Origin of the sequence: Plantactinospora sp. CA-294935 (assembly GCF_050936445.1) — a bacterium.
Taxonomy (GTDB): Bacteria; Actinomycetota; Actinomycetes; order Mycobacteriales; family Micromonosporaceae; genus Plantactinospora.
Map to the genome: position 1 here is coordinate 9,358,509 of NZ_JBNJMU010000001.1, position 115,343 is coordinate 9,473,851.

General features: G+C 72.2%; 96 protein-coding genes and 1 riboswitch (2 of these 97 cut by a window edge). Of the genes, 37 read left to right on the plus strand and 59 right to left on the minus strand.

What is annotated here, in order from left to right; genetic code table 11:
- From ACQEVC_RS40590 to ACQEVC_RS40600, 3 genes are all read right to left on the minus strand, one after another.
- A protein-coding gene (locus tag ACQEVC_RS40590) for a questin oxidase family protein (RefSeq protein WP_432889021.1) crosses the window boundary here: on the minus strand, positions 1-954 show its 5' portion. 81 nt of this gene lie to the left of the window's left edge; 954 of the gene's 1,035 nt are visible here — the first part of the coding sequence; it begins with the start codon at positions 952-954; the stop codon falls past the left edge of the window.
- 74 nt (positions 955-1,028) lie between these two features.
- Positions 1,029-1,670 carry a hypothetical protein gene (locus ACQEVC_RS40595; RefSeq protein ID WP_432889023.1) on the minus strand — a complete coding sequence of 214 codons (642 nt, stop codon included), beginning with the start codon at positions 1,668-1,670 and terminating at the stop codon, positions 1,029-1,031.
- 142 nt (positions 1,671-1,812) lie between these two features.
- Entirely contained in the window at positions 1,813-2,655 is an 843-nt protein-coding gene (locus tag ACQEVC_RS40600; protein ID WP_432889025.1) for a class I SAM-dependent methyltransferase, read from the minus strand.
- Positions 2,656-2,866: 211 nt separating this feature from the next.
- On the opposite strand from ACQEVC_RS40600, the gene ACQEVC_RS40605 reads away from it, so the two are divergent.
- Entirely contained in the window at positions 2,867-3,112 is a 246-nt protein-coding gene (locus tag ACQEVC_RS40605; protein ID WP_432889027.1) for a hypothetical protein, read from the plus strand.
- A gap of 180 nt (positions 3,113-3,292) precedes the next feature.
- Here the strand turns inward: ACQEVC_RS40605 and ACQEVC_RS40610 are convergent, their stop codons facing one another.
- The 20 genes from ACQEVC_RS40610 to ACQEVC_RS40705 all read right to left on the minus strand — a co-directional run bounded on the left by ACQEVC_RS40610 (position 3,293) and on the right by ACQEVC_RS40705 (position 24,222).
- Entirely contained in the window at positions 3,293-4,063 is a 771-nt protein-coding gene (locus ACQEVC_RS40610) for an IclR family transcriptional regulator (protein ID WP_432889029.1), read from the minus strand.
- Between the two features lie 172 nt (positions 4,064-4,235).
- Positions 4,236-5,255: a PDR/VanB family oxidoreductase gene (locus ACQEVC_RS40615; RefSeq protein ID WP_432889031.1), complete on the minus strand. Its 1,020-nt coding sequence runs from the start codon at positions 5,253-5,255 to the stop codon at positions 4,236-4,238.
- Between the two features lie 129 nt (positions 5,256-5,384).
- The gene (locus ACQEVC_RS40620) at positions 5,385-5,648 is read right to left on the minus strand and encodes a hypothetical protein (RefSeq protein WP_432889033.1); all 264 of its coding nucleotides are present in this window, start codon (positions 5,646-5,648) and stop codon (positions 5,385-5,387) included.
- The gene (locus tag ACQEVC_RS40625; protein WP_432889035.1) at positions 5,645-6,697 is read right to left on the minus strand and encodes a Rieske 2Fe-2S domain-containing protein; all 1,053 of its coding nucleotides are present in this window, start codon (positions 6,695-6,697) and stop codon (positions 5,645-5,647) included. The genes ACQEVC_RS40620 and ACQEVC_RS40625 overlap by 4 nt, the downstream gene beginning before the upstream one ends.
- Before the next feature lie 162 nt (positions 6,698-6,859).
- Positions 6,860-8,119 (minus strand): FAD-dependent oxidoreductase, encoded by a 1,260-nt coding sequence (locus ACQEVC_RS40630; protein WP_432889037.1) that lies wholly within the window; start codon positions 8,117-8,119, stop codon positions 6,860-6,862.
- A gap of 114 nt (positions 8,120-8,233) precedes the next feature.
- Positions 8,234-9,364: a hypothetical protein gene (locus tag ACQEVC_RS40635; RefSeq protein WP_432889039.1), complete on the minus strand. Its 1,131-nt coding sequence runs from the start codon at positions 9,362-9,364 to the stop codon at positions 8,234-8,236.
- A complete protein-coding gene (locus ACQEVC_RS40640) occupies positions 9,361-9,900 on the minus strand; it encodes a UGSC family (seleno)protein (RefSeq protein WP_432889041.1) in 540 nt (179 codons plus the stop codon). The genes ACQEVC_RS40635 and ACQEVC_RS40640 overlap by 4 nt, the downstream gene beginning before the upstream one ends.
- The gene (locus ACQEVC_RS40645; protein WP_432889043.1) at positions 9,893-10,429 is read right to left on the minus strand and encodes an aconitase X swivel domain-containing protein; all 537 of its coding nucleotides are present in this window, start codon (positions 10,427-10,429) and stop codon (positions 9,893-9,895) included. Before ACQEVC_RS40645 ends, ACQEVC_RS40640 begins: the two co-directional genes overlap by 8 nt.
- Positions 10,426-11,703 carry an aconitase X gene (locus tag ACQEVC_RS40650; protein ID WP_432889045.1) on the minus strand — a complete coding sequence of 426 codons (1,278 nt, stop codon included), beginning with the start codon at positions 11,701-11,703 and terminating at the stop codon, positions 10,426-10,428. The genes ACQEVC_RS40645 and ACQEVC_RS40650 overlap by 4 nt, the downstream gene beginning before the upstream one ends.
- 41 nt (positions 11,704-11,744) lie before the next feature.
- Positions 11,745-13,115, minus strand: coding sequence for an FAD-dependent oxidoreductase (locus tag ACQEVC_RS40655; protein ID WP_432889048.1), 1,371 nt, complete (start codon positions 13,113-13,115; stop codon positions 11,745-11,747).
- Complete coding sequence (locus ACQEVC_RS40660; RefSeq protein ID WP_432889050.1) at positions 13,115-14,830, minus strand: dihydroxy-acid dehydratase; 1,716 nt, start codon at positions 14,828-14,830, stop codon at positions 13,115-13,117. The genes ACQEVC_RS40655 and ACQEVC_RS40660 overlap by 1 nt, the downstream gene beginning before the upstream one ends.
- 23 nt (positions 14,831-14,853) lie before the next feature.
- A complete protein-coding gene (locus ACQEVC_RS40665; protein ID WP_432889052.1) occupies positions 14,854-15,624 on the minus strand; it encodes an SDR family NAD(P)-dependent oxidoreductase in 771 nt (256 codons plus the stop codon).
- 5 nt (positions 15,625-15,629) lie between these two features.
- A complete protein-coding gene (locus tag ACQEVC_RS40670) occupies positions 15,630-16,523 on the minus strand; it encodes an SDR family NAD(P)-dependent oxidoreductase (protein ID WP_432889054.1) in 894 nt (297 codons plus the stop codon).
- Positions 16,524-16,752: 229 nt separating this feature from the next.
- Positions 16,753-17,754, minus strand: coding sequence for a zinc-dependent alcohol dehydrogenase (locus ACQEVC_RS40675; RefSeq protein WP_432889056.1), 1,002 nt, complete (start codon positions 17,752-17,754; stop codon positions 16,753-16,755).
- Positions 17,755-17,757: 3 nt separating this feature from the next.
- Positions 17,758-18,831, minus strand: a complete 1,074-nt coding sequence (locus ACQEVC_RS40680) for a transketolase C-terminal domain-containing protein (RefSeq protein ID WP_432889058.1) — start codon at positions 18,829-18,831, stop codon at positions 17,758-17,760.
- Positions 18,828-19,718 carry a transketolase gene (locus ACQEVC_RS40685; RefSeq protein ID WP_432889060.1) on the minus strand — a complete coding sequence of 297 codons (891 nt, stop codon included), beginning with the start codon at positions 19,716-19,718 and terminating at the stop codon, positions 18,828-18,830. Before ACQEVC_RS40685 ends, ACQEVC_RS40680 begins: the two co-directional genes overlap by 4 nt.
- Positions 19,715-21,208 (minus strand): aldehyde dehydrogenase, encoded by a 1,494-nt coding sequence (locus tag ACQEVC_RS40690; RefSeq protein WP_432889062.1) that lies wholly within the window; start codon positions 21,206-21,208, stop codon positions 19,715-19,717. The genes ACQEVC_RS40685 and ACQEVC_RS40690 overlap by 4 nt, the downstream gene beginning before the upstream one ends.
- A gap of 204 nt (positions 21,209-21,412) precedes the next feature.
- A complete protein-coding gene (locus ACQEVC_RS40695; protein WP_432885919.1) occupies positions 21,413-22,198 on the minus strand; it encodes an ABC transporter permease in 786 nt (261 codons plus the stop codon).
- Positions 22,198-23,052, minus strand: a complete 855-nt coding sequence (locus tag ACQEVC_RS40700) for an ABC transporter ATP-binding protein (RefSeq protein WP_432889064.1) — start codon at positions 23,050-23,052, stop codon at positions 22,198-22,200. The genes ACQEVC_RS40695 and ACQEVC_RS40700 overlap by 1 nt, the downstream gene beginning before the upstream one ends.
- Before the next feature lie 87 nt (positions 23,053-23,139).
- Positions 23,140-24,222 carry an ABC transporter substrate-binding protein gene (locus ACQEVC_RS40705; RefSeq protein ID WP_432889066.1) on the minus strand — a complete coding sequence of 361 codons (1,083 nt, stop codon included), beginning with the start codon at positions 24,220-24,222 and terminating at the stop codon, positions 23,140-23,142.
- 699 nt (positions 24,223-24,921) lie between these two features.
- On the opposite strand from ACQEVC_RS40705, the gene ACQEVC_RS40710 reads away from it, so the two are divergent.
- The 4 genes from ACQEVC_RS40710 (at position 24,922) to ACQEVC_RS40725 (ending at position 28,341) form a co-directional block, all read left to right on the plus strand.
- Positions 24,922-25,767 carry an SDR family NAD(P)-dependent oxidoreductase gene (locus ACQEVC_RS40710; RefSeq protein WP_432889068.1) on the plus strand — a complete coding sequence of 282 codons (846 nt, stop codon included), beginning with the start codon at positions 24,922-24,924 and terminating at the stop codon, positions 25,765-25,767.
- A 237-nt stretch (positions 25,768-26,004) separates the two neighbouring features.
- Complete coding sequence (locus ACQEVC_RS40715) at positions 26,005-26,823, plus strand: CoA transferase subunit A (RefSeq protein WP_432889070.1); 819 nt, start codon at positions 26,005-26,007, stop codon at positions 26,821-26,823.
- A gap of 169 nt (positions 26,824-26,992) precedes the next feature.
- On the plus strand, positions 26,993-27,775 hold the full coding sequence (locus ACQEVC_RS40720; protein WP_432889072.1) for a CoA-transferase subunit beta: 783 nt from the start codon (positions 26,993-26,995) through the stop codon (positions 27,773-27,775).
- A 101-nt stretch (positions 27,776-27,876) separates the two neighbouring features.
- Positions 27,877-28,341, plus strand: coding sequence for a PPOX class F420-dependent oxidoreductase (locus tag ACQEVC_RS40725; RefSeq protein ID WP_432889074.1), 465 nt, complete (start codon positions 27,877-27,879; stop codon positions 28,339-28,341).
- 79 nt (positions 28,342-28,420) lie between these two features.
- On the opposite strand, the gene ACQEVC_RS40730 is transcribed toward ACQEVC_RS40725, so the two are convergent.
- The 3 genes from ACQEVC_RS40730 to ACQEVC_RS40740 all read right to left on the minus strand — a co-directional run bounded on the left by ACQEVC_RS40730 (position 28,421) and on the right by ACQEVC_RS40740 (position 32,736).
- The gene (locus ACQEVC_RS40730; RefSeq protein WP_432889076.1) at positions 28,421-28,798 is read right to left on the minus strand and encodes a VOC family protein; all 378 of its coding nucleotides are present in this window, start codon (positions 28,796-28,798) and stop codon (positions 28,421-28,423) included.
- 156 nt (positions 28,799-28,954) lie between these two features.
- Positions 28,955-30,844: a sulfatase gene (locus ACQEVC_RS40735; protein WP_432889078.1), complete on the minus strand. Its 1,890-nt coding sequence runs from the start codon at positions 30,842-30,844 to the stop codon at positions 28,955-28,957.
- 299 nt (positions 30,845-31,143) lie between these two features.
- Positions 31,144-32,736 (minus strand): glycosyltransferase 87 family protein, encoded by a 1,593-nt coding sequence (locus ACQEVC_RS40740; protein ID WP_432889080.1) that lies wholly within the window; start codon positions 32,734-32,736, stop codon positions 31,144-31,146.
- A 170-nt stretch (positions 32,737-32,906) separates the two neighbouring features.
- Between ACQEVC_RS40740 and ACQEVC_RS40745 the strand changes: the two genes are divergently transcribed.
- From ACQEVC_RS40745 to ACQEVC_RS40765, 5 genes are all read left to right on the plus strand, one after another.
- On the plus strand, positions 32,907-34,148 hold the full coding sequence (locus ACQEVC_RS40745; protein ID WP_432889082.1) for a sialidase family protein: 1,242 nt from the start codon (positions 32,907-32,909) through the stop codon (positions 34,146-34,148).
- 63 nt (positions 34,149-34,211) lie between these two features.
- A complete protein-coding gene (locus tag ACQEVC_RS40750) occupies positions 34,212-35,042 on the plus strand; it encodes an isocitrate lyase/PEP mutase family protein (protein ID WP_432889084.1) in 831 nt (276 codons plus the stop codon).
- A gap of 102 nt (positions 35,043-35,144) precedes the next feature.
- Positions 35,145-36,236, plus strand: coding sequence for a WD40/YVTN/BNR-like repeat-containing protein (locus ACQEVC_RS40755; protein ID WP_432889086.1), 1,092 nt, complete (start codon positions 35,145-35,147; stop codon positions 36,234-36,236).
- Between the two features lie 3 nt (positions 36,237-36,239).
- A complete protein-coding gene (locus ACQEVC_RS40760) occupies positions 36,240-36,515 on the plus strand; it encodes a ubiquitin-like small modifier protein 1 (protein WP_318397787.1) in 276 nt (91 codons plus the stop codon).
- 272 nt (positions 36,516-36,787) lie between these two features.
- Positions 36,788-37,948, plus strand: coding sequence for a magnesium and cobalt transport protein CorA (locus tag ACQEVC_RS40765; RefSeq protein WP_432889089.1), 1,161 nt, complete (start codon positions 36,788-36,790; stop codon positions 37,946-37,948).
- A gap of 30 nt (positions 37,949-37,978) precedes the next feature.
- Here ACQEVC_RS40765 and ACQEVC_RS40770 read toward each other — a convergent pair whose 3' ends face one another.
- Positions 37,979-39,109: a magnesium and cobalt transport protein CorA gene (locus ACQEVC_RS40770; RefSeq protein WP_432889091.1), complete on the minus strand. Its 1,131-nt coding sequence runs from the start codon at positions 39,107-39,109 to the stop codon at positions 37,979-37,981.
- Between the two features lie 143 nt (positions 39,110-39,252).
- Positions 39,253-39,323, plus strand: a riboswitch (guanidine-III (ykkC-III) riboswitch).
- A 7-nt stretch (positions 39,324-39,330) separates the two neighbouring features.
- On the opposite strand from ACQEVC_RS40770, the gene ACQEVC_RS40775 reads away from it, so the two are divergent.
- Together ACQEVC_RS40775 and ACQEVC_RS40780 are read left to right on the plus strand one after the other, a co-directional pair.
- Positions 39,331-39,612, plus strand: coding sequence for a CBU_0592 family membrane protein (locus ACQEVC_RS40775; protein ID WP_432889093.1), 282 nt, complete (start codon positions 39,331-39,333; stop codon positions 39,610-39,612).
- A 130-nt stretch (positions 39,613-39,742) separates the two neighbouring features.
- Positions 39,743-40,255 (plus strand): VOC family protein, encoded by a 513-nt coding sequence (locus ACQEVC_RS40780; RefSeq protein WP_432889095.1) that lies wholly within the window; start codon positions 39,743-39,745, stop codon positions 40,253-40,255.
- Positions 40,256-40,283: 28 nt separating this feature from the next.
- On the opposite strand, the gene ACQEVC_RS40785 is transcribed toward ACQEVC_RS40780, so the two are convergent.
- Positions 40,284-41,408, minus strand: coding sequence for a 5-methyltetrahydropteroyltriglutamate--homocysteine S-methyltransferase (locus ACQEVC_RS40785; RefSeq protein WP_432889096.1), 1,125 nt, complete (start codon positions 41,406-41,408; stop codon positions 40,284-40,286).
- Positions 41,409-41,570: 162 nt separating this feature from the next.
- Positions 41,571-42,332: a FadR/GntR family transcriptional regulator gene (locus tag ACQEVC_RS40790; RefSeq protein ID WP_432889098.1), complete on the minus strand. Its 762-nt coding sequence runs from the start codon at positions 42,330-42,332 to the stop codon at positions 41,571-41,573.
- A 129-nt stretch (positions 42,333-42,461) separates the two neighbouring features.
- Between ACQEVC_RS40790 and ACQEVC_RS40795 the strand changes: the two genes are divergently transcribed.
- The 6 genes from ACQEVC_RS40795 (at position 42,462) to ACQEVC_RS40820 (ending at position 48,642) form a co-directional block, all read left to right on the plus strand.
- Positions 42,462-43,754, plus strand: coding sequence for an ABC transporter substrate-binding protein (locus ACQEVC_RS40795; RefSeq protein WP_432889100.1), 1,293 nt, complete (start codon positions 42,462-42,464; stop codon positions 43,752-43,754).
- Between the two features lie 70 nt (positions 43,755-43,824).
- On the plus strand, positions 43,825-44,751 hold the full coding sequence (locus ACQEVC_RS40800; RefSeq protein ID WP_432889102.1) for a carbohydrate ABC transporter permease: 927 nt from the start codon (positions 43,825-43,827) through the stop codon (positions 44,749-44,751).
- A complete protein-coding gene (locus ACQEVC_RS40805; protein WP_432889104.1) occupies positions 44,751-45,575 on the plus strand; it encodes a carbohydrate ABC transporter permease in 825 nt (274 codons plus the stop codon). Before ACQEVC_RS40800 ends, ACQEVC_RS40805 begins: the two co-directional genes overlap by 1 nt.
- Positions 45,576-45,641: 66 nt before the next feature.
- Complete coding sequence (gene dgoD / locus ACQEVC_RS40810) at positions 45,642-46,790, plus strand: galactonate dehydratase (protein ID WP_432889106.1); 1,149 nt, start codon at positions 45,642-45,644, stop codon at positions 46,788-46,790.
- 54 nt (positions 46,791-46,844) lie between these two features.
- Complete coding sequence (manD, locus tag ACQEVC_RS40815) at positions 46,845-48,074, plus strand: D-mannonate dehydratase ManD (RefSeq protein ID WP_432889108.1); 1,230 nt, start codon at positions 46,845-46,847, stop codon at positions 48,072-48,074.
- The gene (locus ACQEVC_RS40820; protein WP_432889110.1) at positions 48,064-48,642 is read left to right on the plus strand and encodes a gluconokinase; all 579 of its coding nucleotides are present in this window, start codon (positions 48,064-48,066) and stop codon (positions 48,640-48,642) included. Before manD ends, ACQEVC_RS40820 begins: the two co-directional genes overlap by 11 nt.
- Positions 48,643-48,678: 36 nt before the next feature.
- Here ACQEVC_RS40820 and ACQEVC_RS40825 read toward each other — a convergent pair whose 3' ends face one another.
- On the minus strand, positions 48,679-49,812 hold the full coding sequence (locus tag ACQEVC_RS40825; protein WP_432889112.1) for a serpin family protein: 1,134 nt from the start codon (positions 49,810-49,812) through the stop codon (positions 48,679-48,681).
- Between the two features lie 179 nt (positions 49,813-49,991).
- Here ACQEVC_RS40825 and ACQEVC_RS40830 point away from each other — a divergent pair, with 179 nt between their 5' ends.
- Positions 49,992-51,170, plus strand: a complete 1,179-nt coding sequence (locus ACQEVC_RS40830; RefSeq protein WP_432889114.1) for a low temperature requirement protein A — start codon at positions 49,992-49,994, stop codon at positions 51,168-51,170.
- Between the two features lie 256 nt (positions 51,171-51,426).
- Here ACQEVC_RS40830 and ACQEVC_RS40835 read toward each other — a convergent pair whose 3' ends face one another.
- The 3 genes from ACQEVC_RS40835 to ACQEVC_RS40845 all read right to left on the minus strand — a co-directional run bounded on the left by ACQEVC_RS40835 (position 51,427) and on the right by ACQEVC_RS40845 (position 55,461).
- On the minus strand, positions 51,427-52,692 hold the full coding sequence (locus ACQEVC_RS40835) for a hypothetical protein (protein WP_432889116.1): 1,266 nt from the start codon (positions 52,690-52,692) through the stop codon (positions 51,427-51,429).
- A gap of 77 nt (positions 52,693-52,769) precedes the next feature.
- Positions 52,770-53,993: an ARPP-2 domain-containing protein gene (locus ACQEVC_RS40840; RefSeq protein WP_432889118.1), complete on the minus strand. Its 1,224-nt coding sequence runs from the start codon at positions 53,991-53,993 to the stop codon at positions 52,770-52,772.
- Positions 53,994-54,021: 28 nt separating this feature from the next.
- Positions 54,022-55,461, minus strand: coding sequence for a hypothetical protein (locus tag ACQEVC_RS40845; protein WP_432889120.1), 1,440 nt, complete (start codon positions 55,459-55,461; stop codon positions 54,022-54,024).
- 299 nt (positions 55,462-55,760) lie between these two features.
- Between ACQEVC_RS40845 and ACQEVC_RS40850 the strand changes: the two genes are divergently transcribed.
- A complete protein-coding gene (locus ACQEVC_RS40850) occupies positions 55,761-56,813 on the plus strand; it encodes an LLM class flavin-dependent oxidoreductase (RefSeq protein ID WP_432889122.1) in 1,053 nt (350 codons plus the stop codon).
- 600 nt (positions 56,814-57,413) lie between these two features.
- Positions 57,414-59,255, plus strand: a complete 1,842-nt coding sequence (locus tag ACQEVC_RS40855) for a protein kinase domain-containing protein (RefSeq protein WP_432889124.1) — start codon at positions 57,414-57,416, stop codon at positions 59,253-59,255.
- 68 nt (positions 59,256-59,323) lie between these two features.
- On the opposite strand, the gene ACQEVC_RS40860 is transcribed toward ACQEVC_RS40855, so the two are convergent.
- The 3 genes from ACQEVC_RS40860 to ACQEVC_RS40870 form a co-directional block, all read right to left on the minus strand.
- Positions 59,324-59,875, minus strand: coding sequence for a hypothetical protein (locus tag ACQEVC_RS40860; protein WP_432889126.1), 552 nt, complete (start codon positions 59,873-59,875; stop codon positions 59,324-59,326).
- A 64-nt stretch (positions 59,876-59,939) separates the two neighbouring features.
- Positions 59,940-60,488, minus strand: coding sequence for an RNA polymerase sigma factor (locus ACQEVC_RS40865; RefSeq protein ID WP_432889128.1), 549 nt, complete (start codon positions 60,486-60,488; stop codon positions 59,940-59,942).
- Between the two features lie 443 nt (positions 60,489-60,931).
- On the minus strand, positions 60,932-61,771 hold the full coding sequence (locus ACQEVC_RS40870) for a hypothetical protein (protein WP_432889130.1): 840 nt from the start codon (positions 61,769-61,771) through the stop codon (positions 60,932-60,934).
- A 281-nt stretch (positions 61,772-62,052) separates the two neighbouring features.
- On the opposite strand from ACQEVC_RS40870, the gene ACQEVC_RS40875 reads away from it, so the two are divergent.
- The gene (locus ACQEVC_RS40875; RefSeq protein WP_432889132.1) at positions 62,053-63,348 is read left to right on the plus strand and encodes an aldehyde dehydrogenase family protein; all 1,296 of its coding nucleotides are present in this window, start codon (positions 62,053-62,055) and stop codon (positions 63,346-63,348) included.
- Between the two features lie 50 nt (positions 63,349-63,398).
- Here ACQEVC_RS40875 and ACQEVC_RS40880 read toward each other — a convergent pair whose 3' ends face one another.
- The 5 genes from ACQEVC_RS40880 to ACQEVC_RS40900 form a co-directional block, all read right to left on the minus strand.
- Positions 63,399-63,614 (minus strand): helix-turn-helix domain-containing protein, encoded by a 216-nt coding sequence (locus ACQEVC_RS40880; protein ID WP_199853049.1) that lies wholly within the window; start codon positions 63,612-63,614, stop codon positions 63,399-63,401.
- Between the two features lie 440 nt (positions 63,615-64,054).
- The gene (rhaS, locus tag ACQEVC_RS40885) at positions 64,055-65,116 is read right to left on the minus strand and encodes a rhamnose ABC transporter substrate-binding protein (RefSeq protein WP_432889135.1); all 1,062 of its coding nucleotides are present in this window, start codon (positions 65,114-65,116) and stop codon (positions 64,055-64,057) included.
- 97 nt (positions 65,117-65,213) lie between these two features.
- Positions 65,214-66,242: an ABC transporter permease gene (locus ACQEVC_RS40890; protein WP_432889137.1), complete on the minus strand. Its 1,029-nt coding sequence runs from the start codon at positions 66,240-66,242 to the stop codon at positions 65,214-65,216.
- Positions 66,232-67,293 (minus strand): ABC transporter permease, encoded by a 1,062-nt coding sequence (locus tag ACQEVC_RS40895; RefSeq protein ID WP_432889139.1) that lies wholly within the window; start codon positions 67,291-67,293, stop codon positions 66,232-66,234. The genes ACQEVC_RS40890 and ACQEVC_RS40895 overlap by 11 nt, the downstream gene beginning before the upstream one ends.
- A 76-nt stretch (positions 67,294-67,369) precedes the next feature.
- The gene (locus ACQEVC_RS40900) at positions 67,370-68,887 is read right to left on the minus strand and encodes a sugar ABC transporter ATP-binding protein (protein ID WP_432889141.1); all 1,518 of its coding nucleotides are present in this window, start codon (positions 68,885-68,887) and stop codon (positions 67,370-67,372) included.
- A 298-nt stretch (positions 68,888-69,185) separates the two neighbouring features.
- Between ACQEVC_RS40900 and ACQEVC_RS40905 the strand changes: the two genes are divergently transcribed.
- Complete coding sequence (locus tag ACQEVC_RS40905) at positions 69,186-70,229, plus strand: LacI family DNA-binding transcriptional regulator (protein ID WP_432889143.1); 1,044 nt, start codon at positions 69,186-69,188, stop codon at positions 70,227-70,229.
- A gap of 57 nt (positions 70,230-70,286) precedes the next feature.
- Here the strand turns inward: ACQEVC_RS40905 and ACQEVC_RS40910 are convergent, their stop codons facing one another.
- Positions 70,287-74,969, minus strand: coding sequence for a family 78 glycoside hydrolase catalytic domain (locus tag ACQEVC_RS40910; RefSeq protein WP_432889145.1), 4,683 nt, complete (start codon positions 74,967-74,969; stop codon positions 70,287-70,289).
- Positions 74,970-75,117: 148 nt separating this feature from the next.
- Positions 75,118-76,311 (minus strand): cytochrome P450, encoded by a 1,194-nt coding sequence (locus ACQEVC_RS40915; RefSeq protein WP_432889147.1) that lies wholly within the window; start codon positions 76,309-76,311, stop codon positions 75,118-75,120.
- Between the two features lie 119 nt (positions 76,312-76,430).
- On the opposite strand from ACQEVC_RS40915, the gene ACQEVC_RS40920 reads away from it, so the two are divergent.
- Positions 76,431-77,498 (plus strand): TetR/AcrR family transcriptional regulator, encoded by a 1,068-nt coding sequence (locus ACQEVC_RS40920; RefSeq protein WP_432889149.1) that lies wholly within the window; start codon positions 76,431-76,433, stop codon positions 77,496-77,498.
- A 53-nt stretch (positions 77,499-77,551) separates the two neighbouring features.
- Here the strand turns inward: ACQEVC_RS40920 and ACQEVC_RS40925 are convergent, their stop codons facing one another.
- Positions 77,552-79,012 carry an MFS transporter gene (locus ACQEVC_RS40925; RefSeq protein WP_432889151.1) on the minus strand — a complete coding sequence of 487 codons (1,461 nt, stop codon included), beginning with the start codon at positions 79,010-79,012 and terminating at the stop codon, positions 77,552-77,554.
- A 127-nt stretch (positions 79,013-79,139) separates the two neighbouring features.
- Between ACQEVC_RS40925 and ACQEVC_RS40930 the strand changes: the two genes are divergently transcribed.
- Positions 79,140-79,937: an aminoglycoside N(3)-acetyltransferase gene (locus tag ACQEVC_RS40930; protein ID WP_432889153.1), complete on the plus strand. Its 798-nt coding sequence runs from the start codon at positions 79,140-79,142 to the stop codon at positions 79,935-79,937.
- A 221-nt stretch (positions 79,938-80,158) separates the two neighbouring features.
- Here ACQEVC_RS40930 and ACQEVC_RS40935 read toward each other — a convergent pair whose 3' ends face one another.
- Together ACQEVC_RS40935 and ACQEVC_RS40940 are read right to left on the minus strand one after the other, a co-directional pair.
- A complete protein-coding gene (locus tag ACQEVC_RS40935) occupies positions 80,159-82,945 on the minus strand; it encodes a family 78 glycoside hydrolase catalytic domain (protein WP_432889155.1) in 2,787 nt (928 codons plus the stop codon).
- A gap of 101 nt (positions 82,946-83,046) precedes the next feature.
- Positions 83,047-86,307: a family 78 glycoside hydrolase catalytic domain gene (locus ACQEVC_RS40940; protein WP_432889157.1), complete on the minus strand. Its 3,261-nt coding sequence runs from the start codon at positions 86,305-86,307 to the stop codon at positions 83,047-83,049.
- A gap of 150 nt (positions 86,308-86,457) precedes the next feature.
- On the opposite strand from ACQEVC_RS40940, the gene ACQEVC_RS40945 reads away from it, so the two are divergent.
- Complete coding sequence (locus ACQEVC_RS40945; RefSeq protein ID WP_432889159.1) at positions 86,458-87,507, plus strand: SEC-C metal-binding domain-containing protein; 1,050 nt, start codon at positions 86,458-86,460, stop codon at positions 87,505-87,507.
- A 119-nt stretch (positions 87,508-87,626) separates the two neighbouring features.
- On the opposite strand, the gene ACQEVC_RS40950 is transcribed toward ACQEVC_RS40945, so the two are convergent.
- Positions 87,627-88,214, minus strand: a complete 588-nt coding sequence (locus tag ACQEVC_RS40950; protein WP_432889161.1) for a TetR/AcrR family transcriptional regulator — start codon at positions 88,212-88,214, stop codon at positions 87,627-87,629.
- 165 nt (positions 88,215-88,379) lie between these two features.
- Here ACQEVC_RS40950 and ACQEVC_RS40955 point away from each other — a divergent pair, with 165 nt between their 5' ends.
- From ACQEVC_RS40955 to ACQEVC_RS40970, 4 genes are all read left to right on the plus strand, one after another.
- The gene (locus ACQEVC_RS40955) at positions 88,380-89,309 is read left to right on the plus strand and encodes an alpha/beta hydrolase family protein (protein ID WP_432889163.1); all 930 of its coding nucleotides are present in this window, start codon (positions 88,380-88,382) and stop codon (positions 89,307-89,309) included.
- Between the two features lie 194 nt (positions 89,310-89,503).
- The gene (locus ACQEVC_RS40960; RefSeq protein WP_432889165.1) at positions 89,504-89,845 is read left to right on the plus strand and encodes an ArsR/SmtB family transcription factor; all 342 of its coding nucleotides are present in this window, start codon (positions 89,504-89,506) and stop codon (positions 89,843-89,845) included.
- 1 nt (position 89,846) lies between these two features.
- Positions 89,847-90,311 carry an SRPBCC family protein gene (locus ACQEVC_RS40965; RefSeq protein WP_432889167.1) on the plus strand — a complete coding sequence of 155 codons (465 nt, stop codon included), beginning with the start codon at positions 89,847-89,849 and terminating at the stop codon, positions 90,309-90,311.
- A 23-nt stretch (positions 90,312-90,334) separates the two neighbouring features.
- Positions 90,335-90,898 carry a dihydrofolate reductase family protein gene (locus tag ACQEVC_RS40970; protein WP_318397828.1) on the plus strand — a complete coding sequence of 188 codons (564 nt, stop codon included), beginning with the start codon at positions 90,335-90,337 and terminating at the stop codon, positions 90,896-90,898.
- Positions 90,899-90,949: 51 nt separating this feature from the next.
- On the opposite strand, the gene ACQEVC_RS40975 is transcribed toward ACQEVC_RS40970, so the two are convergent.
- A complete protein-coding gene (locus ACQEVC_RS40975; protein ID WP_432889169.1) occupies positions 90,950-93,496 on the minus strand; it encodes a polysaccharide lyase family 8 super-sandwich domain-containing protein in 2,547 nt (848 codons plus the stop codon).
- Between the two features lie 192 nt (positions 93,497-93,688).
- Positions 93,689-94,924, minus strand: a complete 1,236-nt coding sequence (locus ACQEVC_RS40980; RefSeq protein ID WP_432889171.1) for a beta-ketoacyl-[acyl-carrier-protein] synthase family protein — start codon at positions 94,922-94,924, stop codon at positions 93,689-93,691.
- 68 nt (positions 94,925-94,992) lie between these two features.
- Here ACQEVC_RS40980 and ACQEVC_RS40985 point away from each other — a divergent pair, with 68 nt between their 5' ends.
- A complete protein-coding gene (locus ACQEVC_RS40985; protein ID WP_432889173.1) occupies positions 94,993-95,586 on the plus strand; it encodes a TetR/AcrR family transcriptional regulator C-terminal domain-containing protein in 594 nt (197 codons plus the stop codon).
- 106 nt (positions 95,587-95,692) lie between these two features.
- Here the strand turns inward: ACQEVC_RS40985 and ACQEVC_RS40990 are convergent, their stop codons facing one another.
- On the minus strand, positions 95,693-97,084 hold the full coding sequence (locus ACQEVC_RS40990) for an FAD-dependent oxidoreductase (RefSeq protein WP_432889175.1): 1,392 nt from the start codon (positions 97,082-97,084) through the stop codon (positions 95,693-95,695).
- Positions 97,085-97,225: 141 nt separating this feature from the next.
- Positions 97,226-98,761, minus strand: a complete 1,536-nt coding sequence (locus ACQEVC_RS40995) for a family 43 glycosylhydrolase (protein WP_432889177.1) — start codon at positions 98,759-98,761, stop codon at positions 97,226-97,228.
- Positions 98,762-99,249: 488 nt separating this feature from the next.
- On the opposite strand from ACQEVC_RS40995, the gene ACQEVC_RS41000 reads away from it, so the two are divergent.
- Both ACQEVC_RS41000 and ACQEVC_RS41005 read left to right on the plus strand, forming a co-directional pair.
- Positions 99,250-100,755 (plus strand): family 43 glycosylhydrolase, encoded by a 1,506-nt coding sequence (locus ACQEVC_RS41000; protein ID WP_432889179.1) that lies wholly within the window; start codon positions 99,250-99,252, stop codon positions 100,753-100,755.
- A 28-nt stretch (positions 100,756-100,783) separates the two neighbouring features.
- Positions 100,784-102,301: a family 43 glycosylhydrolase gene (locus ACQEVC_RS41005; RefSeq protein WP_432889181.1), complete on the plus strand. Its 1,518-nt coding sequence runs from the start codon at positions 100,784-100,786 to the stop codon at positions 102,299-102,301.
- A gap of 234 nt (positions 102,302-102,535) precedes the next feature.
- Here the strand turns inward: ACQEVC_RS41005 and ACQEVC_RS41010 are convergent, their stop codons facing one another.
- Positions 102,536-103,822: an endo-1,4-beta-xylanase gene (locus ACQEVC_RS41010; protein WP_432889183.1), complete on the minus strand. Its 1,287-nt coding sequence runs from the start codon at positions 103,820-103,822 to the stop codon at positions 102,536-102,538.
- A 242-nt stretch (positions 103,823-104,064) separates the two neighbouring features.
- Here ACQEVC_RS41010 and ACQEVC_RS41015 point away from each other — a divergent pair, with 242 nt between their 5' ends.
- The 4 genes from ACQEVC_RS41015 (at position 104,065) to ACQEVC_RS41030 (ending at position 108,348) form a co-directional block, all read left to right on the plus strand.
- Positions 104,065-104,949, plus strand: coding sequence for an ABC transporter substrate-binding protein (locus tag ACQEVC_RS41015; RefSeq protein ID WP_432889185.1), 885 nt, complete (start codon positions 104,065-104,067; stop codon positions 104,947-104,949).
- A 199-nt stretch (positions 104,950-105,148) separates the two neighbouring features.
- Positions 105,149-106,174 (plus strand): Bug family tripartite tricarboxylate transporter substrate binding protein, encoded by a 1,026-nt coding sequence (locus tag ACQEVC_RS41020; RefSeq protein WP_432889187.1) that lies wholly within the window; start codon positions 105,149-105,151, stop codon positions 106,172-106,174.
- Positions 106,171-106,692: a tripartite tricarboxylate transporter TctB family protein gene (locus ACQEVC_RS41025; protein WP_432889189.1), complete on the plus strand. Its 522-nt coding sequence runs from the start codon at positions 106,171-106,173 to the stop codon at positions 106,690-106,692. The genes ACQEVC_RS41020 and ACQEVC_RS41025 overlap by 4 nt, the downstream gene beginning before the upstream one ends.
- On the plus strand, positions 106,693-108,348 hold the full coding sequence (locus ACQEVC_RS41030; RefSeq protein WP_432889191.1) for a tripartite tricarboxylate transporter permease: 1,656 nt from the start codon (positions 106,693-106,695) through the stop codon (positions 108,346-108,348).
- Positions 108,349-108,409: 61 nt separating this feature from the next.
- Here ACQEVC_RS41030 and ACQEVC_RS41035 read toward each other — a convergent pair whose 3' ends face one another.
- From ACQEVC_RS41035 to ACQEVC_RS41065, 7 genes are all read right to left on the minus strand, one after another.
- Positions 108,410-109,534: a pectate lyase family protein gene (locus ACQEVC_RS41035; protein ID WP_432889193.1), complete on the minus strand. Its 1,125-nt coding sequence runs from the start codon at positions 109,532-109,534 to the stop codon at positions 108,410-108,412.
- Positions 109,535-109,735: 201 nt separating this feature from the next.
- The gene (locus ACQEVC_RS41040) at positions 109,736-110,917 is read right to left on the minus strand and encodes a carbohydrate-binding protein (RefSeq protein WP_432889195.1); all 1,182 of its coding nucleotides are present in this window, start codon (positions 110,915-110,917) and stop codon (positions 109,736-109,738) included.
- A gap of 100 nt (positions 110,918-111,017) precedes the next feature.
- A complete protein-coding gene (locus ACQEVC_RS41045; protein WP_432889197.1) occupies positions 111,018-111,914 on the minus strand; it encodes a carbohydrate ABC transporter permease in 897 nt (298 codons plus the stop codon).
- Positions 111,911-112,837: a carbohydrate ABC transporter permease gene (locus tag ACQEVC_RS41050; RefSeq protein WP_318397844.1), complete on the minus strand. Its 927-nt coding sequence runs from the start codon at positions 112,835-112,837 to the stop codon at positions 111,911-111,913. Before ACQEVC_RS41050 ends, ACQEVC_RS41045 begins: the two co-directional genes overlap by 4 nt.
- A gap of 6 nt (positions 112,838-112,843) precedes the next feature.
- Positions 112,844-114,280, minus strand: a complete 1,437-nt coding sequence (ngcE, locus tag ACQEVC_RS41055; RefSeq protein ID WP_432889200.1) for an N-acetylglucosamine/diacetylchitobiose ABC transporter substrate-binding protein — start codon at positions 114,278-114,280, stop codon at positions 112,844-112,846.
- Positions 114,281-114,300: 20 nt separating this feature from the next.
- Positions 114,301-115,053: a sugar isomerase domain-containing protein gene (locus ACQEVC_RS41060; RefSeq protein ID WP_432892003.1), complete on the minus strand. Its 753-nt coding sequence runs from the start codon at positions 115,051-115,053 to the stop codon at positions 114,301-114,303.
- A 2-nt stretch (positions 115,054-115,055) separates the two neighbouring features.
- A protein-coding gene (locus tag ACQEVC_RS41065) for a MurR/RpiR family transcriptional regulator (RefSeq protein WP_412102842.1) crosses the window boundary here: on the minus strand, positions 115,056-115,343 show its final stretch. 636 nt of this gene lie beyond the right edge of the window; 288 of the gene's 924 nt are visible here — the last part of the coding sequence; its start codon lies beyond the right edge, outside the window — the gene reads right to left on this strand; the stop codon is at positions 115,056-115,058.

A 115,343-nucleotide genomic window follows, 5' to 3' on the forward strand; every position in this document is an offset into this window, starting at 1 on the left:
CGCGGTGTCGACGAACTTGATCGCGTGCTCGTCACCGGAGTCCACCGCCCGGCTCCACGCCTCGTCGAGCCGCCCGCCGGACCGTACGGCCGGCAGGGGGCGCGGGTCGGCCGGCGCGTAGGCGGCGGTGACCGCGGCCGTGGCGGCCCAGGCCGCGGCGAGGCTCGGCTGCCACAGTGCCGCCGGCAGCGCGGGCAGGGTACGCAGCACCGCGTTCGGGGCGGTCGCGGCGTGCACCAGCATGATGGGGTTGCCGTGGCCGTGGCTGCCGTACCGGACGACGGCGGCGTCGACGACGGCCGCCAGCCTGGCCGGGACGGTCGCGCCCGGGTCTCCGGGAACCGCTCCGGCGGCGGCCGGCCACTCGGCCGATCCGGCGAGCTGGGCGAGCCGGGACCGGATCCCGAACCGCTGGTCGGGCACTCGCGGCACCCGGTCGAGCGCGGTTCGGGGGTCGGTGGCCGGGTACGGCCCGGTGCCGGGTGGGGCGAGCGGTTGCCACCGGGCCGCCCAGTAGGCGAGTCCCGCGCCGAGTTCGGCGATCCGGGGCGGCGTCTCGGCGTCGCGCAGCGCGCGTACGGCGTGTCCCACCCGGATCACGCCGTGGGTGGCTCCGGCGGCGATGCCGGGCAGCAGCCGGGGCCACCAGCGGACCAGCACCGCCCGCCAGGGTTCGCCGGCCAACTCCCGGGCGAAGTAGTCCAGCCAGTCGCCGGCCCGGGTGGGGTCGCCGAGCGGGTCCCGCCACTGCGCGACCGGGATCGGCGAGATTCCCCGGGGTCGCTCCGTCAGCCGGTCGGTGTAGCGGTCCAACCAGCGGTGAACCCGGGACCCGTACCCGTGTCGGGCCAGGGCTTCCGCCGCCATCGGGGCATGGTTCGACAGCCAGCCGTCACGTTCGGGGCCGGTGTCGCGGAGCCGCTCGTACGCCTCGTCGATGGTGAAGTCTGCCATGGTCACCAGGTTGCAAGTTCAACCTCGCTTCACGTCAACCCACCGGCACCGCAGGTCGGCCGGAGGGTGCCGGGTCAGCGTCGGCAGGCCTTCAGCGAGGTGCTGGTCCGGGCGGTACGGGTCGAGCCGTCCTTGAACTTCGCCGTCGCCGTGATGGCGATGGTGCCGCCCGCCGAGTTGCGCGGCTCGGCCCGGAACGGCCCGAGGCTGGTCAGCCAGGTCCCCCGGTCGCTGCCGATGGTCCGGGCGGATCCGCTGCCGTCGAACGGAACCACGGTGTTCACCCGGTAGCGGAACGACACCGACGAGACGTTGCCGGCCGCGCCCACCCGGACCTGCACCAGCCCGAAACTCGGATTGCCACAGCCCTCCTGGTGCAGGCCGGTGAAGTTCTGCGCCTGGCCGAACCCGCCGGTCACCCTGACCGTCACCGTCGTCTGCTCGCCCATCGTGCGGGCCCGGCGGGGCGGCGCGCTGCTGGCCGGCGGCCGGGTGGTCCGGGCCGCCGTGGGCCTCGGCGTGGGGGTCGGGCTCGGACTCGCGTCGGTCGGGGTGGGCGCCGCCGACGAGGAGTCGGTGGCCGGTACGCCCTCCGACCACTGTGGACGTCGGGCCTCCTGGCCCGCGCAGGCCGTCGAGAGCGACAGGGCCGCCGCGCACGTCACGGCGAGCAGGACGCCTGATCGGGTACGCCGAAAGTTGAGGACAGTCACCATGATCCCATCGGTCGTGTTGGCCCCATTTCGCGGCATCAGCCGGCCCTGACCGTAGTCCTGTCCCTCGATGTCGCCAAATCCACACCGGAAAGTGGGACAAGTCAGCACTTCAGTAAGCTGGCGCCGCGCCGGCCACCCGGGACTACGGCCGCCACAGCACCAGCTCGACCTCCCGGGCGCGCTCGGCGAAGCGCCCGGCCGGTGCCGCCGTACGCAGCAGCCGTCGCAGGTCCCGTTCGAACTCCGGGCGCCGTCCGGCGAAGAGGTGCGGCGCGGCGTACGACAGCGAGAAGACCGCCGCCACCACCTCGTCCTCGGTACGCTCCCGCACGATGCCGCCACCGACGGTCAACCGGCGCGGGCCCCGGTACCCGGCGGCGCGCATCACCCCCTCCTCGCCGCCCGCCGTGCCGGCGGGCAGCACCCCCTGACCGGCCCGGCGCACCGGACCGAGATAGCGGGTGACCAGCGCGTCGATCTCGTCGTGCGGCGGGCGGGGAAGCGGAAGCGGGTCGGTGCCGTCCACCCCCCGATGGGTGGTGGCGCCCACGTGCACCCAGACCCCGTCGGCGCCGAGCATCGGGCGTATCGCGCGGGCGACCCGGGGGCGGTCGAGCCAGTGGAACGACTGCGCGAACGTGACGACCCGGAACGTGCCGAGCCCGGCGGGCAACTCCTCGGCCCGCAACCGCTGCCACCGCACGTTGCCGACGCCGGCCTCGCGGGCCGCCCGCTCGGCCCGCCGCACCATGTCCCGGTCGGCGTCGATCCCCAGCACCGACGAGAAGAGCGGTGCCAGCAGCAGGGTCAGCGAGCCGGGTCCGCAGCCCACGTCGAGCAGCCGGCCACGGCCGTCGAGCCGGAGTTCGGCGGCCAGGGCGTCGGCGACCGTCGCCGGGTACGGCATCCGGCCGACGGCGTAGTGGTCCGCACTGCCGGCGTAGAGCGTCTCGTCCCACTGGAATGCGGACGGCTGTCCCGGCACCGCACCACCCTACGCCCGAACAGGACCTCCCGGCCGGAAACGGCGACCCGGGCGGCGGCCCGGATGTCGTAGAATCACTCCCGTGACGGTCGGGTCGGCGCCACGGCGCCATGCGCAGACGGGTTACCCGATGGTCGCGTGATCCGGCCGCGGGCGCGCGGCCCGCCGCCCTCTCCCCCAGATCTCCGTGAGGTCCGGGTGAGGAGAGGAGGTGATCACATTGACTCGGACGAACACTCCTGCCGGCTGGGACGACTTCCTGGGTCGGCACGCCGTCGGCGACGCCGTCGCGGTGACCGTCACCAGGACGCTGCCGTTCGGTGCCCTGGTCGAGACCGTCGAGGGCGTTCCCGGCCTGCTCTGGAAGGCCGGCCCGGTGGACGTCGGCACCCGGCTTGAGGCCCGCCTCGACGCCATCGACCCGATCCAGCGGCGGGTCAGCCTGGTCGGCGCCTAGATTCCGCCGACGGCACCAGTCCCGCCAACTGGTCGGACCGTACCGACCGGCTCCGGCGCGACCGCGCGGCTGTGCGCCTGGCAACCCGGCGCACAGCCGCCCGGCTGCCGTCCCGTCCCGGATCGACCGGGACCGGCGTCCCACCACCGAGCGGCACTCCCTGGGACAGATCCACGCCGGCTACTCGGCCCCGGGGTCGCGGCGGCCCGGCCGGACGGCCGGCAGGGCGGGGGCGCGCAGCGCCCGGGAGATGCCTCGGGCGGCGGCCCGGACGACCGGGATCAGTCCGGCGCGCTGCGGGCGCGGCGCCCGGACCACGACCGAGACCGCGGCCACCACGTCCCCGGTAGGGCCGTACACCGGGGCGCCGATCGACAGCGCGTCCATGGTCACCTGCCGGTCGCTGATCGCGATCCCGGTCCGCCGGACCTCGGCGAGCACCCGGCGCAGCTCCCGGGCGGAGACGATGGTCCGCTCGGTGAATCGCTGCAACGGCGCGTCGAGCACCGCCTCCTGCACGTCGGCCGGGGCATGGGCCAGCAGCACCAGGCCGACGCCGGTCGGCGGCATCGCGAACCGCCCGCCGACCCGGGTCAGCACCGGCACCGCGCTGTGCCCGGCGATCCGCTCGACGTACACCACCTCGAGGCCTTCCCGGACGGCGAGCTGGACGTTCTCCTGGGTCACCTGGAACAGGTCCTCCAGGAACGGCAGCGCCGCCTCGCGGAGCCCGAGGCCGCGCGGTGCGAGCGAGGCGATCTCCCACAGCCGCAGCCCGATGCGGTAGCGGCCGTCCGCGCCCCGTTCCAGCGCGCCCCAGCCGGCGAGGTCGTTGACCAGCCGATGGGTGGTGGTGAGCGGCAGCCCGGCCCGGCCGGCCAGCTCGGTGAGGGTCAGGTCACGGCGGTCCGGGGTGAACGCCTCGAGCAGCCGCAGCGCTCGTACCGTCACCGAACCCGTCCCCGACGGCGTCCCGTCCGACACCGCCACCCCCAAGCCGTACGCACCCACTACCACCAGCATATTCGCCGGCCGCGTGGCCGAGATCCGCCGTGCCGCCCCGGCCGGCACACCGGGCTCGCGCCGCCGCCGTGGCCCACCGTTGCCGGTACGGGCCCGGTGGTCAGAGGTCGAGCACGAGTTTCGGGGTACGGGACCGGGACACGCAGATCATCATGGTGTCGTTGGCCGCCTGCTCCTCGTCGGTCAGCAGCGAGTCCCGGTGCTCCGGAATCCCGGCGAGCACCGGCGTCTCGCAGGTGCCGCAGGTCCCCTCCTGGCAGGAGGAGAGCACCGGAATTCCGGCCTCCTCGACGACCCGGAGGATGGACCGGTCCGGTGGCACCGCCAGGGTCCGGCCGGACCGGGCGAGTTCCACCTCGAACGACTCCCGCCGGACCGGTTCGTCGAAGGTCTTCGGCGCGAAGCGCTCGACCCGGAGCGTTCCGGCCGGCCAGTGCCGGCAGTTCGCCTCGACCGCGCCGAGCAGGGGTTCCGGGCCGCAGCAGTAGACCAGCCGTTCCGGATCGGGCTCGGCGAGCAGCGCCGGCAGGTCGAGCAGCCCGGTCTCGTCCTGCGGCCGGATCGAGACCCGGTCGCCGTACCGGTCCCGCAGCTCGGTCCGGAACGCCATCGAGGCGCGGGACCGGCCGCCGTAGACGAGCCGCCAGTCGGCACCGGCCGCCTCCGCGGCCGCCAGCATCGGAACGATAGGGGTGATCCCGATCCCGCCGGCGATGAAGAGGTACCGCTTCGCGGGCAGCAGTGCGAAGTGGTTGCGCGGGCCCCGGACGCGTACGGTCGCGCCCACCGGCAGCCGGTCGTGCAGGTACGCCGAACCACCGCGACCGCCGCTCTCCCGCAGCACCGCGACCCGCAGCTCGGTGCGGTCCGCCGGATCTCCGCAGAGCGAGTACTGCCGGACGAGGTCCGGCCGGAGCAGCAGGTCGACGTGGGCGCCGGGTTCCCAGGACGGCAGCGGTGCTCCGGCGGGATGCCGCAGCCGGAGTACGACGACACCGTCGGCCGCCACGGTCTTGGCGGTCAGCAGCAGGTCGAGTTCGGCCTCACCCGCGGCGGGCGCGGTCGGGCCGTCGGCGGTGAGGATCGGGGTGTCGGGATCGAGCTCGGTGTCGCTGGGCATCGGTTTCGGCCATTCGGTCGGGGACGGACGGCAGGGCCCCGCCCAGGCGGGGACGGACGGCAGGGCCCCTCCCAGGCGGGGACGGACGGCAGGGCCCCGCCCAGGCGGGGACGGACGGCAGGGCCCCGCTCAGGCGGGGACGGGTTGGCGGTCCCGGACCGCTCCGGTCGGTCCGTCGACCGGCTCGGGGTGCACCGGACGGTCCCCGCCGTGGCTGTCGGGGTGCGCGAGCAGCCAGGCCCACAGCTCGATCGGGTCCTCGGCGTCGTGCGAGGTGCCGCAGAAGCAGAAGCCGCGCAGCCGGTCGGTGCCGAGCACCCACTCGACCCGGTACACCCGGGGGCCGGTGAGCATCCGGCCGGGTGCACCGGTGCCGCCGCTCCGCCCGGTCACGACGTCACCGCGCCCTCCGGCCGGCTCCGCTCGGCCATCCGCTTGAGGATGCGGCGGGCCGCCAGGCCGCCGGTGTCGATGTTGATGCTGAGTTCCTGGTAACCGTCCGCCTCCTTGACGAGTACCTGTTCGAGGAGGTTGAGCGCGGTCACGTCCTGCATCACCACCGTGTGGTTGCTGGAGTGCAGGAACCGGGAGACCTCCTCGTCGCCGAGGGCGAAGTCCCGGGCGACGGCCCAGAAGTCGTACGTGGTGTGCTCGGTGGACGGGGTGATCGCGTACACCACCTCGACGTGGAACGCCTGGTCGTCCGGGCCCTCGGCCGGCGGGTAGTTGCCCTGCGGCGCGATCCGGCTGTGCAGCAGGTAGAGGCACGGCGGGTGGTACTCGATGTCCTGCCAGCGGGTGATCCGGCCCTCGATGCCGGTCGACCTGGCGTAGAACGGCGGGCAGGCGGCGTCGTCCATGTGCCGGCTCACGTAGACGATCCCGGAGTCCTCGTCGACCTCGGTCTGGATAGGCGTCTCGGCGACCTCCGGGGTGCCGATGTATCCGCCGTGCAGGTAGGTCTCGTGGGAGAGGTCCATCAGGTTGTCGACCAGCAGCATGTACCGGGCGTTCAGCGGCTCCATCCCGCACACCGTGGTGTAGTCCGGGTCGGCCAGCCAGGGCGCCCGGGGAATCAGCGCCGGGTCGGCCTTGGCCTTGTCGCCGATCCACACCCAGACGAACGAGTCCTGTTCCACCACCGGGTACGCCGCCACCCTGGCGGTACGCGGGATCCGCTGCTGGCCGGGGACGAAGACGCAGGAACCGCCGCGGTCGTAGGTGAAGCCGTGGTAGCCGCAGACGATGGTGTCGCCGTCGAGCCGGCTCTCGGAGAGCGGGAAGCGCCGGTGCACGCACCGGTCGGCGAGTCCGACCGCCTCGCCGCCCTCGGTCCGGTAGAAGACGATCGGCTCGCCGAGGATGGTGCGGCCGAGCAGTTCCCGCCCGACCTCCCTGCCGTATGCGGCGACATACCACTGGTCGCGTACGAAGGCCGTCATGGCGACTCCTTGGAGAAGCGGGGAATCTTCTCCTCGGAGCATGTCGAGCGCTCGGTCGGCCGGGAAGTACGTCTTCCGGATAACGGAAGGGCAGCTACGGAGCCGCCGCATCCGGGACGGGTCGCGCTGCTGCGTCCACGGTGGGCGGCCCGACGGACCTGCTCAGCCGGCTTCTCCGTCGGTGCCGACCGGGGCCGGTGGCCGGCGGGCGAACGGCGGCGCGTGCTCGGGGCGTACGCCGACGCCGATCAGGTAGGCCGGACCGACGGACACGACCGGGAACCGCCGGAGCAGGGCCAGCACCGGCCGGGGCGGCCCGGCCCGGCGCCCGGCCAGGATCGGGGTGACCAGATTCCGGTGCAGGAACTGCTGCAACCGCTGCACCAGGATGGTCGGTAGCAGCCGCCGGGACCGGACGGCGGCCAGGTCGGTCTCGGTCACCGTGCCGCGCCGGAGTGGCTCGGCGAGCAGCGTGGCGGCGGCGACCGCGTCCTGCACGGCGAGGTTGATCCCGACCCCGCCGACCGGCGACATCGCGTGCGCCGCGTCCCCCAGGCAGAGCAGCCCGGACACGTGCCAGCGGTCGAGCCGGTTCAGCCGTACGTCGAGATGCTTGACGTCGTCCATCGAGGTGATCGCGTCGACCCGGTCGGCGAAGCCGGGAGCCAGTTCCGCGATGTCGCGACGGAACTGTTCGACCCCCGCGGCCCGGATCCGTGCGTCGCTGCCCTTCTGGGCGATGTAGGCGATCTGGAGATAGCCCTCCCGGGGGATGACCACGGCGAACCGGCCGGGACCGACCCGGGGGGTGAGCCCGGCCGGGTCGTCGTGCGGGTCACGGGGCAACCGGAACCACCAGGCGTCGATCCCCACCGGAAACTCCCGGACCGGCAGGTTGGCCTGGTCCCGGGCGAGCGACCACCGGCCGTCGCAGGCGACGGTCAACTCGGCGCGCAGCTCACCGGTCTCGCCGTCCGGCCCCCGGTAGCGCACGCCCAGGACCCGGCCGTCCTGCTGGATCAGCTCGGTCACCTCGGTGCGCATCCGCAGCCTGAAGGAGGGCTCGGCCGCGCCCGCCTCGGCGAGCAGGTTGAGCAGGTCCCACTGCGGCACCATCGCGACGTACCGGTACCGGGTCTTCAGCCGGCGGAAGTCGGCGATGACGATCTGCCGGCCCGGCGCCACCGGGAAGGCGACCTCGTCCAGCCGGCTCTGCGGCAGGGCGGCGAACCGCTCGCCGAGGCCCAGTTCGTCGAGGAGTTGCAGGGTGGACGGGTGCACCGTGTCGCCCCGGAAGTCGCGCAGGAAGTCGCCGTGTTTCTCCAGCACCGTCACGTCGACGCCGGCCCGGGCCAGCAGCAGCCCGAGCACCATCCCGGCCGGTCCACCGCCGACGACGACGCAGGTCGTACGCTCGTCCACCGCGATCACCTTATTCAACGGGCGATGAATTATGCGCACACGGTACTCCCGGCGCAGCGAAGATCGCAACTGTCCACCAGCCGGTACGGCAGCTCGGCGCCGCACCCCGGGCAGCTATCCGGTCCCGCCCACGGGTACGACGCACGGACGATCGCCCCTCGGCCCGAAGGTCTCCACCACGGCCGAGACTCCCGAGTTCGACGCACCGGCGACCACCACCAGCACCGCCTCCGGCGACGTCAACACATGCACCCGACCCGCGCCGACCGTCGAGTCGGGATCGGTCTCCGCCTCGCGGTCCGGCACGGCGTCCGGATGGTCGCCCGGCACCCGCCACCGCGACTTCCGGGAGACGCTCCCCTTGCCCACCCGGTCCAGCCCGGCCCGGCTGCGCACCGCCGCACCGTGCACGAACTCCCGGATCCGGGGCTTGTCCCAGCCGGCACCGGCGAGCAGGTGGGCGTGCTCCGGGCTGAGCACCAGGCAGGCGCTGATCGTCTCGTGCAGCAGCGCCCCGGTCCGGGCCACCGTGTCGGCGAAGTCCCGGAGCAACTGTTCCGGTACGCCGGTGTGCCGGGCCTCGACGTGCACGACCGAGCGGATCGTCATCGCGGTCACCGTGCTCTGCCCGGCCGGGAAGCCGTACTCCGCGGGCAGCGGCGCCCAGGGGCTCTCCTCCTCGTTCTCGGCGATGCAGAGGGTGTACTTGGCCGGCGTGCCCTGGGTCGCCTGGTCGAGTTCCCGGGGACGCAGGCCGAACGCGTTCAGCGCGGTGAGCCGGAGCGCCCGGCCGATCGTCGCGTTGGCCCGGAAGCCCGGTCCGAAGACGTTGCCCCGGCTGTTCAGCCCGATCCGCTCCCGTACCGGTCCGTTCACCACCAGCATCGGCGCGGTACCGGTGGTGCTCTGCCAGATGCCCTTCGCGAGGTAGCCCTCGGCGGCGAGCGAGTCCCAGGCCGCCAGCACCACCGGGAAGTACTCCGGTCGGCAGCCGGCCATCGCCGCGTTCAGCGCGGCCAGCCGCACCGTGCAGTGCCGGTTGAGGTGCGGCATCGCGAAGACCACGTCGTCGGGGTCACGGTCGGTCCGGGCCAGGAACCGGTCGAGCAACGCCTGGTCACAGGGGACCACCGGCAGTCCGTCCGTCCAGCCGCGTTCGTAGCAGTACTCGATCGCGTCCTGCACGGCGGCGGGGTCGAGCACCCCGCCGCCGTCGGACCCGACCGGCAGGCCGGTCGTCGTCATTCCACCCCCAGGATCTCCAGGATGTGCGGTGTCATCCGGACCACCCGCTCCCGGACCTCCGCCAGGGTGAGGCTGGCGACCGGGTGCGGGGTCAGCAGGTACCGGAAACCGGGGAAGCCGTAGGCCCTGGCCATGGCATCGGCCGGAATCTTGAACGGCTCGGTGCAGATCGAGACCGCTGGGATGCCGCCACGCTCCAGCAGAATTCCGTCGGCCAAACTGGCCGCGCTGCACGAGCCTCAATCACCGATGGCCGCGACGGCGAAGTCACACTCCTGCACGATCCGCTCGGTCAGGGTCTGGTCGACCGGCGTGCCGAAGTACGACTTGGTGTACATCACCACCTCGCGGACGCCGTACCGCTCGCGCAGGTGGTCGCCGATCTCGGCGAGCAGCACCGACCCGTTCGGCTTGCCGTTGTCCAGCAGGCCCAGTGTGGCGCCCCGCAGGCTGCCCAGCCGGGGCGCCAGGGTGGTGTCCGCGCCCCGCTCGGCGTCACCGGTCGGGTCGAGGATCACCCCCGCCCAGTCACTCATCGCTCCCTCCGTCCACTCGTCGCCGCGACCCGACACCGGTCTGCGGCCGGCCCGACCCGACACCGGTCTGCGGCCGGCCCGACCCGTCGCCAGTCTGCCGCCGGCCGCCCCTGGTCACCACGACCAGGCCGTTGTCGGCGTCGACGCGTACCCAGTCGCCGGTCTCGATCACGTCCAGCGGGTCCTGGTCGAGATCGGTGACCGCCGGTACCCGGGTCACCACCACGCCGAGCGCGATCTTCGTGTTCATGTAGTTGAAGATCATCGCCTTCGGGGCCGAGCCGGCCAGCCGCGACATGTGGAACATGCCGGACCAGCCGGAGGAGCCCTTCGCGCCCGGGAAGACCAGGATCCGGTCCTTGAACGACTGGCCGGCGAGTTCGTGCCGGGACTCGATGATCCGGCCGCCGGTCGGCTCGATGCCGCCCCAGCCGGAGATGCTGTCCCGGGTCACCAGCGCCTCGCCCTCGGCCACCCCGCCGACCAGTCCCCGGCCGTGCAACATGATGGTGGCACCCGTCGCCGTCATCGCAACTCCCCCTGCCAGCGGCCGGTCAGCGCCGACTCCACGCACTCCTCGGTACTGCCGAACCAACCCTGCACCTTCATGATCGCCGGCAGGTAGTGCACCTGCTTGGCCGAGTCGGTGGCGATCACCCTGGTCCCCTTCGGCAGGAACTGCCCGATCGCCGGGCAGGTGTCGCTCATCAGCAGCGCGCCGGCGTCCCGGAGGATCCGGGCGTAGCCGTTCTGCTCGGCGACCTGCCGGATGGCGCGCGGGGTGAAGACCCAGAGCGCGCTGTCGGGATGCACCCGGCGGCCCTCGACCAGCCGGCAGACGTCCCGGATCTGGCTCAGCGTCGCGTGTGGACAGCCGATCATCACCAGGTCCACGTCGGTGTCCCGGGCGGTGTGGTTCAACTGCTGGTACGTCTGCCGCCGCTCCCGCTCCCCGTACCGGAGGGTCTGCACCGGCCGGCGCGGACCGAACGCCTCCGCGACGCTGCCGGCCTCCACCGTCGTGCCGGGGATGTGGTACATCTCGACCCCGCCGGACGAGGCGGCGGCGGCGCCGAAGTGCTTGAGCTTGACCAGGTTCGGCACCTCGGTGATGCCGTCCAGCACCGGCACGCCCTCCTGGACCAGCTCACCCACGTAGTAGCCGAGCAGCCCCCAGTCCAGGCTGCTGTGCACCGGCTCGGCGACCTCGACCAGGTGGCTGCCGAACCGGTTCTCGGCCAGGTGGTAGCCCCAGTACGGGATCTTCCCGGTCAGCATCGCCGCCGCCGCGCTCTCCCGACCCTCCACATTGGTCCGGGCGCCCAGCACCGAGTTGACGTAGACCACCGCCGAGGACTCCATCCAGGCGCAGTGCTCCCCCTTCACCGGCACGTTGCCGACCTGGTACGGCGTGCAGGTGTTCATCAGGTGGATGCCGTGCCGGGCGCTGTACGACTCGGACTCCTCGATCGCGTCGTGCGCCTCCTGGCTGAGCCCCTGCACCTGCCAGTGCCGGGTGTCCATCGGCCCGATGAGCTGATAGCTCTGCGCCCGCATCGGAGTGATCTCCACCGGTTTCGGGCTGTCCAGGCTGAACTCCGAGAAGACAGCGTCCGGGCCGGCGTGCCCGCAGAGCTGCATCTGCCGGGGACCGAAGATGTTGGCCCCACAGACGTTGTCGGTGTCCACCAGGCGCTCGGCGCCGAGCACCTCGCCGTACCGGATCAGCAGGTCCATCGCGGCCTGCACCGCCTCGCCCTGCTCGCCGTCGCGCATCCGCCGCTCGTCGTCGGTCAACCGCACCGTCCGTCACCTCCTCCGCTCGCCGGCTGCGACACCGGCGCTCACCACGTCGTCCCCAGGTACGCCCCGTCCTCGGTCAGCCGCTTCTGCAACCGCGTCACGTCCACCTCGCCGCCGGCCACCCCGGCGCCGAGCGCCAGGTCCGCCGCCGTACCCGCCGCCTGGCCCATCGCGAAACACGGGCCGGTGACCCGGGCCGACGACTGGCCGTCGTGCGTCATCGAGGCGCACCGGCCGGCGACGTAGAGGTTGGCCAGCCGCTGCGGCACGATCATCCGGAACGGGAGCTGGTTGAAGCCGCGCGGGTCCTCGCCGTTCGGCCAGCGGATCACCACGTCACCGGCGACGTGCGCCTCCACCGGCCAGCCGTTCACCCCGATGGTGTCCGGGAAGTCGACACAGTCCAGGATGTCGTCGCTGGTGAGCTGGTACGGCCCGACGATCCGCCGGGTCTCCCGGATGCCGATCGACGGGGCGATGTCGACCACGTAGGAATCGGCGAAGCCGGGGACCTGCTCCCGGAAGAACGGGAACTGGTCCCGGATCTGCCGCCGGCCCTGCAACTCGCCGAGGCTGAGCTGCTCGACGTCGGTGCCGTCGATCGCGCTGCCGTCCGGGTTGCTGAGCTGGGTCATGTTGGCCCGCCACTCCAGCGGGTTGCGCTGCGGGCGCACGATCGGCTTCTTCCGGGCGAACCGGAACGTGCCGGCCCGCTCGGCCGCCTCCATCAGCTCGGGCAGCCGCTCCCGCTCCCGGATCGCCGTCCCGGCGTCCACCCCGTTGATCCGGAACATCAGCGACGGATACATCATCCCGGCGTCGGCCGGAGTCTTCTCGTACGGAGCGCCGGCCCAGGCGGCCAGGTCGGCGTCGCCGGAGCAGTCGACGAAGAACCGCCCGACGATCGCGCCCCGGCCGGACTTCGACTCGACCAGTACGGCGCGCACGGTGTCGTCGGCGCCCATCACCACCCCGACGGCGAGGGCGTGGAAGAGCACCTTCGCCCCCGACTCCACCACCAGGTCGTCGGTGGCGATCTTGTACGCCGAGATGTCGTACGCCTGGGCCAGGATCCGGTTGGCGAAGGAGAGGTGCGGCGGGTTCAGCCCGTCCAGCGCGGCCATCCGGGCCAGCAGGTCGTCGGCGAGCCCGTGGATCACCTGGCGGTGCTCGCCGTGCACGTTGGCGTGCAGCCCGCAGAAGGTGCTCAGCCCACCGGCGCTGCCCGCCCCGCCGAGATAGCCGTACCGCTCGATCAGGATGGTGGACCGGCCGGTCCGGGCGGCGGCGGCCGCCGCCATCACCCCGGCCGGTCCGCCGCCGAGCACCACCACGTCGTACTCGCCGAGCACCGGGGTACGCCGCCCCGGCTCGACCAGTTCCCCGCCGCCTTCCCCGCCGCCGGACGTCATCACTCGTTCCCCTCCTCGGTCAGCACGGAACCCTTGGTCAGCACGGCGCCCTTGGTCAGCACGGCGCCCTCGGCCACCGGGGTGACCAGCCGTTCGTAGACGGCGAGCCAGCCCCGCTCGCCCGAGTCCGGCCGGGCCCGGAACCGCTGCCGGCGCTCCGCGAGCACCTCGGCCGGGACCAGCAGGTCGACCGTGCGGGCGGAGACGTCGATGGCGATCCGGTCACCCTCCTCGACCAGCCCCAGCGGGCCGCCGACGGCCGCCTCCGGGGACACCTCGGCGACCACGATCCCGGTGTTGACCAGCCCGGACATCTGCCCGTCGGTGACCACCGCCACCTGGTCGCCCAGCCCCGCCCCGTCCAGGGCGAAGACCACCGCCGAGGCCATCCCCATCCCCGGGCCGCCCTTCGGGCCGAGTCCGGCCACCACCACCACATGGCCGGGCCGAATCTCTCCGGCGGCCAGCCCGGCCAGCGCGGCGTCCCGGCTCGGGTAGACGATCGCCCGGCCCTCGAACCGGGCCGGCCCCCGGTCGTCGACCGGCCGCTTCACCGCCGCCCCGTCCGGAGCCAGCGAACCGCGTACCACCACGATGCCGGGGCGGCGGCCGAGCGGGCGGTCGACCGGCCGGATGATCTCCTCGTCCGCGACCGTGACGCCGGCCAGCACCTCGCCGAGGGTCTGCCCGGTCACCGTACGGGCCGACAGGTGCAGGTGGCCGGCGAGCTGCTTCAGCACCGCCAGGGCGCCACCGGCCGCCTCGAACTCCTCGATGAAGTGCGGCCCGTTCGGCCGGATCGCGGCCAGCAGCGGCACCTCGTCGGCGTACCGCTCGAACAGCGCCGGGACGTCGACGGCGCGGCGCGCCTCGACGGCGACCGCCTGGAGGTGTTTGATCGCGTTGACCGAGCCGCTCACCGCCAGCAGCACGGTGACGGCGTTCTCGAACGCCTCCGGGGTGAGGATGTCGCTCGGCCTCAGCCCCTCGTGCACCATCGCGACGATCCGCTCGCCGGCCCGACGCACGTCCGCCCACATCCGCGGGCTGTTGGCCAGCACCGGGGTACTGCCCGGCAGGGTCATCCCGAGCGCCTCGCTGGCGATGTGCATCGAGTTGGCTGTCCCCATCCCGGCACAGACCCCCGGCCCCCGGATCGCGTTGTCGCTCATCTCGGTCAGGTCGGGCAGCGAGAGGCGCCCGGCCGCCACGTGCCCGGCGGCGAGGAACACCTCCTCGATGTCGACGTGCTCGCCCCGGAACCGGCCGCTGGGCTGGTAGCCGCAGCCGACCACGATGGTCGGGATGTCCAGCCGGGCCGCCGCCATCAACTGGCCGGGCGCGGTCTTGTCGCAGGAGGCGAGGCAGACCATCCCGTCCAGCAGCGCGCCCTCGACCGCCACCTCGATGTCGTTCACGATCAGGTCCCGGCTGGGCAGGATGTACCGGCCGTCCCGACCGGCGCTGGTGATGAAGTCGCTGGGCGCGGCGGTACGCACCTCGAACGGCACCCCGCCGGCGGCCCGGATCGCCTCCTTCAGCGGCGGCACGATGTCGTCCAGGTGGCTGAAGCAGATCGCCAGGTTCGACGAGGAGTTGACGATGGCGATCTTCGGCTTCGTCATCTCCTCGTCGGTCAGGCCGAGGGCACGCCACTGGGCCCGCCGGACGGCCCAGCGGGAACTGCCGACCGCGAGGTTGCTGCGCAGGGTCATGAGGTTCTCTTTCCGCTGGGTGGTCAGGCGTTCAGCGCGCCGTCGATCAGGTGGGTGGCACCGGAGACGTAGCTCGCCTCGTCGGAGAGCAGCCAGGTCGCCAGGTGCGCCACCTCCGCCGCGGTGCCGTACCGGGCCAGCGGAATCCGGGCCACCACCCGGTCGTACGCGCCCTGCGGGTCGTCCGGGTCCACCTGCACGGTCAGGTCCCGGGCCATCCGGGTGTCGATGTGCCCCGGCGCGATGGTGTTGACCCGGATCCCGTACGGCGCACCCTCCAGCGCGGCGCACCGGGTCAGCCCGATCACCCCGTGCTTCGAGGCCACGTACGGGCTGAACGTGGCGCTGCCCCGGATCCCGGCCATCGAGGCGGTGTTCACGATCGCGCCGCCGCCCTGCGCCTTCATCACCCGGAGCACCTCGCGCAGCCCCAGGAAGACGCCGCGCAGGTTCACCGCGATCACCCGGTCGAAGTCGTCGACGCCGAGTTCGGTGATCGGGGCCATCCGCCCCTCGATGCCGGCGTTGTTGAAGAACGCGTCGATCCGGCCGTACGCCGCGACCGCGTCGGCGACGTAGCCGGCCACCTCGGCCTCCTGGCTGACGTCCGCCCGGACCGCCCGGACCCGGCCGCCGCCGCCCAGCTCGGCGGCGGTGGCAGCCAGCGCCTCGGCGTCCCGGTCCACCAGCACCACCCGGGCGCCGTCGGCCAGCAGCCGCTGTCCCACCGCCCTGCCGAAACCGGCGGCGCCGCCGGTGACGACCGCGACCCGATCCTCGAATCTGCCTGCCATCGCGTTCAGCTCGCCTTTCCGTTGACCGTCGGAGGATCTGTCTGCCCGACCGGGGGCACGCGATCGAGGACCGGGTTGGCCCGGTCGAGGATGTTGTCGGCCCGCTCCCGGATCCGGTCGTCCCAGTAGGAGTCGGTCAGCGCGTACAGCTGGTCGGCGCGGATCGCCGCGACCAGGTGTTCCGCGACCTCGGCCGGGGACATCCCCTCGGCCAGCCGGGCGTGCATCAGCTCGCGCCTCTCCCGGCCGGCGACCGCACCCGGGGTCTCGGTCTCGTTGCGCAGCTCGCTCGGCCGGTTCCGGCTGCCGAGGAAGAGGTTCGTCGCGATGATCCCGGGACAGAGCGCGGTGACACCCACCGGTACGCCCCGGGTCCGCAGGTCGGCGTAGAGGGTCTCGGTCAGCGCCAGTACCGCGTGCTTGGTGATCCCGTACATGTTGGCGGGACGGGTCAGCGCCGTCATCGAGGCGGTGTTCACCACGTGCCCGCCCTCGCCGTGCGACAGGATCAGCGGGAGGAAGGTCCGCACCCCGTGCACCACGCTCCAGAAGTTGACCCCGACGGTCCAGGCCCAGTCCCGGTCGGTCGCCTCCCAGATCGCCCCGTCGAGATAGCCCTCGACCCCGGCGTTGTTGCAGATCACGTGCACCTTGCCGAACGCGTCGACCGCACGGGCCGCGAGGTCGCGCACGGCGGCCGGATCGGAGACGTCGGTGCGTACCCCGATCACCTGGTGGCCGTCGGCGGTCAGCTCGGCGACCGCCCGGTCCAGCGCGTCGGCCTGGACGTCGGCCGCGACGACCCGCATCCCCTCCTCGGCGAAGCGCTGCGCGAACGCCCGGCCCATCCCACTGCCTGCGCCGGTGACCACGGCGACCCTGCCCCGGAACTCCCTCACCTGACTCCCTCCCTCTCCCCGCCCACGCCCGTCCGCCGACCGAACGCGCACTCGACCCAGTCGCCGGTGCCGCCGGTCACGGCCGTCCGCCGACCCGGCACGCTCGCGACCCCGTCGCCGCCCACGCCCGTCCGCCGACCGAACGCGCACTCGACCCAGTCGCCGGTGCCGCCGGTCACGGCCGTCCGCCGACCGGGCACGCTCGCGACCCCGTGGCCGGTGCCGCCGGTCACGGCCGCACCAGGACCCGGACCAGGTCGCCGGGGCGGCGCAACCGGACCAGGGTCTCCGGTACCTCCGCCAGCGAGACCCGCTCGCTGACCAGCGCCGCACCGTCGACCCGGCCGGCCAGCAGGTGCGCCACCGCCTGCTGGTAGTCGTCGGCGTCGAAGGCGCAACTGCCGACCACCGTCAGTCCCCGGCCGACCAGTCCCCGGGCGTCCAGCGACTCCGGCTCGGAGTTCAACGCGACCTGCACGCCCACCCCACCCGGTGCGAGCACCGCCACCGTCTCGGCCAGCGCACCCGCCGCGGCCGAGCACTCGTAGCCGGAGCCGAAGGCCAGCCCGTGCTCCGCCGCGTAGCGGGCCAGCGAGGTGACCCGGCTGTCCAGCACCACGTCCGCGCCGAGCGCCTCGGCGGCGGCCCGCCGCCCGGCGGAACGGCCGACGGCGACGACGGTGCCGGCGCCGGCCAGCCGCAACGCCAGGATCACGTTCAGCCCGATGCTGCCGACCCCGTAGACCACGGCCGGCGCGCCGGGCTCGGGCCGGCCGAGGCGTACCGCCCGGAGCGCCACCGCCAGCGGTTCGGCATGCGCCCCGAGTTCCGGCTCGACCTCGTCCGGCAACGCCACGAGCTGCGCCTGCGGTACGGCGACGTACTCCGCGTACGCCCCCGGGGCGGTCAGCCCGAGGTTGGGCAGGGCCTGGCAGCGGAACGGCAGTTGGTGCCGGCAGGACCGGCAGGTGCCGCAGCCGCCGAGCGGGTTCACCGCGACCGGCTGACCGATCCGCCACCGGCCGGCGTCCCGACCCCGCTCGGCGATCCGCCCGGCGAACTCGTGCCCGAGCACGTGCCCCGGCACGGCCCGGCCGTGCTCGACCATGTGCACGTCCGAGCCGCACAGCCCGCAGGCGTCGACCGCGACCACCACGCCGTCCGGGGCGGGCACCGGATCCGGCAGTTCGGCCAGCTCGGTGCCGCCCGGCACGCAGACGACGGCGCGCATCGTTCAGGCCCCGACCAGCGCCCGGGCCCGCCGGGCCACGCCGTCCGGGGTGAGGTCGTAGTGCGCGTGCAGCGCGGCCGGCACCCCGACCTCCAGGTCGACGTCGGGCAGCGCCAGGCTGTCGAGATCCGCCGGTACCCGCTGCCGGCCCAGCACCTCGGCGACGATCGAGCCGAGCCCGCCGATCTCGTTGTGCTCCTCGACGGTGAGCAGCTTGCCGGTGCGCTCGGCCGCCGCCAGCAACGCTTCCCGGTCGAACGGCTTCAGGTAGACCGCGTCGAGCACCGCCGCCTCGATCCCCTCGGCCGCCAGCGTCTCGGCGGCGGCCAGGGCGAGACCGACCCCGATGCCGTACCCGATGATGGTCAGGTCGTCGCCGGGGCGGACCTCGACCCATTTGCCGTACGCGAAGGCCGGCGGCTCCGGATAGACCGGCAGGGTGCCCTCGCTGACCCGGTAGAAGACCGGGCCGTCGTGGTCCACGGTGGAGCGGAGCAGCCCGACGGTGGCGTTGCTGTCCGCCGGAGCCACCACGGTCAGGTTGGTCAGGGTACGCGCGATGGCGATGTCCTCGACCGCGTGGTGACTGGTGCCGAAGAACCCCATCGCCAGTCCGGAGAGCCGGGCCACGAACCGCACCGGCAGATGGTTGTACGCCACGTCCGTGCGCAACTGCTCCGCGCACTTGATCGCTCCGAACGGCGCCATCGACAGCACGTACGGCCGCAGCCCGCTCGCCGCCATTCCGGCCGCCGCCGAGATGGTGTTGGTCTCGGCGATGCCGAACTCGAAGTACCGTCCCGGGTGCCGCGCCCGCAGGTCGGCCAGCACCGCGCTCATGTCGGCGGAGAGCGCCACCACCCGGTCGTCGGCGTCGGCGAGCCGGGCGATCTCCACGCCGACGGGGTTGGTCTTGACCTGGGTGTGCCCCTTGTCGTCGGCGAAGACGTCGACCATCTTCTCCCGCGCCTCCGGGGCCGGCGTCTCCCGCCTCTCCGCTGCCGGCGTCTCCGGCGCGTCGGTTGCCGGGGCGGTGGGGTCCGGGCCGGTCGCGGCCGGGACCTGGGTGTCGGTCATGGCATCCTCGCTTCGATCTCGGCGCGCGCCCGGTCGCGCTGTTCCGGGGTGAGATGGCCGAGGTGCCAGGACTGCGGCGACTCCTCCATCATCGCCAGGCCCTTGCCCTTGCGGGTCCGGGCGACCACGCAGACCGGCCGTCCCTCGCCGACCGGGGGCAGCGCGTCGAAGGTCTCGCAGAGCGCCGCCACGTCATGTCCGTCCACCTCGACCGCCTGCCAGCCGAACGCGGTGAAGCGGTCGGCGACCGACTCGATGTTGATGGCCTCGGAGGTCGGGCCGTGCCCGGAGAAGCCGTTGGCGTCCACGATCGCGACCAGCCCGCCGCCGAGGCGGTAGTGGCCGGCGGCCATGATCGCCTCCCAGACCTGTCCCTCCTGGATCTCGCCGTCGCCGGTGAGTACGAAGGTGCGGTAGTCCCGGCCGGTGAGCCGGCCGGCCAGGCTCATGCCCAGCCCGACCGAGAGGTTGTGGCCGAGCGACCCGGAGCTGAAGTCGACGCCGGGGGCGAGCCGCATGTTCGGGTGGTCGTTCAGCGGGCTGCCGATCTGGCCGAAGGTCTCCAGCCATTCCGCCGGGTAGTAGCCGAGGTCGGCGTAGACCGGCCAGAGCCCGGTCGCGACGTGCCCCTTGCCGAGCAGGAACCGGTCGCGGTCCGGCCAGTCCGGCTGGCCCGGGCGCAGCCGCAGGGTGTGGTAGTAGAGCACCGAGAAGATCTCCGCGCAGGAGAAGGTGCTGGAGTAGTGGCCGAGGCCGGCCCGGTCGATCAGGTCTATCGTGCGCAGCCGGATCCAGTCCGCCCGCCGGGCCAGCTCGGCGTGGCTGACCCGCCGGCCACGCTCCAGTTCGGTTCTGTCGCTGTCGGGTTTCTCCACGGTTGCTGTCATCGCCCCATCCCTGTCGTCCGGGTACCGCGCACTTCTCGAACCGGCTCGCCGGCGGTCACGTACATCGACTTGACGTTCTGGTAGGAGGCGATCGCCTCGGGGCCGTTCTCCCGGCCCACTCCGCTGGCCTTGTAGCCGCCGAACGGGGCGGTGACGTCGGGCGCGTAGCCGTTGATGCCGATCGTGCCGGTCCGGATCCGGCGGGCGACGGCGAGACCGTGCGCGATGTCGCCGGTGAAGACGCTGCCGCCCAACCCGTACGCCGAGTCGTTGGCGAGCGCGACCGCCTGCTCCTCCCCGTCGTACGGCAGTACGCAGACCACCGGTCCGAAGATCTCCTCCTGGGCGATCCGGGAACCGTTGTCGACGTCGGCGAAGACCGTCGGGGTGAAGTAGAAGCCCCGGTCCAGCCCGGCCGGTCGGCTCCCGCCGGTGACCAGCCGGGCACCCTGGTCGAGTCCACTCGCGACGTAGTCGGCGACCCGGTCCCGCTGGCGGGCGCTGACCAGCGGCCCCATCGTGGTGCGCTCGTCCAGCGGGTCGCCCAGGACGAACCGGTCGGCCACCTCGCGCAGCGCGTCGACCAGCTCGGCGTACCGGGATCGGGGGGCGAGCACCCGGGAGAGCAGGAAGCAGGTCTGCCCGGCGTTGCCGAACGACCCGACGGTCAGTTGCCCGGCCACGGTGTCGAGGTCGGCGTCCGGCAACACGATCGCGGCCGACTTGCCGCCCAACTCCAGCGACACCGGCCGGAGCAGTTCACCGCAGATCGCCCCGATGGCCCGGCCCGCGGCGGTGGAACCGGTGAAGGCGATCTTGTCCACTCCCGGGTGCCGGACCAGGTACTCCCCGGTGTCCCGGCCGCCCGGCACCAGGTTGACCACCCCGGGCGGCAGCTCCGCCGCCTCGGCCGCCTCGGCCAGCAGGTACCCGTCGAGCGAGGTCTCGGCCGCCGGCTTGAGCACCACCGCGCAGCCGGCGGCGAGGGCCGGGGCGAGCTTGGCCATGGTGAGCGCCTGCGGGTAGTTCCACGGCACGATCAGCCCGACCACCCCGAGCGGCTCGTGGCGTACCACGGTGTGGCCGGGGCGCATCGCCGCCGGGCGTACCTCCTCGGTCGCCCGGTGCCGGGTCAGCTCGGCGTAGTAGCGGAGTACGCCCACCGGCCGCTGCACGCTGTAGCGTCGGGAGACGGCGAGCGGCTGCCCGATCTCCTGGCTCACCAGCCGGGCCAGCTCGTCGGCACGGTCCTCGATCGCACCGGCGAGCCGCTCCATGGCGTCGGCCCGCTCGGTCGCCGTACTCCGGCCCCACTCCCCCGCGTCGACGGCCTGGCGGGCCGCGCGTACCGCCGCGTCGACGTCCCGCTCGTCACCCCACGGTGCCGAGCCCAGTGGCTCCTCCGTGGTCGGGTTGACCAGGGTGACGGTCCGGCCGGACGCCGGTGCGTGCCAGGTCCCGGCCCGGAACACGGTGGTCCTGGTCAGCACCGGGTCCATCCTCGAAGCGGAGTTTCCACTGCTCTCCTCTCCATCGGCCCGCCGCCGGCCACCGGCCGGGCCGCGCCGCTCCTGACTGTCTGATCAGTGCTGCTCCTGACTGTCTGATCAGTCAGGACCGGGGAATCGGGTCGGCGCCGCGGTCTGCACCGCTCGACGGCTTTCCGTGAGTGGGGTTTGTCGGGTGGGCTGGTTCTACTGCTTGGCGACGGAGTCGTGCCAGGGAATGACGAGTCGTTTCGCGGTGGTGACCGCGAGATACAACACCGAACCCAGAACAGCGAGGATCACGATCACCGCGAACAACGTCGGCGCGTCCAACGAGTTCAGACTCGACACCACCAGATAACCCAGACCCTCACTACCACCCAGGAACTCACCCACGATCGCACCGATCACCGCGAACACGATCCCCACCTCCGCCCCCGCGAAAATGTACGGCAACGTCGACGGCAACTCCAGATCCCGAAACGTCGCCCACCGCGACGCCCCCAACCCCCGCATCACATCCCGATGACCCCGATCCACCGACCGGACCCCCAACAACACATTCAACATGATCGGAAAAAACGCCAGGATCACCGCCATCACAATCTTCGACGTCATCCCGAACCCGAACCAGATCACGAAAATCGGCACCAACGCCACCTTCGGCACCACCTGAAACGCCACCATCGCCGGCTGCACCGCCCGCTCCAACCACACCATCCGACCCAACACCGCACCCAACGCCGTACCGACCAACAACGCGATCACAAACCCGAGCAACACCTCCACCAACGTCACCCGCACATGCGCCCACGTCGCCGGATCGTCCAACATCCCCACCAACGACCGCCCCACCTGCAACGGCGCCGGCAGGATGAACTCCGACACCCCCACCACCGACACCGCGAACTGCCACACCCCAAGAAACAACAGCAGCAGAATCGGAGAACTGATCCACGGCAGCAACCGGCCGACACCCTCACGCTCACCCATCAGGACTCCTCGTCCAGTTCCAACCGCAGCCCCCGCACAACCCGCTGGAACCCCACCGACGCCTCGGTATCCACCGACCTCGGCCGCTCCAGAGGCACCGACGTCACCGACCGGATCCGACCCGGACGCGGCGTCAACAACACCACCCGATCCGCCAAAAACACCGCCTCCGAAATCGAATGCGTCACGAACACCACCGTCGCCCCCGTCGCCGCATGAATCGACTGCAACTCAAGATTCATCTTGTCCCGAGTCAACGCATCCAACGCCCCGAACGGCTCATCCATCAACAGAATCGACGGCCGCGAACTCAACGCCCGCGCAATCGCCGCCCGCTGCCGCATACCCCCCGACAACTCCCGCGGATACGCCCCCTCGAACCCCCGCAACCCCACCAACTCGCAAAGCTCCTCCGCCCGCGCCACCCGACCCTTCCGATCCACCCCCCGCAACTTCAACGGCAACCCGATATTCTCCGCAATCGTGAACCACGGAAACAGATTCGCCTCCTGGAACACCAACCCGACCTGCCTGAGCGCCTCGTCGTTACGCGACGCACCCCGCCAGATCGACTGCCCATTCGCCGTCACCGACCCCGACGACGGCGGCAACAACCCCGACAGGATCCGCAACAACGTCGTCTTCCCACACCCCGACCGACCCACCAACGACACGAACTCACCCCGCCGGATCGACAGGTTCACATCCCGCAACGCCTCGACCCGACCCCGCCGCGCCTGATAAACCTTGTTCACCCCGACAAGCTCAAGCTCCACCGACCCCAACTCCGGCCGCGAGGAGCCCGCCGTCACGGCGTCGTCAGTACCGTCCTGCACCGTTGTCTTCTGTGTCATCTCCATCGATCCCTGGATGTTTCGCCGGCCACCGGCAGGTGGCGAGATGGGTCGGAGTGCCACCCTCGGGTAGCGGTCCGCTGGGGGTCAGGCGGCGGTGGGAGCGAACTTGTCGGTCAGCCACGCCGACGGGTCCTTCCCGCCCGCGACGAGCTGGGACTTCACCATCTCGTCGTAGGTGGCCTGCCAACTCTGGGCGTTCGTCCGGACGATCTTGTCCGGTCCGTCCACCGTCCACGACTTCACGAAGAGCTTCAGCGCCTCCACCGCGACCGCCTGGTCCTTGAAGGACGGGACGTCGTACTTGGTCCCGATGAGCCGCATCGTCTCCGTGAAGCCGTTCTTCTCGTCGTCGACCATGAACGCGATCGCGTCGGCGATCGCCTGGAGGAAGCGCCGGATCTGGTCCTGCTTGCCGGGGTCCTCGCTCTGCCGCTTCGACGTCGCGTAGAGCTGTACGCCCGCCGAGACCGCAGAACTCGGCGCGAACGACACGGCGTCCGGCTGCTGGGCGAGTACCGACAGCGAGGTGTCCAGCGAGACGATGTAACCGTCGATCCGGCCCGACTTCACCAACTCGAACACACCCGGCGCCAGCCCCACCACCTGCCGCTTCACCGAATCCCTCGGAATCCCCGCCGAAGCCAGCACCAGATCCAGGGTCTTCTCGCTCGTCCCACCCGTCGACGGCAGACCCATCGTCACACCCCGGAAATCCTCCGGCTTCTCCAACGGCTTCCGCCGACTCGACATGAACCGCAGCAGACCCTGCTTCTCCACCCCACCCAGATTCACCAGCGGAGCGTTCTTGTCCGAGATCGCGGTGATCGTCTCGATGTCACCGATCTTGGTGATCAGGGCCGAGCCGGCCAGTACGGTCTGGATCGCCGGCGGCGAACCCTGGGTCACCTGGAGCTTGACGTTCAGTCCGTGCTTGGCGAAGTGACCGCCGGTGTCGGCGAGCAGTTCCGGAGACATCGAGATGCTGGCCACCGGGATGATGCTGAGGAAGGTGACGTCCGCCGTTCCGTCGCCGCCGGCACCCGCGGAGTCGTCCCCACAGGCGGAGAGCACCGTCGCCCCGACCCCCAGGGCCACCGCGCCGAGGAATCCGCGTCGGGTCCGGAGCGCGAGGGAGGTACCGCGCGTCTCGTGAACCGAACTGGTCATGCCGTCTCCTATTGAGTAGCTCCGATATAACGCAAAGCACTCCGGCCAGCTACGGCCGGGGCGCGTACGCTCGGCACCGAGGTGACCGACCGTCACCAAACCCAGTTGTGCGGCATCCGAACGACTGTGCTCGTATCGGACGTGTTACGGACGTTATCTGCGTCACGACATGCCGTCAACGGTTCATCTGGTCGTCCCACTGGCTGACCGAACGTTCGAGCGGGCCGGATTCCGGTCACGCTCCGCTTACCCACCGTTCATCATGATCGCCTGTATCGATGGCTCACCGTCAAAGATCCGGTTGCCGGACGAGCGGGGTCTGTTCCGATCCGGACCGGCGGGGGTACGGTGCGCCCCGCATCCCGATCCGCCGTCGAGCCCGGGGCGGACCGGTGACCACACGGGTGGCCGGAGCGGTTCCGGGCGCCCGCCCGCCGGAGCAACCGGGCAGAGAACCGGGTCGCCACACCCCACCATCCGCCGACCGCTCCGACCGACCCTCCAGGGCCGGCCGGAGCCGACCCGGCTCACGCCGGCACCCCGGCAGGGCAACGACCGTCAGCAGGGCAACGAGTTCCAGCAGGGCATCAGGTTTCAAGCAGGCCATCAGGTTTCAAGCAGGGCATCAGGTTTCAAGCAGGCCATCAGGTTTCAAGCAGGGCATCAGGTTTCAGCAGGGCAGCGAGTGAGGAGCCAGCCGTGACAGCAGACGACCACGCGACCGGACCGGGCAGCCGGGAGGCGTACCTCGGGCGGGTCTTCGACATCCGGGACCGGCACGTCCTGGTCACCGGGGCGGCCAGCGGCCTCGGCCAGGCCATCGCCGAGGCGATGGTCGACGCCGGAGCGGCGGTCACCCTGGTCGACCGGGATGCCGCGACGCTGCGCCGACTCGCCGGCGCGCTCGCCGCCCGGAACTCCACCGTGGAGCACCTGGTCTGTGACGTGGCGGACGCGGCGGCCGTGCAGGCGACGGTCGAGGCCGCAACCACCCGGTTCGGTACCCTCGACGTCGCGTTCGTGAACGCCGGCATCGCCGGGGCACCACGTACCGACGACGAGTCCCGGCGACTGGAACGGGTCCAGCTCGACGACTGGGACCGGGTGCTCGGGGTGAACCTGACCGGCGCGCTGCACACGATGCGGGCCGCCGCCGCGATGATGCGCCCCCGGCGGTCCGGGCGCATCATCGTCACCGCCTCCACCGCCGGGCTACGGGCGGACCCGATGGTCGGCTACCCGTACGTCGCCTCGAAGGCCGCGATCGTCAACGTCGTCCGGCAGGCCGCCCTCGACCTGGCTCCGGACCAGATCCGGGTGAACGCCATCGCACCGGGACCGTTCCGCACCAACATCGGCGGCAAGCGCCCCCGGTCCGCCGAGGCGGAGGCGGTGTGGGCCAGCACGATCCCGCTGGGCCGGATGGCCGATCCGGAGGAGATCAAGGGACTGGCTCTGCTGCTCGCCTCCCCCGCGTCGAGCTTCATGACCGGCGCGGTCTTCCCGGTCGACGGTGGCGCACTCGCGCTGTCCCACGCGCACTGACCGCGCGGGTCCGCGTACCGGCCGGACCGCCTCGGCGGGCGCGGACCCGCCGGACGCCCACCCGGCACGGCCACGACGGCGGCGGAAAATCCCGTGGCCGTGCCGGCGGCGTTGACGGGGCCGGATGCGTCACGCTACGTTCGTTCTCAGAACAGGCGTACGCCAAACGAACGACTGCGCCCGTCTGCCGTCACCGCTCGGCAGGGCGACGACGCGCGATCAGGAGACTGGGGACGGATGGCTGAGATCGTCTCGTTGGCCGAAGGTGTGGCTGAGCTGGTCAACGACGGTGACACGGTGGCGCTGGAGGGATTCACCCACCTGATTCCGTTCGCCGCCGGCCACGAGATCGTCCGGCAGCGGCGGCGCGACCTGGAGCTGGTCCGGATGACCCCGGACGTCATCTACGACCAGCTCATCGGGATGGGCTGCGCCCGTCGACTGGTCTTCTCCTGGGGCGGCAACCCGGGCGTCGGCTCGCTGCACCGGTTCCGGGACGCGGTGGAGCGCGGCTGGCCGGCACCGCTGGAGATCGAGGAGCACAGCCACGCCGGGATGGCGAACCGGTACGTGGCCGGGGCGTCCGGGCTGCCGTTCGCGGTGCTGCGTGGCTACACCGGCACCGACCTGCCCCGGCACACCACCACCATCAAGCCCATCACCTGCCCGTTCACCGGCGAGGTGCTCACCGCCGTACCGGCGTTGAATCCCGACGTCACGATCGTGCACGCCCAGCGCGCCGACCGGGCCGGCAACGTGCAGATGTGGGGCATCACCGGCGTGCAGAAGGAGGCGGTGCTGGCCGCCGAGCGGTCCCTGGTCACCGTCGAGGAGATCGTCGACTCCCTGGAGCCGATGCCCACCCAGGTGGTCCTGCCGACCTGGGCGGTCAGCGCGGTCGCGCTCGCGCCCGGTGGCTCGCACCCGTCCTACGCCCAGGGCTACTCGGTCCGGGACAACAACTTCTACCAGGCGTGGGACGCGATCAGCCGCGACCGGGACACCTTCACCACCTGGATGCGGCAGCACGTCCTCGACGCCCGGAGGAACGCATGAACGAGCGCGGCGACGCCGGCCGGACGAACGAGCGCGGACATCGCGGCGGGACGAGCGAGCGCGACCCGGCCGGCGGGACGAACGAGCCCGACGAAACAGGCGGAACGAACGAGCCCGGACATGGTGGCGGGATGAGCGAGCGGATCGAGCGGCCCGGGAGGTGGCGGCGATGAGCGCGGAGTGGACCGCCGACGAGATGATGACCGTCGCCGCCGCCCGGCAACTGCGGGACGGCACCGCGTGCTTCGTCGGAATCGGCCTGCCGAGTACCGCCGCCAACCTCGCCCGGGTGACCCACGCCCCCCGGCTCGTACTCATCTACGAGTCCGGATGCCTCGGCGCCAAGCCCGACCGGCTGCCGCTCTCGATCGGCGACGGCATCCTGGCCGACACCGCCGACGCGGTGGTCAGCGTGCCGGAGGTCTTCAACTACTGGCTCCAGCCGGGCAACATCGACGTCGGATTCCTCGGCGGCGCCCAGCTCGACCGGTACGGCAACATCAACACCACCGCCATCGGCGGCGACTACAACGATCCGGTGGTACGGCTGCCCGGGGCCGGTGGGGCACCCGAGATCGCCGCCTCCTGCCGCGAGGTCATCGTCATCATGCGGCAGAGCCCGCGTACCTTCGTCGAGCGGGTCGACTTCGTCACCTCGTTCGGTTACGGCGCCGGCTCCGGTGACCGGGAGCGACTCGGGTTGCGCGGAGCCGGACCGCAGATGGTGATCACGGACCTCGGCATCCTCCGGCCCGACCCGTCCAGCCGGGAACTGGTGCTGACCCAACTCCATCCGGGCGCTACGGTCGAGCAGGCCCGTGCGGCGACCGGCTGGCGGCTGCGGGTCGCCGACGACCTGCGTACCGGCGAGCCGCCGACCGACTCGGAGCTCTCCGTGCTACGCGCACTCAAGTCCGCCACCACCGCCGACCGCTCCGCGTCCAGCACCTGAACTCTCCGTCAGTCCCGGAGCAGCGGTCGCCGTTCCCGCAGTGGGCCCGGACGCACCTCCTCCCGGCCGGCCGTTCCGGCGCAGCCTGATAGAAACGATCAATGACTCGCAGCATCGCGACCAACACCCGCGTCGACCGTGCCGAACTGCTCGACTTCCTCCGACCCCGGCACCGCGCCATCCTGATGACGACCCGCCCGGACGGGCGACCCCAGTCCTCGCCGGTGACCTGCGGGGTGGACGCCGAGGGCCGGATCGTCGTCTCGACCTATCCGGAACGGGCGAAGGCGACCAACGCCCGCCGGGATCCCCGGGTCTCCGCCTGCGTCCTCTCCGACGACTGGAACGGGCCGTGGGTCCAGGTCGACGGCACCGCCGAGGTGCTCGACCTGCCGGAGTCGCTGGAGCCGCTGGTCGAGTACTTCCGGTGCATCTCCGGCGAGCACCCGGACTGGGACGAGTACCGCGAGGCCATGCGCCGGCAGGACAAGTCGCTGATCCGGGTCACCATCGACAGTTGGGGGCCGGTCGCCACCGGCGGCTTCCCCGCCCGCCTCGCCGACTGATCCGACGGGCCCCGGACCGGCCGGGGAGCATCACCGCAGGCCACCACCTCGACGATCTTCCCCGGTCCCGCGGGGTGGATCAGCCGAGGTAGAGGCAGAACGGGTGGCCGGCGGGATCGAGGTGCACGAGGACATCCCGCTGCGGCTGGAAGTCCGCGCGGGTGGCGCCACACGCCACGGCGTGCGCGGCGCCGCTCTCCAGGTCGTCGACCCGGATCTCCAGGTGCATCATCATCTGCTGGTCACCGGGACCGGCCGGCCAGCTCGGCCGGGCGTACGGCGACTCGGTCTGGAAGGCCAGCCCGACTCCCCCGGCCGGGTCGCGCAGCACCACCCAGTCCGGCTCCTCCTCGGTGATCTCCCAGCCGAGGAGGCGCTGGTAGAAACGGGCGAGCGCCACCGGGTCCGGTGCGCTCAAGTTGACGGTGGTCAACGTCAGACCGGTGCCGTCGAGCATGATGCGGAACCTCCGAACGCTGGTCAGAGCCTTGGCCGGACATCGATCCGGGCCCGGCCAGCACCGTGGCGCGGGCCCGGAAATCCTATCGGCGGGCCCCGACATTCCGGGTGGGTTCACCGGGCCGACCCACCACGAAGCGGGGTCGGCTCGGAGCTACGACCCGAAGGCGGTGAGGAACCGGTCTCGGAAGTCGCTCATCCGCCAGACCGGAGTGTCCGGGCCGGGCTTCAGCCCCTCCTGCCAGTTCCAGCCGGAGATCCGGTCCAGCACGGCCGGATCCTTGGCGACGATGGTGATCGGTACGTCGTGACTGGCGTTCTCCCCGGTCACCAGCGGGGCCGGCTGGTGGTCGCCGAGGTAGACGAAGACCAGGTCGTCGTCGCCGTACCGCTCCAGGTAGGAGACGACGGTGTTCAGCGAGTACTCGACAGCGCGGCGGTACTGGGTGCGCACCTTGTCGGTGTCCCGCCACCCGTCGTCCGACGACTCGTCCACCTCGGCCATCGGCCCGAAGATCGATCCGTCGCCGAGCTGGTCCCAGCCGATGAGTTCCGGGATCGGTGTCCACGGCGCGTGGCTGGACACCAGTGGGATCGTCGCCATCACCGGCGGGTGGTCCGGCTTGGCGTGTTCGCGCTGTTCGAAGACGGACAGCGTGTACTGGTCCGGCATCTGCGCCCAGCTGAACTGCGGGCCACGGTAGCCGAGTTCCTTCGAGGCGTGCACCTCGTCGTAGCCGAAGAACGTCCCCTCCGGCCATTTCTGGGTGATGCCCGGCATCACGCCGACCGTCCGCCAGTCGGCCCGCTGGAAGGCCCGGTTCAGGGTCATCCGACCGCTGGCGACGAGGTGGGTGTAGCGCTGCTGGTTGTTGATCCAGAGACCGGAGAGCAGCGTGCCGTGCGCCAGCCAGCTCCCGCCGCCGTAGGTCGGCGAGGTGAGCCAGCCGCTGCGCGCCGCGTACCCGGCGGTGCGCAGTCGGGTGTAGCCGGTGTCGAGGGTGGCGCCGATCTCCGGGGCGAACGCCGGGTCCTCGACCGCCGAACGACCGTAGCTCTCGACGAAGGCGAGGACCACGTCCTTGCCCCGCAACGCGGTGAGCAACTGGTCACCGGGGGTGTCGCCGAACGCGTCGACCCGGGCCTCGGCCGCGAACACCTCCTGGTCGCGCAGGGCCGCCCGCACCTGGAGCGCCCGGTCGTAGGTCAGGGTGCTGACCGGCACGTCCGGGACGATCTGCACGCCCAGCACGGCGCCGACCACACAGGTGGCCCCGAGGGCCGACACGATGTGCGTCGAGGCCCGGCGGTGCCGGACCACCAGGCGGGTCAGCCGGAGCACCGAGAGCGTCATCAGGACGAGCAGGCCGACCGCGAGCAGTCCGGCGGCGACCACCGCGACGACGGCGCCGGTCCGGCCGTACGACTCCTCGACGTAGTCCGTGCCGGCCTCGAACGAGATCCAGTCGAAGACCGGGTTGAACGGCCGGGCCAGTACCGCGAAGAAGCCCATGTCGATGACCTTGACGATGGCCAGCAGTCCGAGGGCGATCCCGACCGGTACCGCCACCACCCGGCGTACCCAGGTCGGCAGGAGCAGCACCAGCGCGACCACCAGCAGGGCTTCGAGCGGCAGCCGCAGAAACGCGGCCGGGGTGAGGAGGGTGAGCTGGTTCGGCGCGAGCAGGGCGAAGACGACCAGCAGTAGGGCCAGGACGCTGGTCAGGCCGGCCGCCACGGTCCGCAGCCAGCCACGCTTTCGAGCGGGAGCAGCGTCGTCGGGAGCAGCGTCGTCGGGAGCAGCGTCGTCGGTCGCGGTGGCGTCAGGCGCGGCGTCGTCGGTCGCGGTGGCGTCAGGCGCGGCGTCGTCGGTCGCAGTGGCGTCAGGCGCGGTGGCGTCAGGCGCGGTGGCGTCGGTCGCAGTGGCGTCAGGCGCGGCGGCGTCAGGCGGGCCGCCGACGGCGTCCGACCTGCGGTCGGTGTCGGGCGTACCGCGCTCGTCCGGTTCGGGTGACGGGTGGCCGTCGGCGGCCGGGACCTCCACCGGCTCCGGCGGTGCATCGGTCGGGGTTCGACGACGGCGCGTGAAAGCCGACAATCCAGAGGCCCTTTCCTGTGAAGCGTGGTGACGCCCGCTCGCCACTGGGAGTGACCGACCCGCACGGTCGCGCGAGGTCGGCGGCGCCGGCACGGCCTGGCCGGCCGGCACCGGTCGAGGCGGTGACCGGCCTGGTCTGCGTGCCGCCGTCGTGAGCCGGGCGCCACGTTAACATCCCGAGTTGACCGGGCCCCGGCCGCCGGCTGCCGAGTCGGTGAACGGTCCCACCCGCCGCGACCGCGCCGTCACCCGGCGGCGAGTTCCTCGCTGTACACGGCGATCGGGCTGCCGTCCGCACGGTAGGCGGTCAACCGGCCGTGCGAGAGGTTGGCCGAGCGGAACGAGAACAACCGCTGCCCCGGATAGACCTCCAGCAGCGGGATCGTCCGGGCGGCGCCCCCGGGCGCGGACTGGTATTCCAGCCGGGCCACGGTGGCGTCGACGACCCCGTTGACGCGTACCTTGGTCTTCTCGGCGGTGACTCCGAAAGTGATCGGCGCACCCGCGCCGAACGCGGCGCACTCGGCCGCGCTGCGGCACACGAAGAAGTAGCGCGGGTTGTGCACGTCGGACATCGAGTACGCCTTGAACGTCGGGTCCGCCCCCGCCGGCAGCGGCTGTACGGCGAAGAAGGCGACCCCGGCCAGGGCGGCGGTGCCCACCCGCAGCCAGCCCCGGGCCGTGGAGGTACGCCGACCGGCGGCGACCGCCGCGACCGCCGCCCCGCCGAAGCCGGCCAGGCACAGCGTGATGGTGGCGATGGAGCGCGAGTTCTCGAAGAGGAACTGGAGTCCCGGGGTCATCGAGACCGAGCTGAGCAGCGCGCCCAGGGACAGCACCATCACGCCCAGTACCGCGACACCGGCCACCCGGCGGGCCACCCCGTACGCCCCGACCAGGAACATCGCGGCCAGTACCGGCCAGATCTGGTGATGGGTCCAGGAGACCGGCGAGGCTGCCACGGTGGCGCAGCCGACCAGCACGGCCGCCTGCGCGGACCGGCCGGACAGTTCGAGCTGGCGTGCCCGCAGCAGCGCCGTGCCGCAGACGACCAGCACCAGGCCGGCCCAGAGCAGCGGAAAGGTCTCGCCTTCCGCGCCCACCCGCAGCAGCATGCCGTGCAGGGACTGGTTGCCGAGCGAGGCGAGGTTGCCGACCCGCGAGGTGTTGTGGAAGGTGCCGGTCCAGAAGGTCCAACTGTCCGCCGGCAGTACGACCGCGCCGACCAGGCCGCAGGCCAGGAAGGCGCCGGCCGCCCGACCGGCGTCGCGCCAGCGGCGGGAGACCAGGAAGTAGACCACGAACAGCAGCGGGGTCAGCTTGACCGCCGCGGCGATCCCGACCAGGACGCCCCGGTACCGGGCCGGGGTCAGCCCCGTCCCGTCGACCAGGGCGAGCAACACGATGAAGACGCTGACCTGGCCGAAGCGCAGGTTGCTCTGGGCCGGCGCGGAGAGCATCAGCGCGCAGGCGATGGCCGCGACCACCAGCGGTCGCCGGTGCCGCTGCGAGGTGACGGCGCCACCCACCGCGACGGCGATGGCGGCGATCGCCGCGCAGGTCAGCACCAGCCAGCAGAGCTGGAGGACGCCCTCGGGCAGCAGATTGATCGGCGAGAGGACCAGGGCGGCGAAGGGCGGGTACGTGAACGGCCCGCCGTTCTCGGCGACGAATTCGTAGAGCGGCTGGCCGGCGTGCAGGTGCCGGACGGCGCCGTGGTAGATGTGCAGATCCGAGAGGCGTTCCCAGTCGGGCCGGCCGAGCACGAGTGCCGACGAGACCACCGCGATGATGCCGAAGACTCCCCAGAGCGCGGTCGTCCCCCTGCGACTGCCCATCCGGCGAGTCTAGACAGCCGGGCCCCGGCGGAAGATCGACCGATGCCGTACGGAGACCTTGCGGTGACCGAGACGGTATGGCAGTTTCCTTCTCAACCCAAGCGATAGATGTAGGTATTTGACTGCACGGTCGTGCTGGTCTGACGCCGACCGGCGGCGAGGAGGTACCGATGTCCTGGCGAGCGAGGACGGCCGGAATGCTGGTCGGTGGGCTGCTGGTCGGCCTGTCGGTGGCGCCGGCCGGCGGACCCGCGGCGGCCGCACCGGCCGCGCACAGCGAGCGGCTGCTCTTCGACGGCGGCGGCGAGTCCCTCAACGGCATCACCTACCACTCCTTCCGGATCCCGTCGCTGGTGCGGACGAAGGCGAACACCCTGATCGCGTTCGCCGAGGGCCGGGCGTCGAACAACCGGGACTGGGGCAACATCAACCTGGTCTACAAACGTTCGACGGACAACGGCGCCACCTGGTCGGCGCTGGACGAGGTGGTCGGGGCCGGGCAGGGCACCTGGGGCAACCCGACCGCCGTCGTCGACTCCAGCAACGGCAGGATCTGGCTCTTCATGTCCTGGAACCCGGCGGGCTACAGCCAGAACGGCGACGACGGCACCACCCGGATCACCGCCTGGGAACACCGCAAGGTGTACGTCAGCAGCAGCGCCGACGACGGCCGGAACTGGACCGATCCGGTGGACCTGACCGCCACGCTCAAGCCGAGGACGCTGGCCGGCGGCGGCACCTGGGCCTGGGACGCGATGGGTCCGGGCGTCGGCGTGCAGACCTCCACCGGCCGGCTGGTGATTCCCGCGTTGCACCGCAACATCTACAGCGACGACCACGGGGCCACCTGGCGGGTGCAGCGCATCACCACCAGTACCGGCACCGCCCAGGAGGGCACCAGCGAGGGCACCGTACTGGAGCTGACCGACGGCCGGCTGATGCGCAACGACCGGGCCGTCGGCGCGGTCTGGGAGGGCGCGAAGCGCCGCTGGGTGGCGCGCGGGACGATCGAGGGCGGCTTCGGCACCTTCGCGCCGGACCAGACGTTGCTCGATCCGCGCGCCCAGGGCTCCATCCTGCGGTACAACCTCGACTCGCCGACCCGGATCGTCTTCCTCAATTCGGCGAGCACCGAGACCCGCACCAGGATGACCGTGCGGATCAGCTACGACGAGGCCCGGACCTGGCCGGTCTACCGCCGGCTCGCCGACGCGCCGCTGCCGTCCTGGCCGGGACTGGGCGGCGGCAGCGTCGCCGAGGGTGGCTACTCGAGCATGGCCAAGACCGCCGACTACTTCGTCGGGGCACTGGTCGAGGTGAACGAGAACACCGCCGCCAGCGACACCTCGCGGCGGTCGATCGTGTTCCGCAAGTTCAACCTGCCGTGGATGCTCAACGGCACACCCGAGTGACGGCAGGAGGGCGGCGGCGGGGAGGACGGGGTACCTAGACTGGCCGGCGGAGAGGATGATCCGATGACTCTGGACGCCGCCGACCAGCACCGCCGGGCGGTCACCTTCCGCCGGCTGCACGAGGGGCCGACCTTCGTACTCCCCAATCCGTGGGACGCCGGCAGTGCCCGGGTACTCGCCCAGCTCGGCTTTCCCGCGCTCGCCACCACCAGTGCCGGGCTGGCCTTCGCGCTCGGCCGGCGCGACGGCGCCAACCTGGTCAGCCGGGCGGAGACGTTGCAGAACGTGCGGATGATCGCCGAGGCCACCCCGCTGCCGGTGGCGGCCGACCTGGAGAGTGGATTCGGCGACAGCCCGGCCGAGGTGGCCGAGACGATCCGGCTCGCCGCCGAGGCGGGCGCCGTCGGCGGGTCGATCGAGGATGCCACCGGCGACCCCGCCGACCCGATCCGCCCGCTGGACGAGGCGGTACGCCGGGTCGAGGCGGCGGTGGCGGCGGCCCGGGCTCTCCCGTTTCCGTTCACCCTGGCCGCCCGGGCGGAGAACTTCCTCTACGGCCGGGCCGACCTGCCCGACACCATCCGCCGGCTCCGGGCCTATGCCGCGGCCGGCGCCGACGTGCTCTACGCACCGGCGCTGCCGGACCTGGACGCCGTCCGCTCGGTCTGCACGGCGGTGGACAAACCGGTCAACGCGCTGGCCGGCGGCGCACCCGGGGTGACGGTCGCGATGCTCGCCGACTGCGGCGTACGCCGGGTCAGCGTCGGCTCGGCCCTGGCCCGGGTGGCGCTGACCGCCTTCGTGGACGCGGCCCGGGAGATCCGGGATACCGGCACCTTCGGCTTCGGCACGGAGGTGCTCAGCTACCCCCGGGTCAACGCACTCTGGCCGTAACGGGTCGCCAATCCCTCGCCACGGGCGTCCGAGCTGCCTTTTTGTCGGTGCCGCTCGGCATACTGGCCGGCGGACATCGACGGCGCACGTCCGATCGGAGGGATGACCATGACCGCCTTGTTGGCGATCGGCACCGGCAAGGGCCTCTTCCTCGCCACCAGCAGCGACGACCGCAAGAGTTGGCAGGTCAGCGGGCCGCACTTCGCGATGACCGGGGTCTACTCGGTCGCCGTGGACAAGCGGCGGGCCACCCCCCGGCTGCTCGCCGGGGTGACCAGTTCACACTTCGGCCCCAGCGTCGCGACCAGCGACGACCTCGGCGCCTCCTGGCAGGAGCCGGCAGAGCCGCCCGTCGCGTTCCCGGACGGCGCCGGAGCCAGCCTGGAGCGGGTCTGGCAGCTCACCCCCGGCCCGGCCGACCAGCCCGACGTGGTCTACGCCGGCACCCAGCCCTCGGCGCTGTTCCGGTCGGTCGACGGCGGCATCTCCTACGAGATGGTCCGCCCGCTCTGGGACCACCCGCACCGCGAGCAGTGGGACGCCGGGTTCGGCGGCCAGGCGATCCACACGGTGCTGCCGCACCCGGCCGATCCGGCGCAGATCCTGGTCGCGATGTCGACCGGCGGCGTCTACCGCACCGGCGACGCGGGTGCGAGCTGGCGCCCGCAGAACACCGGCATCCGCGCCTACTTCATGCCGGACGAGTGGCCCGAGTTCGGGCAGTGCGTGCACAAGGTCGCCCGGGACGCGGTCGACCCCGAGAAGCTCTACGCACAGAACCACCACGGCGTCTACCGGTCCACCGACGGTGGGGTGAGCTGGCAGTCGATCGCCGACGGCCTGCCCAGCGACTTCGGCTTCCCGATGGTGGCCCATCCGCACCGTGGCGACACCATCTACACCTTCCCGCTGGTCGCGGACGGGGAACGCTTCCCCGTCGACCGGCGCTGCCGGGTCTTCCGCTCCACCGACGCGGGTGACACCTGGCAGCCGCTGACCGACGGGCTGCCGACCGGCCCCTACTACCCCGCCGTGCTGCGCGACGCCATGTGCGTCGACGACGCCGACCCGGCCGGGGTCTACTTCGGCACCCGCTCCGGCGAGGTCTACGCCAGCCGCGACGAGGGCGACTCGTGGTCGCTGGTCGCCGCCCACCTGCCCGACGTGCTCTGCGTCCGCGCCGCGGAGGTCTGAGCGATGGTCACCGTCGTCGTGCCCGCCGCACTGCGCGGGGAGACGGCCGGCGCGGGCCGGCTCGACGTCGCCGCGGCGGGCACCCTCCGCGCCGTGCTCGACGAGGTGGGCGCCGAGTGGCCGCGGCTGATCCGGCGGATCCGGGACGAGCAGGGCCAACTGCGCCGATACGTCAACGTGTACGTCGACGGCGAGGACTGCCGGCAGACCGGCGGCCTCGACACGGCGGTCCCGGACGGCGCGGAGATCCAGGTCATCCCCTCCGTCGCCGGGGGCTGACCCGGCCCCGCCCCGGGTGGTCCCGGTCGGCAGTCGAGCGGGGCCACCCGGCCGGCGTTGTCCGCGACTCGGGGTGCGAAGGGTCGCGGCGCCGCCTACCGTGGTGGTTGGTCAACGTTTCCGTGCTGTTGGCCGGCGGTTGGTCGTCCTCGGCCAGGGGCGGGCGTGGGATGGGACGGCGGCCCGGCGTGGGCCGTCGACCGGTTACGTGATCCACTCTTTCGTGGGGTCCCCGCACGTGTCGCTCGACGTCTTCGTTGTGGAGGCTGCCCATGTCCGACTGGCGTTCGCGCGCCCTCCGTCCCGCGAAGCGGGCACTGCGCCGCTCGCAGGACCGATATCCGCAGTCGCCCCCGGAGCTGTCGATGGATCCGCGGGCGGCCGAGGAGGGCACCGAGGCGCCTGCCGCGGAGGAGAGTGTGGTCACCTCCGCGATCTACCGGGACGGTCACCGGGTCGACGGCCCGCCGAACCTCGCCGAGACCTGCCAGCGGCTGCGGGAGCATCCCGGAACGATGGCGTGGATCGGCCTGTACCGGCCGACCGAGGGGCAGTTGCTCACCGTGGCCGAGGAGTTCGGGCTGCACGAGCTGGCCGTCGAGGACGCCATCGTCGCGCACCAGCGGCCGAAGCTCGAACGCTACGGCGACACCCTCTTCGTGGTGCTCCGGGCCGCCCGCTACCTCGACGAGCGCGAGGAGGTCGACTTCGGCGAGGTGCACATCTTCGTCGGGGCCAACTTCGTGTTGACCGTACGGCACGGGCAGGCACCCGACCTGACCTCCGTACGTCGCCGGATGGAGAACGACCCCGACCTGCTGCGGCGCGGCCCGGAAGCGGTGCTGTACGCGATCCTGGACAGCGTGGTCGACGGGTACGCCCCGGTGGTCGGCGGGTTGCAGAACGACATCGACGAGATCGAGACCGAGGTCTTCGGCGGTGATCCCCGGGTGAGCCGGCGGATCTACGAGCTGTCCCGTGAGGTGATCGAGTTCCAGCGGGCCACCCGGCCGCTGCTGGACATCCTCCAGGGGCTCACCGCCGGCTTCGAGAAGTACGGCACCGACGAGGAGCTGCGGCGTTACCTGGGCGACGTGGCCGACCACGCCACCACCGCCTCGGAGCGGGTCAACGAGTTCCGGCAGATCCTGGCGGACATCCTCACCCTGAACGCCACGCTGGTGTCACAGTCGCAGAACGAGGAGGTCAAGAACCTGACCGTGGCCAGCTACACGCAGAACGAGGAGATCAAGCGGATCTCCGCCTGGGCCGCGATCCTGTTCGCGCCGACGGTGATCGGCACGGTGTACGGGATGAACTTCGACCACATTCCCGAGCTGCACTGGACGCTCGGCTACCCGTTCGCGCTCTTCCTGATGCTGGTGGTCTGCACCACCCTCTTCGTGATCTTCAAGCGCCGCGACTGGCTCTGACCGGCACCGGCCGCCGCGAGGCCGTGCCGCTCACAGCCAGTTGTTGCGCCGGAAGCCCCGGTGCATCAACACCGCCAGGACCAGCATCACCACCAGCACCACCCAGAAGCCGTTCGCCGCCTTCAGCCCGGGAATGAACTCGAAGTTCATCCCGTAGATGCCGGCGATGAAGGTCTGCACCGCGAAGATCGCCGCCCATGCCGCGATCTTGCGCATGTCGTTGTTCTGGTCCACCGAGACCTGGGCCAGCCGGGCCTGGAGGACCGAGTTCAGCAGGTCGTCGTAGGCGGTCACCCGCTCCACCGTCCGGGACAGCACGCCGTGCACGTCCCGGAAGTAGCGGACCACGGACCGGGGCAGTTCCCGGTCGTCGAGCAGCGCGGCGAACGGCCGCTGCAACGGTGCGACCGCCCGCTTGAACTCCATCAGCTCCCGTTTGAGCTGGTAGATGTGTGCGATCCGGTCCCGGGCCGTACGCGGGGCGAAGACCTGTTCCTCCACCGCGTCGACGTCGGCCTCCACGGCGGTGGCCACCTGGACGTACGAGCCGACGAGCTGGTCGCAGACCGCGTAGGCGACCGCCCACGGGCCGAGCGCCAGCAGGGTGGGCCGGGCCTCCAGGTCGGCCCGGACCGGCCGGAGCGCACCCGGTGCGCCGTGCCGGACGGTGATCACGAACCGGGGACCGACGAACACCGTCACCGCCCCGGTCTCCACCACCTCGGAGGTCTCGGTCAGCTCGGTGTGCTCGACGTACCGGGTCGTGCGCAGCACGATCACCGTCACCTGGTCGTAGCGCTCCACCGCCGGCCGGTGCTCCCGGTTGAGCGCGTGCCCGGCGACCAGCTCGTCGAGGCCGAACGCCTGGGCGATCGGCGCGAAGTCCGCCTCGTCCGGATCGTGCAGCCCCAGCCAGACGAATCCGCGGCCCCGGCGCGCCGCCGCCAACGCCGCCCGGTGGTCGGGCCGGCCCGGCAACCGGCGACCGTCGACGTACGCCGCGCAGTCCACGATCCGGTCGCTCTCCTGGCCCCGCTGGGCCGGGACGTACCCGGAGGAGAGGCCGTCGGGGTTGAGCATCCGGGCGATCGCCCGGCGGACCGGCGCCACCCACCTGGTCCGGGTACCGGCGGCAGCCGCGTCCCGTTCGTACCCCGCCATCGGCATATGCCCCTTCCCGCGTGCGGTCGCTGGCGTGCATCGAACCATCCGCCGGCCACCCGGTCGGTCCCGGGTGCCGCCCGCCGGTGAGGTTCCGCACCGGCCGGCGGTTCCGGACCGGCCGCCGAGCTATTCTCGATCATCAGGTGGCGCCATCATGCGACCGCCCCGGACGAGAGCGCTGCCGTACCCGGCCCCGCAAAGACGGCGCGCAGAAACCCATGACCGCTGTTGATGTCATCGAAATCGTCGGTTCGCTGCTGATCCTGTCGGCCTTCGCCGCCGCACAGACCCGCCGACTCTCCCCGCACTCCGCCCGCTACCTGCTGCTGAACATCGCCGGCTCGACCGTGCTGGCGGTCATCGCCCTGCTGCACCGGTCGTGGGGCTTCCTGCTCCTGGAGGCGAGCTGGGCGGTCATCTCCGCCGTCTCGCTGGCCCGACTGCCCGGCCGGGACCGGCCCGGCGGGCAGCCGGCGGACCGGCCCGGCCTGCACCCCTGACAGTGCCGGCCCGGCCTGCACCCCTGACAGTGCCGGCCCGGCCTGCACCCCAGACGGTGCCGGCCCGGTTTGCACCGCGCAGGGTCGGGAAGAGGCACCCCGGGGTGCCGGTTCGTCGGGAGGAGGCGCGATGGCGAACGCCGTACCAGATCCGTCTGCTGGGTCGATCGGGCTCGACACCGCCGCGCACGTCGGGATATCCGTCTCCGACCTGGGCCGCTCGGTCGCCTTCTACCGGGCGCTCACCGGGCTCGACCCGGTGGTCCGGGACGAGGGCATGCACGGCGCCGGGTTCGCCCGTTCCCAGGGGCTGCTCCGGACCGGGCTGCGGTACGCCACCTTCCGGCTGCGCAACCTCGGCATCGACCTGATCCAGTTCGAGGAGCCGGCAGGCGAGCCGGCCGAGGTGGCGGCGAACCGCCCCGGTTCGATCCACCTCTGTTTCGAGGTGCACGACCTGCCGGCGGTCTACGACCGGATGCGGGCGGCCGGGCTCGACTTCCTCGGCCCGGCGTACACGTTCAGCGCCGAGGAGGTGTCGCCGCCGGACGTGGCCGGCACCGAGGTCGCGTACTTCAACGACCCGGACGGCACCAACCTGGAAATCATCGCCCCGCGGGGCGGGTTCGCCCGGCCGGGTTGACCAGCGGCCCGGCCGGGCGGGCGAGGGCTCAGTTGTCGCCCCAGACCTCCTGGGCGGTCTCCACGATCAGCCGCAGCTTCGCCACCTGCTCCTCCCGGGTCAGCGCGTTCCCCTCCACCGTCGAGGAGAAGCCGCACTGCGGCGAGAGGCAGAGCTGCTCCAGCGGGACGTACCGGGCCGCCTCGTCGATCCGGCGCTTGAGGGCGTCCTTGCTCTCCAGCTCACCCCGCTTGGTGGTGACCAGGCCGAGCACCACCTTCTTGCCCGGCGGGACGAACCGCAGCGGCGCGAAGTCGCCGGAGCGCTCGTCGTCGTACTCCAGGAAGAAGCCGTCGACGTCGAGCTGGCTGAAGAGCGCCTCGGCGACGAAGTCGTAGCCACCCTCGGCGGCCCAGGAGGACCGGAAGTTGCCCCGGCACATGTGGGTGGTCACCGACAGCCCGGCGGGCCGGCCGGCCAGCGAGGCGTTGATCTGCCGGATGTAGCGCTCGTGCTGGTGCTCCGGGTCGCCGCCCTGGGCGGCCACCATCTCCCGCTGCCGGGGATCGTTCAGGTACGCCAGGCTGGTGTCGTCGAACTGGAGGTAGCTGCAGCCGAGGTCGGCCAGCCGGCGCACCTGCTCGGCGTACGCGGCGCTCAGGTCGGTCCAGAACTGGTCCAGGTCGGGGTAGACGGCGGTGTCGATGGCGGCCCGGCCGCCCCGGTAGTGCACCATGCTCGGCGACGGGATGGTCAGCTTCGGGGTGCCCGTCGTGACCTGCTGCTTCAGGAAGGTGAACGCGTCGCCGAAGATGGTGTCGGTCAGCTTCACCCGGTCGTGCACCCGCAGCGCCGCCGACTGGAACTCCAGCTTTCCGGACTCGTTGAAGAACTGCACGGTCAGCTTCTCGTCCGCCGGGTCGATCCCGCCGAGCTGGTAGATAAAGTCCATGTGCCAGGACGTACGCCGGAACTCGCCGTCGGTGGCGGTACGCAGCCCGATGCTCTCCTGGAGGCGTACCACCTCGCGGATCGCGTCGTCCTCGACGGCGCGCAACTGGGCGGCGGAGATCTTCCCGGCGGCCCGGTCGGCCCGGGCGGTCAGCAGCCGCGCGGGTCGCAGCAGGCTGCCGACGTGGTCGGCGCGGAACGGCGGGCGGGATGATGCGTCCATGGTGGTCCCCTCTGTTCCCGGTACGCGGGCTCTCGGTCGGCACACGCCGGCGCCACGTACCGCGACGGCGCGATCCGGCCAACCATAGTCCGCCGCGCCGGCATTGATGATCTAGAGACCGTACCCCCGCGCGGGCCCGCCCGCCGGCTGGCGGAAAGCGTTTCAGGAGACGGGATCGGGCCCGGTCTGCGCCCAGATGGCGCTCATCTCCGTCATGGCCTGCTCCATGATGTGCACCATCGCGGTCTTGGCCCGCTCGCCGTCGTGCCGCTGGATCGCCTGGGCGACGTCGGCGTGCAGTTGCAGCGCCTCCTCGTGCGGATAGTGCGGCATCAGGTCGTAGTGGTAGCGGCCGGCCAGCACCTCGGCGACCAGCTCGTGCAGCTTGACGAACATCTCGTTGCCGGAGTCGACCAGCACCTGCCGGTGGAACTCGATGTCGAGCCGGAGGAACTCGGCCTCGTCACCGGCCTTGCCCGCCGCCCACATCTTCGCGGCGAGCCCGACCAGCTCGCTGGCCTCCTGCGGGGTCGCCCGCAGCGCGGCAAGGGAGGCGGCCTGCGGCTCGACCGCGGTACGCAGCTCGGTGATGGAGCGGAGCTGGGCGATCCGGCCGGCCGAGGCGAGCCGCCAGCGGATCACCTGGGGGTCGAAGACGTTCCAGTCGCGCGCGGCCCGGATCAGGGTGCCGACCCGGCGGCGGGACTCGACGAGCCCCATCGAGGCCAGCACCCGCAGTACCTCCCGGACCACCGACCGGGAGACGGCGTACTGCTCGACCAGGTCGTCGATGTAGAGCACGGAGCCGGGGGCGAGCTGGCCGGCACAGACGGCCGTGCCTAGTTGATCGAGCAGCCGGGCGTGCAGCCCGGGCTCGGCGGGGTCGAGCCGGACAGACGCGACCTCTGGTGACGGCGTGGCCATAAATAAAGCCTATCAGTGAGTACCCTGGTCTTGCTTAAGTCAGGTTTATCGGCCTAGCATCCGGCATTAGGCGGACGTAGGAGTCCGCAGGCGGCGTCCCAACGGCGGGTCGCCGCGAGGGAAGGGGAGATGGACGTGTTACGTCGCTCGGTAATCGGAACATCTCTGGCCGTGGTGGCTGCCCTCGGCCTGTCCGCCTGCGGAGGCGGCAGCGATGACAGTGGCGGGTCGAACACGCTGCGCGTGACGCTGGTGAACCACGTCTGGACAGAAAACATAAAGAAGGCCCTACCGGAGTTCGAGCAACAGTCCGGGCTGAAGGTCGAGGTCACCCAGCTCGGCGAGGACCAGCTCTCCGACCAGTACAACGTGAAGCTGAACGCCGGCTCCAGTGACATCGACGTGATGATGTACCGGCCCCTCCAGGAGGGGAAGCTCTTCGCCAAGAACGGCTACCTGACCGACCTGACCGACAAGGCCAAGGGGGACTCGGCGTTCGACTTCGCCGACTTCCAGGCCCCGCCGGTGCAGGCCACCACCTACGAGGAGAAGCTGGTCGGTATCCCGATCATCACCGAGCAGGAGGTCCTCTACTACCGCAAGGACCTGCTGCAGAAGTCCGGCTTCACCGCACCGCCGAAGACCCTGGACGAACTGAAGACGATGGCCGCCAAGGTCGAGGCCGACAACCCCGGCACCGCCGGCTTCGTGGCCCGGACCGGCAAGGCCGCCGCGGTCACCCAGTTCTCCAGCTTCCTGTACAGCTTCGGCGGCGACTTCGTCGACGCCAGTGGCAAGGCCAGCGTCAACACCGAGCAGGCCAAGCAGGCGTACGCGTACTACGGCGGGCTGCTCGCCGACCATGGGCCGGCGAACATCAGCACCGACATGAGCTGGTCCGAGGCGATGGCGATCTTCACCCAGGGCAAGGCGGCCTTCTACACCGAGGCGAACTCGCTCTACAAGAACGCCACCGACCCGGCCAAGTCCAAGGTCTCCGACAGCGTCGGGTTCGCGCCGTTCCCGGCCGGCCCGGCCGGCTCGAAGCCGTACAACATCCCGTCCTGGGCGCTCGGCGTCAACGAGGGCTCGGAGAACCAGGACAACGCCTGGAAGTTCATCCAGTGGGCGGCCGGCAAGGACCAGACGCTGGCGCAGCAGAAGGGCGGCGTGCCGGGGGCCCGTACCTCGGTCTGGGCCAACCCGGAGGGCATCGCGACCTACCCGAAGGACCTGGCGGAGGCCATCAAGATCAGCACTGAGAACGGCGTCGGTCACGACCGCCCGCTGGTCGTGAAGGTGGCCGAGGCCCGGGAACTGGTCGGCCAGCCGATCGTGGACGCGATCACCGGCAAGGACGTGGCCGGCTCGGCCGCCACCGCGAACGAGGCGTTCCAGAAGCTCCTCGACGACGAGAAGTAGGCCATCGCGCGGGGTGACGGAGCGATCCGTCACCCCGCGTACCTCTCCGCCGAACTGGAAAGACCACCCCATGGCATCTCTGGCATCCCCCCAGCCGTCCGGCGAACTGACCGGCTGGACCCGCTGGGCGAACAACCACCGCAAGTGGCTCTTCGCGGCACCGGCCATGACGTTCGTCGGTGCGCTGATCATCTTCCCGCTGGCCTGGACGATCTACCTCAGCCTCACCGACGCCGAGGGATCGGTCCGGGCGGAGTCCGAGTTCATCGGGTTCGCGAACTACCTCGAGGTGCTCTCCGACACCGACCGGTTCTGGCCCGCCGTGCTGCGTACGGTCGGCTTCACCGGGGTCGCGCTGATCTTCGAGATCGTCCTCGGCATGGCGGTCGCGCTGCTGCTCTGGCGGCCGTTCCGCGGCGAACGGTGGGTCCGGGTGGCGATCCTGCTGCCGCTGGTCGCCACCCCGGTCGCGGTCGGCATGATGTGGCGGCTCATCTTCGACCCCAACATCGGGATGGCCAACCAGATCCTCGGCTGGGTCGGGATCGGCCCGCAGCCCTGGCTGGCCGGCCAGCACAGCGCGCTGCCGACCACCATCTTCATCGACATCTGGCAGTGGACCCCGATGGTGGTGCTGATCCTGCTGGCCGGGCTGACCTCGCTGTCCAACGAGCCGGACGAGGCGGCCCGGGTCGACGGGGCGAACGCCTGGCAGCGGTTCCGGCACGTCACCCTGCCGCTGCTGATGCCGACGGTGATCGTGGCGATCCTGCTGCGCGGCATCGACGCGTTGAAGACCTTCGACATCCTGTACGCCACCAAGGGGCGGGGCGGCGGCTCGTTCCACGAGGTCGAGACCCTGAACGTGTACGCGTACGGGCTGAGCTTCGACTACAACGAGTACGGCATCTCGTCGACCGTGCTCATCATCTTCTTCCTGATCATCATCGGCTCGATGTGGGCGCTGACGTCCCGTCGCAAGAAGGGCGCACTCTGATGGCCCGCCGCAAGCGTCGTACCCCGTACCAGGTCTTCCGGGCGGTGGCCCTGGCCGTGGTGGTGGTCTCGCTGATCGCCCCGCTGCTCTGGATGGTCGCCGCCTCCTTCAAGACCAACGTCGACATCTACGACTCCAGCAAGGCGTTCGCGTTCACGCCGGTGCTGGACAACTACACCAAGGTCCTGGACCAGGCGAACTACCTCCAGTTCATCGGCAACAGCCTCTGGGTGGCCTTCGCGGCCACCGTGCTGTCGCTGATCCTGGGCGTGCCGGCCGCCTATTCCATGAGCCGGTTCAACATGCGCAAGTCGGCCCTGGTGGTGCTGATGGCCCGGGTCATCCCCGGCGTCTCGTTGCTGGTGCCGTGGTATTACGTCTTCTCCAACCTGAAGCTGGTCGGCGGCTTCACCGTGCTGATCCTCAGCCACATGTTCGTGTCGCTGCCGCTGGTGGTCTACATCCTGATGGGCTTCTTCGACGGCCTGCCGCTGGAGCTGGAGGAGTCGGCGCAGGTGGACGGGCTCACCCCGATCGGGGCGTTCCGGCGGATCACACTGCCGCTCTCCGCGCCGGGCATCGCGACCGCGGGCATCCTGTCCTTCATCTTCTCCTGGAACAACTTCATGTTCGCCCTGGTGCTCTCCGGCGCCGACACCAAGACCCTGCCGGTGGCGATCTTCGACTTCGTCGGCTACGCCAGCATCGACTGGGGCGGCCTGATGGCCGCGTCCACGGTGGTAACCCTGCCGATCATGCTGATCGCGCTCTTCGTGCAGAAGTACGTCGTCTCCGGCCTCACCGCCGGGGCGACCAAGGGCTGAGGACGGCGGGGAACATGACCGAGAAGCTGAGGCGGGGAGCATGACAGAGAAGCTGAGGCGGGCGGCGTGACGAAGATCGAGCGGGTGGAGACCTTCCTCGTCCCGCCCCGGTGGCTCTTCGTCCGCATCGAGACCGCCGACGGGACCGTCGGCTGGGGCGAGGCGACCTGCGAGGGCCGGTCCGAGACGGTACGCACCGCCGTGCACCAGCTCAGCGAGCTGCTGATCGGCCAGGACGCGCTGCGGATCGAGGACCACTGGCAGGTGATGACGAAGGGGTCGTTCTACCGGGGCGGCCCGATCCTGGCCAGCGCCGTCTCCGGGCTCGACCAGGCGCTCTGGGACATCGCCGGCAAGCACTTCGACGCCCCGGTGCACCAGTTGCTCGGCGGCCCGGTCCGGGACCGGATCCGGGTGTACGGCTGGGTCGGCGGTGACGAGCCCGGCGAGGTCGCCGAGCACATCGCCGCGCAGGTGGCGGCGGGGCTGACCGCGGTCAAGATGAACGCCTCCGGCCGGATGGGCCCGATCGCCTCGGTGGCCGAACTCGACGGGGTGGTCCGCCGGGTGGCCGCCGCCCGGGAGGTGCTCGGCGAGCACCGGGACGTCGCGGTCGACTTCCACGGCCGGTTCACCCTGGCCAACGCCCGCCGGGTCGCCCCGCTGCTGGAACCGTTCCGGCCGTTCTTCCTGGAGGAGCCGGTCGTACCGGAGAACTCGCACCTGCTCGGCGAGTTCGTCCGGTCGACCAGCACCCCGGTCTCCACCGGCGAGCGGCTCTACAGCCGGCAGGAGTTCCTGCCGGCGCTCCAGGCCGGCATCGCGGTCGCCCAGCCGGACCTGTCGCACGCCGGCGGGATCACCGAGGTCCGTAAGATCGCCGCACTGGCCGAGGTGTACGACGTGCAGCTCGCCCCGCACTGCCCGCTCGGGCCGATCGCGCTGGCCGCCTGCCTCCAGGTCGGCTTCGCGACCCCGAACTACCTGATCCAGGAGCAGAGCATCGGGATCCACTACAACGCCGACGCCGAGGTGCTGGACTACCTGGTGGACCGGACGCCGTTCGGCTTCGCCGACGGGCACATCGCCCGGCTGACCGGTCCCGGTCTCGGCATCCAGATCGACGAGAATGCGGTACGCCGGGCGGACCAGCGCGGGCATAGCTGGCGCGGTCCCGTCTGGCGGCACCCCGACGGCTCCTTCGCGGAGTGGTGAGCCGACCCGTCGGCCCGCCGCTCCCGTCCACCACCCAGCGCAGAAAGGCATGTCGTGAAGATCGTCGCCGCGGACGTGATCGTCTCCAGTCCGGACCGCAACTTCGTCACCCTCAAGATCACCACTGACGAGGGGATCACCGGGCTCGGCGACGGCACCCTCAACGGGCGGGAACTCTCCGTCGCCTCCTACCTGGCCGACCACGTCGTACCGCTGCTGATCGGGCGGGACCCGCACCGGATCGAGGACACCTGGCAGTTCCTCTACCGGTCGGCGTACTGGCGGCGCGGGCCGGTCACCATGGCCGCGATCGCCGCCGTCGACGTGGCGCTCTGGGACATCTTGGCGAAGGCCGCCGGGATGCCGCTCTACCAGCTCCTCGGCGGGGCATCCCGGACCGGCATCATGGCGTACGGGCACGCCTCCGGCCGGGACATCCCGGAGCTGTTCGACTCGATCCGGCACCACCTGGAACTCGGCTTCAGGTCGATCCGGGTGCAGACCGCGGTCCCCGGCATCAACGCGGTCTACGGGGTCGCCGCCCAGCCCAGCGTCGACGGCAAGCGCTACGACTACGAGCCGGCGCAGCGCATCCCGCTGCCGGCCGAGGAGGACTGGGACACCCGGGGCTACCTGCGGCACCTGCCGACGGTCTTCGAGGCGGTCCGCAACGAGTTCGGCCCGGAACTGCCGCTGCTGCACGACGGCCACCACCGGATGACCCCGATCCAGGCGGCCAAGCTGGGCAAGGCGCTGGAGCCGTACGACCTGTTCTGGCTGGAGGACTGCACCCCGGCGGAGAACCAGGAGGCGCTGCGGCTGGTCCGGCAGCACACCACCACCCCGCTGGCGATCGGCGAGGTCTTCAACACGGTCTGGGACTACCAGACGCTGATCCGCGAGCAGTTGATCGACTACGTCCGGTCCGCCGTCACGCACACCGGCGGGATCACCGCGATGCGCAAGCTGCTCGACTTCGCCGCGCAATACCAGATCAAGTCCGGGATACACGGGCCGACCGACATCTCCCCGGTCGGGATGGCCGCCGCGCTCCACCTGGATCTGGCGATCCACAACTTCGGCATCCAGGAGTACATGCGGCACGGCCCGCTGACCGACGAGGTGTTCCGGCAGTCGTTCACCTTCACCGACGGATACCTGCACCCCGGCGAGCAGCCCGGCCTGGGGGTGGAACTCGACGAGGAGGCGGCGGCCCGCTTCCCGTACCAGCCGGCGTACCTGCCGTTCAACCGGCTCAAGGACGGCACCGTCCATGACTGGTGACGGCGGCTCCGGCCCGTCGCACGGCGGCGGGCCGGGCCGGTCCACCCGGCACGTGGTGGTGATGGGCGTATCCGGGTCGGGCAAGACCACCGTGGCCGAGGGGATCAGCGCGCTGACCGGGCTGACCTTCGCCGAGGCGGACGAGTTCCATCCCGAGTCCAATGTGGAGCTGATGCGGGCCGGGGTACCACTCGACGACGGGCACCGCTGGCCGTGGCTGCGCGAACTCGCCGGCTGGATGGCCCAGCGCGCCGCCGAGGGTGTCTCCACGGTGCTGGCCTGCTCGGCGCTGCGGCGCTCCTACCGGGACGTACTCCGGCAGGGGCCGCCGAGCGTCGACTTCGTCTTCCTGGACGGGTCGGCGGAGGTGATCCGGGAGCGCATCTCCCGGCGGGCCGGGCACTACATGCCGGCCAGCCTGCTCGACTCGCAGATCGCCACGCTGGAACGGCCGGCACCGGACGAGCGGGTCCTCACCCTCGACGTCGCCGCGACGCCGGAGGAACTGGTCGAGGCCGCGGTCGAGGGCCTCGACCTGCCCCGCCGGGCCGGTCGCCCGAGCGGCTGAGCAACCACCCCACGCCCCGACCGAGGCCGGGCGTGGTCAGTATCCCCAGGTGGGGCGCTGGTAGGGGTCGGGGTCGGTGACCCAGCCGGCGACCAGCACCAGGCCGCTGCCCCGGTGCACGGCGAGGAAGCCGAACGGCCGGTCGAAGGTTGTCCGTACCAGCCGTTTCCGGCTGGTCGGCTGGGGTGGCATCGAGCCGGCCCTCATCCCGACGGCGGTGACGGCGGCCGCCTTGAAGCCCTGCGGACCGAACGTCGCCACCGCGCTCTGCTGGGCCGCCGAGACCGCCAGCGGCTCCGGGCTGATGCCCGGGAAGTGGCCCCGGCCGGGGTCCGTGGCGCTGCGCAGCCCGAACAACTCGGCGTGCTCCAGCAGGTCGTGGTCGCCCTGGACGGTGAACCGGACGGTGGAGACCCACAGCTCGGGCGCTTCGTCGAGGGCGGTCACCACCTCCTCGGTGACCCCCGGGCCGGCGGTGACGGCGAGCGACGGGCCCGACCGGAGCGCGGTGACCGCGGCCGGCAGCACCTGCGCCGCCGTCCGGTCCGGCCCGCCGAGCACCAGTACCACGTCGACGTCCTCGCTGCCGCGTACGGTCAGCAGCGTCACCGGCCCGGCCTCGGTGTCGACGACCCGCAGCACGGTCAGATCCCGGGTGCTCCGGTGCAGGCCGGCGAGGTCCCGGCCCTGCCAGGGGCCGGCCTCCGGCCGGATCCAGCCCTCCTCGAACGGTTCCGCCCAGGCCGTCACCACCAGCAGGGCGCTGGCGAGCAGGAGCAGGGTCTCCCCGCTGACCTGCACCGGCATCGCCGGGATCAGTCCGTCGGTGTGCCGGGCCGCCCAGTCGTCCAGGACCGGCTGGTCGGTGCCGGGATCGCCGGTGAGCTGCCCGCGCATCGACTCCGGCACGGCGGCGAGCCACCGGTCGGTCAGCGGCAGGTCATGACGGGACCAGACGGCCATCGCCAGCGAGGTGGTCGGCGAGCCGGTCAGCGCGTACCGGGTCGGGGTGCCGGCGACGGCGTGCAGCTCCGCCCGGGCCGGGCCGTCGGCGTACGGCGCGAGCAGGGCCAGCAGCGGATAGACGCCCGCGCCGGAGAAGACCGTCTGCCGGCCGTCCAGCCGGGCGGCCCAGCGCGCGGTGAGTGCGTTCGCCGCCTCGGTGCTCATCCCGGCACTCCGGCGCGCCCGCTCGTCGCCGTCTCTTCGGTGCGATGCCTCATCCGACCCGTCCTCCGGTCTTCGCGCCTGTGCCGTACGGCCGGGTTACGTCCAACCCGTCCGTCGATCGTTCGCATCGGTAGGAGAAGGTAGCAATCGGGGACGGCGGGGAGTGGGACGGCAGCTCGATGGCGAGCGACGAGACGCGCAGACTGCTGCGCCATCCCGAGGCGCCGAAGCGGGCGACCCTGCTGGAACTGCTGCTCGACGTGATCTACGTCGCGGCGCTCGCCCTGCTCTCGATGCGGCTGGCGGCGGAGGCGACCTGGACCGCGGCGGCAGAGGTGGTGGTGCTGCTGATGGCGGTCTGGTGGATCTGGTCGATCACCGCCCTGCTCACCGACTTCTACAACCCGGAGGAACCCAAGATCCAGGTGATCGTGGCTTGGGCGATGCTCGGCAGCGTCGTGATGACGGCGAGCCTTCCGCTGGCGTTCTCGGCGCTCGGCTGGCTCTTCGCCGGGATGTACGTCGCGATCCACCTGGTCCGCGGCATCGTGCTGATAGCCGTGCTCCGCAGGCATCAGGCCCAGATCCGGGCGGCCCGGTTCCTCTGCTGGTTCGGGTTCTCCGGGGCGCTCTGGCTGGCCGGCGCCTTCCTGCCGGCCTCGGCCCGTCTCGCGCTCTGGGGCATCGCCCTGGTGATCGACTACGTCGGCGGCGCGCTGCGCTACCCGACACCGTGGCTCGGCCGGGTCCCGCTGGACCAGTACGACAAGGCGAGCGAGCACCTCGGCGAGCGTTACCAGCAGTTCGTCATCCTGGCGCTCGGCGACATCATCCTGGTGCCGCTGCTGCTCAGCGGCCGGAGCGGGCCCAACGCCGGACGGATGGGCATCCTGCTGCTGGCGTTCGTCACCATGCTGCTGCTCTGGCAGATCTACGTCTACCGGGCGGGAGCCCTCCTCCAGGTGGCAATCAACAGACGGCCGCGCCGGGCCACCCGGTGGGCGCCGTACACCCACCTGTGCATGGTGGCCGGCATCGTCTCCACCGCCACCGGATTCGAACTGCTGGCCGGCCAGTCCCGCACCGAGGCCGGGCCCGGCCTGGTCGCCGTGATCGTCGGCGGACCCACGCTGTTCCTGATCGGCCGCACCGTCTTCGAGTACGAACTGTTCGGCAAGTTCTCCTGGTCCCGGCTGGTCTGGTTGGTGGTGCTGGTCGGCACGGCACCGGCGTTCCTGCCGCTGGCCCCGGTCGCGGTGGCCGGCTTCACCGGCGCGGTCCTGCTCGGGGTGGCCCTGTCCGACACCGCCCGGTCAAACGGCTGGCGCCGGCCGGGTCGCCGGCCCACCCCGTCCTGAGCCTGTCAGGCGCGCCGGGGCGTCGGGCTGCCGCAGCAGCCGGATCGATCTAGGGGGCGCGTTGTTCGGGATCGTACGGCCGTGCCGGCACCGGATGTGTGGAAAGCGGCACACCGCCTGGCTCGGCCACCCTTGCAGCAATTGCGGCAGTTGCTGCGACTGCTGCGACTGCAGGTGAGCCGGGGAACTGAGGTCGGGACCGCACCGGGATCCCGGCGCCGGTGCGGACCCGACCGGTCGGACGGGCCGGAGCGGCTCAGCCCACGCTGATCGCCCCGGTGCCGGAGCGTACGCAGGCCACGGCCCGGTTCGGGGTGGCCGCCGCACCCGCGAGGCACTGCCCGAGCACCGCGTGCCCGGCCGCGTTCGGGTGCCAGGACTCCTGGCAGGTCTGGAAGTACGTGACGCAGGCGTTGGCGATCCGCTGGATGGCGATCTTGTCGTAGCCGGAGAGACTGGTCACCGGGACCCCGGTCGGGCCGTCCTGCAACCGGATCGGGGTGGCGAGCGCACCGGTCGGGCTGGACCCGGTCTCGCAGAGCCGGGCGCCGTCGAAGGCCCGCTGCACGTTCAGATAGACCAGGTCGTCGCCGGGGAACTCGGCCCGCATGGTGCCGTGCACCGACTGGACCAGGGTGCCGAGGCCGGTCGAGAAGAGGTGCCCGGCAGCCAGGCTGGCCCGGTGCACGGGACAGCCGGCCGCGTACCGCTCGGCGCCCAGAGCCCGGAACTTGTCCCGGCTGTCGTCCCGGCTGTCCTCCTCGTGGAACCGCGACTCGAAGTCGAACGGCAGCGGGTTGGTGTAGTCCTGGAAGACGATCCGGTGCTGCCCGTCGACGTCGACCTGGTCCAGGGTCGCCAGCAGTTGCCGGACCGCGTTGGTGGTCTCGGCGGTCGCCGCCGCGAACTCGGCCGGGGTGCCGAGGTCGTCGCCGGCACACGGCGCCTGCTCGACCGGCCCGCCGAGGTACGCCCAGAACTCCCACCAGCCGGTCCAGGCATCCGCGATGAACCGGTTGGCGCAGTCCGAGGCGACGTCGCCGAAGGTGAACGAGCTGTTGTTGGAGCCGAGGCCGAGCAGCACCAGGTCGATGTCGTGGGTCTGCGCCACCGCCCGGAGCTGGTCGAGCTGCGCCGCCACCGTACGCCCCTTGGTGCGGCCGGCGGAGGCGTTGGCGATGTCGTACGGCTGGCCGCCCGAGCAGGCGAGGTTGAACCGGGCCGAGATGCCGGGCAGGTTCGCCTGGTGCAGCGAGGCGTTCGCGGACCGGTGGCAGAAGAAGGCGTTGCTGTTCGGCGCGGACCAGCCGGGGAAGCTCTGCGGGGTACCGTTCACGTCCACCACCGGCTGGTAGCCGCCGGCGCCCTCGCCGCTGACGAAACTGTCCCCGAGTGCGACCGCGGCCGTGGGCAGCGCCGCCGTGGCCGTACCCGGTGCGGTGGCGATGCCCGACAGCGTGCCGGTCGCGGCGAGGGTGAACGCCAGCGCCGCGGCGAACGCGGGTCGACGGAACCCGAACATCTCCGACCCCCAAAGGTCTGATCGAAATATCGAAGCTTCTTCGCGTCCGGGCATCAGATCACGCACCCGGACAGGGGTCAACGAATGGCACGGATCCCGGCCGGCGACCGCCGGACGGCTGCCCGGCAGGCGTGCAGGACGTCCGGCCGCAGCAGGTGACCGAAGCCGGCCCGGTCCAGGCGGAGCACCAACCCGGGCCGGTCGGTGCCGAGCGCCGCGGCGGTGGCGTCCAGCTCCCAGTCGTGCGCGGCGAGCCGGCCGAGCAGGTGCCCCCGGCGGGCCTGCGCGGCGGAGAGCCGGAAGGTCTTCAGGTACGCCAGCCGGCCGTCGGCGTCGGTGATGGTCTCGCCGACGTGGTTCTCCCGGTCGGGGTGGAACGGCGGCAGGAACCGGGACAGCGTGAACCCGCCCATCCGGTACACCGGCTCGACCGTGCGGTGCTGGGCGCCGAAGAGCCCGTCCGCCATCAGGTGGCGCATTTCCTCCCAGGCGGCCCGGCTACGCGCCAGCTCGGCCCGGAGGTCGGCCACACTGTGCACCCGGGACTCGTCGATCCGGGCCGGGAACTCGGGTGCCGCCGGATAGAGCTGGGCGTACTGGTGGACCAGCTCGCCGTAGAGATCGCCCAGCAGCGTGGGATGCAGGGCACGGTAGTCCTCGGGATGCGGCACCACCAGGGCGGCGGCGAGTGCGTCCGCGACGTAGAGCAGCATGCCGCACTGGTCGGGGTGGATCTCGAAGATCCGCAACGCGTCGTCGAGGCCGGGGATCTCGGTGCCGGCGTACGCGGCCTCGGCCCGGGGCGACAGGCCACGGGTGACGGCCCGGCGGGTCCACTCCTGCCAGGCGATCGGCGGTCCGCCGAACTGCAATCCGAGATAGCCCTCCAGGGCCAGGTGCAGCGGCAGGAAGCGCAGCCGGCGCCTCTCCTCGCGCCGGGCCATCCGGCGGTGGAAGTGCAGCCCGATGCCCCGGGGCGGGCCGCCCGCCGCCGGGTCGGCCAACTGGGTGCCGTACGCGGCGGCCGGGCTGCCGTCGTCGGTCCAGGTCGCCACGAAGGCGTGCGGGATGTAGGCGACGTACCCGGTGCGCGGGCCCACGGCCACCACCGACGGTTCGTCCGGGTCGTGCAGCCGGGGGTGCAGCCGCAGGTCGGTGAGGGGTTCGGCGCGCAGCAGCGGTTGCAGCCGGACGGCGCCCCAGACCTGGTCCGGGCCGGCGTGCAGGCCGGTCAGCTCCAGCTCGTGCCGCTCCGGCCGGACCTCGCGGGCACCGCCACCGGTCCCCTGTGCCGGGCTCACCCGCCGCCTCCCTTTCCGTCCACTGTGGTCATGTCGGCTGCCCGGCCTGCGCCGGCCCGGCGAGGAACCGGTCGACCCGGTCGTCGAGGTGCCGGCGCAGGTCGGCGAAGCTCGCCGTACCGGTGGCGAAGCGGGCGAGTTCGACCAGCGCGGCGGCGTCCTCGGCCTCGCGTACCCCGACGGTCGCCACCTCGGGCGCGAGCCGGCGCACGTCGAAGGCGTCGCTGTCGTACACCGGATTCAGGTGCACGACCGAGGTCCGCCGCTCCGGGTCGAGCCGGGTACGCCAGATCCGCAGCACCTCCGCCGCCTGCCCGGGTGGTGCGTTGTCCCAGCCGTCCGAGACCACCACCAGCCGGTCCGGTCGGTGCGCCAGCCCGTCCAGCAGCCGCTCCCCCAGCCCGGTCGGCCCGGTCGCCCGGACCAGCAACGGGTCGTCCCGATGGTTGAGCCAGAGTCCGGTGTAGTCGGCGGCGAGCACGTCGAGCAGATAGTGGGTGGCCAGCGCCACCGCCAGCGGGCGGCGTCGCTTGACCCCGGAACCGGACGACGAGTAGCTGTCGTCCAGCACCGCCACCACCCGACCCCAGCTACCCGCCTGCCGGCCGGCCGCACGACGGGCGGCGGTCCGCAACGCCTCGGTCAGTTCGGCGCGCCGGGCGACCCGTTCGGCCCGGGGCAGCGACAGCACGTAACCGGCGAGCCGGGTCAGCGGGGCCCGGGACAGCTCCATCCCGACCGCCTCGACGCCGAGCCGGCGGGCCGAGGACTGGAGCCGGAGCCGCTCGGCACCGGTCAGCTTCGGGGCGATGCCGGTCAGGAACCGGGCCCGCCCGATGCCGTGCAGCGTGGCCAGCCCCTCGGCGGCGGTGTACGGCAGCCCGTAGAGCGCCCGCTGCTCGTAGTGCGCCCGGCGCCAGGTCTCCAGGATCGGCGTCTCGTACCGCTTCGGACGGCGCCAGTCGAAGAGCACCGTGCCCAACTCCCCGGGCAGCGCCAGATGCGCGTGCCGGGCGGCGACGGCGAGTCCGCGCCGGTACTTGACCGCGTCGAGCGCCGGATCGGGCCGGGCCGCCAGCCAGTCCCGGACGATCGCCCGGGTACGCCGGTTGTTCACGCCCAGCCGGCGCAGTTCCCCGAACACCCGGTACGCCCGCTGCGGCGGCAACAGCCGCAACCGGGCCGCGATCAGCCGGCCCTCCACCGCCCGTCGGGCCGGGTCGGCGAGTCGTGCCGTGCGGAGCAGGTTCGTCACCACCAGCGCGGCGTTGAAGTCGTTGACGTCCAGCGCCAGGGTCGCGGCGTACAGGTCGCGGTAGTTGCCGAGCACGTAGTCGTGCAGGAACGACAGCGACATCCGCTGTTCGGCGGCGCCCGAACGGAACTCGCGCTGCCCGGTCGAGGTGACCGCCGCGTTGACGAACATGACCACGTCCTCGCACGCGACCCGGTCCGACAGCGACAGCACGGCGACCTCCGTCCGGCGGGTAGGCAGAAGCCGGCCGGGGAATGAGGGCACGAACTGCGAATCATCGCTGCAGAGGCGGGTTCCGGAAGTCGCACCTGAGTCCCGCGGCCGGCCGGGTCACCGTACCCGGACGAGCGGCACGCGGGCGACACGATTAGCCCGCCCGGCCGGCCCGGCGTACCGGTCAGCGGTGGTGTTTCGCACCCGCGCGGGCGGGAATGCGACCCTCGGCAGCGCCGTTACACCGCCCGGAGAGCCGGCCGCACAGGTAGGACCGGCAACCGGTGAAGGAGGACGACATGGCGACGGCCGTGGAATTCGGTCTGGACAGCTTCGGCGACGTGACCGCCGACGCCGAGGGCAAGCCGGTGCCGTACGCCCAGGTGATCCGCAACGTGGTCGAGGAGGCGGTGCTGGCCGACCGGCTCGGCGTCGACGCCTTCGGGCTCGGCGAGCACCACCGCGACGACTACGCGGTCTCGGCCCCCGAGATCGTGCTGGCCGCGATCGCCGCCCGGACCGAGCGGATCCGGCTCGGCACCGCGGTCACGGTGCTCAGCTCCGACGACCCGGTACGCGTCTACGAGCGGTTCGCCACTCTCGACGCGCTCGCCCGGGGCCGGGCGGAGATCACCCTCGGCCGGGGCTCGTTCACCGAGTCGTTCCCGCTCTTCGGATACGACCTGACCGACTACGACCGGCTCTTCGAGGAGAAGACCGAGCTGATGTCGCTGCTGCTCACCGAGGACGCGGTGAGCTGGCAGGGCACGGTACGCGCCTCGCTGGAAAAGCAGCACGTCTATCCGAAGACGGAGTCGGGCCGGATCCGTACCTGGATCGGTGTCGGCGGCAGCCCGGAGTCGGTGGTCCGCGCCGCCCGGTACGGCTTTCCGCTGGTACTGGCCGTGATCGGCGGCGAGCCGGCCCGGTTCGCCCCGTACGTGCAGCTCTACCACCGCGCGCTCGCCGAGTTCGGTAGGGAGCCGCTGCCGGTTGCGGTGCACGCGCCGGGCTTCGTCGGCGAAACCGACCAGGAGGCGGCGGACCTGCTCTGGCCGCACGTCCGGGTGCTGTTCAACCGGATCGGTGCCGAACGCGGCTGGCCGCCGATGACCCGGGGCCGCTTCGACGCCGACATCGCCAACGGTGCCTGGCACGTCGGCTCGGCCGAGACGGTGGCACGCAAGATCGCCCGGACGGTACGGGTCCTCGGGGTGCAGCGCTTCGACCTGAAGTACTCGGCCGGCACGCTGCCGCACGAACGCCTGATGGAGACGATCGAACGGTACGGCACCCAGGTGGTCCCCCGGGTCCGGGAACTCCTCGCCGCGGACGGCCGCCCGGCGTCCTGACCCGGGGCACGCCCGGCCGGCGGCGACGACTGTCCTGACCCGATGTCTCCGCCGGCCGGACGCTGTCAGGTATCCGGCAGCGGCGGCCCGAACAGACCGGACCGGAGCCGGGACCAACCGGATGACAACCCCAGTCAGACCGGACGGTCCATCATGTACGCACCAGCACGACGCCACGTCGCCGGCCTGGGCGTCCTGCTCGCCGGCTTCCTCGTCACCCCCGCCGGCACCGCCCCGTGGGCGGCCAGCACACCGGCCGCCCGGCCGGTCACGGCCGCCCCGGTCTCGGCGGGCGGCAGCCACGGCTCCCCGGGACGGTGCCGGCGGGTTCGGGGCGGTCGTCGCGGTCCGTACCGGACGGCACGCGACCCGCGCCGCATTCGCCGCCGACGGCATCGGCCCGTACCGGATCGGGGTCTCCACCCGGACCGGCCTGCTCGCCGCCGGCCAGCCGACGGGTCCGGTCCGCCGGGGTCCCGCCCGAGCCGGGCAGTCACCCGGTGCCCGGGGTTATCCTGACCGGGTGACCAGCGGTTCTCGCCTGGTGGCGCTCTCCAGCACGAACGGTCCGGCAACCCGCGGCCGCCACCAGCCACTCCCGTGAACCCGCCCCGGCGGATCGGCCCCTACCGCGTCGAGCGGTTGCTGGGCTTCGGCTCGTTCGCCACCGTCTGGCTCGGCCACGACCCGGCTCTCGACGCCCGGGTGGCGATCAAGGTGCTGGCCGAGAACTGGTGCCACGACCTGCGGGTCCGGGAACGTTTCCTGGACGAGGCCCGCCTGCTGTGGCGGCTCGACCACGAGCGCCTCGTCCGGGTCTACTCGGTCGGCGAGTTGGCGGACGGCCGGCCGTACCTGGTGATGGCCTGGGCGGCGGGTGGCAGCCTGCGGGACCGCCTCGCCGCCGGGCCGATGCCGGTCGGGTCGGCGCTCCGGGTGCTGCGCGAGATCGCCGCCGGGGTCGGCGTCCTGCACGCGCACGGCATCGTGCACCGGGACCTGACCCCCGGCAACGTGCTGTTCCAGCCACGCCCGTCCGCTGCCGCCCCCGCCGACACCGCAGTGGCCGGCGCCGCCTCCCGTGGCGTCGCGGTGGACGACACCGCACCCGACGGCGCCGCGCCGGACGGCAGCACAGCCGAGGGCGGCACAGCGGACCACACCGCGTCCGACCGCACCACAGCCGAGGGCAGCACAGCGGACCACACCGCGTCCGACCGCAGCACAGCCGAGGGCAGCACAACGGACCACACCGCGTCCGACCGCAGCACAGCCGAGGGCAGCACAACGGACCACACCGCGTCCGACCGCAGCACAGCCGAGGGCAGCACAACGGACCACACCGCGTCCGACCGCAGCACAGCCGAGGGCAGCACAACGGACCACACCGCGTCCGACCGCAGCACAGCCGAGGGCAGCACAACGGACCACACCGCGTCCGACCGCACCACAGTGGACAGCGGCGGTGCGGGGCACGGCAGCGGATCGGGACGGGGCGGGACCGGCGAGTCGGTGCTGATCGCCGACCTCGGGCTCGCCAAGGCGCTCGCCGCCGCCTCCGGGCTGACCGCTCGGGCCGGCACCCCCGGATACATGGCTCCGGAGCAGGACTCCCCGGCGGCGCTGGTCGACGCCCGGGCCGACGTGTTCGGTCTCGGCCGCCTCGGCGCGACGCTGCTCGGCACGTCCGGCCCCGACGACGACCCGCCGGAGGTACCGGCGCTGCGGGCCGGAGTGCCCCCGGGGGTCGCGGCCGTGCTCCGCCGGGCGACCGCCCGGACGCCGGCCGAGCGCTATCCGGACGCGGCGGCCTTCGCGGCCGCGCTCGACCTGGCCATCGACGCCGGGCCGAGCCCCCGTCCCCGGCGGGTACCCCGGGCACGGCCTCGACGGCTCTGGGCCGCCGCGCTGCTCGGCGCCGCCGCGCTGGTGGCAACCGCGTTCGCCACGTTCGGCCCGGGCTGGCCGGGTCGGGACAGTCGGATCGGTGCGGATTCGACCGGCCGGATCACGGTCGCCCTGCCCGAGGGCTGGCAGGCCACGGGTTCGGGCTGGATCGGCCAGCGCGGCCCGGACGGCGATCTGGAGCCGGCGCTGGTGATGTCACCGGATCCGGAGCGCTGGTCGACCGACCCGGCCGTGCCGGGGGCGTTCGTCGGGCTCTCCCGCAGCCTGGCCGATCGGCACGACCCGGCCGGATACGTCGCCGAGCATCCGCACGCCGAGTGCGAACCGGCCCCGGTGCGCACCGTTCGGCGCGGCGACGTCGACTGGTACGTGGCCGCGTTCACCGCCTGCCGCACCGGTAAACCGGCGATCGTGGAGGCCGCCGGGAACGCCCCGGACGCGGCCGGCCTGGTGTACGTGCAGATCGCGCCCCCGGCGGGTGCCTCGGCCGACTTCGTCGACACACTCCTGGCCGGAATCCGGGTACGCCGCTGATCCGCTTGATCCGCCAGCCAGCCGGCTCGCCCGGCCGCCGGAACCCGCCGGTGGCCCGACGCCACCGGTCACTCGACCACCAGCACCGTGATGGTGTGGCTGCCCGTCTCGCCCACGATCTCGACCGTGACGGTGCCCGAACGCAGCATCCGGCAGTCGACCACGCCACCTTCCCAGTGCCGGGCGACCTTCTCCGCCGGAGTCGCCGTCACGGTCCCCGGCCCGACGTTCTGGATCCGCAGGATCGCGGCCACCGTCAGGCAGAGCGCCTCGGGCATCGCCGCCGGGTCCGAGCCGTCCACCGTGTAGACGACCGCCGGGAGGCAGGCCGGGGAGAGGTCGACGGTCGGCGAGGTCCGCGGCGGCGTACGGGTGCGGGTGCGTCGGGGCGTACCGGCCGGGGCGGAGACGACAGCCGGGGTGGCGGCCGGCCGGGAGGGGACGCTGGACATCGGGCTTCCGGTGGCGGTGCCGGGCGGCGTCGGGGTGGGCCACTGCCCGGGTAGCGGTGCGACCGGTGGTGAGCCGCATCCGGCCACCAGCACCGGGGCGAGGAGCACCACCAGGACGAACCGCCAGCGATGGTGGTCGGTCGGGACGGGCCCCGCGATGCCCGGCACGGCACGGGCCGAACCTACCCGTCCGTTCCGGGCGGCGAGGTGGCCCCGTCTGCGGCGCACCGGATCAGGCCCCGATGTCGGTGAGCAGGTCCCGCAACCGCCGCCGTCCCTGGTGGATCCGGGACTTGACGGTGCCCTCGGGCACCCCCAGCAGCCCGGAGATCTCCCGGTACGGCAGTCCGAGGACGTCCCGCAGCGCCACCGGCTCGGCGAGTCCGGGGCCGATCGCATCCAGCGCGTCGAGCAGGTCCAACCGGGTCCCCGCGACCACGCTGGTGCGGCGCGGGTCGGGTGGTTCCGGCATCGGCCCACCGCGTCCCTCCGCCTCGAACCGCCGACGCAGTGTCGCGTACGTCGAGCGGGCCCGGTTGGCCGCGACCCGGTGCAGCCAGGTCCGGAACGCCGACCGCCCGTCGAACCCGGTGATCCCCCGTGCCACCGCCAGCAGAGTGTCCTGGCACGCCTCCTCCGCGTCCTCCCGGTTGGGCAGGAAGCGCGCAGACATCCGCAACACGTCGGGGCGCACCGCGACGAGAAGGCGGTCCAGGGCGTCCCGGTCGCCGTCGGCGGCGGCCCGGGCCAGCCCTTCGAGGTCGACGACGCCGGAGGGCACGGGCCGAGTCTAGGTAGCCGTGTCCAGCACCGCCGCCGCGAGCCGCCGCCGGCCGTAGCGGTGAGCCGTAGCGGTGAGCCGTAGCGGTGAGCCGTACCGGTGAGCCGTAGCGGTGAGCCGTACCGGTGAGCGACTTGACGGCCTCTTGCAACATCAACTCGATGGGCGCGCATCAACCTGGCGACCGCCGCCCGGTGGCGCTACAGCCGCGCGAACGGAAGGTGACGGCCGTGAACCGGGATCTGGTGCCAGCTCGCCGGGTCCGGTACCCGTGCCGACCCCGACCGGTGTGGACCCGGCACCGTCCGGGCGGCGCCGCGACGACGGTGGTCGGGCACCCCGGTCCGAGCCCGCGATGACCCTCGCCGACCTGGCGGTCGGGGCCGGCCTGGCCGGTGGTCGGCCTCGCCCTCTGGGCCGCCGCCTACGGGAAGCCGGGCCGGTCAGCTCCGGCCGACCGCCCCGGTGGCGGCCAGGTAGTCGCCGATCGAGGCCGGCGGGACGAGAGCGACCCGGCACCAGTCGACGAGCAGCAGGTCGGCCTCGCGCATCGACCGCTCCAGCGCGGCGACCAGCTCCGGCTGTGGTTCCGCCGCCGGTCCCGGCTCGGTGTGCACGGCCAGTACGGCGAGCGAGTCGCCGTCGGCGAGCCCGTACAGCAGGACCCGCCCGACGGAGACCGCGAACGAGCTGGGCACGATCCCCGGCTGCCCACGGAAGCCGATACCGCCCCGGCTCCGGGCGCCGGACGGCAGCAGGCTCAGCAGCCGGCTCCGGGACACCGTCCCGGACAGCGGCCGGACCGGCTGGCTGCGGATGTGGATGCCCTGGAAGCCGTAGATCCGGCCGTGCTCGTCGCGGCGGGCGTGCTGCTCGAAGCTCTGGCGTACCGCCCGCAATTCGGCCTGCACCTCGTCGCCGAGATCGGCGCTGACCAACTCCACCTGCCGCCAGTCGTCCTCGTGCAGTTCGAGGCGGTCGGCACCGGCCGGTGCCCCGGCGACCGCCGGCAGGGTGGCGCAGAGCGTCGGCAGTGAATAGAGGATGTCGCCGGGCGGTGCCGACTCGATCCGGCGCAGCGTCAGGGTGAGGTTCCCGGTCGCGCCGAACTGTGCCGACGTCGGCGGCTCTGCCCGTTCGACCGACCAGGTGGCGCCGGCCAGTTCCAGCGTTGTCGCCGCCTGGAAGCTCTCCGGCAGTTGTCCGAGCGGCAGTTCGCTGTGACCGATCCGGGCCCCGCTGTCGGCATCGAGGAAGGCGACCCGCACCAGCTTTTTCGACATGGCGGGGACCCTATCCGTCCGCCGATCATGCTCTGGCCGGAACCCCTCGGCCGCTCCGGCCCGGCCGGCACCCGGGTGGGCGGTGCGGACGCACCGGGCCCGGTCGTGCCGGGGTGGTGCGGACGGCGCGGGTACGGTGCGCCGCGCTGGTGCCGGGCCCGGACGGTCCTGAATAGCGGACACCATTGCTCTCTCGTTGAACAAACGTGTCAGACTCGGTGGCTGCCACCAGCGTGCGGCATAGCATGGCGGCGGACGAGGACGGCGAAGGAGACCGGCAGATGGTTTCGATCGAGGCGACCGACGGAGTCCCGGGCGGAGCGGACGACCGCGTGCACGCCCTGGTCGCCGAGTGTGGCCGGCGGGCCCGGGCCGGGTCGGCCGGGTTGGCCGAGGCGCCGGACTCGGTGATCGACTCTGCGCTGACGGCGATGGCCGACCGCCTGGTCGCGGCCGAGAGCGAGATCCTCGCTGCCAACCAGCGGGACGTCGAGGCGGCCAGGGCCGCCGGGATGAGCCCGGCGCTACAGGACCGGCTCCGGCTCGACGCGGCCCGGCTGAAGGGGATGGCCGACCAGTTGCGGCTGCTCGCCGAGGCGCCGTTCCCGGCCCGGGAGACGCCGTTGCGGTCGCTGCCGGGCGGGCTGCGGCTCTCCGAGCGCCGCCGGCCGGTCGGGGTGATCGGGGCGAACTTCGAGGCCCGACCGAACGTGACCGTCGACGTGGCCTCCCAGTTGGTGAAGTCCCGCAACGCCGGTGTGCTGCGTACCGGGTCCGCCGCACTCGCCTCGGCGAACGCGCTCCACCAGCACGTCATCGCCCCCGGGCTGCGCGACGTCGGCCTCGATCCGGACGCGATCCAACTGCTGCCGGACGCGAGCCGGGCGAGCGCGGTCGCCCTGGTCCGGCAGACCGACCTGATTCCGCTGGTGATCCTCCGGGGCAGTGGTGACGCCACCCGCTCGCTCGGCGCCGAGGCGGCCCGGCACGGCGTCCGTACGCTGGCGCACGCCGACGGCGGCGGGGTGCTCTACGTCGACGCGGCCGCCGACCTGGACCGGGCGACCGAGTTGCTGGTCGCCGGCCTGGACCGGCTGGGCGTCTGCAACCGGGTCAACCTGCTGCTGGTGCACCGGGACGTCGCCGGAGCGGCGGTGCCCCGCTTCGAGGCGGCCCTGACGGAGCTGGGCGTCCGCGCCTCGCTGCCGCCGTACGACCACCCGGTCGGCTACGAGTGGGCGCTGGACAGCGGCCGGGAGGCGACCGTGACCATCGCCGAGGTGGCCGACCTGGCCGAGGCGGTGACGATCGCCAACACCGAGACCTCGGGGCTGGCCGCGACGATCGTGACCGAGGACCGGGCCGCCGCCGAGCGGTTCATCGCCTCCGCCGTCGGCACCGGGGTCTTCTGGAACGCCTCGACCCGGCTGCTGGACGGCTTCAAGCTGCACGGCGTACCGGAGACCGGGATCAACGTGGACCACGTGCCGGGCCCGCGCGGCCCGGTCACCTTCCAGGATCTCTACCTGCGGCAATACGTGGTCGTACCGGAGGACGCACCCGGCGTCCCCGGCTGACCGGGCGTCCCGGCGCGGGCCGTCTCGACAGCGCGGCCCGGGCCGTTTCCTCAGAGCAGTCCGTGCCGGACCGCCCAGACCACGGCGGAGATCGGCGCCGGCACGCCGAGGCGGTCGCAGATCGCCCGGGTACGCCGCCGGACGGTCCGCTCCGACATCTCCAGCCGGCGGGCGACCGCGTCGACCGGAAGCCCCTGGGCGAGCAGTCGCAGCAGGGCCAGTTCCTCGTCGTCCAGTGGATGGCGTTGCACGATCGGTACGGTCACGGCGCCACTCCCTCCTCACCGCGCGGTGTTGCCCGTTCCTGCTCCGATCCGCGCTCCGGCCGGACGCCGCTCCGACCGGGTCGTCGCGCCTCCCGGCACCCGCGCCCCGGGCCCCTGGGCCGGACGCGGGTCCTGGCGACGGCCCGGCCCGGCCGGGGTGACCGGCGAGGTGTGGCTGCGCTGCCCGCACCCGGGTCCCCGGGCCGGACGCGGGGTGCGGGCAGCGCACCCCGGTTCCGCGACGCATGCGGGTCTCCGGCACCACACACCCCGGGGTTCCGGTGGTGTCGAAGCCCGGCAGCGCACCCCGGGGTTCCGGTGGTGTCGAAACCCGGCACCACACACCCCGGGGTTCCGGTGGTGCCGAAGCCCGGCACCGCCACCGGACCGGTCGACGGGTGGACCCGCCGGTGGCCGACGGCGGCGCCGGGACGGTGCGGCTAGAAGTTGAACTGGTCGATGTTGGCGGCGTCGAAGACGGTCGGCGGGCCGAGCACCACGACACCCTCGGCACCGACGGTGTACTCACCCAGTTTGCCGGCGGTGAACTTGTCGCCCTCCTTGCCGGTGATCATGCCCGAGGCGAGGGCGGCACCGGCGTACGCGGCCAGGTAGCCGAGATCGGCCGGGTTCCAGAGCGCGAAGCTCTTCACCGTGCCGTTCTTGACGAACTCGCGCATCTGGTTCGGGGTGCCCAGTCCGGTCAGCGCCACCTTGCCCTTGTACTGCGAGCCGGAGAGGTAGCGGGCGGCCGCCGCGACACCGACGGTGGTCGGCGAGATGATGCCCTTCAGGTCGGGGTGGGCGGAGAGCAGACCCTGGGTCTCCTGGAACGACTTCTCGTCCTTGTCGTCGCCGTAGACCGTGGTCACCAACTGGATCCCGCTGTACTCCGGCTTCTTCAGCTCGGTCTTCATCAGCTCGATCCAGGCGTTCTGGTTGGTGGCGTTCGCGGTCGCCGAGAGGATCGCGATCTTGCCCTGGCCGCCGATCGCGTCCGAGATCAGCTTCACCTGGTTCTCCGCGATCCCCTGCCCGGTCACCTGGTTCACGAAGATGTCCCGGCAGTCGGGGTTGGTGTCGGAGTCGAAGGTGACCACCTTCGCGCCGCCCTGCCGGGCCTGGTTGACCGCTCCGCAGATCGCGTTCGGGTCGTTGGCCGAGACGACGATCACGTCGCTGCCCTGCTGGGTCAGCGTGTTGAGGTAGCTGACCTGCGAGGACGCGCTCGCCTCGGAGGGACCGACCTCCTTGTACTCGCCCTTGAACTCCTCCACCGCCGCCTTGCCACCGTTGTCCGACACGGTGAAGTACGGGTTGTTCACCTGCTTGGGCAGAAAGGCGACGCTCAGTCCCTCCTTGATGGAGCCGCCGCCACCGGCGGAGGAACCGCCGGACGGGGTGCCCTCGTCGTCGCTCGCACAGCCGGCACTGAGCAGCAACGCCGCCAGGGTGGCTACGGCGGCGCCCATCCGTACGCCTCTGGATCGCATGACGGTCATGTCCGGTCCTTCCTTGGATACAACTGCCCATCGCTCGGGCCGGCGGAAATCGGAGGTGGTTACAAAATCGGGGGTGGTTACAGAAAAGGTTCAGTGGTCAGGCGCCCTCGGCGCCCGCAACCGGCGGTGCGGCAGGTCGTCGCCGGCGCATCCGCGCCCGGAGCATGCCGGCCGCGTTCGGCCCGACGACGGAGATGATGAGCAGGGTGCCGGTGACCACCGTCAGGGTGTCGGCCGGCACGTCGGCGAGTTGCAGTGCGTTGCGCAGGGTCATCAGCAGCAGTACCCCGGCCAGGACGCCGATCAGGGTGCCCCGGCCGCCGAAGATGGAGACGCCGCCGAGCAGTACCGCCGCCACCACCGACAGTTCCAGCCCGGCCCCGTTGTCGGCGCGGGCGCTGGCGTACCGCATCGTCCAGAAGACTCCGGCGAGGGCGGCGACCGCGCCGGTGACGACGTAGAGCCAGAACTTGGTCCGGGCCACCGCGATGCCGGCGAAGGTGGCGGCCTGGTCGTTGTTGCCCATCGCGTAGAGGCCGCGACCGATCGGGGTGGCGTGCAGCAGTACCCCGAACCCGATCGCGAGGACGGCGAGCGGCACCACCACCCACGGCACCGTCGTGCCGGGCAGCGGCTCGATCGAGTTGCCGGTCCAGCCGATCGGGAAGTCCGCGACCGCCCGGTCGCCGAGCACCACGTAGGCCAGCCCGCGGTACAGCGCGAGGGTGCCGATCGTCACCGCCAGGGAGGGCAGGCCGAACCCGGCGATGAAGAGCCCGTTCACCGCGCCCAGCACCGCACCGAGCAGCACCACCAGCGGTACGGCCAGCGTCAGCGGCAGGCCGGTCACCCAGAGCTGGCCGAGTACCGCGCTGGCCAGCCCGAGCATGCTCGCCACCGACAGGTCGATCTCACCGGTGATCACGATCAGCGTCATCGGCAGCGCGATCAGCGCGATCGGGACGATGTCCAGCAGCAGGAAACCCCAGAACCGGGCGGTGGCGAAGCCCTCGACCAGGACCGACGCGCCGACCACCACCAGAGCCAGGACGACGATCACCAGCACGTCCCAGGTGCCGAAGGTGGAAACCCAGCGGGCCGGCCGGCCCGTCCTGTCAGGCGCCACGGGCCTTCCTTCCTCGAAGCCGGTGGGCCACCCGCGCGGCGAGCGCCCGGTCCAATCCGATCGCGGCCAGGATCAGCGCCCCGACCACCGCCTGCTGCCAGAACGGGTTCACCTTCAGCACCGGCAGGGCGCTGCCGATGGTGCTCAGCAGTACGGCGCCGAGCGCCGCCCCGTACACCGAGCCGCTGCCGCCGAAGATGGCGACGCCGCCGACCACCACCGCCGCGACCACGTTCAACTCGATCCCGCTGCCGGCCGCCGCGTCGAGGGTGCCGAACCGGGCCGCGTAGAGCACCCCGGCCAGGCCGGCGAGTCCACCGCTGACGACCAGTGCTCCGAAGACCCGCCGACCGACCGGGATCCCGGAGAGTCGGGCGGCCGCCGGGTCGGAGCCGACGGCGTACAGCTCCCGGCCGCTGCGGTACGACTTCAGGTAGAAGCCGGCGACCAGCAGCACCGCCACCGCGAAGAGGGCGAGCAGGGGAATTCCGAGCAGGTCGGCGGTGCCCATGCTCTTGAAGCCGGCGGGCATGTCGGCGGCGTTGATCTGCTGTCCCGCCGCCCACGAGTAGTCGACACCCCGGAAGACGTAGAGGGTGCCGAGGGTGACCACCAGGGCCGGTACCCGGGCCACCGCGATCAGGGCCCCGTTCACCACGCCGCAGAGCACGCCGAGGCCGACCCCGACCAGCAGGGCGAGCACGATCGGTGCGTCCGGCATCGCCAGGAACAGCTTTCCGGTCGCGAACGCGGCCAGGCCGAGTACCGAGCCGACCGAGAGGTCGACGTTGCGGGTGATGATGACGATCGCCTGGCCGACCGCGAGCACCACCAGGATGGTCGCGCCGAGCATCAGGTCCCGCCGGCCCTGTCCGGAGAGGAACCTCGGGTTCACCACCGTGGTCACCGCGATCAGCAGGACCAGCGCGAGTCCGATGCCGACCTCGCGGGCCACGAAGAGCCGGTGGCCGAGCCGGATGCCGGCGGCCCCGCTGCGGGCCCGGGCCTCGGCGGCGTCCGGCGCCGGCTCCGGGCGGGTCGTGGTCGTCACGCCCTACCTCCCCGGTCGGCCGCCGCTCGCTGCCCGGCCGCGATTGCCCGCCGGACCGCCGTCCGTCGCTGCCCGGTCACGGCTTTCCTCCCTGTCCGGTGGCGGCCAGCATCACCGACTCCTCGGTCGCCGCGTCCCGGGCTATCTCGCTGACCAACCGGCCCTCGTGCATCACCAGCACCCGGTCGGCCATGCCCAGCACCTCGGGCAGTTCGCTGGAGACCATCAGCACCCCGACCCCCTCGCTCGCGAGCTGCGACATCAACCGGTGCACCTCCGCCTTGGTGCCGACGTCGATTCCCCGGGTCGGCTCGTCGACGATCAGCACCTTCGGGGCGGTGGAGAGCCACTTCGCCAGCACCACCTTCTGCTGGTTGCCACCGGAGAGTGTGGAGACCGGATCGTCGAGCCGGCCCGCCTTCACCTGCAACCGCTGGGTCCAGGTCTGCGCGGCCGTCCGCTCCGCGCCCTTGCCGAGCAGACCGAACCGGGCCAACGGCCAGCGCCGGGTCAGCGTGGCGTTGCGTTCGATCGACAGCTCCATCACCAGCCCCTGCTGCCGACGGTCCTCCGGCACCAGCGCCATTCCGGCGGCCATCGCCGCCGCCGGCCGGCTCCGGGGCAGTCGTACGCCGTCGACCAGCACCTCGCCCGCGTCGTACGGGTCGACGCCGAAGACCGCCCGGACCACCTCGCTGCGGCCCGCGCCGACCAGGCCGGCGAGCGCCACGATCTCACCCCGGCGTACCTCGAAGCCGACGTCGGCGAAGACGCCGCGCCGGGTCAGGCCGCGCACCTGGAGGATGACCTCGCCGGCCTCGGTCTGCTGCTTCGGATAGAGCTGCGAGACTTCCCGGCCGACCATCCGGCGCACCACCTGGGCCACGTCGAGGTCATCGGCCGGATCGGTGGAGACCCACCGCCCGTCCCGCATCACCGTGATCCGCTGGCTGAGCGCGAAGACCTCGTCGAAGCGGTGCGAGATGAACAGGATCGCGGCGCCGGCCTCCCGCAACGACCGGACGACCGCGAAGAGCCGCTCCACCTCGATCCCCGACAGCGCCGCCGTCGGCTCGTCCATCACCAGCACCCGGGCCTCGAAGGAGAGCGCCTTGGCGATCTCCACGAGCTGCTGGTCGGCGATGGAGAGCCCGCGCGCCGGCCGGTCCGGATCCAGCGGTACGCCGAGCCGCGCGAACAGCTCCGTGGCGCGCCGGCGCATCGTCGCGGTGTCGATCCGGCGCAGGCCGCGCAGTGGTTGCCGGCCCATGAAGATGTTCTCCGCGACCGACAGGTCCGGAAAGAGCGTCGGCTCCTGGTAGATCACCGCGATTCCGGCCGCCCGGGCGTCGGCCGGACCGGTCAGGGTCAGCGGCGCACCGTCCATAGTCAGCTCTCCGGCGTCCGGGGCGTGCACCCCGGCCAGGATCTTCACCAGGGTCGACTTGCCGGCACCGTTCTCCCCGACCAGCGCGTGCACCTCACCGGCCCGCAGTTCGAGGCGTACGTCGGCGAGCGCGTGTACCGCGCCGAACGACTTCCGTACGCCGGACAGGGCCAGCCGCGCCGTACCCGGATCTGCACGCTCGGGCATCCGGCCCTCCAGCCATGAAACGTTTCAGCCCAATGTGATGAAGACGCTAAAGGCCGGCTTCCCGGCCGGTCAAGCATTTCGGGGCGGTTACCGAATCGTTACTCAGGGGTAAGCCCTTTCCTCGTCCCCGAACCCGGCGCTGGGCAGGGCCGATGCCATGATTGCCGACAACGGCCCGGCTGTCGTCGCCGTCAACCGCTGCCGCGCTGGCCAGATCCGGTCAGGTACCCCCCGCCGCCCGAGCCGCCAGGCATTCTTGACACGATTCAGTTCCAGGCCGACGCGGAGGAGGGACATCGTGCGAGAGACCTCCGTGGTGAGCATCCGCGACGTCGCCAGTCACGCGGGAGTCTCGATGGGCACGGTCTCCAACGTGCTCAACCAACCCGACCTGGTGTCGAGCGCGACCCGGGCCCGGGTCCTCGCGTCGATCGACGAACTCGGCTTCGTGCCCAACCACGCCGCCCGGCAACTGCGCCGGGGCCGGAGCCGGACCCTCGGTCTCGTCGTGCTGGACGTGGCCAACCCGTTCTTCACCGACCTCGCCAAGGGCGTCGAGGACACCATCGGCACCGCCGGGATGGCGCTGATCTTCTGCAACAGCGACGGCGACCAGGCCCGGGAGGACGCCTACCTCGACCTGCTCAAGGAGCAGCGGGTGCAGGGCGTACTCATCACCCCGGTCGACGACGCCAGCGCCCGGCTGCTCCGGCTGCGCGACCGGGGCATCCACGTCGTACTCCTGGACCGGCGGTCCCGCGACCCCGACCTCTGCTCCGTCTCCGTGGACGACCGGCTCGGCGGCGAACTGGCGGTACGCCACCTGCTGGAGGCGGGGCACCGGCGGATCGCCTTCGTCGGCGGCCCGGTCGGGCTGGAACAGGTACGCGACCGGCACGCCGGCGCGGTGCAGGCGATGACCGGCGCCGGGCTGGACGAGGCCGCTCTGCCCCGGCTGGACACCCCGGCCATGACCGTGTCCGCCGGCCGGGACGCCGCGGCCCGGCTGCTCGGCGCGCCCCGGGAGAACCGGGCCACCGCCGTGTTCTGCGCCAACGACCTGGTGGCGCTCGGCGTCCTCCAGGGGCTGACCCAGCAGCGGGTCCGGGTACCCGAGGACATCGCCCTGGTCGGCTACGACGACATCGACTTCGCCGCCGCGGCCGCCGTGCCGCTCACCTCGGTACGCCAGCCCCGGCAGCAGCTCGGCCGGACCGCCGCCGCCCTACTGCTCGGTGAGGTCAACGAGCCGGCCGAGCACCGTCACCGGCAGGTGGTCTTCGAGCCCGAACTGGTCGTCCGGGAATCCAGCCGCCGCCCGGCCGGCCGGACCGCCCGGTGACCCACCGCGGCCCGGCCGGCCGGACCTCTCCACCGTCACCACCGCAGGCCGGCCGCCTCAGCGACCCGCCGGGGAAGCCGGCGGCGGAACCGGCAGCGGCATCGCCCAGACGTCGGCGATCGACGGGTCGTAACCCTCGCCGGTGTCCTGGAACCGCACCCGGACCACACCGTCGGCGGTCGACTCCGGCCGGTCCACCACGAACTGGTAGCCCACCGTGCCGACCCCACCGGCCGTACGCTGGTACGCCCGCGCGTGCACCGGCACCCCGTCGACCAGTACGTCGTAGTCCTTCAACTGCGGGTTGTCGTACGTCTCCACGGCCCGGAGCAGGAACGGCCGTCCCGGCTCGACGGCGAGGTCGAACTCGAACCAGCCGCCCGGCCGGGTGACGTCGGTGTAGCGGCGGGTCAGCCCGGCCTCCACGTTGGTACCGGAGTGCTCCGAGGCGACCAGCCGGTGCGCCTGCTCGGACGCTACCGCGCCGAGATCGACGTGGTCGAGCACCGTGCCCGGCGGGTTTTCGAACCGGACCGACAGGTCGACCGTCCGGCGTTCCGCCTCGGTCGGCCCGGTGGCGACGGTGATCCCGGCCGCGCCCTCGGTCACCGCCAGCGGCGCGGTGACGGCGCCCGCCAACGTGACCTCGGCACCCGGGGCCAGGGTGAACGGCCGACTGCCGGGCTCGACCCGCCAGCCGTCCGGGGCGGTGCCGGTCAGCTCGCCCGGCACCGCGACGGTGGAGCGGTTGCGCAGCACGGTGTGCAGGGTGGCGGTGCCGCCGGGCGCCACCGAGGCCGGCTCGGCGGTGGTCGAGACGACGATGACGGCCGGCGCCACCGGCAGCGAGCCCCCCAGCGGCAGCGTCGCGGTGCCGGACCGGTAGCGGTAGCCCGCCGATCCGGTCATCGATACCGTGCCGACCGCCTGGCCGGCCGGGACCCGCAGCTCGTACTCGTGCCGCACCGTCCGGCCCGGCGGGACGCTGCCCGGCCGGGCGCCGACCGGGCGTACCGTCACGCCGTCGCCACCGTCCAGGGTGGATTCCACCCCGCCGAGCGTGGCGTCCCCGCGGTTCTCCAGCACCACCGCCGCCCGGACCACCCCACCGGGCAGCACCTCCCCGGCCGGCAGGTCGAGCCGGGCCACCGCGCCGACCAGGGCCGACGAGGCGGCGGAGAACCGCTGGTCGAGCCGGGTCAGCGGGGCGGCGAACCGGTCCGCGACCGCCCTCGACATCCGCCCGGCCCGCACCTGGGTCTCCAGCCAGCGCTCCAGATCGGACCCGGTCGCCAGGGCCCGGTGTACGGCGGTGGCGGTGGCCCGGGCGTCACCCTCGCCGTACCGGTACGCCAACCGGGCGGCCGCCGCCTCCACGGTCAACCGGGCGAGCCGGAGCCGCACCTGGATCGCCAGCGGCCAGCGCAGTTCACCGGCGACCTGGTCGGCGACGGTTGCCGCCGCGGCGACCGCGTCGGCCGCCTCGCCCAGGTCGCCGAGTACCCGGTCGACCGCGAAGGCGTACCTGCCGGAGCCGATCTCGAAGACCGCGTCGCCGCCGTCGCGCCGGACGAACCGTACGCCCTCGGCCCGGTCCGCCGGCCGGCCGCCCTCGGTGACCGCGTGCCGGCTGGCCGCCGGGACCCGTACCGTGGCGGTGGTGTTGCCGGGCACGGTGACCGCCAGCCGGAGCTGCCCGTCGTCGAGTTGCCAGTCGGTGCCGACGGTCCCGTAGATCGACCGGTACGACGCCTTCGCCGACCGGATGTCGCCGCCGGGTCGCGGTGCGATGGTCATGTGCGCGTAGCCCGGCTGCGCCGGGTCCGGCTGGATGCCGGCGACGGTGCGATACATCCAGTCCCCCACCGCGCCGTAGGCGTAGTGGTTGAAGGAGTTCATCGAGACATCGCCGAAGCTGCCGTCCGGCATGATCGAGTTCCACCGTTCCCAGATCGTGGTGGCGCCCTTGCCGATCTCGTAGCCCCAGGACGGGTAGGTGTCGTTGAGCAGCAGCCGGTAGGCCACGTCGAGGTGGCCGGTGTCGGCCAGCGCCGGCAACAGGTCCGGGGTGCCGAGGAAACCGGTGGCCAGGTGCCAGTCGTGCCGTTCCAGGTTGGCGACCAGCCGGTCGGCGGCCCTGCCGCGCAGCGCGTCGGGCAGCAGGTCCATGCCGATCGCCAGCACGTACCCGGTCTGGCTGTCGCCCTGCACGGTGCCGTCGGCGCCGACGTACGCCGAGGTGAACGCCGCGGCGATCCGCTCCGACAGCGCGGCGTACCGTTGCGCGTCGGCGGTCCGGCCGATCGCGCCGGCCATCTCGCCGAGCAGCCGGATGCTGTACGCGTAGTACGCGGTGCCGATCACCCCGGCCGGGGTCGGGTCGTCCAGGTTCAGCCAGTCCAGGTACGGGCCGGCGTTGGTGCGCCGGTGTCCCGAACTGGTGCTCTCCAGCCAGGCCGCGTAGCGGACCATCGAGTCGTAGTGCTCCTCGATCACCCGGGTGTCGCCGTAGCGCTGCCAGAGCGTGTGCGGGACGGTGATGCCGGCGTCGGCCCAGCCGGTGGCCCCGTCGCCGCAGCAGGCCCGGGGCGCCACGTCCGGATACGCGCCGTTCGCCGACTGGGCATCCCGCAGGTCGGCCAGCCACTTGGTCAGGAAGGTCAGGCTGTCCATGTTGAAGGTCGCGGTCTCGGCGAAGACGTTGATGTCGCCGGTCCAGCCGAGCCGCTCGTCCCGGGCCGGGGTGTCGGTCGGGATGGAGAGGAAGTTGCCGCGCTGCCCCCAGGTGATGTTGCTGTGCAACTGGTTCAGCATCGGGTTCGAGGTGGAGAACGTGCTGGTCAGCTCGCCGTCGGTGTGCATCACCAGGCCGGTCACGGTGCCCAGGTCGGGAGTGCCGGGGAAGCCGGTCAGCTCGACGTAGCGGAAGCCGTGGAAGGTGAAGGTCGGCTCGTACACCTCCGGGCCGCCGCCGCGCAGCCGGTAGAGGTCGGTGGCCCGGGCGGTCCGCAGGTTCGCCGTGTACGCTGTACCGTCCGGGTTGAGCACCTCGGCGTGCCGGATCCGTACCGTCGTGCCGGCCGGGCCGGCCACCTTGAGCCGGACCTTGCCCACCATGTTCTGCCCGAGGTCGAAGATCCAGGTGCCCGGGGTGGGCTGGGTCAGCGCCGACGCCTTCAGTTCCTGGGTCACCCGGACCGGCGGGTCGACCTGGGCGACCAGCCGGCCGGTCGCCCCGCCGTCGCCGCCCACCGTCGCCGCCGACCAGCCGGAGTCGTCGAAGCCGGGCCGGTCCCAGCCGGCCGGCAACCGCCGGGCGTCGTAGGTCTCGCCGTGGATCAGGTCGGTCAGCAGGAACGGCCCCGGGGTGGCCCGCCACGAACCGTCGGTGCGGACCGTCTCGGTGCGCCCGTCCGCGTAGTCGATCACCAGCGCGGCGCTGAGCAGGGGGCGGGGACCGTAGTTGTCGGTGCCGAACCAGGCGATGCTGCCGGAGTACCAGCCGTCGCCGAGCATCGCCCCGAACGCGTTGTCGCCGGACCGGAGCTGGCCGGTCACGTCGTAGCTCTGGTACTGCACCCGCTTGGCGTAGTCGGTCCAGCCGGGGGCCAGCTCGTGGTCGCCGACCCGTTCGCCGTTCAGCGACAGCTCGTACACGCCGAGCCCGCTGGCGTAGACCCTGGCCCGGGTCACCTCCCCGGTCACCCGGAAGCCGCGCCGCAGCAGCGGGTTCGCGTCCAGCGCGGCGAGCATCGTCTCGGTGTCGCCGCTGACCCGCAGGCCGCCGGCGGTCGGCGTACCGGCGCCGAACGGGTTCTCGCCGTCGGTCAGCGGTGCGGCGTAGAGGGTCCGGTCGCCGCTGGTCACCGAGAAGTCGGCGAAGACCGCCGACTCCTGGGTGGAGGTGCGCAGCCCGACCGAACCGGACCGGTGCGCGGCGTGCCGGGTGACGTCGACCTGCACCCCGTCGACCCAGGTGGTGAAGGTGTCACCCGCCGCGGCGATCCGCAGCGTGTGCGGCGCGGTCAGCTTCTCCGGGGGTACGACCGCGGCCAGCGACACCTCCTTGAGCACCGTCCACGCCCCGTTCACCCGGACGTGCGGACGCAGCTTCGCCTGGCCGTTGGTGGTGGAGAACTGCCACATGTACGCGTTACCCGCCCCGCTGGCCCGGAAGAAGATCCCGGCCGCGTCCCGTTCCACCCGCACGGTCGTCTGCACGGTGTAGTCCACCCAGGACTCGGTCGGCGGTGCCAGCCCGATCCAGTCGCCCTGCCAGCCGTCCGGCCCGCCGACCCCGGTCTCCCAGTACGCCGGCTCGCTCCAGCCGGAGGCACGGCCGGTCTCGTCCCAGATCCGCACCTGCCAGGCGTACCGGGTACGCGGTTGCGGCGCCGGCCCGGCGTACGGGACAAGGGTGCTGTTCCGGGAGGTTACCCGGCCGCTGTCCCAGACGTCGGGCCGGTCGAGCCGGCTCGCAGCGCTGGCCACCCGCACCTGGTACGCCTGCTGGACCACACCACGCCGGCTGGAGTCGATCGTCCAGCCCAGCCGGGGCCGCTCGACGTCGACTCCGATCGGATCCGTCGCCCGCTCGGTGGTCAGGCCGGCCACCGTCACCTCCGGGCCCGAGGTCCTCGCGGCGGCCGGCGCCGGCCCGGCGACCGCCGCCACCGGCAGCGCCAGCAGCAGCGCGAGCACCACCGACAATCCCGACCGGGGCAACCTGGTGAGCAACATCGCCGACTCCCCACTCCCGCACGGCTGACGAGACGTCTCAATGGACGGACACTGAGACGATCCTGACCAGCCGCCCCGGCCGGACTCAATGGCTGGCGGTGGCCACATCCGGCCAGCCTTCCCCGCCCACACCGGCGTTACCGGGCCGCTAGGGGCGCAGCGCCACCCGCAGCTCGGTCAGCCGCCAGGTCCCGGGATCGGGCACCCGGCGGGCCCCGCCCTCGACCAGCGCGAGTCCCGGGAATCGGCGCAGCAGCGCGCCGAGCGCGACCTCGATCTGCACCCGGGCGAGTGCCGCACCGAGGCAGAAGTGCGGCCCGTGCCCGTACCCCAGGTGTCCGGGCCGGCCGGCGGGGCGACGCAGGTCGAGCCGGTCCGGCTCGGCGAACGCCCGAGGGTCCCGGTTGGCGCCGGCCAGCATCGCGGTGACCGGCTCGCCCTTGCCGATCGGCACACCGGCGATCTCGACGTCCTCCCGGGCGTAGCGGGGCAGGCTCAGCAGTTGCGGGCCGCACCAGCGGGTCAGCTCCTCGACCGCTCCGGGCAGCAGGCCCTGGTCGACGCGGAGCGCCGCGAGCTGGTCGGGATGCCGGAGCAGCGCCTCGGCGGCGTTGGCTATCACGTTGGTCGGGGTCTGTCCGGCGAGCACGAGATGCCAGACCAGGGTGACCAGCTCGGTCTCGCTGAGCCGGTCGGAGTCCTCGGCGTGGATGCCGACCAACTCGGCGAGCAGGTCGACACCGGACCCGCCGGTACGCCCGACGACGGCGTTCGCCGCGTCGCGCATGATCGCCGGCACGGCGGCGACGAACGCCGGACCGTGCCCGGCGGCGACCGCGGCGCCGTACTCCCGCCACCGGCCCCGGTCGGCCGCCGGGATGCCGACCAGTTCGCAGATCACGTCCATCGGCAGCGGCCCTGCGAACCCGGGCAGCAGGTCGACCACGCCGTCCTCGGCCCGCTCGACCAGTTCGTCGAGCAGGTTGTCGACGAGGGGGACGATCCTCGGCCGGAACTCGGCGGCCCGGCGCGCGGTGAAGGCGGGCGAGACCAGCCGGCGCAGCCGGGCGTGCTCCTCCCCCTCCATCTCCTGCATGGTCCGCAGGTATCTGCGGCAGTGCTCGGGGACGTCGAGGCGCTGGTAGGTGGAGGCGTTCAGCGCGAACCGGGGATCGGTGAGCATCGCCTTCACCTCCGCGTACCGGGTGACCGCCCACATGGTGCCGAACCCGGGCGTCACCAGCCGGGCGAGCGGGCCACGCTCCCGGGCCTGCGCGTACGCCGCTAACGGGTCGGCCAGGGTGGCCGGGTCGGCGAGCCTGATCTCCGGGATCTCTGCCATGCCGCACTCCTCAATTCAGATGTTTACTTCAGATGTTCTTATCATCTGGATGGCGACGGTATCCTACCCACGCCCGGTGGGCAACGGTCGGGCGACGAGGCGGAACGGATGAGGGGACGATGGTCCGGCGCAACAGGATCGAGATGCAGGAGCACAACCGCGCCAAGGTGCTGGCCGCCGCGCGCGACGAGTTCACCGAGCGCGGCTTCCGGGACGCCAAGATCGATCAGATCGCCGAGCGGGCCGACCTGACCCGGGGCGCCGTCTACTCCAACTTCCCCGGCAAGCGCGCCCTCTACTTCGCCGTACTGGCCGAGGCCGCCGAGGCGGCGGGCGCACCGGAGTACCCGCCGACCGCCCGGACGGCCGGCGCCGCGCTCGGCGACTTCGCGCGCGCCTGGCTGGCCCGGCTACCGCTGGCCACCGAGGACCGGCACAGCGCGTCCCGGCTCGGCCGCGACCTCGTCCCCGAGATCCTGGCCGACGAACGGACCAGCGTTCCGTTCGCCCAACTGACCGGGCTGAGCGCGATCGTGCTCGGCCTGGCACTGGAACGACTCGGGCCGAGGCCGGCTCCGGCCCGGATGGTCCGGGCGGCCGAGGCCGCGCTGACCACCCTGCACGGCGCCGGTCAGCTCGCCGCCGCCGCACCCGGATTCGGCGAGGAGTTCGCGGTCGTCCGGGCCTGCGAGCAGCTCGCCGAACTGGACCTCGACGACGAATGGGCGCCACCGCACCTGCCGTACGTCTCCCCCGCCCGTCCGGCGGACCAACCGTGGGCCCCGCCGGCCGGGACCGACGCCCTGCGCGACGAGCCGGCACGGTTGACCGGGGACGGCGTGGTCGCGATCCTCGGCCTGCACCGCCTGATCGCCGTCGAGGAGGCGCGCCGGGCCGCTCCCGAGGGAGCGGAGGTGACGGCCGTGCTGGTCACCGGCGACCCCGGCGAACTCGGCCCGCTGGCCCGGCTCACCGTGACCGAGCTACGCGGCTGCCTCCGCGCGGCGGTGCCGGCGGCGGCCTGGCCCCGGCTCCAGGTCGTGCACGACGAATCGGGCGCACTCGCCGCCGCCGCCGGAGTCGCCGCGTGCAGCGACGCCACCGAGAGCGCGGTACGCGTCGAAGCCGGCCGGATCGTCGCCCGGGCCGACGGCTACGGCGCCTGCCACGCGGTGGCCGCCGGCTGACGGCGGGGAGTCCGAGGAGTCGCGTCGGACAGCCGCCGGATTGGTGGTCCGCGCTACCGGGTGACGCCGGAGGGGCTCAGCTCCGGCTCGTTCGGCTCCGGCCCGCGCTCCGACCCCGCCCTGAACCGCCGGCTCAGTCGGCGGTACGGCCGGCTGCGCAGGGCCAGCACCGTGGCGATCAGGCCGACGATGCCGGTCAGCACGAACACCAGGGCGAGCCCGCGATCGGCGCCCGTACCGAACCAGCCGCCGATCGTCCGGGCACCCGCCCCGTCCGTCATGAACGGGATGAAGACGAACTGCGCGATCGGCGAGATCAGGAACGCGGTCAGCGGCGAGGCGGCCTGCTCGACGCTCTGCGCGAAGCCGAAGACCCGGCCCTGCCGCTCGTACGGCACCACCTTCTGTAGCACCGTCTGCTCGGCGGCCTCCGCGTACGGCACGACCAGCATGTAGACGTACAGCCCGACGGTGAGCAGCACGATCGACGAGCGGAGCGGGAAGAGCAGGGTGACCGTCCAGAGCAGCAGGTTGACGAGCAGCAGCAGCCGGACGGGGTTCCTGCTCAGACCGGTACGGGCGATGAGCAGCCCGCCGACGATGAAGCCGGTGCTCAACAGTCCCCAGAGCAGTCCCCAGGTCTGCACCGACACCAGCGACAGCCCGTACGCGTCCATCAGCGCCATGAAGACGCCGCCCAGGAAGTTGTTGAACGCCGAGAAGAGGATCAGCGCGGTCAGCCCCGGCACCTCACCGACCACCCGGATGGTGCCGCGCAGGTCCACCCTGCGCTTCGCCGCGACCGCCGGATCCGTCGCGACCGGCGCAGCGGTGGCCAGCGACGGCTCACCGGTCAGCGGCGACTCACCCGTCGGCACGGCCCCGACGGTGCCGGCCGGTGCCGCCGGGCGGTCCGGCACCGGCACCAGGGCCAGGTGCAGCAGGGCGACCGCCAGCACCCCCAGCGCCAGGACCAGCACCCAGAGCATCCCGCCGATCGCCACCAGGATGCCGCTGATCACCGACGTCACCAGGAAGGTGACCCCCGACACGGTGCCGACCAGCCCGTTGGCCCGGTCCCGGGTCTCCTCCTCGATGAGCACGGTCACCAGGGTCGGCAACGCGATGGTCCGGACGTTGCCGGCGATGACCCCGAACATCAGCAGGACGACCATCACCCACAGCGGGATGCCGGTCGGATCCGTGAACGACTCCTTCGGGGTCACCTGGTAGACGGCGAAGGCCAACGCGTACAGCACCAGCGACACCAGCGCGGACGCCTGCATCACCGTCTTCTTCGAGTGGTGGTCGACGAGGCTGCCGAACCAGATGCCGGTCAACGCCGTCAGCACCAGGAAGATCCCGGAGATCACCCCGGTGGCGAAGACCGACCGCGTCTGGAGGTAGACGTAGAAGGTGATCGCGAACCACACGGTGAAGTTGATGACCGACACCAGCAGGGTGTTGACCAGTAGCTGGTAGAAGGTCTTTCGGTCCCCCCGGATCACGCTCATGTCATGACCTTATGACCTCAATCAAGGTTGATGTCGAGGCGTTTCCGAACCGGTCCGGGCCGAACGTCTCGGACGGTGTGCCGAGGACACGTGGTCGGTCCGGGGTCGGCGCCCTATGCTCGGCCGGATGGACCAGCCGACGCCGCACACCAGCGACTCCCTCGCGGCGGACCTGCGCGCGCTCGGTCTGACCGCAGGCGACGTGGTACTGCTGCACTGCGCGAAGCGGAGCATCGGATTCGTCGCCGGCGGCACCCAGGCGATCGTCCAAGCGCTGCTGGACGTGCTCGGCGGCGGCGGCACCCTGGTCGTACCGACCCACACTCCCGACAACACCGATCCGGCCGCCTGGCGGCACCCGCCCGTCCCGCAGACCTGGTGGCAGACAATCCGTGACCAGACCCCCGGCTTCGACCCGGCACGCACCCCGAGCCGGTGGATGGGAGTGGTCGCCGAGGCACTCCGCACCTGGCCCGGGGCGCTGCGCAGCCACCACCCACAGGTCTCCTTCGCCGCGCTGGGCACCCGGGCGCTGGACATCGTGCGGGACCACCGACTCGACGACGCGCTCGGCGAGAACTCTCCGCTCGGTGCCATCTACCGGCTCGACGGCAAGGTGCTGCTGCTGGGCTGCGGGCACGACTCGAACACGTCACTGCATCTGGCGGAGTACCGGCAGCAGTCGCCGCCGCGCGGGCCCACCGGCTCGTCCGTCCGGCAGGCCGACGGGAGCAGTCGCTGGACCACCTGGATCGACGTACTCACCGACGAGAGTGACTTCACCCGGCTCGGTGCGGACTACGAGGCGACCGGCGCCGCGCAGATCGGCGCGGTCGGCAGCGCCACCGCGCGCCTGATCCCGCAGCGCCACCTGGTCGACTTCGCGACCGGGTGGCTGGCCACCCACCGGCCCCCGAGGCCATGATCCCGACGTCGGACCACGTCCGCGCCGGGTTGCACCGTCGGGACCGACGCGAGGTACGCCTGCGCAGGCGTGCCGCCGGCCTCGCAGACCTGCCGTTCCCGCCCGGTGTGCCGGAGCCGGTCCCGTCACCGGAGGTCGACCCGTCGGCCGGGCCTCGCGTGCTGACCCCGGCCGTGGCCCGGCCCGACCTGGGCGGGGCCGGACCACGGCGGTGAACGACGTCAGTGCGAACGGCCGGCCGGTTGGAAGACGGAGCGGCCGGAGCCGACCTCGAAGACGGCCCGGCCGTCCTCGATGCCGACGAAGGTCGCCCGGCTCGGCCCGGCCGCCCGGTACGACCTGCCGGGCACCACCGGCAGCGCCACCCGGGCCGTCACGTTGACCGGTACCTCCAGCTCGACCCGCAGCCCGGCACCGGTGCGGCGCCAGTCCACGGCCACCGGACCGCGCTGGGTGTGCACGGTGCCGGCGGCGTACGCCAGGCCGGTCGCCGGAGGCGCGATCTCGACCCGCCCGGCGCCCGGACTCGCGGTACGCACTCCGAGCAGGGTCTCCTGGACGTCGACCACGGCCTGGGCACCCCAGCCGTGCGACTGGCTGAAGTTGGTCCCCGGGTCGAGGGTCCAGGCCTCCCAGGTGAAGGTGCCGCCCTGGGCGAGGATGTTCGCCCAGCCCAGGTCGTCCGGGTTGGTCAGCAGGTCGAGTACGGCGTCCGCCCGGCCCGCCTCGCCGAGCGCGGCCAGCAGCCAGTGCGCCGTCATCGGTCCCTGCTTCATCCCCATCGACGCCAGGTGGGCGGCCAGCGCCGGACGGTCGGCCTCCGGCGCCACCCCGTGCGCGATCGCGTACGAGGTGCTGTGCTGGCCGGCGTGCGCGCTCTGCTGGCCGGTGTCGGCGAGGCCGTCGACGTAGACGCCGTCGGGGCGGCGCAGCTTGGCGTTCATCGCGTCGACCAGCGCGTCGGCCCGGGCGTGGTAACCGGCCGCCTCCTCGGCCGGCCGGCCCAGCGCCTCGGCCATCCACCCGGCGGTACGCAGCACGTCCACGCCCTGGGCGTTGATGGTGGTCCGGGCGGCGGCGCTCATGTCGTAGCCGAACCGGCCCGGCTCCGGCCAGTCGACGATCCCGTACTGGTAGGCGCCGCTGCCGCCGGAGAGCCGGGTGACCAGGCCGGCGGTCGGACCGTCGGCCGGGATGTGCCGGAGCACGTAGTCGGCGGTGTTCCGGATCGACGGGTACGCCTCGGCGAGCAGGCCCGCGTCCCCGGTCTCGGAGTAGTAGCGCCAGACCCAGTCAACGAACATCAGCGAGTAGTCGGGGATGTCCCGCTTGCCGTCGCCGTTCGGATAGACCGCGTTGTAGCGGCCCAGGTCGTTGCCGGTGTTCCAGAAGCGCGTGGCGGAGTAGAGGAACTCCCGGATCGCCTGCTGGGTGGCGTCCCGCTCGCCGAAGGCGCCCATGGTGGCGTACGAGATGTCGGCCGCGTCGCCGAGGAACTGGCCCTTCTCCCGGGTCGGGGTGTCGACGAACGCCTCCTGCACCGAATAGATCGCCGACCGCTTCAGCATCTCCCACACCTCGTTCAGGGTGCGGTCGGAGCTGCGGAAGCTACCCTCCCGGCCGGCCGGCGTGTCGGTGTGCACCAGCACCGCCGAGACGTCGTCCCGGTCGATCCGCTCGCCCGCGTCCGGGATCTCGAGATAGCGGAAGCCGAGGTGGGTGAAGGCCCGGAACTCCTGCCTCCCGTCCTTCTGGACGTAGGGGAAGCTCATGTCGGTGCCCTGGGAGAGCAGGGTGGAGGTCTCCACCCGGCCGGTGGTCGGGTTCAGGTTGTAACCGGCCCGGATCGGCACGGTCCGGCCGGCGACCCCGGCGTCGAACCGTACCGCCGGACGGGCCGGGACGACCACGCCGAAGTCCGCGACCACCGTGCCGTCGGCGGCGGTGGTCAGCGCCACCGGCTTGACGGTCCGCTCGGCGAGCCGGGCCTCCTGGCCGATCAGCCGCGGGTACTCCGCCGTCGGGTGCGCCCCGACGACCACGGCCGGCGCCCAGGGCGCGGCGGAGTCGTCGTAACCGGGCGCGGTCCAGCCGACGATCTCGGCGCGGGCGTCCTGCCGCTCGATCCGGTCCCCCTCGCCGTTGCGCCGGGCGGAGCCGGCCGGGAAGAAGCTGTCCCGGGCCACCCGCCACGACCCGTCGGTGACGATCACCTGCCGGGTGCCGTCGGCGTGCTCGACGACCAGCTTCAGCAGCAGTCCGGGTGCCCCGGCGGGGCGGCCCTGGCCGCTGCCGTACCAGTGGTAGCGGACCCCGATCGCGAGCGGCTTGCCGGCCCGGACCAGGTCGGTGACGTCGGCGGCCTGGTAGTAGTCCTCACCCGGGTAGCCGAACGAGGTGCCCCGGTCGGCCCGCCGTCCGTTGAGGTAGAGCTCGTAGGTGTGGTCGGCGGCGGTGTAGGCGCGGGCCCGGACCACCCGGCCGCGCCCGATCGGGACCTCGGTGCGGGCGAGCGTGTAGTCGTCGGCGTCCCCGGTGACCCGGCGGATCCAGTTCGCACCCTCCCACTGGGCGTCGGAGATGCCGGTCTCGAAGCTGCCGCTGCCGGCCGGCGAGCTGCGCCCGGTCCGGTCCCAGGTCCGCACCGTCCAGCGATATGCGGCACCGGCCGCCAGCGCCGGGCCACCGTACGGGACGTAGGACTGCTGTGCGGAGCGGACCTTGCCGGAGTCCCAGAGCAGGTCACCGTCGGCCGCCGAGACCGTCAACCGGTACGCGGTCTGGGTCTCGCCCGGGTCGTTGTCCCGGGGCAGCCAACCGAACCGGGGCGTGCCCTCGACGTTCAACGGCCGTGCCCGGTCGTCGACGGTCAGGCCGCTGGGCGTGCCCGGCGCGTGTCCCCGGGTCGCCAGCGCCGGTGGGGCTCCGGCGAGCACACTCCCCGGCACGAGTACGGCGGTGACGACCAGGGCGGTCCTCAGCCGGGCGGATCGTCGGCGTCGTGACATGTGGCGCTCCTCTTTGCGGTGGACGGTTTCTGCCGGGACGGCTGGCCGACGCCGTAGCAGAGAGACGGGGCGAACGCGCCGCGCTGTCCAGGTGGAAATGGTCAGTGCCGGCCCGGCCAACTGAGCACGGTCGTGCCCGGCTCGACCCCGGTCAGCACGAGCCGGCCGGCGACCACCGCACGCTCCGGCGCCCGTCCGTCGGAGCGCACCCGCACCTTCCGGGCCTCGGAGACGCCGAACCGGGCGAGGTCGAGTTCGATCCGCCCGGTGACGTTCGGCGGCAGCGTGACGGACAGCAGCGGCGTGCCGGTCGAGTGCCGCGTGCCGGCCAGGGGTGACCCGGACCCCCGGTCGAGCCGCACCTGGACCGGGCCACGTACCGTCGGGACGGTCGCGCGCAGCCAGCGCAGCGGGCCGGGTTGCGGGGCGACCAGCACCTCCCGGGCACCGGGGGCGAGTGGACGGACCCCGGCGACGAACCGGGGCACGATGTTGGCCGGCGCGGAGCCCCAGGCGTGCGAGAACGTGGTGTTCGGCTTGATCGACGGGTCCCACGCCTCCATCACGACGGTGGCGCCGAGGTCGTCCATCATGTGCAGCCAGGAGGACTGCGCACGGCTGGTCAGCAGCGCATGCGCGGCGTCGGCCAGGCCGGCCCGGTAGAGCGCCTCCAGCAGGAACTGCGCACCGTAGACGCTGACCCGCATCCCGCCGGCCGCCAGCCCCTCCCCCAGGGCCCGGACGTGCGGCTCCTCCGCCACCCCGAGGGCCAGCGGAAACGCCGTGGCGTGCTGGGCCCGGTGGTCGGTGCCGACCCCGTCCCGGTAGGCACCGGCGACCGGGTCGAGCAGTTGGGCGTTCAGCGCGGCGCGCAGCCGGGCAGCCAGTTCGGCGTACCGCCGCTGGTCGGCGGGGCGGTCGAGCACCCCGGCGATCCGGGACAGCGCCTCGAAGGCGGCGTACTGCCAGGCGTTGATCACGGTGTTGACCCGGGTGAAGACGTACCCGTCGCGGTTGCTCGCCGGCCAGTCGACCAGGTCGGCGTTGGCCTGGCTGGAGCTGCCCGGGTTCTTCTCCACCAGGCCGCTGGCGTTGAGCGCCTCGTCGAGCTGCCGGTCGACGAAGTGGTCGTAGTCGGCGGCCAGGTTCGACGGGTCACCGGTGGCCAGATAGTCCTGCCAGGCGGTGAGTACGGTCTGCAACCGGTACTCGGCCGGCCAGGTCGGCCGCCGGACCAGATAGGAGGTGGAGTACCGGGCCAGCGCGTACGACCGCTGGGTGGCGTACTCGGAGAGCTGGTTGATGATGGCGTCACCCTCGTACGGGCCGCGTTCCCGGGTCGGGGTGTCCTGGTAGAGGTCCTGCCGGGTCGCCTCGATCGAGTACCGGCACATCGCCCAGACCCGGTCCAGATCGGGATCGGAACTGGAGAACGCCGCGTCCCCGTCCCGCCAGGGCAGCTTCAGCACCGCCGCCTCGACCGCCCGGGACAGCTCCAGTGCCGGGTCGGCGACCAGCTCTATCCAGCGGAATCCCCGGTATCCCCAGTGTTCCAGCCGCTGCCAGCCGTCCCGCAGGGTCCAGACCTCGCGATAGGTCTGCCCGGCCCGCAGGTTGTACCGGGCGCCGGTCTCGGTGCGCTCCTCGCCGAGCCGGACCTCGACGGTCTGCCCGTCGACCCCGCGCACCGAGAGCCGGAGTCCGCCGACCACCTCCCGCCCCAGGTCGAAGAGCCAACGGCCCGGTTCGAGCCGGTGTACCGCGACCGGCCGCAGGTAGCGGTATTCCATGTTGCCGACCCAGGCCGGTGCCAGCGGCCGGGTCAGCGGGGCGGCGACCGCCGGCTGCCATCCGGAGTCGTCGAACCCGGCGCGCGTCCAGCCGACCGGCTCGCGACGGGCGTCCAGATACTCCTGCGGCGCCTGGTAGAAGCCGCCGCCGGTGTGGCCGGCCGGTGGCCGCCACGCCCCGGCCCGGCGGGCCCGCCAGCCGTCGCCGGTGCCGAAGACCTGCCGGGTGCCGTCGGTGTAGACCACGACGAGCTGGGCGAGGAAGCCGCGTTCCTGGGTGGAGTAGCAGAGCGCGGCGAGCGCGTTGCGGCCGGGCCGCAGCAGGTCGGTGACGTCGTGGGTGGCGTAGCGGGCCTCGCCGGCCATCGCCCGGACCGGGCCCACCCCGACGATCTCGTCGTTGACCCGGAGCTGGTAGACGTACTGCCGGGTGGGCTCGGGCGACTGGCCCGTCGCGTAGACGTAGCCGGCGGCGATCCGCCTGCCCGGCAGCACCACCTCGGTACGCAGCAGCGCCCAGTCGTTGCTCTCGCCCAGCGTCGCCAGTACCGACTGGCCCCGGTCGACCACCAGGTCACCGCCGGCGACCGTGCCCGTCGGGCCGAACACCCCCGCTCCGGTCGAGAAGTCCTCGTCGACCAGGACCGCACCGGTCGGGTCGGTGAAGCTGGCGGAGTGGAACCGCTGGGATTCGGTACTCCCGTTGCGGAACCCGATGCTCCCGGCCGCGTACGTTCCGTCCACAGTGGTGTCGACCAGCACGTCGTCGAGGTAGGTCCGGATCGTCGGGCCGGCGAGTTCGACCCGCAGCCGCACCGGGGTACCCACCGGTACCGGCGCGGTGAGCGGCCGGTCCGCCAGCACGGTGTAGCTGCCGTTGCGCTGCACGTGCGTACGCAGCACCCCCGGGGTGCCGGCCCGGAGCTGCCAGAGGTAGTTGTTGGCGGTGTTCTGGGCCCGGAACCAGAGGCTGGCGGCGACCGAGGTGATGGTGACCGACACCTCGAAGCTGCCGTCGCCGAGCCGGACGGTGCCGTCCGGCGCCCAGATCGGCTCGGCCATCCAGGTGTCCCCGGCGGCGGTGACGACCCGCTGCGGCGCGGACCAGTGCGAGACCCGCCCTGGACCCGCCCAGGTACGCACCCGCCAGTGGTAGACCGAGCCGGGTCGCAGCGGGGGCCCGGCGTACGGCACGGCGGTGGAGTCGGCCGAGACGGTCCGGCCGCTGTCCCAGACCACCCCGCCCCGGCGGGACAGTTCGGTCGTGGTGTACGCGACCTGCACCTGGTAGGCGTACTGCCGGGGCGCCCGGCCGAGTGCCGGCACGATCCAGCTCAGCCGGGGGTGCGCGGCGGCGATCCCCAGTGGATCGTCCAGCAGGGAGGTGAGCAGTCCGGTCGGGGCCAGGGTTCCGGTCGGCTTGCCGGCCGCCGAGGCGGCGGTGCCGACGAGGCTGGCTCCGGACGCGGTGGCGGTGGCACCGAGGGCGAGGGCACCTCCGGTGCCGAGCAACCCTCGGCGGGACAGCCCGGGAGCTGGATCGGTGGTGTGCTCGGCGCTGGGCTGGCTCACCCGGGCCTCCTGCCTGAATCGTTTCAGGCAGGTTAACTCCGCCAGCCGCTCCGCCGGAAGACACGGCGGTTGGCCGGATCCGGCCACGTGTGGCGGGTTACACCCCCTGACCAGGCGGGTTCCGCCCGGCCACCGCAGTACGGTGAAGCCGTGCCGACGAAAGACGTTCTCACCAGCGCAGACCTGACCGAGCTACGACAGTCCGCGCTCGGCGCGGCCGACCCGCTGGGCATCGCCGCCGAGCTGGCCGAGGCGGTCGAGCAGGGGCGGCTCGCCGATCCGGCCGACGCCGGCCGGGCACTGACGCTGGCCGCCGAGATCGCCGAGACCAGGGCGAAACTCGACGCCGCACAGCGGTACGCGGACCGCGCCGTCGGGGCGTACCGGGACAGCACCGAGCAGGACGCCGGCTTCGCCCGGGCGCTGCACGCCCGGATCCTGTTCCGGGCCGGTCGCGCCGACGAGGCGCTCGCCGAACTCACCGCGCTGCGCCCGCTCCTCGACTCCCAGCCCGACGCCGCCGCGTACCTCAGCGCCGCACTGGACGTCGGTGGCCGGACCGACCTGGCCGAGCAGTGGCTGACCGAGGCGGTCGAGACCGCCCTGCGCAACCGGACCGCCCCGGCGCAGGGCCCCGCGGAGGACAGCGCGGACGCCACGGTGAGCGCCGAACCGACCGTGCAGGAAGCCTCCGGGCTGCTCTTCTTCCTGTTGCAACAGCGACACCGGGTACGCCGCGAACTCGACCTGCCGCACGACCAGAACGACAATCTGGCCGACCGGCTGGAGAACGAACTGTTCCGCGACGCGACCACGGCGGCGGCCGAGCCGGGACCGGAGGCACGGCTGTTCCTGCCACAGGGCGAGTTCGATGCGCTGCTGTCGCGCTGGCCGGACCTGGCCGAGACGGTCGGCCGGAACTGGGCCGAGCACCGGGCCGGGGTCCAGCGGGAACTGGTCCGGCTGACCGACCTGGGCCGGGTCGGGCTCGGCCCACTGCCCGGCTCGACCGAGGGGCTGGCCGGTTACGCCGCACGCACCGGCGCGGCTCCGACCGACGAGTCGGCCCGGTCCGGCTACGCGGCGGAGCTGGCCGAGCGGGGCGTGCAGCTTCCCTGGCCGCCGGAGCGGAACGAGGCGTGCTGGTGCGGTTCGGGCAGCAAGTACAAGAAGTGCTGCCTGCCGCGTACCCGCGGCTAGCTCTCACCGGTCCACTGGATCGACCTGGTCGATCGGTGAACCTTCCCGCCTCCCTTGCGGTCCGTGCTGACCGCAGGCGGAGGTCGGAGCGCGCCCGCCGCGCAGTTAGGTGGAAAGGTTCACTGCAGGCGTAGGCCGGCGAGGAGAACCTCCACCATGCGACGGGCGTCGTACCGGGGGTCCCGGTCCGCGCCGATGCAGAGGTTGCCGACGCCCCGCATCAGTTCGAGGGCCTCGATGTCGGGGCGGATCTCGCCCGCCCTGACCGCGGCGTCGAGCAGCTCGGCGCAGACCGGCACGAGTCGGTCGAGAAAATAGTCGTGCAGGGTCGCGAAGGTGGCGTCGTCGGACTGCAGCGCCTCGGCGAGGCCGTGCTTGGTGACCAGGAAGTCGACGAAGAGATCGATCCACCGAGCCAGGGCGCCGTGCGCTGAGTCGCCACTCGCCAGCAGTGCCGGGCCCGCCTCGACGCATGCCTCGACCTGGTGCCGGTAGACGGCGACAACGAGATCGGCCCGGGTCGGGAAGTGGCGGTAGATAGTCGCCACCCCGACGCCGGCCTTGGCCGCGATGTCCCGCACGGGCGCGTCGACGCCGGAGGCGACGAAGGCCGCGGCGGCCGCTTCGAGCAGGGTCTCCTCGTTGCGCCGGGCGTCGGCCCGCTTCCGCCGGGCCGACGATGCCGGTCCGCTGCCGATCTCAGTCACTGCGCCGTTGCCTCCGTCACTCGCCTTGCTAACCGGAACACGGTTCCGTATGGTTGAAACGGAACATGGATCCGGTACTCATAGTGCCAGAGCGGGCGCCCCGTGACCAGGCCGCGCACCGCCCCCATGTCACTTCCCCGTACGTCACCTCCCAAGGAGAAACTCATGCGCCACCCCGACGAATTCGTCAGCAGGCCCGTTCCCGTCGTCTCGGTACGCCCGGTGCTGCTACCCGCCCCGGGCCGTGACGAGGACCTCCAGGTGCAGGTGTCGGCGCCGGTGACCGGCGACGAATTGCCCATCATCGTCTTCTCGCACGGCTTCGGCGGGTCGCTGGACAGCTACGCCCCGCTGGTCGACTTCTGGACCGCGCACGGTTTCGCGGTCCTTCAGCCCACCCACCTCGACTCGCGGACCCTGAACGTCACGCCCGAGGACCCGCGCTACCCGGAGATCTGGCGCTTCCGGGTCGAGGACCTGACCCGCATCGTCGACCAACTGGACCGGATCGAAGCCGGCGTCCCCGGCCTCGCCGGGCGCCTCGACCGCAGCCGCCAAGCCGTCGCCGGCCACTCCTGGGGCGCCCAGACGGCCAGCATGTTGTTGGGCGCACGGGTCCTCGACACCTACGGCGAGCCGGGCGAGGACCTGTCCGATCCGAGGATCAGTGCCGGCGTACTGCTTACCCCGCCGGGCACCGGCGGCACCGACCTGACGCCGTTCGCCGCCGAGCACTACTCCTTCATGAACCCGGACTTCACCGGGATGACGACACCGGCTCTGGTGGTCGCGGGCGACAAGGACCAGTCCGCCCTGACCGTCCGGGGGCCCGAGTGGTTCACGGATCCGTACTTCCTGAGCCCGGGAAGCAAGAGCCTGCTCACGCTGTTCGGCGCGGAACACTCGCTGGGCGGGATCTCCGGGTACGCCTCCACCGAGACGACGGACGAGAGCCCCGAACGGGTCGCCCTGCTCCAGCGACTCACCTGGGCTTTCCTCCGCAGCGCGCTGTACCCGACGGACACCGGCTGGGCCGTGGCGAGCGCCGAACTGACGGAGGACACCGACCCGCTGGGCCGGATCGAGACCAAGTGACACTCCGGAGAGAGGCTGCCCGTCCCCTCCGGGGCGGGCTGCCGCCGTCCGCCGCCGCACCACCGGGCCGCCGAGATCGGCTCGCGGTCCGCACCTCACTCGATCCGGGCGCCCTTACCGGGTTGACAACGGCCGCCGCAGGCGCCATATTCAACCTACGAGTTAATTAACCGAGCGGTTGAAAGGCGGAGACAGTGGACCGGCTGAGCGAGGTGTTCAGCGCCCTCGCCGACCCGACCCGGCGGGCCATCCTGGCCCGGCTGGCCGAGGGCGAGGCGACGGTCAACCAGATCGCCGAGCCGTTCCCGATCAGCCTCCAGGCCGTCTCCAAGCACCTGAAGGTGCTGGAGCGGGCCGGGTTGATCACCCGGAGCCGGGAGGCGCAGTGGCGGCCGTGCCGGCTCGACGCGGAGCCGCTGCGCGAGGTGGCCGACTGGATCACCGGTTACCAGCGGTTCTGGGAGCAGCGCTACGACCGGCTCGGCGAATACCTGCGACAGCTACAGAGCGATGGAACACGACCGACGGAGGAGTGAGATGAGCGAGAACCTGACGGTGACCCTGCCGTCCGACCTGGAGATCAAGATGGTGCGCGTGTTCGAGGCACCGCGCGCGCTCGTCTTCGAGGCGCACGCGAAGTGCGAGCACGTCAAGCACTGGTGGGGGCGGGGCAACCCGCTCGACTGCGAGATGGACTTCCGGCCGGGCGGCAGCTACCGCTTCGTCGAGCACGCCCCGGACGGGCAGTACGCGTTCCGCGGTGAGTACCGGGAGATCCAGGCGCCGGAACGGATCGTGCAGACCTTCGAGTTCGAGGGCATGCCCGGGAAGGTCTGCGTGGAGACGCTGGAGTTGACCGAGCAGGACGGCAGGACGACGGTCACCAGCGTCACCCGGTTCGACACGAAGGAGGAGCGCGACGGCATGGCCGCCTCGGGCATGGCCGACGGCGCCCGCGAGTCGTACGACGCCCTGGCCGCGTACCTGGCGAAGCTCTCCTGACGCGGACGGAACGGGAAAACCCGATGCGAGAACTGACAGTGGACCTGTTCAGCACCGTCGACGGCTGGTTGCGGGGGCGCGACTCCCCCGCCTACTTCGGCTACGACGGTCCCGACCTCCAGGCGTGGATCGACGAGCAGTCGGCCCGCCCGCAGGTGATGCTGATGGGCGCCAACACCTACCGGGCGTTGGCGGAATACAGCGGTGGCGACGACCCGTCGGCCAAGCGGATGGCGGAGTTGCCCAAGGTGGTCTTCTCCACGTCGTTGCGGCCGCCGCTGAGCTGGCGCAACACCTCGGTGGTGACCGAGGGCGTCGAGGTGGCCGTACCCGCCATGAAGGCCGCCCCCGGCGACCCGCTGCGGGTGATCGGCAGCATCTCGCTGGTCCGCAGCCTGTTCCGGCTCGGCCTGGTGGACCGGCTGCGCCTGCTGGTGTTCCCGCAGGTACTCGGCGAAACCGGCGAGCAGCGGATGCTCGCCGGCCTGCCCGACCTCAACCTGCGGCTCGCCGCCACCGAGGTGCTCGACCGACGGCTCGTCCTGCTCGACTACACGCTGGACAGGACTCCGACGTCGGTCGGCTAGGCCCGAACGGAGATCACCTGACGGTGCCGCACCGCCGTCCGGAGAGGTAGCTCAGCGCAGGGTCACCCGCAGGCTGCGACCGTACGTCTGCCGGGTGCGGGCCTCGATCCGGGTCCCGCCGGGAATCCGGCGGACCCGGATCCCGTCGTCGGCCGAAACCACCCGGAGCCGGCGACCGCGCAGCGTCACCGAGACCGTGTCGCGGTCGGTGGTCGGGTCGGCGACCGCGACCGCGACGGTCCGGTCGCGGTCCTGCCGGAGCAGCACCGAGGCCGGGCCGTCCACCACCAGCCGGTCGGCGGCGTGCCGACCGGGCGTGAAGGCGTTCGCGGCGACCAGCCCCAGCCCGGCATGCCGGACGGCCTGGAACCGGGTGCTGTTGGCCAGCACCACGACCGGCCCGCCCGGGTACGTCCGCAGCCGCTGCTCCGAGGCGTTCGGCAGCAGGGCGTACGCCAGCGAGCCGAGCGGCGCACCGGCAGCCTGCTCCACCGAGACGGCGAAGACCCGCTTCCGCACCATCGTGTCCGGGTTGGCGGTCCGGACCACCCGGCGACTCCGGGTCACCACCTCGGAGGTGACCGTCGGCGATGGACCGGACAGGAAGGCGTAGCCGACCGAGGTCTGCTGGGCGGCGTTGGCGTAGCGCAGCCAGGCCAGGGGGGCGGTGCCGGTGCCGGTGAAGCTCCGGCCGTCACGGAGCCGCCCGGTCACCGTCACCGGATCGGACTCCTCGGCGATCCGGCTGTCGACCGTCGTGCTGACCGCCCGGCCGGCCAGGTCGCCGACCCCGGCGGCGAGCACCACGATCTCGTCGTCGAAGAGGAACCACGACTTGGTGGCCACGGCGTTGCGGTACGCGACGAAGTCGTCCGGCAGCCGGCCGGCCCGCTTCGCGGCGTACGCGGCGTCGTCGGACTGGACCAGCCCGGCGGCTCCGTAGCTGCCGAGGGTGGCGCCGCCGGAGAACCGGTTGGTGCCGCGCGGGAAGTAGACGTAGGTGTTCTGCGACTCCGACGACGAGGTGAAGCCGAGCGCCGGGTTGTCGTACCAGGCGGTGCCGTACAGCTCCGGGACGGTGTGCCGGTGCTCCACCGGAGCGGTGACCCCGGCCAGCCGGTACGGCGAGACCGTGGTGAAGTAGTCCACCCCGTACGCCTGGGTCTGGTCCGCTCCGGCGAGGTAGAGGTAGTACGCCCCGTCCCCCTGGAACCAGGGCGTCAGGTTCTCCCCGCTCATGTACTCGTACTTGCTGATCCGGTCGGAGCTGCGGGCGAGCGCGAAGGCGTAGCCGGGGCGGCGGTGCACCGTCCGGTCCATCGCGTTGAAGGCGACGCTGCGCCGCTCCGGATTCAGGTCCGCCGCCGGGATCGTGGCGTCGGCCAGGATGTCGGCATACCGGGCGATGCTGACCGGGGAGACGAACGTGCTCGGGTTGAGCGCGGCCCGGGAGGTCTGCCGGACGAACTTGACATAGCCGGCCAGCGCCTGCGCGTCGCCGCCGGTGGCGTGGCCGGAGAGGTCGACGACCGCCTCCAGCACGCCCGCCACGTCGGCGTAGCCGGTGGTGGTCCGGGAGACCGCCCGGCCCTTGACGATCTCCATCATCCAGCCCTCGAAGATCAGCGGGGCGAACCCGTCGACCACCCAGCCCCGGACCACGTCGACCAGGTCGGCACCCTGGACGTAGCCGGTACCTTGGAGAATCTTGATGGTCTGCACCACCCGGGCCAGCAGGTTCTTGCCGTACGCGCCGGTGTAGGCGACCGAGGCGTGCTGGATGAACGAGCCGTCGGCGTAGTAGCCGTCGGTGACGCCGTGCTCCAGCGCGTACGGGTCGATGGTGGCGAAGACGGTGAGCTGGTCGGCGAGGGCCTTGCTGATCCGGGCGTCGTCACCGAGGACGGCGCCCTGGAGGACCCGGTTCGTCGCGATGTCGGCGAGGTTGGCGCCGGTGTGGAACCGCGAGTCGAGGTCGACGTCGCCGTCCTTCCCGTTGCGCAGGTACGCGTCCATCGACGCCACAAAGCTTCCGACCAGCTCCGGCCGGTACGCCGCCACGTCGGCGGCGAGCAGCACCAGGGTCCGGCTGACGTGGTTCGAGATGCCGATCTCCCAGTGGTGCCAGTTGCCGTAGTAGCCGGCCGACTGGTCGCCGTAGTAGCGCTCGTGCAGCCAGCCGAGACCGTCGATGACCCGGCGCCGCAGCGTGGTGTCGCCGTCGAGGCTGCCGCCGGGGACCCGGGTGGCCAGGGCGATCTCGTAGAGGTACTGGAACGACGTGGTCAGGTTGGGGTCGCTGGTGCCCAGCGGTACGCCCCGGAACAGCTCGCCCGGACCGGCGCCCGCCAACGCGTCGAGCCGGGCCCGGGCCGTCGAGTCGATGGTCGCGAGCTTGCCGGCCACCTCGGGCCGGGCGTTCGACTCGGCGGTACCGGCGAAGATCGCGACCGTGTTGCCGAGCAGTACGGCGTGCTCGGCGGGGGCGGCGGCGACCCGCCGCGGCGGGGTCGCGGCTCTGGCCCGCAGTGGCCCGGCCAGCGCCAGCAGGCTGGCGGCGGGGATCGTCGACAGGACGGCGCGGCGGGAGACGGGCACGGCGGACGCTCCAAGATCGACAGAAAGCAATTGCCGAATTCAACCAACCCCGGTGAAACTTTTCAACCTCCCGGTGCGGTCCGGGTCTCTGCGGGTGGACGTCGGGGCGCAGGCGCCGCGCCGTGCAGGTGGAAAGGTTCGCCCTGCACAGCCAACCTCTCGGCCGGGTCGGACCGGGGTCGGACCGAACGGTCAGCCGGCGGTGAAGAGCAGCGAGACGTTCTGCCCGCCGAAGCCGAACGAGTTGCAGATCGCTGCGTCGAGTCGCTGCTCGCGCGGCCCGTCGCCGGCCACCTCCAACCGCACCTCGGGAGCCTTGCGGTCCAGGTTGAGCGTGGGCGGGATGACGCCGTTGGCGACCGACAGCAGCGTGACGATCCCCTCCACCGCGCCGGCCGCACCGACGAGGTGACCGAGGCTCGACTTCGGCGCGGTGAGTACGACGTCGTCGCCGAGCGCCTGCTGGATCGCGCTCGCCTCCCCGAGGTCACCGACCACCGTGGAGGTGGCATGGCAGTTGACGTGCCCGACGTCGCCCGGTCGCAGCCCGGCGTCGGCCACGGCGTTGCGGATCGCCCGGATCTGTCCGGCACCGGTCGGGTCCGGGCCGGTGATGTGGTGTGCGTCGGCGGTGATGCCGTAGCCGGCGAGCCGGCCGAGCACCCGGGCACCCCGGCCGGCCGCGAAGTCCGCCCGCTCCAGGATCATCACCCCGGCCCCCTCGCCGAGCACGAAGCCGTCGCGGTCCACGTCGAACGGTCGGGAGGCCCGCTCGGGCTCGTCGTTGCGCTTCGAGAGGGTGCGCGCCTGGGCGAAGCCGGCAATGGTCAGCGGGGTGATCGCCGCCTCCGCGCCACCGGCGATCACCACGTCGGCCTCGCCGGAGCGGATCAGCCGGACCGCCAGCGCGAGGGCCTCCGCGCCGGAGGCGCAGGCGGAGACGGTGGTGTAGACGCCGGCCCGGGCGTCGAACGTCAGGCTTACCCAGGCCGCCGGCCCGTTCGGCATCAGCATCGGCACGGTGAGCGGGGAGATCCGGGCGGGCCCCTTCTGTTCCAGCAGGTCGTCCTGGGCCAGCAGGGTGTTGACGCCGCCGATCCCGGTGCCGATCACCACCGCCAGGCGGAGCGGGTCGACCTCGGGACTGCCGGCGTCGGCCCAGGCCTGCCCGGCGGCGACCAGCGCGGCCTGCTGGCAGCGGTCCATCCGGCGGGCCTGCACCCGGGTCAGCGCCGAGTCCGGCGAGACGGCCATCGGAGCGGCGATCTTGGTCGGCAGGTCGTCGGTGTGCGCGAACGACGCCATCAGGTCGTCGATCCGGCGTACGCCGGATCGCCCGGCGAGCATGCCCTGCCAGAGGGAGTCGACGTCCCCGCCGAGCGGGGTGGTCGCGCCGAGCCCGGTGACGACCACGTCCCGGCCGCTCATGCTCGCTCCTCCCGTCTTCGCGGTGTGCCGGCTTGTCCGCCGTAAGTTGTATCGCATACAACTATGGCATGTCCACCGAGCCGCCCCGGGCCCGTGGTCGGCGTACCCGGGCGCAGATCCTCGAACACGCCGCGGCGCTCTTCGCCGAACGCGGCTTCGACGCCGTCAGCGTGGCCGAGATCGCCACCGCCGCCTCGGCGCACCCGAACCAGATCACCTACTACTTCGGCTCGAAGGACGGGCTGTTCGTGCATGCCGCGTTCATGCTGCTGCTCCGGGACGCCGAACGGCTGGAGCCGGTCGGCCGACGCCGACGCACCCCCGCCGGGTTCCGCACGGCGCTGGCCCGCAGCGCCCTGACCCTGCCCGCCGTGCCGATCGCGGTGCAGGCGATGTCGATCGCCCGACGCCGGCCGGAGCTGCGACCGGTGGCCGAGCAGAGCCTCGCCGTGCTGTTCCGCAAGGCGCAGAGCTATCTCGCCGCGATCCTCGACCAGCACGGCTGGGTGATCGACCGCCCTGCCGACGTCGAGGCACGCACCTTCTGGAGCACCGTCCTCGGCGCCCGGCTGATCTCGGAGTCCGGCTTCGACGGCCGCGCCGACGACATCGACCTGGCCGGCGTGCTCAGCGTCCGGATACCGGCCGAACCGACACCGTAACGGCCAGACTGCTCAGCGTCCGGGTGCCGGGCGACCCGACACCGTAACGGCCAGACAGCTCAGCGTCCGGGTGCCGGGCGACCCGACACCGTAACGGGCAGGCTGCTCAGCGTCCGGGTGCCGGGCGACCCGGCACCGTGACGGGCGGGGTCGACAGCGGCGGGCGGGTCGGGCCGCGCAGCACCCGCAGCGCCACCCCCGGACGCGCCAGCGCGGCCGGCGGCCGGACCAGGTGCTGCACGTCGGTCAGCACCCGCAGCACGTACGGGTCACGGTCGGCCACCACGGCGGCCCGATCCAGATACCAGTGGGAGAGCCGGCCACGCCGTCCCGGCCGGACCGCCCCGGCGGAGAACCGCAGGTCGGTACCGGTGGCGATGGTCCACGCGGTGGCGCTGCACTCGGCCACCGCCCCCTGGGCGGCCCGCCCGAACCGCCCCCGATGAGCCCGGAGGTACTCGCCGAGCACCACCGCGGTCTGCGCGGCCACGCTCATCCCCTGGCCGTAGACCGGGTTGAAGGCGCAGGCGGCGTCCCCGACCACCAGGAACCCGTCCGGCCAGCGCGGCATCGTCTCGTAGTGCCGGCGGTGGTTGGCGGTCCGCCGGAAACCGTGGATCGGCCCGTCCGGCTCGGCGTCCCGGATCGCCTCGTAGATCAGCGGACTGCGCAGGTTACGGGTGAACTCCAGGAAGCCCGCCTCGTCGGTGGGCGGGGTCTCGGCGCCGAACCCGCCGAGGGTGACCATCCAGCGGCCGTTCTCGATCGGATAGAGCACCCCGGCCCGGGAGACCTGCGGCGGTTTCGGCATCACCATGATGTTCTTCCAGCCGTCGGCGACGCCCGGGGCCAGCCGGTAGCGCCGGCTCGCGTAGCCCAGCCCGGCGTCGATCCTGGTCTCCTCCGGCCGCCCGTAGCCCAGCGCGGCCAGCCACTCCGGACCGCGGGAGCCGCGACCGCTGGCGTCGACGACCAGGTCGGCCTCGCACCGGTGAATCTCGGGTCCACCGTTGCGAACCCGCAGGTGCACCCCGGCTACCGAGCCGCCGTCCTCGCCGGGCAGCAGTCCGACCACTTCCCGGGCGGTCTCGAACCGGATCCGCCGGTCGCCGGCAAGGCGCTGCCGGATGGTCCAGTCCAGCAGTTCCCGGCTGGCCCCGACCAGGGTGTGGGTGGCCGGGAAGCGTTCCCGCCATCCGTTCGGGCTCAGCGACAGCAGGTCGGTCGGCGCGGCGACCCGGACCGCGCCGCGGTCGTACAGCTCGGCCATCAGACCGGGAAAGAGCCGGTCGAGGGCCCGCTGTCCCGAGGTGATCAGGACGTGCAGGTGGCGGGCCTGCGGAATGCCCGTACGCAGCCGCGGTCCGTCCGGAAAGCGGTCCCGGTCGAGTACGGTCACCCGCTCGACGAAATCGGCGAGGGTGCGCGCGATACAGAGGCCGGCGAAGCTCCCGCCGATGACCACGGCGTGACGGGGCTTGGACAGTGGCGAAGGCATGCCTTCATCCTTACCGACACCGCCACTCACCAGGCCAGATCTGTTCGGTAACCCACCGGACAGTCAGCATCACGACTCTCCGGCGCGTCGGCGTACCCGGGCGGCGGGGCGACCCGCGCCCCGCCGCGATCCCCCATCGGTCTATTCCAGGTGGAGGGTGGCGGACGCCTGCTCGGCGGTGGAGGTCACCGGCTCGACGTAGAGCAGCCCGGCCCGGTGCCGCAGGTACCGGCCGGCGACGTTCTGCGCCTCCAGCGAGATGCCGGCACTGCTGGCCAGTCCGGCACGGCGCAGGAAACTGGCGTCGGCGCGGAACTGCGCCGAGCCGTCGTCGCGCTCCACGTACACCTCGTAGTCGCGGTGCCGGAGGTAGTAGCCGGGGAAGTTGGTCGACTCCAGCGACACCGTGCCGGAACCGGCCAGGCCGGTCACGATCCGGAACTGCGAGTCGGCCAGCGGCGCCACGTTGGCCTCGACGCGGCCGCGGTAGTCGTAGTGCCGCAGGTAGGAGTCGGCGAGGTCGTGCGGGCGCAGCCGGACCGGGGTCGCGCCGTCCGGCACCGGGATGCCGAGGTTCGGGGTGCCGTCCGCGTTCCAGTACAGCTTCTGGATCCGGGTACGCCGGTTGGGGTCGTTCAGCGGGTCGCCGTCGATGTCCCGGTAGTTGCGGTCGTGGTAGACGAGGATGTCGCTCTGACCGTCCTCGGAGACCGTGAACGAGTTGTGCCCGGGGCCGTACTGGCCGGTCGCGGCGTTGCTGGTGAAGACCGGGGTCGGGCTCTTGGTCCACGCTGCGGCGGAGAGCAGGTTCGCGGTCGCCGATGCGGTCAGCATGCCGAGGCAGTAGTTGGCGTCGGTGGCGCTGGCCGAGTAGGTCAGGAAGATCCGTCCGTTGCGCTGGATCACCGCCGGCCCCTCGGCCACCCGGTACCCCCGGGTCTCCCAGTCGTACGTCGGCACGGTCAGCCGGGTCACCGTGCCGGTGATCGTCCACGGGTTGGCCCCCATCCGGGCCAGGTAGAGGTTGGAGTTGGTCGAGATGCCCGGCTCGGACTGGGCCCAGACGAGATAGCGGACGCCGTTCGCCACGAAGGTCGACGCGTCCAGGCTGAACGTGTCCCACGGGGTGCTGATCCGGCCGCGTTCGGTCCAGGACCCGGTCAGCGGGTTGGCGCCGGCGTTCTCCAGCACGTACATCCGGATCCGCCAGACGTCGTCGGTGCGGCCGGCGGCGAAGTAGACGTACCAGCGGTTGTCGATGAAGTGGATCTCGGGCGCCCAGATGTGCGCACCCATCTCCCCACTGGTGTGCCGGCGCCAGATGGTCGTCTCGGTGGCGCTGGCCAACCCCTGCAACGTGGTCGCCCGGCGCAGCACGATCCGGTCGTACTGCGGCACCGTCGCGGTCATGTAGTAGTAGCCGTCGGTGTGCTTCACAATGTGCGGGTCGGCGCGCTGGTTGACCAGCGGGTTGGTGTAGTTCACCGCCGGGGCGGCTTCGGCCGGCACTCCGGGCAGCAGACCGGCCAGCAACGCGAGCACCGTGGCCAGCGCGGCGAACACCGGGGCGGTCAGCCCCCGGCCGGGATGGCGGGCGGTCGCGGCGCTCCCCGCCGCCGGGTCGGTGCCGAACGGCCGGAGCGGGTGGCGGAACATCCTGCGCGGCATCGGCTTCATGACCAGCGACCTTTCGTCGACCCGGGAACGTCCGGTCCGTTACCTTGGTGTTACGGGGACAGTGTGATCGCTAACATCGATACCAGTCAAGGCCTCTCCGAGCCCCGCGAGGAAAGCGTGTTCCCCCTTGACATCGACCGATGTGAGCGCGAACATCATCGATACGTCCGGGCTGGGCCACACCACTGAACCTTTTTCAACCCCCTTGCGGTCCGACGGACCGCACGGTCCGACGCGGTGCCTGAGCGCCGCGCGGTTCAGGTTTGAAAAGGTTCACCGCGCCGCCGCACCGCCGGCCGCGCGCCGGCACCTGGGCACTGCGGCAAGCGCCCGCCGGCGCACCGTCCCGAGCCGGCGTCCGAGCGCCACCCCGCCGGACACAGCAAGATCCACACCACCTTGACCGCCCCTGTCAGCCCGCGGACCCGTCGTCCCACGGCACCGCGGGCTCGGCACCGTCCACCGGACGGACCGACGGAAGGAAGACAATGGAAGCTCTCGCTTCCCCACCCCCGAGGGCGCCGGGCCGGATCCGGCTGCTCCGTACCGCCACCGTGCTCGCGGTCGCCGCCGCGCTCGTCGGCGCCGCGATCGCCGTACCGGTCCGGTCGGCCTCGGCCGCGACCGTTGACCCGAACGCCTGGTACGTCCTGGTGTCCCGGCACAGCGGCAAGGCCCTCGACGTCTACGACCGGTCCACCGCCGACGGTGGTCAGATCGTGCAGTGGGCCCGCAACGACGGCGCCTGGCAGCAGTGGCAGTTCGTCGACTCGGGGGCCGGCTACCACCGGCTCCGCTCCCGGCACAGCGGCAAGGTCCTCGACATCCGGGACTCCTCCGGCGCCGATGGCGCGGAGGTGATCCAGTGGACCGACCAGGGCAGCACCGACCAGCAGTTCCGGCTCGCCGACTCGGACGGCGGGTACGTCCGGCTGATCAACCGGAACAGCAACAAGGCCCTCGACGTGTGGGAGTGGTCCACCGCCGACGGCGGCCGGATCAGCCAGTACGCCGACCAGGGCGGCGCCAACCAGCAGTGGCAACTGGTCCGGGTCGGCTCCGGCGGGCCCGGAACTCCGCCCCCCACCGGTGGCCCGGGCACGCCGCCGGCCGCGTACCCGGCGCCGATGCGGGTGACCGGGGACATCGGGGTGCACGACCCGACCGTGGTACGCCGGCCCGGCGGCGACTACCTGGTGGCACACACCGGCAACGACATCGCGCTGAAGACCTCGACCGACCGGGTCGCGTTCCGCAACGCCGGATCGGTCTTCCCGGGCGGGGCGTCGTGGACCACCAGCTACACCGGGGGCAGCCGCAACCTCTGGGCGCCGGACATCTCGTACCGGAACAACCAGTACTACCTGTACTACTCGGCCTCCACCTTCGGCTCGAACCGGTCGGCGATCTTCCTGGCCACCAGCCCGTCCGGCAACTCCGGTAGCTGGACCGACCGGGGCCTGGTGATCGAGTCACGTACCTCGGACGACTTCAACGCGATCGACCCGAGCCTGATCGTGGACGACCAGGGCCGTTGGTGGCTGGCCTTCGGCTCGTTCTGGTCCGGGCTCAAGCTGGTCGCCCTGGACCCGGCCACCGGCAAGCGCTCGGACAGCACGATCCGGAGCATCGCCGGCCGTAACGGCGGCGCGATCGAGGCGCCGACCCTGGTCAAGCGGGGCAGCTACTACTACCTGTACGTCTCCTTCGACCGCTGCTGCCAGGGCGCGTCCAGCACCTACCGGGTGATGGTCGGGCGCTCCACCAGCGTGACCGGACCGTTCGTCGACCGGAACGGCACCGCGCTCACCTCCGGCGGCGGTACCCAGGTGCTCGCCTCGCACGGCGACATCCACGGGCCGGGCCACCAGACGGTGCTCTCCGACTCGGACGGGGACTTCCTCGTCTACCACTACTACGCGAACAACGGCGCCTCGCTGCTCGGCATCAACCGGATCGGCTACGACTCCGCCGGCTGGCCCTTCGTCTACTGACCGTCCCTCCGAACGTAGGGAGTACCCCATGACAGCAGCGCACCCGCACCGGGGCCGCTGGCGGGCCGGACTCGCCGCCGGCGTCGCCGGCCTGGTCGCCGGTACCGGCGTCCTCGTCGGCGCTCCGCCGGCCTCGGCCGCCACCGCCGACCCGAACGTCTACTACGTGCTGGTCAACCGGAACAGCGGCAAGGCCCTCGACGTCTACGACCTGGCCACCGACGACGGCGCCCCGATCAACCAGTACGCCCGCAACGACGGCAACTGGCAGCAGTGGCGGTTCCTCGACGCCGGAGGCGGCTACTACAAGGTGCAGTCCCGGCACAGCGGCAAGGTACTGGAGCTGCCGAACTCCGACGACGGCGTGCAGTTGGTGCAGAACGCGGACAGCGGCAACAGCCGGCAGCACTTCCGGCTCGCCGACTCGGCCGGCGGCTACGTACGCCTGGTCAACCGGGCCAGCGGCAAGGCGCTGGACGTCTGGGAGTGGTCCACCGCGGACGGTGCGATGGTCTCCCAGTACCAGGACCTGGACGGCGCCAACCAGCAGTGGCAGATGGTCGACGTCGGTTCCGTCGGCGGCGGGAACCCGACACCCGGCACCTTCACCAACCCGATCAAGCGGAACGGGCCGGACCCGTGGCTCCAGCACCACAACGGCTACTACTACCTCGCCACCACCACCTGGAACTCGACGATCACCATGCGCCGGTCCGCCACCCTCGCCGGCCTGGCCAGCGCGCCGGACCAGGTGGTCTTCAACCTCGCCAACCGGCCGAACGGCTGCTGCAACATGTGGGCGCCGGAGTTCCACCTGATCAACGGGCCGAACGGCAACCGGTGGTACCTCTACTACGTGGCCGGGCAGAACGTCAGCGACTTCAACCCGACGCAGCGGCTGCACGTGCTGGAGAGTGCCGGCACCGACCCGATGGGGCCGTACACCTTCAAGGCCGACCTGGGCAGCGACTGGCAGCTCGACGCGAGCGTGCTGCGGGTGAACAACAGCCTCTACCTGCTCGGCACCTACAACGCCGGCGGCAGCTACGGGCAGAGCCTGTTCATCACCCCGCTGAGCAACCCGTGGACGATCAGTGGCTCCCGGGTCCGGCTCACCTCGCCGACGCTGAGCTGGGAACGGCAGACCCATCCGGTGACGGAGGGACCGGAGCCGCTCTACCGCAACGGGCGGACGATGATCGTCTATTCGGCGAGTGCCTGCTGGGGACCGGACTACAAGCTCGGCCTGCTCACCCTGACCGGCAGCAACCCGCTGAGCGCGTCGTCCTGGACCAAGAGTCCCAACCCGGTCTTCCAGCGCAGCGACGCCAACGGCGTCTTCGCGCCCGGCCACAACGGCTTCTTCAAGTCACCGGACGGGACCGAGGACTGGATCGTCTACCACGGGAACGACTCGGCGAGCGGCGGCTGTGACATGAACCGCTCGACCCGGGCCCAGAAGTTCACCTGGAACAGCGACGGCACGCCCAACTTCGGCACCCCGGTACGGCTCGGCGTGCAGCTCACCGCACCGTCGGGCGAGTAAGCCGGGCACGTCCGCCCGGGGAGTGCGATCCTCGCCAGCTCCCCGGGCGGTCGCCGCCGTACTCCGGGCGGTCGCCGCCGTACTCCGGGCGGTCGCCGCCGTACCCCGGGCGGTCGCCGCCGTACCCCGGGCGGTCGCCGCCGTACCCCGGGCGGTCGCCGCCGTACCCCGGGCGGTCGCCGCCGTACCCCGGGCGGTCGCCACCGTACTCCGGGCCGGGCCTCGACCGGCGGGTCAGAGCGCCACCTCGACCGCTGCCGCCCCCGGCTCGTCGAGCCGGAACGTCGCCGTACGGGCACCGGCCGACACCTCGTACTCGCCGAGGAAGCCGGTGAACCCGACCCGACCCTGCTCGTCCGTGCCGAGTCGGGTCGGCGCGAGCCACCACTCGTCGCGGACCAGCGCGCGCAGTGCCTCGTACGAGGGCTTCGGCGTGCCGTCGGCCCGGACGAAGCCGCCCGGCGCGCCGAGCCAGCCGCCGTCCACCATCCCCCAGTAGGTGCTCGCCCGCACCGACGGGTGCGACAGCAGGGTCTTGTAGTGCCGGACGATCTCGTCGGCCTGCCGCTCCTCCCCGTCCGGGGTGCTGGGCCAGTCCGGGATCTGGTAGTCGTTCAGGTCGACGATGTCGGCCGGCATCAGGTGCCCGGAGAGCAGGGTCGTCTCGGTGAAGTGGATCGGCAGGCCGTACCGGGCGAACCGGTCGACGATGCCGAGCGTCTTCTCCTCGCCCCAGTAGCCCTGGTGCATGTGGCTCTGCAACCCGAGTGCGTCGATCCGGATCCCCGCCTCCAGTACCCCCTCGATCAGGCACTCGTACGCGGCGGACATGTCGAAGTCGTTGAGCAGCAGGGTGGCGCCCGGATTCGCCTCGCGGGCCGCGTCGAAGACCATCCGGACCAGCGGGATGCGCCCCAGGTCCCGGCAGATCCGGGTGAGGCCGTTGTCGTACTTGTCGAAGATCGGCATGATCACGACCTCGTTGATCACGTCCCAGGTGTCGATCAGGCCGGCGAAGTCGGTCACCTCCCGGCGGATCCGGTCCAGTTGCACCTGGATGATCTCCGGATTGGTCAGCTCGGTCAGCCACTCGGCGCTCACCGTATGCCAGGTCAACGGATGGCCCTTGACCAGGCAGCCCCGCTCGGCGAACCAGCGCGCCGTCGCCAGGAGGCGCCGGGTGTCCGGCCGACCGCGTTCGGGCTCGAAGCGTCCCCAGTAGAACGGCAGGGTGGCGAAGTTGAACAGGTCGAGCCAGAGGTCGGCCAGCCGTTCGACCCGGGTGATGTCGGCCTCGCCCAGCGAGCCCGACCCGCCGAACGGGGCGGCCTCCGGGGCCGCCGTCAGCTCCCCGTTGGCCAGCGGGATGAACTCGAATCCGGTACAGCCGAACAGGAACGCGTGGTCGCGCTGTGCGACCACCACCTCCTGCCCGGCCAGCGGGGCACCGCCGCTGGTCACGGTCACGGTGGCGGTGGCGGTCCGGTACTGCCGGATCAGCGCGTCGGAGTCGGACGACATCGAGCATCCTCCATCGGTGGGGTGGACGGCGCGGATGGCCAACCGTACGCCGGGCCACCGCTCGACGATCAACTCTGGCCTGCTTGGCAACTGCACATGCACGTGCATGTGGACGGACCCGGGCCAGGAGCCCGGTGTACCGGCACCACCGCCCGGCGCGGAGGGCTGAGCACGGCGTTGCTTGTCGACCTTCCGGCCGGGGCGGCTGGCCGGGCGCGACCGGGGGCGGGCACGATGGCGGTATGCGCCTGGTCTCGTTGCTGCCCTCCGCGACGGAGATCGTCTACGCCCTCGGGCTCGCGGACGACCTCGTCGGCGTGACCTTCGAGTGCGACGAGCCGCCGTCGGCCCGGACCGACAAGACGGTCGTGGTCGGCGGTCGGGACACCCGGGGAATGACGCCGGCCGCGATCGACGACTATGTGAAGGCACAGATGTCGGCGGGTGCCGACCTCTACACCCTGCACGCCGACGCACTCGCCGGGCTGGAGCCGGAACTGATCCTGACCCAGGACCTCTGCCGGGTCTGCGCACTCCCCTCCGGGCACGTCGAGGACGCCCTCGACCATCTCGGCTGCCGCGCCGACGTGCTGTCGCTGGACCCGTACACCCTGGACGAGGTCTTCGGGACGATCCTGGCGGTGGGCGCGCGGACCGGCGTACCCGATCGGGCCGAGGCCCTGGTCGGCGCGTTGCGGGACCGGCTCGCGGCGGTGGCCTCGGCGGTCCGGGGCCGCCCGCGGCCCCGGGTCGCGGTGGTGGAGTGGGTCGAGCCGCCGTTCACCGCCGGGCACTGGGTGCCCGACCTGGTACGCGCGGCCGGCGGCGAGCCGGTGGCCGCCCGGCCCGGAGCACGGTCGGTGGAGACGACCTGGCGGGAGTTCGCCGACGCCGAGCCGGAGATCGTGCTCGTGACGCCGTGCGGCTTCCACCTGGACGGCGCCTCCCGGCAGGCCGAGGTCGTCGCGCGCCGGCTGCCCGGGATCGAGGTGTGGGCGGTGGACGCGGACGGTCTGGTCGTCCGCCCCGGCCCGCGCCTGGTGGACGGGATCGAGGCGATCGCCGCGGTCCTGCACCCGGGCGCCGTGCCGGAGCCGCCCGACGGAGCCGTCGCCCGGATCGCCTGACCGACCGGTGGCCGGGACGCCGGCCCGCGCGGCGGCGCCGTACCGCCCCCAGGTCCTGAGAGGATTCGGGGGCTGCTGACGCTTCCGCCCGCTTCGTACTGCTGCCACCGATTTGATTGACAGCCCCTAGATCGGCATGTATCAAGGTGACACTCTTCGAAGTCCAAGATCTCCAACCTGAGCCACCAGGGAGGGACCAGTGACCGAATCGAATCTGCGGCGCGCCATGGACCGGCGTGCCGTCCTGCGCCTGGGCGCGGGGCTCGGCGCGGGAGCCTTCCTCGCCGGTTGCAGCGTGCAGACCGGCGACGGCGGCGAGGACGGCGGATCGGGATACCCGGAACGCTCGGTCGAGCTGATCGTGCCGTTCGCCCCGGGTGGCAGCACCGACCTGATCGCCCGGACCCTCGGCAAGGCGATCGAGAAGCCGCTCGGCCAGTCGATGGTGATCATCAACCGGGACGGCGCGGCCGCCGCCGTCGGCACCAAGGAGGTGGCTTCGGCCCAGGGCGACGGTTACAAGATCGGTTTCCCGCCGAGTTCGCTGTTCACCCTCACCCCGCAACTGGGCAGGAACGCCGCCACGGTCTCGCTCGACGAGCTGCGGGTGGTGATCGGGCTGACCGTCGAGAACATCGTGCTGGTCGCGCACAAGGACTCCCCGTTCAAGACCATCGACGACGTGATCGCGCTCAAGGGCAGCGGGCGGCGGATCACGTACGGGCACTCCGGGGTGGGCACCGGGGCGTACTTCGCGCAGACCGCGTTCTACAAGCTCGCCGGGATCAACGCCACCGACGTGCCGTTCGGCGGCGGCGGTCCGGCCGTCACCGCCGTGCTGGGCAAGCAGGTCGACATCGGCGCCTCCCAACCGGCCGAGTCGATGCGGCTGGTGCAGTCCGGCGAGCTGCGCTGGCTCGGAGTGTTCAGCCAGCAGCGCAGCCCCTCGCTGCCCGACGTGCCGACCGCCGTCGAGAAGGGCTTCGACCTCACCGTCGACCAGGCCCGGTTCATCGCCGGGCCGAAGTCGATGCCGGACGACGCGGTGACCGCGCTCCAGGAGGCGTTCCGGGAGGCGGTCAAGGCACCGGAGTACGACGACTTCCTGAAGAAGAACTACATCGACCGGTTCGAGGTCGACGGCACCGAGGTGGCGAGCAAGGTCAAGGGTGACTTCGACCGGTACAAGGCGCTGATCGACCGGTTCGGGCTGGGGCCGAAGTGAGTCGGACCGACCTCGACGGGGCGTCCCCGCCGGCCGGGGAGGGCGAGCCGGGGCTGCTGCCCTCCGACGACATCCCGCCGGCCGGCCGGCTCGGACAGCTCGTCGCGGGCGTGCTGCCGATCGCGCTCGGCCTGGCCGGTCTCGGATACTCCGTCTCGCTCTCCCTCGGTACGCCCGCCGAGGCCGGTCCGGGGCTCTGGCCGGCGCTGGCCAGCCTGCTCCTGCTCGGCGCCGGGTTGTGGTCGCTGGTCTTCGAACGGAAGGCGGCGGCGGTCGAGCAGTTCGGCCGGGGTGGGATCGGGATCGCCCTGGGGGTCGTCAGCCTGGTCGTCTTCGTGCTGCTGATCAACCGGATCGGCTTCGAAATACCCACCCTGCTGGTGATGGCGTTCTGGCTCAGGGTGCTCGGGCGGGAGTCCTGGCGGGTCACCGCGGTGGTGAGCGTCGTCACCACGGCCGCCCTCTACCTGCTGTTCATCACGCTGCTGGACGTGAAGCTCCCGAGATTGGCCTTCTGAGTGGACTTTCTCGACCCCGTCCTGGCCGGCTTCGGGGTGGTGTTCACTCCGGTGAACCTGCTGTACGTGCTGGCCGGTGTCGTGATCGGCATGGTCATCGGGGTACTGCCCGGCCTCGGACCGGTCGCGACGATCGCACTGCTGCTGCCGATCACCTACGAGATCCCGGCCGAGTCGGCGATCATCATGCTCGCCGGCATCTACTACGGCGCCATGTACGGCGGCACCATCACCTCGGTGCTGCTGCGGCTGCCCGGCGAGGCGGCCACGGTCATCACCACCATCGACGGTTACCAGATGGCCCGGCAGGGGCGGGCCGGCTCGGCCCTGGGCATCGCCGCGATCGGGTCGTTCATCGGCGGCACGGTGAGCATCGTCGGGCTGACCCTGGTCGCCCCGGTGCTGGCCAAGTTCTCGCTCGGTTTCGGCCCGCCGGAGAACGCCGTACTGGCCGCGATGGGGATCCTGCTGGTCGCCAGCCTCGGTACGGTCTCCACCGCGAAGAGCCTGGTCGCGGCAGGGCTCGGCCTGCTGCTCGCCGCCGCCGGGCCGGACCCGCTGTTCGCCTCGCCCCGGTTCACCTTCGGCAACATCAACCTGGCCGACGGCGTCGACTTCGTCGCCCTCGCGATGGGGCTGTTCGGGCTCGGCGAGATCCTCTACCTGCTCGAACACCGGGCCCGGAACCGGCTGCCGAAGCCCCGGGTCAGCAACGCCTGGCCGTCCCGGGAGGACTGGCGGCAGTCCCGGGGCGCGGTGGGGCGCGGCTCGGTGGTCGGGTTCTTCATCGGACTGCTGCCCGGCGGCGGCGGGGTGCTGTCGTCGATGGCCGCGTACGCCCTGGAGAAGCGGCGTAGCAGGACGCCGGAGCGGTTCGGCCGGGGCGCCATCGAGGGCGTGGCGGCACCGGAGACCGCGAACAACGCCGCCGCGACCTCCTCGTTCATCCCGCTGCTGACCCTGGGCATCCCGACCAACCCGGTGATGGCGCTGATCTTCGGCGCGCTGCTGCTCCAGGGCATCCCGCCCGGTCCCCGGCTGATCGACGAGAACCCCGAGGTCTTCTGGGGCGTCGTCGACTCGATGTACATCGGCAACATCTTCCTGCTGATCCTGAGTGTCCCGCTGGTCGGCGTCTTCGTCCGGCTGGTCTCGGTCCGGGACAGCATCCTCGCGCCGGTCGTGGTGACGGTGACGATGCTCGGCGTCTACACCGTCAACAACAGCACCTTCGACATGCTGCTGGTGATCGTCTTCGGCGTCGTCGGGTACCTGATGAAGAAGACCGGCTTCGAGCCCGGCCCGCTGGTGCTGGCGTTCGTGCTGGGCAGCCTGCTGGAGACGGCGTTCCGGCAGTCGATGCGGATCTTCGACGGCAATCCGAGCGGGTTCCTGACCCGGCCGATCTCCGGCACCCTCTTCGTGGTCACCGTGCTGGCCCTGCTCGTGCCGGTCGGCGTACGGATACTCCGGCGGCGCCGGGAGACGGCCGCCCCGGCGACCACGCCGTCCGCCGGCACGGCATCCTCGCCCGCGACCGCACCGGCGCCGGAGACCCCGGTACCGGCCCAGCGGGAGGGCGTGGCGGCGGCGGACCGCGATGCCGACGACGAACAGCGCCCACCCGCCGCTCCCGGGCCGCCCGACCGGCCGTGACGGGCGACGGCTCGGCGGACGGTACGCGGGAGCGGCGGGCGGGCGACCCGGCGGTGCGGGGCTACGGGATGGTGTCCGCGCCGGGGACCCCGGCACCCGCCGACGGCGGACTGCTGGAGGCGGAGCCGGCCGAGTAGCTGTACGGCGGCGGCCCGACGCTGCCGTCGGCACGCAGCCAGTCCTCCATCGTCTTGCCGCTGTCGTTCGCCCGGGTGATGGTGGCGATGTCGTAGAAGTTGCTGCTGGTCCAGGTCAGACGGGCGTTGCCGAAGTCCTCGGTGATGGTCTTGGCACCCCGGACGTAGTTGCTCTCGGCGTAGATCCGGCCCTCGACCCCGAGCCCGATGAAGTAGTCGTCGATGCTGACGTAGTTGGCGTACACGTGGGCGTAGCCGAACCGGACCCGGGGATGGCGGGTGTTCGACCCGTCGAACCAGTTGTGGTGGTACGTCACGCGCAGGTAGCCGGTGTCCTGGGCGGCGTTGTTGTCGCTGTGCCCGAGCAGCATCGACTTGTCGGTGCCGGCGAACCGGTTGTACGAGACGGTCGCGAGGTCCGAGCCGCGCTTGATGTCCACCGAGCCGTCGGAGGCGGGATAGAAGGTGTTGTGGTCGATCCAGACGTGGTGCGAGTAGCACTGCACGTTGATCGAGTCGTCCGGCGAGTTCCGGAACGACAGGTTACGGATGATGACGTTCTGCACGTGGGTGAACCGGTCCCGCTCGGCGGGGTCGCAGGTGTCGCCGCCCCAGTCCACCTCCGCCGGCCCCCAGCCGTTGACGTCCAGCCCGAAGCCGCTGATCGTGGCCGACGATCCGACACCGATGATGGTCTTGTTGGAGCCGACGTCCAGCATGTCGTCGCCGCTGCCGGTGACGGTGCCGGAGACCCGGACGATCCTCGGCACGTCGTCGGCGATCGCCGCCGCCAACTGGGCGTAGTTGCTGACCGTCACCGTCGGGCCGCCGGCTCCGCCGTTGGTGCCGGTGCGGCCGTACCCGGTCAGGGTGGCGAAGCCGACCAGGCCCTCGCTGGACACGGCGCTGCCGACCGGCGCGGAGACGGCCGTGGCGGCGCTGGCGGACGGCGCGGAGACGGCCGCGGCCGCGGTGAGCAGCGCGACCGCGCCCCCGACCAGCGGCCGGCCGAGCCGGGATCTCGGGCGCGCTGGAGCACGGACACCCATGGTGGCCTCCCTGTGCGGTTTCGCCGGATTCCGTGTCGGGTGTGCGCCGCGGAAGCCCGGAGTGTGGACGAGCGGACGACTAGCTGGAAAGCGCTTTCCTGATTCAGGATGGTAATGACCTAATTCAGGTGCGTCAATGTCTTCCGTCCACCCCGGCTCTCCCACCCCCGCACCGGCGGAGGTGGGAGAGCCGGCGCTCGTTCAGCAGGGGCCGAGGTCACGCCACTGCGCGGTCAGTCCCGGCTCGGAGCCCTGCGTCCACCAGTTCGCCTGCCAGAGCCGGCCGTTGTGCCGGACCCGGGCACCCTCCAGGTAGACGGTCCCCCAGTCCCAGGCGGGAGCACCGGCGCAGTTGGCCGGTGGCGGGGTGGTCGGCGGGGTGGTGGGCGGCCGGGTGGTCGGCGGCGTGGTCGGCGGCCGGGTGGTCGGCGGCGTGGTCGGGCAGGCACCGCCGCTGCCCACCGTGTCGACGTGGCCGGTGCCGGCCGACCGGTACGCGGCCACCCGGTTCTTCGCCTCGGCGGTGCTGATCACCTCCTGGTCGGCGTAGTAGAGGTAGTCGACCTGCTGGATGTAGCTGGCCAGCCCGGTGCCGGTCCGTCCGGTGAGGTCGATGAACCAGAGGTTGAAGTTGATCGACATCGGGGTCTCCGGGTAGTACCGGTCGCCGTGGTCGGCCACCTGCTGACCGTCCACGTAGTACTTCACGCGGCCACCGGAAACCGTGAAGACCAGGTCGTGCCAGCCGGCGAAGCTGGTCCGCTGCGCGGTGTGGGTGTTGTCGGCCTGCCACGGCTCGTTCTGGTACGTCTCCCAGGTGGTCTGGTAGAAGATCGGCCCCTGCTCGCCCCAGCCGCCGTTCGGCAGGTACTCGAAGTCGATCTCGCCGTAGTTCGGGTCGAGCGGCCGGTCCAGCGGGGTGATGGTGAAGAAGGTCTCCACCAGGTGGTCACCGTCCGGCCCGGACTGCGGCGCGTCGGTGAACCGCACCCGGCTGGCGTAGGTGCCCTCGAAGAACTTGCGCTGGTGGAAGAACTCGGCGTGGCTGGTGCCGCCGGCCGTACCGTCGGTGCGGGCGGTCAACTGGAGCACCTTCTGCCCGCCGTCCGCGGGGAAGCTGACGTTCGACGCCGGCCAGGACGCCCCGGGCACACCCGGACCGCCGGAGTTGGTCCGCACCGTCCAGCCCCGCGCGGCGATCGCCGGGTCGGAGGGTGACGAGTAGCCGAAGTCGTCGAAGAGGACGCCGCAGGCGGCTGCGGCGGCGGGGGCGGCGGCCGGTACGGCACCGGCGGTGGTCGCGGTGATGCCGGCGAGAGTGCCGACGGCCAGCAGGGCCGCCGTACCGGCGGCGAGGCTTCGCGCGCTGGGTCTGGCTGACACGGGGATTTCTCCTCCCGGTGGGGGTGACAAGGGGGTTACCGCGGCCGGCACCGGCCGGCGCGCGGGTGGTGACCAGGTGGGAGGTGCGGTGGGACGGGGCCTAGCGGACCGCACCGGCGGTCAGGCCGGTCCGGATCTGGCGTTGGAAGAGCAGGTACGCGGCCAGCACCGGCAACATCGCGATGGTGAGGCCGGCGAAGAGACCACTCCAGTCGCTGCGGTAGCCCTGGCTGACCGACAGGGCTGCCAGCCCCTGGGCCAGCACGTACCGCTCGGGGTCGGGGTTGAGCACCAGCGGCAGCAGGTACTGGTTCCACAGGCCGAGGAAGTTGAAGATCGCGATGCTGACCAGGCCCGGCCGGGCCAGCGGCAGCATCACCCGGAAGAGCACGCCCCAGTGCGAGCAGCCGTCCAGGAACGCCGCCTCGGCCAGCGCCGAGGGGAGCGAGCGGAAGAACCCGTACAGGAAGAAAACGGTGAACGGCAGGGCGTACGCGGTGTAGACCAGGATCAGCCCCGGATAGGTGCCGAGCAGCCCGAGTTGGCGTACCACGAAGAAGAGCGGCACCAGGGCGAGGAAGACCGGGAAGAGCAGCCCGGCGACGAAGAGGTAGTAGAGCAGCCGGTTGCCCGGGAACGAATACCGCGCCAGGGCGTACGCGACCAGCGCGCCGAGCAGCATGGTCAGCACCAGCGCGCTGCCCACCACGATCGCGCTGTTCAGGAAGTAGCTGCCGATCGACGCCTCGCCCCAGGCCCGGGCCCAGTTGTCGAACCGGGGCGTCGCCGGCACCGTCCACGGGCTGGTCAGGATCTCCCGGTCGGTCTTCAGCGAGCTGAGCACCGCCCAGAGCAGCGGCACGGTGACCAACGCGGCCCAGCCGACCAGGAACAGGTGCGCGGCCAGGTCGCCGAACCGCCCGGTACGGCGGGCCGGGATGCGGACCGGTGCGGCGGGCGGCTGCCGGCCGGCCGGACGGTCGACCAGGGTCGTCATGAGAGTTCCACCCGCTCCCGGCGGCCGACCCGCAGCGCGACGACGGCGAGCGCGAGGGTGAGGAAGAACAGCGCCACCCCCATCGCGGCGGCGTAGCCGAACCGGCCGTAGGTGAAGGCGTTGCGGTAGAGGCCGAGCCCGATCACCTCGGTGGCCCCGTCCGGGCCGCCCGGTCCGACCGTCATCACCTGGACGACCGCGAAGCCGTCCAGCGCGAGTACGCCGAGGTAGACGAAGGCCACCTGCACGTTCTCCCGGACCAGCGGCAGCACCACCCGGCGGAGTACGGCGAGCCGGCCGGCCCCGTCCAGTACCGCCGCCTCCAGCACGTCGCGCGGGATCGACTCCATCGCGGCGGAGAAGAGCACCATGTAGAAGCCGACCGACGACCAGACCAGCACCCCGGCCACCGCCCAGAGCGCCAGGTGCGGGTCGCCCAGCCAGGTCCGGGCCAGGAAGTCCAGCCCGACGGCCCGGAGCGCGCCGTTGAGCACGCCTTCGTTCGGGTGGTACACGAACTGCCAGAGCACCGCGATGATCGGCAGCGAGAGCAGTTGCGGGAAGAAGTAGGCGACCTTGTAGAATTCGCCGCCCCGGACCCCGCCGACCATCGTGCTGCCCCGCCGGCCGCCGAAGTTGACCAGCCCGGCGAGCAGCAGCCCGAGCCCGATGGTGACCGCCGGCACGACGAGCAGCAGCAGCCCGTTGTTGCGCAGCGCCGCCAGGAAGAGCGGATCGTCGACCAGCCGCCGGAAGTTCTCCAGCCCCACGATCTCCACCTGCCCGGAGACCCCGGTCCAGTCGGTCAGCGCGAGATAGAACGCCTGCGCGTACGGGGAGAGCACGAAGACCGCGTAGAGCAGCAGTCCGGGCAGGATCGCCCCGGCGAGGAAGCGGTACTTGCCGTGCCGCAGGGCCGCCATCGAGGGCTACCGGGTGTACTTGGTGACGGCGGAGTCGGCGGCGACCGCGTCGGCGGCCTTCTGGATCCGGTCGGCCCACTGCCCCGGGTTGATCCGGCGGGTGGCGAGTTCGCCGGTGGCGTCGTCGACCGCCTTGGCCAGCGGGGCGTACCAGGTGCGGAACCGGTAGGTGACGGTGTTCGGGCCGGCGGCCTGCACGGCGGAGCGGACCGAGCCGAGCCCGGTGCTGACGGCCAGCCCGTCGGTGGCTCCGGCGACGCTGGGCAGCGTGCTGTTCAGTTCGGCGAACCGCCGGGCGCTGCCGGAGGAGAAGAGCACCCGGAGGAACTCCAGCCCGCCGCGCGGGTTCTTGGCCCGGGCCGGGACCAGGAACGACTCGCTGCTGGCGGCCTGGATCGTCCCGTACGGCAGCTTGTCGGCCGCGCCCAGCGACGGTACCGCGCCCATCACCATGTCGAAGCCGGCCGGGGTGACACCCTTCTGCTCGGCCTCCAGCCAGGAGCCGCACGGGATGATCGCGGCCTTCCCCTGCGACCAGGCGGCCTGGGCCTCGGTGTGCGACAGCGCCTCGGAGCCGGGCAGCAGGTAGCCCCGGCCGGCGAGTTCGGCGATCGCGGTCGCCGCGTCCAGCAGCGGCTGCTGCTTCCAGGCGCCCGGCTGGAGGTTGTCGACCGCCGTGACCAGCTCCGGACCGCCGGCCTTGGCCGCCATCGCCAGCAGCGGGTCGTTCAGGTACTCCGGGTATTTGCCCTGATAGGTCCAGGGCGCGATGCCCGCCTTCTTGATCTGTGCGCAGAGCGCCAGCATCGCGTCCCAGCTCGTCGGGTACGCCCAGCCGTGCCTGTCGAAGAGCGGCTTGGAATACCAGAGTCCCCAGACGGTGTAGGTGAAGTTGAGCGTGTAGACCTTGCCGTCCAGCGTGCCGTCGGCCACCACCCCCGGCAGCAGAGTGTCCCGGACCTTGCGGCCGGGGTCGTCCAGCGACGGGGCGTCGAGCAGCTCGGTGAGGTCGGCCAGCTTGCCGGCGGCGACCAGGGTGGCCAGGTCGAGCCGGCCGGCACCGGTGTTGTCCACCACGTCCGGCGGGGTGTCGGCGACGAACCGGGGTTGCAGCGCCTCGCCGACCTTCTGGAGCGCCTTGTGGTCCACGGTCGCGCCGGGAAACCGTCCCTTGTAGATGTTCTCGGCGTTGGTGGCGTACTCGTCGCCGTAGCCGCCGTCGAAGACGACCACCTCCAGCGGGGTCGAGGCGGGCACCCCGAGCGGGTTGTCGGCGCTCGTCTCGCCCTTGGCCGCGGCGGGCTGGCCGTCGTCGCCGCCGCTGGTGACACAGCCGGCGAGCGCCGGGGCGGCCAGCCCGATCGCGGCGGCCCGCAGCACGGTACGCCGTCCCGGGCCGGTGGTCGGTGCCGGCCCGGAGCGGGCCGGACGGAAAGAGTTCATGGCGCCTCGCCTTCTTCTCTTCAGGCGGTGCGCCGGATGCGACCGGCGTACCGCGCCTCTAGCTCGCTGTTCTGCTCCCGGCCGCCCGGGACGTTCGCGGACAGGTAGACCGGTGGCCGGGTACCGGCGTCGAGCAGCCGGGCGACGACCTCGGCGACGACCTGCTGGGCGAGCACGGCACCGGTGATCGAGGAGATGGCCCCGACGGCACCGCCATCGGGCAGGGGCAGCGCGGCGTCGCCGTACGGCGCCCCGTTGTCGAGTACGACGTCGGCGAGGTCGGCGAGGCGCCGCCCCGACGGGTGCCCGGGGGTGACCCGGGCGGTGTGGTCGAGCGAGGTGATCCCGATCAGGGGGTGGCCGTGCTCCTTGACCAGCAGGGCGAACTCGACGATCACCCCGTTGACACCGGAGTTGGAGGTGAGCACGAAGACGTCGTCCGGCTTGATCGGCGCCAGTTCGTAGAGCCGGTGCGCCACGGTCGGGTCGCGTTCCAGCAGCGGGTCCTCGAGTACGGTCCGGTCGGCGCCGCCGTAGAGCACGAGGTCGCGCAGGGCGATCCGGTTGCTGGGTACCAGTCCGCCGGCCCGACCGGCGATCTCCATCGAGAGCGCCTCGGAGTGCCCGCAGCCGAACGCCTGCACCACTCCGCCCCGGTCCAGCGCGGCGGTGATCAGGTCGGCTGCCCGGCGTACGCCCTCGGTCTGGGTCCGGGCGACCCGGTCGATCGCGGCGGTGACGGCGGTGAGGTAGGCGGATGCGCCGATGTCCATGGTCAAAGCCCCTCCGTGGTCTTGAGCTGCCGGCGTGCGGCCCGCGGCGAGTCGTCCGGCATCCGGTGCGCGTCGACGGCCCGGGCGGTCACCTCGAACGCCTCGGTGGTGCGCTGGTAGGTCCGCTGGGCCACCGCGACGTAGATCAGGTCGAGCACCAGCAGTTGGGAGTGCAGCGCGGAGAGCGCGGCCAGCCGGAACGTCGTCTCCTGTACGGCGGTGGTCAGCACCACGTCGGCGACCTCGGCCAGCGGCGAGCGCCGGAACGAGGTGACCGCGACCGTCAGTGC

What these genes read in the sequence shown, in the direction of transcription:
- ACQEVC_RS40760 (WP_318397787.1), top strand. Translation starts at nt 36,240, where the DNA reads ATGGTCACCGTCGTCGTGCCCGCCGCACTGCGCGGGGAGACGGCCGGC.
- ACQEVC_RS40995 (WP_432889177.1), bottom strand. Translation starts at nt 98,761, where the DNA reads ATGAAGCCGATGCCGCGCAGGATGTTCCGCCACCCGCTCCGGCCGTTC.
- ACQEVC_RS40700 (WP_432889064.1), bottom strand. Translation starts at nt 23,052, where the DNA reads ATGACACAGAAGACAACGGTGCAGGACGGTACTGACGACGCCGTGACG.
- ACQEVC_RS40835 (WP_432889116.1), bottom strand. Translation starts at nt 52,692, where the DNA reads ATGTTCGGGTTCCGTCGACCCGCGTTCGCCGCGGCGCTGGCGTTCACC.
- ACQEVC_RS40965 (WP_432889167.1), top strand. Translation starts at nt 89,847, where the DNA reads ATGAGCGAGAACCTGACGGTGACCCTGCCGTCCGACCTGGAGATCAAG.
- ACQEVC_RS40985 (WP_432889173.1), top strand. Translation starts at nt 94,993, where the DNA reads ATGTCCACCGAGCCGCCCCGGGCCCGTGGTCGGCGTACCCGGGCGCAG.
- ACQEVC_RS40665 (WP_432889052.1), bottom strand. Translation starts at nt 15,624, where the DNA reads ATGGCAGGCAGATTCGAGGATCGGGTCGCGGTCGTCACCGGCGGCGCC.
- ACQEVC_RS41015 (WP_432889185.1), top strand. Translation starts at nt 104,065, where the DNA reads ATGCGCCTGGTCTCGTTGCTGCCCTCCGCGACGGAGATCGTCTACGCC.
- ACQEVC_RS40715 (WP_432889070.1), top strand. Translation starts at nt 26,005, where the DNA reads ATGGCTGAGATCGTCTCGTTGGCCGAAGGTGTGGCTGAGCTGGTCAAC.
- ACQEVC_RS40915 (WP_432889147.1), bottom strand. Translation starts at nt 76,311, where the DNA reads ATGGCAGAGATCCCGGAGATCAGGCTCGCCGACCCGGCCACCCTGGCC.
- ACQEVC_RS40795 (WP_432889100.1), top strand. Translation starts at nt 42,462, where the DNA reads ATGGACGTGTTACGTCGCTCGGTAATCGGAACATCTCTGGCCGTGGTG.
- ACQEVC_RS40635 (WP_432889039.1), bottom strand. Translation starts at nt 9,364, where the DNA reads ATGACGACGACCGGCCTGCCGGTCGGGTCCGACGGCGGCGGGGTGCTC.
- ACQEVC_RS40775 (WP_432889093.1), top strand. Translation starts at nt 39,331, where the DNA reads ATGACCGCTGTTGATGTCATCGAAATCGTCGGTTCGCTGCTGATCCTG.
- ngcE (WP_432889200.1), bottom strand. Translation starts at nt 114,280, where the DNA reads ATGAACTCTTTCCGTCCGGCCCGCTCCGGGCCGGCACCGACCACCGGC.
- ACQEVC_RS40910 (WP_432889145.1), bottom strand. Translation starts at nt 74,969, where the DNA reads ATGTTGCTCACCAGGTTGCCCCGGTCGGGATTGTCGGTGGTGCTCGCG.
- ACQEVC_RS41010 (WP_432889183.1), bottom strand. Translation starts at nt 103,822, where the DNA reads ATGTCGTCCGACTCCGACGCGCTGATCCGGCAGTACCGGACCGCCACC.
- ACQEVC_RS40900 (WP_432889141.1), bottom strand. Translation starts at nt 68,887, where the DNA reads ATGCCCGAGCGTGCAGATCCGGGTACGGCGCGGCTGGCCCTGTCCGGC.
- ACQEVC_RS40875 (WP_432889132.1), top strand. Translation starts at nt 62,053, where the DNA reads ATGGTTTCGATCGAGGCGACCGACGGAGTCCCGGGCGGAGCGGACGAC.
- ACQEVC_RS40685 (WP_432889060.1), bottom strand. Translation starts at nt 19,718, where the DNA reads ATGACAGCAACCGTGGAGAAACCCGACAGCGACAGAACCGAACTGGAG.
- ACQEVC_RS40820 (WP_432889110.1), top strand. Translation starts at nt 48,064, where the DNA reads ATGACTGGTGACGGCGGCTCCGGCCCGTCGCACGGCGGCGGGCCGGGC.
- ACQEVC_RS41060 (WP_432892003.1), bottom strand. Translation starts at nt 115,053, where the DNA reads ATGGACATCGGCGCATCCGCCTACCTCACCGCCGTCACCGCCGCGATC.
- ACQEVC_RS40705 (WP_432889066.1), bottom strand. Translation starts at nt 24,222, where the DNA reads ATGACCAGTTCGGTTCACGAGACGCGCGGTACCTCCCTCGCGCTCCGG.
- ACQEVC_RS40730 (WP_432889076.1), bottom strand. Translation starts at nt 28,798, where the DNA reads ATGCTCGACGGCACCGGTCTGACGTTGACCACCGTCAACTTGAGCGCA.
- ACQEVC_RS40970 (WP_318397828.1), top strand. Translation starts at nt 90,335, where the DNA reads ATGCGAGAACTGACAGTGGACCTGTTCAGCACCGTCGACGGCTGGTTG.
- ACQEVC_RS40925 (WP_432889151.1), bottom strand. Translation starts at nt 79,012, where the DNA reads ATGAGCGTGATCCGGGGGGACCGAAAGACCTTCTACCAGCTACTGGTC.
- ACQEVC_RS40770 (WP_432889091.1), bottom strand. Translation starts at nt 39,109, where the DNA reads ATGGCGGGGTACGAACGGGACGCGGCTGCCGCCGGTACCCGGACCAGG.
- ACQEVC_RS40935 (WP_432889155.1), bottom strand. Translation starts at nt 82,945, where the DNA reads ATGTCACGACGCCGACGATCCGCCCGGCTGAGGACCGCCCTGGTCGTC.
- ACQEVC_RS40675 (WP_432889056.1), bottom strand. Translation starts at nt 17,754, where the DNA reads ATGCGCGCCGTCGTCTGCGTGCCGGGCGGCACCGAGCTGGCCGAACTG.
- ACQEVC_RS40595 (WP_432889023.1), bottom strand. Translation starts at nt 1,670, where the DNA reads ATGGTGACTGTCCTCAACTTTCGGCGTACCCGATCAGGCGTCCTGCTC.
- ACQEVC_RS40755 (WP_432889086.1), top strand. Translation starts at nt 35,145, where the DNA reads ATGACCATGACCGCCTTGTTGGCGATCGGCACCGGCAAGGGCCTCTTC.
- ACQEVC_RS40830 (WP_432889114.1), top strand. Translation starts at nt 49,992, where the DNA reads ATGGCGAGCGACGAGACGCGCAGACTGCTGCGCCATCCCGAGGCGCCG.
- ACQEVC_RS40990 (WP_432889175.1), bottom strand. Translation starts at nt 97,084, where the DNA reads ATGCCTTCGCCACTGTCCAAGCCCCGTCACGCCGTGGTCATCGGCGGG.
- ACQEVC_RS40785 (WP_432889096.1), bottom strand. Translation starts at nt 41,408, where the DNA reads ATGGACGCATCATCCCGCCCGCCGTTCCGCGCCGACCACGTCGGCAGC.
- ACQEVC_RS40780 (WP_432889095.1), top strand. Translation starts at nt 39,743, where the DNA reads ATGGCGAACGCCGTACCAGATCCGTCTGCTGGGTCGATCGGGCTCGAC.
- ACQEVC_RS41005 (WP_432889181.1), top strand. Translation starts at nt 100,784, where the DNA reads ATGACAGCAGCGCACCCGCACCGGGGCCGCTGGCGGGCCGGACTCGCC.
- ACQEVC_RS40625 (WP_432889035.1), bottom strand. Translation starts at nt 6,697, where the DNA reads ATGACGGCCTTCGTACGCGACCAGTGGTATGTCGCCGCATACGGCAGG.
- ACQEVC_RS40800 (WP_432889102.1), top strand. Translation starts at nt 43,825, where the DNA reads ATGGCATCTCTGGCATCCCCCCAGCCGTCCGGCGAACTGACCGGCTGG.
- ACQEVC_RS41035 (WP_432889193.1), bottom strand. Translation starts at nt 109,534, where the DNA reads ATGGGTGTCCGTGCTCCAGCGCGCCCGAGATCCCGGCTCGGCCGGCCG.
- ACQEVC_RS40655 (WP_432889048.1), bottom strand. Translation starts at nt 13,115, where the DNA reads ATGACGTCCGGCGGCGGGGAAGGCGGCGGGGAACTGGTCGAGCCGGGG.
- ACQEVC_RS40725 (WP_432889074.1), top strand. Translation starts at nt 27,877, where the DNA reads ATGACTCGCAGCATCGCGACCAACACCCGCGTCGACCGTGCCGAACTG.
- ACQEVC_RS41000 (WP_432889179.1), top strand. Translation starts at nt 99,250, where the DNA reads ATGGAAGCTCTCGCTTCCCCACCCCCGAGGGCGCCGGGCCGGATCCGG.
- ACQEVC_RS40645 (WP_432889043.1), bottom strand. Translation starts at nt 10,429, where the DNA reads ATGACGGCGACGGGTGCCACCATCATGTTGCACGGCCGGGGACTGGTC.
- ACQEVC_RS40680 (WP_432889058.1), bottom strand. Translation starts at nt 18,831, where the DNA reads ATGACCGACACCCAGGTCCCGGCCGCGACCGGCCCGGACCCCACCGCC.
- ACQEVC_RS40660 (WP_432889050.1), bottom strand. Translation starts at nt 14,830, where the DNA reads ATGACCCTGCGCAGCAACCTCGCGGTCGGCAGTTCCCGCTGGGCCGTC.
- ACQEVC_RS40980 (WP_432889171.1), bottom strand. Translation starts at nt 94,924, where the DNA reads ATGAGCGGCCGGGACGTGGTCGTCACCGGGCTCGGCGCGACCACCCCG.
- ACQEVC_RS40765 (WP_432889089.1), top strand. Translation starts at nt 36,788, where the DNA reads ATGTCCGACTGGCGTTCGCGCGCCCTCCGTCCCGCGAAGCGGGCACTG.
- ACQEVC_RS41050 (WP_318397844.1), bottom strand. Translation starts at nt 112,837, where the DNA reads ATGGCGGCCCTGCGGCACGGCAAGTACCGCTTCCTCGCCGGGGCGATC.
- ACQEVC_RS40955 (WP_432889163.1), top strand. Translation starts at nt 88,380, where the DNA reads ATGCGCCACCCCGACGAATTCGTCAGCAGGCCCGTTCCCGTCGTCTCG.
- ACQEVC_RS41045 (WP_432889197.1), bottom strand. Translation starts at nt 111,914, where the DNA reads ATGACGACCCTGGTCGACCGTCCGGCCGGCCGGCAGCCGCCCGCCGCA.
- ACQEVC_RS40695 (WP_432885919.1), bottom strand. Translation starts at nt 22,198, where the DNA reads ATGGGTGAGCGTGAGGGTGTCGGCCGGTTGCTGCCGTGGATCAGTTCT.
- ACQEVC_RS40745 (WP_432889082.1), top strand. Translation starts at nt 32,907, where the DNA reads ATGTCCTGGCGAGCGAGGACGGCCGGAATGCTGGTCGGTGGGCTGCTG.
- ACQEVC_RS40920 (WP_432889149.1), top strand. Translation starts at nt 76,431, where the DNA reads ATGGTCCGGCGCAACAGGATCGAGATGCAGGAGCACAACCGCGCCAAG.
- ACQEVC_RS40750 (WP_432889084.1), top strand. Translation starts at nt 34,212, where the DNA reads ATGACTCTGGACGCCGCCGACCAGCACCGCCGGGCGGTCACCTTCCGC.
- ACQEVC_RS40850 (WP_432889122.1), top strand. Translation starts at nt 55,761, where the DNA reads ATGGCGACGGCCGTGGAATTCGGTCTGGACAGCTTCGGCGACGTGACC.
- ACQEVC_RS40930 (WP_432889153.1), top strand. Translation starts at nt 79,140, where the DNA reads ATGGACCAGCCGACGCCGCACACCAGCGACTCCCTCGCGGCGGACCTG.
- ACQEVC_RS40790 (WP_432889098.1), bottom strand. Translation starts at nt 42,332, where the DNA reads ATGGCCACGCCGTCACCAGAGGTCGCGTCTGTCCGGCTCGACCCCGCC.
- ACQEVC_RS40825 (WP_432889112.1), bottom strand. Translation starts at nt 49,812, where the DNA reads ATGAGCACCGAGGCGGCGAACGCACTCACCGCGCGCTGGGCCGCCCGG.
- ACQEVC_RS40870 (WP_432889130.1), bottom strand. Translation starts at nt 61,771, where the DNA reads ATGTCGAAAAAGCTGGTGCGGGTCGCCTTCCTCGATGCCGACAGCGGG.
- ACQEVC_RS40805 (WP_432889104.1), top strand. Translation starts at nt 44,751, where the DNA reads ATGGCCCGCCGCAAGCGTCGTACCCCGTACCAGGTCTTCCGGGCGGTG.
- rhaS (WP_432889135.1), bottom strand. Translation starts at nt 65,116, where the DNA reads ATGACCGTCATGCGATCCAGAGGCGTACGGATGGGCGCCGCCGTAGCC.
- ACQEVC_RS40615 (WP_432889031.1), bottom strand. Translation starts at nt 5,255, where the DNA reads ATGCCCAGCGACACCGAGCTCGATCCCGACACCCCGATCCTCACCGCC.
- ACQEVC_RS40720 (WP_432889072.1), top strand. Translation starts at nt 26,993, where the DNA reads ATGAGCGCGGAGTGGACCGCCGACGAGATGATGACCGTCGCCGCCGCC.
- ACQEVC_RS40740 (WP_432889080.1), bottom strand. Translation starts at nt 32,736, where the DNA reads ATGGGCAGTCGCAGGGGGACGACCGCGCTCTGGGGAGTCTTCGGCATC.